The 112,082-nt window shown below is 60.7% G+C and carries 113 protein-coding genes and 2 pseudogenes (2 of these 115 cut by a window edge); 56 read left to right on the top strand and 59 right to left on the bottom strand.

Annotated elements, in window-relative coordinates; translation table 11 throughout:
• From ND528_RS10585 to ND528_RS10575, 3 genes are all read left to right on the top strand, one after another.
• Positions 1-65, top strand: partial view of an acyltransferase family protein gene (locus ND528_RS10585; protein ID WP_263470283.1) — the 3' end only. Its footprint begins 961 nt before the window's first position; 65 of the gene's 1,026 nt are visible here — the last part of the coding sequence; its start codon lies beyond the left edge, outside the window; it ends in the stop codon at positions 63-65.
• A 62-nt stretch (positions 66-127) separates the two neighbouring features.
• Positions 128-685 (top strand): YceI family protein, encoded by a 558-nt coding sequence (locus ND528_RS10580; RefSeq protein ID WP_212616642.1) that lies wholly within the window; start codon positions 128-130, stop codon positions 683-685.
• A gap of 87 nt (positions 686-772) precedes the next feature.
• Entirely contained in the window at positions 773-1,459 is a 687-nt protein-coding gene (locus ND528_RS10575) for a GNAT family N-acetyltransferase (protein WP_130912540.1), read from the top strand.
• A 59-nt stretch (positions 1,460-1,518) separates the two neighbouring features.
• Here ND528_RS10575 and ND528_RS10570 read toward each other — a convergent pair whose 3' ends face one another.
• On the bottom strand, positions 1,519-1,959 hold the full coding sequence (locus ND528_RS10570) for a hotdog fold domain-containing protein (RefSeq protein ID WP_130912541.1): 441 nt from the start codon (positions 1,957-1,959) through the stop codon (positions 1,519-1,521).
• 160 nt (positions 1,960-2,119) lie between these two features.
• On the opposite strand from ND528_RS10570, the gene ND528_RS10565 reads away from it, so the two are divergent.
• Positions 2,120-2,752 (top strand): TetR/AcrR family transcriptional regulator, encoded by a 633-nt coding sequence (locus tag ND528_RS10565; protein ID WP_130912542.1) that lies wholly within the window; start codon positions 2,120-2,122, stop codon positions 2,750-2,752.
• Positions 2,753-2,968: 216 nt separating this feature from the next.
• On the opposite strand, the gene ND528_RS10560 is transcribed toward ND528_RS10565, so the two are convergent.
• The gene (locus ND528_RS10560; protein ID WP_263470282.1) at positions 2,969-4,093 is read right to left on the bottom strand and encodes a DmpA family aminopeptidase; all 1,125 of its coding nucleotides are present in this window, start codon (positions 4,091-4,093) and stop codon (positions 2,969-2,971) included.
• A 74-nt stretch (positions 4,094-4,167) separates the two neighbouring features.
• Positions 4,168-5,271: a polyamine ABC transporter substrate-binding protein gene (locus ND528_RS10555; RefSeq protein WP_263470281.1), complete on the bottom strand. Its 1,104-nt coding sequence runs from the start codon at positions 5,269-5,271 to the stop codon at positions 4,168-4,170.
• A gap of 111 nt (positions 5,272-5,382) precedes the next feature.
• Here ND528_RS10555 and ND528_RS10550 point away from each other — a divergent pair, with 111 nt between their 5' ends.
• The gene (locus ND528_RS10550) at positions 5,383-6,162 is read left to right on the top strand and encodes a helix-turn-helix transcriptional regulator (RefSeq protein WP_130911514.1); all 780 of its coding nucleotides are present in this window, start codon (positions 5,383-5,385) and stop codon (positions 6,160-6,162) included.
• Positions 6,163-6,283: 121 nt separating this feature from the next.
• Here ND528_RS10550 and ND528_RS10545 read toward each other — a convergent pair whose 3' ends face one another.
• Positions 6,284-7,225 carry a class I SAM-dependent methyltransferase gene (locus ND528_RS10545; RefSeq protein WP_263470280.1) on the bottom strand — a complete coding sequence of 314 codons (942 nt, stop codon included), beginning with the start codon at positions 7,223-7,225 and terminating at the stop codon, positions 6,284-6,286.
• A 198-nt stretch (positions 7,226-7,423) separates the two neighbouring features.
• Here ND528_RS10545 and ND528_RS10540 point away from each other — a divergent pair, with 198 nt between their 5' ends.
• The 4 genes from ND528_RS10540 to ND528_RS10525 all read left to right on the top strand — a co-directional run bounded on the left by ND528_RS10540 (position 7,424) and on the right by ND528_RS10525 (position 10,143).
• Positions 7,424-7,837, top strand: a complete 414-nt coding sequence (locus ND528_RS10540) for a response regulator (protein ID WP_263470279.1) — start codon at positions 7,424-7,426, stop codon at positions 7,835-7,837.
• 56 nt (positions 7,838-7,893) lie between these two features.
• Entirely contained in the window at positions 7,894-8,562 is a 669-nt protein-coding gene (locus tag ND528_RS10535; protein ID WP_263470278.1) for an HAD-IA family hydrolase, read from the top strand.
• A gap of 351 nt (positions 8,563-8,913) precedes the next feature.
• The gene (locus tag ND528_RS10530) at positions 8,914-9,711 is read left to right on the top strand and encodes an SDR family NAD(P)-dependent oxidoreductase (protein ID WP_263470277.1); all 798 of its coding nucleotides are present in this window, start codon (positions 8,914-8,916) and stop codon (positions 9,709-9,711) included.
• A 21-nt stretch (positions 9,712-9,732) separates the two neighbouring features.
• Positions 9,733-10,143 (top strand): SRPBCC family protein, encoded by a 411-nt coding sequence (locus tag ND528_RS10525; protein WP_137214825.1) that lies wholly within the window; start codon positions 9,733-9,735, stop codon positions 10,141-10,143.
• Between the two features lie 142 nt (positions 10,144-10,285).
• Here ND528_RS10525 and ND528_RS10520 read toward each other — a convergent pair whose 3' ends face one another.
• A complete protein-coding gene (locus ND528_RS10520; protein ID WP_123442155.1) occupies positions 10,286-11,680 on the bottom strand; it encodes a sensor histidine kinase in 1,395 nt (464 codons plus the stop codon).
• The gene (locus ND528_RS10515; RefSeq protein WP_016775228.1) at positions 11,658-12,341 is read right to left on the bottom strand and encodes a response regulator transcription factor; all 684 of its coding nucleotides are present in this window, start codon (positions 12,339-12,341) and stop codon (positions 11,658-11,660) included. The genes ND528_RS10520 and ND528_RS10515 overlap by 23 nt, the downstream gene beginning before the upstream one ends.
• A gap of 308 nt (positions 12,342-12,649) precedes the next feature.
• On the opposite strand from ND528_RS10515, the gene ND528_RS10510 reads away from it, so the two are divergent.
• Positions 12,650-13,579: a hypothetical protein gene (locus ND528_RS10510; protein WP_263470276.1), complete on the top strand. Its 930-nt coding sequence runs from the start codon at positions 12,650-12,652 to the stop codon at positions 13,577-13,579.
• Between the two features lie 179 nt (positions 13,580-13,758).
• Here the strand turns inward: ND528_RS10510 and ND528_RS10505 are convergent, their stop codons facing one another.
• Together ND528_RS10505 and ND528_RS10500 are read right to left on the bottom strand one after the other, a co-directional pair.
• A complete protein-coding gene (locus tag ND528_RS10505) occupies positions 13,759-14,118 on the bottom strand; it encodes a DUF6124 family protein (RefSeq protein WP_263470275.1) in 360 nt (119 codons plus the stop codon).
• Between the two features lie 13 nt (positions 14,119-14,131).
• On the bottom strand, positions 14,132-14,497 hold the full coding sequence (locus ND528_RS10500; RefSeq protein WP_263470274.1) for a DUF6124 family protein: 366 nt from the start codon (positions 14,495-14,497) through the stop codon (positions 14,132-14,134).
• A 490-nt stretch (positions 14,498-14,987) separates the two neighbouring features.
• Here ND528_RS10500 and ND528_RS10495 point away from each other — a divergent pair, with 490 nt between their 5' ends.
• From ND528_RS10495 to hcnC, 4 genes are all read left to right on the top strand, one after another.
• The gene (locus ND528_RS10495) at positions 14,988-15,527 is read left to right on the top strand and encodes a hypothetical protein (protein WP_263470273.1); all 540 of its coding nucleotides are present in this window, start codon (positions 14,988-14,990) and stop codon (positions 15,525-15,527) included.
• 238 nt (positions 15,528-15,765) lie between these two features.
• On the top strand, positions 15,766-16,080 hold the full coding sequence (locus tag ND528_RS10490; RefSeq protein ID WP_130910256.1) for a (2Fe-2S)-binding protein: 315 nt from the start codon (positions 15,766-15,768) through the stop codon (positions 16,078-16,080).
• The gene (gene hcnB / locus ND528_RS10485; protein WP_263470272.1) at positions 16,077-17,486 is read left to right on the top strand and encodes a cyanide-forming glycine dehydrogenase subunit HcnB; all 1,410 of its coding nucleotides are present in this window, start codon (positions 16,077-16,079) and stop codon (positions 17,484-17,486) included. The genes ND528_RS10490 and hcnB overlap by 4 nt, the downstream gene beginning before the upstream one ends.
• Complete coding sequence (gene hcnC / locus ND528_RS10480) at positions 17,479-18,738, top strand: cyanide-forming glycine dehydrogenase subunit HcnC (RefSeq protein WP_263470271.1); 1,260 nt, start codon at positions 17,479-17,481, stop codon at positions 18,736-18,738. Before hcnB ends, hcnC begins: the two co-directional genes overlap by 8 nt.
• 121 nt (positions 18,739-18,859) lie before the next feature.
• On the opposite strand, the gene ND528_RS10475 is transcribed toward hcnC, so the two are convergent.
• Positions 18,860-20,668, bottom strand: a complete 1,809-nt coding sequence (locus ND528_RS10475) for a monovalent cation:proton antiporter-2 (CPA2) family protein (protein WP_024013370.1) — start codon at positions 20,666-20,668, stop codon at positions 18,860-18,862.
• A 249-nt stretch (positions 20,669-20,917) separates the two neighbouring features.
• On the opposite strand from ND528_RS10475, the gene ND528_RS10470 reads away from it, so the two are divergent.
• Entirely contained in the window at positions 20,918-21,832 is a 915-nt protein-coding gene (locus tag ND528_RS10470) for a LysR family transcriptional regulator (RefSeq protein WP_016775221.1), read from the top strand.
• On the opposite strand, the gene ND528_RS10465 is transcribed toward ND528_RS10470, so the two are convergent.
• Together ND528_RS10465 and tcuC are read right to left on the bottom strand one after the other, a co-directional pair.
• On the bottom strand, positions 21,822-22,592 hold the full coding sequence (locus tag ND528_RS10465; RefSeq protein WP_056789012.1) for a substrate-binding domain-containing protein: 771 nt from the start codon (positions 22,590-22,592) through the stop codon (positions 21,822-21,824). The two genes, ND528_RS10470 and ND528_RS10465, sit on opposite strands and share 11 nt — an antisense overlap.
• Before the next feature lie 12 nt (positions 22,593-22,604).
• Entirely contained in the window at positions 22,605-23,897 is a 1,293-nt protein-coding gene (tcuC, locus tag ND528_RS10460) for an MFS transporter (RefSeq protein ID WP_016775219.1), read from the bottom strand.
• Between the two features lie 485 nt (positions 23,898-24,382).
• On the opposite strand from tcuC, the gene ND528_RS10455 reads away from it, so the two are divergent.
• Positions 24,383-24,691 (top strand): RcnB family protein, encoded by a 309-nt coding sequence (locus ND528_RS10455; RefSeq protein WP_263470270.1) that lies wholly within the window; start codon positions 24,383-24,385, stop codon positions 24,689-24,691.
• 21 nt (positions 24,692-24,712) lie between these two features.
• On the opposite strand, the gene ND528_RS10450 is transcribed toward ND528_RS10455, so the two are convergent.
• On the bottom strand, positions 24,713-25,024 hold the full coding sequence (locus tag ND528_RS10450; protein WP_110600903.1) for a protealysin inhibitor emfourin: 312 nt from the start codon (positions 25,022-25,024) through the stop codon (positions 24,713-24,715).
• Between the two features lie 14 nt (positions 25,025-25,038).
• Complete coding sequence (locus ND528_RS10445; RefSeq protein WP_130912861.1) at positions 25,039-26,085, bottom strand: M4 family metallopeptidase; 1,047 nt, start codon at positions 26,083-26,085, stop codon at positions 25,039-25,041.
• Between the two features lie 134 nt (positions 26,086-26,219).
• On the opposite strand from ND528_RS10445, the gene ND528_RS10440 reads away from it, so the two are divergent.
• Positions 26,220-26,558: an FKBP-type peptidyl-prolyl cis-trans isomerase gene (locus tag ND528_RS10440; protein WP_263470269.1), complete on the top strand. Its 339-nt coding sequence runs from the start codon at positions 26,220-26,222 to the stop codon at positions 26,556-26,558.
• A gap of 62 nt (positions 26,559-26,620) precedes the next feature.
• Here the strand turns inward: ND528_RS10440 and ND528_RS10435 are convergent, their stop codons facing one another.
• From ND528_RS10435 to ftrA, 4 genes are all read right to left on the bottom strand, one after another.
• Positions 26,621-26,956 carry a hypothetical protein gene (locus tag ND528_RS10435; protein ID WP_130910799.1) on the bottom strand — a complete coding sequence of 112 codons (336 nt, stop codon included), beginning with the start codon at positions 26,954-26,956 and terminating at the stop codon, positions 26,621-26,623.
• A gap of 8 nt (positions 26,957-26,964) precedes the next feature.
• A complete protein-coding gene (locus ND528_RS10430; RefSeq protein WP_130910800.1) occupies positions 26,965-27,204 on the bottom strand; it encodes a pyocin S6 family toxin immunity protein in 240 nt (79 codons plus the stop codon).
• 14 nt (positions 27,205-27,218) lie between these two features.
• Positions 27,219-28,439: an S-type pyocin domain-containing protein gene (locus ND528_RS10425; protein WP_263470268.1), complete on the bottom strand. Its 1,221-nt coding sequence runs from the start codon at positions 28,437-28,439 to the stop codon at positions 27,219-27,221.
• 147 nt (positions 28,440-28,586) lie between these two features.
• Positions 28,587-29,543 carry a transcriptional regulator FtrA gene (gene ftrA, locus ND528_RS10420; RefSeq protein WP_263470267.1) on the bottom strand — a complete coding sequence of 319 codons (957 nt, stop codon included), beginning with the start codon at positions 29,541-29,543 and terminating at the stop codon, positions 28,587-28,589.
• A gap of 101 nt (positions 29,544-29,644) precedes the next feature.
• On the opposite strand from ftrA, the gene ND528_RS10415 reads away from it, so the two are divergent.
• From ND528_RS10415 to ND528_RS10400, 4 genes are all read left to right on the top strand, one after another.
• Positions 29,645-30,073: a rhodanese-like domain-containing protein gene (locus tag ND528_RS10415; protein WP_137214840.1), complete on the top strand. Its 429-nt coding sequence runs from the start codon at positions 29,645-29,647 to the stop codon at positions 30,071-30,073.
• A gap of 335 nt (positions 30,074-30,408) precedes the next feature.
• Positions 30,409-31,188, top strand: coding sequence for an ABC transporter substrate-binding protein (locus ND528_RS10410; protein WP_024013359.1), 780 nt, complete (start codon positions 30,409-30,411; stop codon positions 31,186-31,188).
• A gap of 202 nt (positions 31,189-31,390) precedes the next feature.
• Positions 31,391-32,503 carry a succinylglutamate desuccinylase/aspartoacylase family protein gene (locus ND528_RS10405; protein WP_263470266.1) on the top strand — a complete coding sequence of 371 codons (1,113 nt, stop codon included), beginning with the start codon at positions 31,391-31,393 and terminating at the stop codon, positions 32,501-32,503.
• Positions 32,504-32,684: 181 nt separating this feature from the next.
• Positions 32,685-33,401, top strand: a complete 717-nt coding sequence (locus ND528_RS10400; protein WP_212616623.1) for an alpha/beta hydrolase — start codon at positions 32,685-32,687, stop codon at positions 33,399-33,401.
• On the opposite strand, the gene ND528_RS10395 is transcribed toward ND528_RS10400, so the two are convergent.
• Together ND528_RS10395 and ND528_RS10390 are read right to left on the bottom strand one after the other, a co-directional pair.
• Positions 33,391-33,948: a DcrB/PsbP domain-containing protein gene (locus tag ND528_RS10395; RefSeq protein WP_212616622.1), complete on the bottom strand. Its 558-nt coding sequence runs from the start codon at positions 33,946-33,948 to the stop codon at positions 33,391-33,393. The two genes, ND528_RS10400 and ND528_RS10395, sit on opposite strands and share 11 nt — an antisense overlap.
• Positions 33,949-34,032: 84 nt before the next feature.
• The gene (locus ND528_RS10390) at positions 34,033-34,806 is read right to left on the bottom strand and encodes a hypothetical protein (RefSeq protein ID WP_263470265.1); all 774 of its coding nucleotides are present in this window, start codon (positions 34,804-34,806) and stop codon (positions 34,033-34,035) included.
• A gap of 146 nt (positions 34,807-34,952) precedes the next feature.
• Here ND528_RS10390 and ND528_RS10385 point away from each other — a divergent pair, with 146 nt between their 5' ends.
• From ND528_RS10385 to ND528_RS10370, 4 genes and pseudogenes are all read left to right on the top strand, one after another.
• A complete protein-coding gene (locus ND528_RS10385; protein WP_263470264.1) occupies positions 34,953-35,489 on the top strand; it encodes a chalcone isomerase family protein in 537 nt (178 codons plus the stop codon).
• Positions 35,490-35,569: 80 nt separating this feature from the next.
• A complete protein-coding gene (locus ND528_RS10380) occupies positions 35,570-36,889 on the top strand; it encodes an Nramp family divalent metal transporter (RefSeq protein WP_263470263.1) in 1,320 nt (439 codons plus the stop codon).
• Between the two features lie 166 nt (positions 36,890-37,055).
• Positions 37,056-38,276, top strand: a complete 1,221-nt coding sequence (locus ND528_RS10375; protein WP_024013352.1) for a putative DNA modification/repair radical SAM protein — start codon at positions 37,056-37,058, stop codon at positions 38,274-38,276.
• Positions 38,273-39,088 (top strand): annotated as a pseudogene (locus tag ND528_RS10370) (TIGR03915 family putative DNA repair protein); the annotation flags it as partial. The gene ND528_RS10375 and the pseudogene ND528_RS10370, both read left to right, overlap by 4 nt.
• Positions 39,089-39,366: 278 nt before the next feature.
• On the opposite strand, the gene ND528_RS10365 reads toward ND528_RS10370, so the two are convergent.
• From ND528_RS10365 to ND528_RS10345, 5 genes are all read right to left on the bottom strand, one after another.
• Positions 39,367-40,386, bottom strand: a complete 1,020-nt coding sequence (locus ND528_RS10365) for a branched-chain amino acid aminotransferase (protein ID WP_039762213.1) — start codon at positions 40,384-40,386, stop codon at positions 39,367-39,369.
• A 215-nt stretch (positions 40,387-40,601) separates the two neighbouring features.
• Entirely contained in the window at positions 40,602-41,975 is a 1,374-nt protein-coding gene (lpdA, locus tag ND528_RS10360; RefSeq protein ID WP_263470262.1) for a dihydrolipoyl dehydrogenase, read from the bottom strand.
• 4 nt (positions 41,976-41,979) lie between these two features.
• The gene (locus ND528_RS10355) at positions 41,980-43,254 is read right to left on the bottom strand and encodes a dihydrolipoamide acetyltransferase family protein (RefSeq protein ID WP_263470261.1); all 1,275 of its coding nucleotides are present in this window, start codon (positions 43,252-43,254) and stop codon (positions 41,980-41,982) included.
• Positions 43,255-44,313: an alpha-ketoacid dehydrogenase subunit beta gene (locus ND528_RS10350; RefSeq protein WP_064390582.1), complete on the bottom strand. Its 1,059-nt coding sequence runs from the start codon at positions 44,311-44,313 to the stop codon at positions 43,255-43,257.
• 1 nt (position 44,314) lies between these two features.
• Positions 44,315-45,550 carry a 3-methyl-2-oxobutanoate dehydrogenase (2-methylpropanoyl-transferring) subunit alpha gene (locus ND528_RS10345; RefSeq protein ID WP_090282825.1) on the bottom strand — a complete coding sequence of 412 codons (1,236 nt, stop codon included), beginning with the start codon at positions 45,548-45,550 and terminating at the stop codon, positions 44,315-44,317.
• A gap of 184 nt (positions 45,551-45,734) precedes the next feature.
• Between ND528_RS10345 and bkdR the strand changes: the two genes are divergently transcribed.
• Complete coding sequence (bkdR, locus tag ND528_RS10340; RefSeq protein ID WP_039762201.1) at positions 45,735-46,223, top strand: Bkd operon transcriptional regulator BkdR; 489 nt, start codon at positions 45,735-45,737, stop codon at positions 46,221-46,223.
• 101 nt (positions 46,224-46,324) lie between these two features.
• Here bkdR and ND528_RS10335 read toward each other — a convergent pair whose 3' ends face one another.
• Positions 46,325-47,188, bottom strand: coding sequence for an MBL fold metallo-hydrolase (locus tag ND528_RS10335; RefSeq protein WP_263470260.1), 864 nt, complete (start codon positions 47,186-47,188; stop codon positions 46,325-46,327).
• 92 nt (positions 47,189-47,280) lie between these two features.
• On the opposite strand from ND528_RS10335, the gene ND528_RS10330 reads away from it, so the two are divergent.
• From ND528_RS10330 to ND528_RS10320, 3 genes are all read left to right on the top strand, one after another.
• On the top strand, positions 47,281-47,622 hold the full coding sequence (locus ND528_RS10330; protein WP_016775194.1) for an ArsR/SmtB family transcription factor: 342 nt from the start codon (positions 47,281-47,283) through the stop codon (positions 47,620-47,622).
• A 166-nt stretch (positions 47,623-47,788) separates the two neighbouring features.
• Complete coding sequence (locus ND528_RS10325; protein ID WP_212616617.1) at positions 47,789-49,033, top strand: NAD(P)/FAD-dependent oxidoreductase; 1,245 nt, start codon at positions 47,789-47,791, stop codon at positions 49,031-49,033.
• 10 nt (positions 49,034-49,043) lie between these two features.
• On the top strand, positions 49,044-49,844 hold the full coding sequence (locus tag ND528_RS10320) for a sulfite exporter TauE/SafE family protein (RefSeq protein ID WP_263470259.1): 801 nt from the start codon (positions 49,044-49,046) through the stop codon (positions 49,842-49,844).
• Between the two features lie 86 nt (positions 49,845-49,930).
• On the opposite strand, the gene ND528_RS10315 is transcribed toward ND528_RS10320, so the two are convergent.
• The 6 genes from ND528_RS10315 to ND528_RS10290 all read right to left on the bottom strand — a co-directional run bounded on the left by ND528_RS10315 (position 49,931) and on the right by ND528_RS10290 (position 56,179).
• A complete protein-coding gene (locus ND528_RS10315; RefSeq protein ID WP_016775191.1) occupies positions 49,931-51,211 on the bottom strand; it encodes a TRAP transporter large permease in 1,281 nt (426 codons plus the stop codon).
• Positions 51,211-51,738 (bottom strand): TRAP transporter small permease, encoded by a 528-nt coding sequence (locus tag ND528_RS10310; RefSeq protein WP_076563442.1) that lies wholly within the window; start codon positions 51,736-51,738, stop codon positions 51,211-51,213. Before ND528_RS10310 ends, ND528_RS10315 begins: the two co-directional genes overlap by 1 nt.
• Before the next feature lie 75 nt (positions 51,739-51,813).
• The gene (locus ND528_RS10305) at positions 51,814-52,788 is read right to left on the bottom strand and encodes a TRAP transporter substrate-binding protein (protein WP_137214851.1); all 975 of its coding nucleotides are present in this window, start codon (positions 52,786-52,788) and stop codon (positions 51,814-51,816) included.
• Between the two features lie 61 nt (positions 52,789-52,849).
• The gene (locus ND528_RS10300) at positions 52,850-53,743 is read right to left on the bottom strand and encodes an SMP-30/gluconolactonase/LRE family protein (protein ID WP_263470258.1); all 894 of its coding nucleotides are present in this window, start codon (positions 53,741-53,743) and stop codon (positions 52,850-52,852) included.
• Positions 53,744-53,786: 43 nt separating this feature from the next.
• The gene (locus ND528_RS10295; protein WP_016775186.1) at positions 53,787-54,611 is read right to left on the bottom strand and encodes an NAD-dependent epimerase/dehydratase family protein; all 825 of its coding nucleotides are present in this window, start codon (positions 54,609-54,611) and stop codon (positions 53,787-53,789) included.
• A 272-nt stretch (positions 54,612-54,883) separates the two neighbouring features.
• Positions 54,884-56,179, bottom strand: coding sequence for an OprD family porin (locus tag ND528_RS10290; RefSeq protein ID WP_263470257.1), 1,296 nt, complete (start codon positions 56,177-56,179; stop codon positions 54,884-54,886).
• 309 nt (positions 56,180-56,488) lie between these two features.
• On the opposite strand from ND528_RS10290, the gene ND528_RS10285 reads away from it, so the two are divergent.
• Entirely contained in the window at positions 56,489-58,144 is a 1,656-nt protein-coding gene (locus tag ND528_RS10285) for an MFS transporter (RefSeq protein WP_137214854.1), read from the top strand.
• Positions 58,141-59,283, top strand: a complete 1,143-nt coding sequence (locus tag ND528_RS10280) for an HlyD family secretion protein (RefSeq protein ID WP_263470256.1) — start codon at positions 58,141-58,143, stop codon at positions 59,281-59,283. Before ND528_RS10285 ends, ND528_RS10280 begins: the two co-directional genes overlap by 4 nt.
• 65 nt (positions 59,284-59,348) lie before the next feature.
• Here the strand turns inward: ND528_RS10280 and ND528_RS10275 are convergent, their stop codons facing one another.
• The gene (locus ND528_RS10275) at positions 59,349-59,543 is read right to left on the bottom strand and encodes a hypothetical protein (protein WP_110600946.1); all 195 of its coding nucleotides are present in this window, start codon (positions 59,541-59,543) and stop codon (positions 59,349-59,351) included.
• 107 nt (positions 59,544-59,650) lie between these two features.
• Between ND528_RS10275 and thpR the strand changes: the two genes are divergently transcribed.
• Positions 59,651-60,190, top strand: a complete 540-nt coding sequence (gene thpR / locus ND528_RS10270) for an RNA 2',3'-cyclic phosphodiesterase (protein ID WP_263470255.1) — start codon at positions 59,651-59,653, stop codon at positions 60,188-60,190.
• 245 nt (positions 60,191-60,435) lie between these two features.
• Here the strand turns inward: thpR and ND528_RS10265 are convergent, their stop codons facing one another.
• The 5 genes from ND528_RS10265 to ND528_RS10245 all read right to left on the bottom strand — a co-directional run bounded on the left by ND528_RS10265 (position 60,436) and on the right by ND528_RS10245 (position 65,782).
• Positions 60,436-61,533 (bottom strand): polyamine ABC transporter substrate-binding protein, encoded by a 1,098-nt coding sequence (locus ND528_RS10265; protein WP_263470254.1) that lies wholly within the window; start codon positions 61,531-61,533, stop codon positions 60,436-60,438.
• A 195-nt stretch (positions 61,534-61,728) separates the two neighbouring features.
• The gene (locus ND528_RS10260; protein WP_263470253.1) at positions 61,729-62,601 is read right to left on the bottom strand and encodes an ABC transporter permease subunit; all 873 of its coding nucleotides are present in this window, start codon (positions 62,599-62,601) and stop codon (positions 61,729-61,731) included.
• Positions 62,598-63,512, bottom strand: a complete 915-nt coding sequence (locus tag ND528_RS10255) for an ABC transporter permease subunit (RefSeq protein ID WP_263470252.1) — start codon at positions 63,510-63,512, stop codon at positions 62,598-62,600. The genes ND528_RS10260 and ND528_RS10255 overlap by 4 nt, the downstream gene beginning before the upstream one ends.
• Complete coding sequence (gene potA, locus ND528_RS10250) at positions 63,509-64,651, bottom strand: polyamine ABC transporter ATP-binding protein (protein WP_024013333.1); 1,143 nt, start codon at positions 64,649-64,651, stop codon at positions 63,509-63,511. The genes ND528_RS10255 and potA overlap by 4 nt, the downstream gene beginning before the upstream one ends.
• Before the next feature lie 369 nt (positions 64,652-65,020).
• The gene (locus ND528_RS10245; protein WP_263470251.1) at positions 65,021-65,782 is read right to left on the bottom strand and encodes a gamma-glutamyl-gamma-aminobutyrate hydrolase family protein; all 762 of its coding nucleotides are present in this window, start codon (positions 65,780-65,782) and stop codon (positions 65,021-65,023) included.
• A 282-nt stretch (positions 65,783-66,064) separates the two neighbouring features.
• On the opposite strand from ND528_RS10245, the gene ND528_RS10240 reads away from it, so the two are divergent.
• The 6 genes from ND528_RS10240 (at position 66,065) to ND528_RS10215 (ending at position 72,449) form a co-directional block, all read left to right on the top strand.
• The gene (locus ND528_RS10240; RefSeq protein WP_007918694.1) at positions 66,065-67,441 is read left to right on the top strand and encodes a glutamine synthetase family protein; all 1,377 of its coding nucleotides are present in this window, start codon (positions 66,065-66,067) and stop codon (positions 67,439-67,441) included.
• Positions 67,442-67,695: 254 nt separating this feature from the next.
• Entirely contained in the window at positions 67,696-69,186 is a 1,491-nt protein-coding gene (locus ND528_RS10235; RefSeq protein ID WP_263470250.1) for an aldehyde dehydrogenase, read from the top strand.
• A gap of 48 nt (positions 69,187-69,234) precedes the next feature.
• On the top strand, positions 69,235-70,518 hold the full coding sequence (locus tag ND528_RS10230; protein WP_024013330.1) for an NAD(P)/FAD-dependent oxidoreductase: 1,284 nt from the start codon (positions 69,235-69,237) through the stop codon (positions 70,516-70,518).
• Positions 70,519-70,940: 422 nt separating this feature from the next.
• Entirely contained in the window at positions 70,941-71,489 is a 549-nt protein-coding gene (locus ND528_RS10225; protein ID WP_011333561.1) for a cupin domain-containing protein, read from the top strand.
• Between the two features lie 196 nt (positions 71,490-71,685).
• On the top strand, positions 71,686-71,970 hold the full coding sequence (locus ND528_RS10220) for a hypothetical protein (RefSeq protein ID WP_130910982.1): 285 nt from the start codon (positions 71,686-71,688) through the stop codon (positions 71,968-71,970).
• 194 nt (positions 71,971-72,164) lie between these two features.
• Complete coding sequence (locus ND528_RS10215; RefSeq protein ID WP_130910981.1) at positions 72,165-72,449, top strand: hypothetical protein; 285 nt, start codon at positions 72,165-72,167, stop codon at positions 72,447-72,449.
• Between the two features lie 70 nt (positions 72,450-72,519).
• Here the strand turns inward: ND528_RS10215 and ND528_RS10210 are convergent, their stop codons facing one another.
• Entirely contained in the window at positions 72,520-72,951 is a 432-nt protein-coding gene (locus tag ND528_RS10210; RefSeq protein ID WP_263470249.1) for a hypothetical protein, read from the bottom strand.
• A gap of 159 nt (positions 72,952-73,110) precedes the next feature.
• Between ND528_RS10210 and ND528_RS10205 the strand changes: the two genes are divergently transcribed.
• Entirely contained in the window at positions 73,111-73,533 is a 423-nt protein-coding gene (locus tag ND528_RS10205) for an HD domain-containing protein (protein WP_263470248.1), read from the top strand.
• Positions 73,534-73,678: 145 nt separating this feature from the next.
• Entirely contained in the window at positions 73,679-74,698 is a 1,020-nt protein-coding gene (locus ND528_RS10200; protein WP_263470247.1) for an AbrB family transcriptional regulator, read from the top strand.
• 133 nt (positions 74,699-74,831) lie between these two features.
• On the opposite strand, the gene ND528_RS10195 is transcribed toward ND528_RS10200, so the two are convergent.
• Positions 74,832-74,996: a hypothetical protein gene (locus ND528_RS10195; RefSeq protein ID WP_163012744.1), complete on the bottom strand. Its 165-nt coding sequence runs from the start codon at positions 74,994-74,996 to the stop codon at positions 74,832-74,834.
• Positions 74,997-75,079: 83 nt separating this feature from the next.
• Here ND528_RS10195 and ND528_RS10190 point away from each other — a divergent pair, with 83 nt between their 5' ends.
• Positions 75,080-75,865, top strand: coding sequence for a DeoR/GlpR family DNA-binding transcription regulator (locus ND528_RS10190; RefSeq protein WP_263470246.1), 786 nt, complete (start codon positions 75,080-75,082; stop codon positions 75,863-75,865).
• Between the two features lie 111 nt (positions 75,866-75,976).
• On the opposite strand, the gene ND528_RS10185 is transcribed toward ND528_RS10190, so the two are convergent.
• The 5 genes from ND528_RS10185 to ND528_RS10165 all read right to left on the bottom strand — a co-directional run bounded on the left by ND528_RS10185 (position 75,977) and on the right by ND528_RS10165 (position 82,229).
• On the bottom strand, positions 75,977-77,260 hold the full coding sequence (locus tag ND528_RS10185; protein ID WP_263470245.1) for an NAD(P)/FAD-dependent oxidoreductase: 1,284 nt from the start codon (positions 77,258-77,260) through the stop codon (positions 75,977-75,979).
• Positions 77,261-77,406: 146 nt separating this feature from the next.
• A complete protein-coding gene (locus ND528_RS10180; RefSeq protein WP_263470244.1) occupies positions 77,407-78,771 on the bottom strand; it encodes a glutamine synthetase family protein in 1,365 nt (454 codons plus the stop codon).
• 563 nt (positions 78,772-79,334) lie between these two features.
• Positions 79,335-80,234 carry a bestrophin family protein gene (locus ND528_RS10175; RefSeq protein ID WP_110645562.1) on the bottom strand — a complete coding sequence of 300 codons (900 nt, stop codon included), beginning with the start codon at positions 80,232-80,234 and terminating at the stop codon, positions 79,335-79,337.
• A 25-nt stretch (positions 80,235-80,259) separates the two neighbouring features.
• Entirely contained in the window at positions 80,260-81,258 is a 999-nt protein-coding gene (moaA, locus tag ND528_RS10170; RefSeq protein ID WP_197891928.1) for a GTP 3',8-cyclase MoaA, read from the bottom strand.
• 119 nt (positions 81,259-81,377) lie between these two features.
• Complete coding sequence (locus ND528_RS10165) at positions 81,378-82,229, bottom strand: CAP domain-containing protein (RefSeq protein WP_212616602.1); 852 nt, start codon at positions 82,227-82,229, stop codon at positions 81,378-81,380.
• 197 nt (positions 82,230-82,426) lie between these two features.
• On the opposite strand from ND528_RS10165, the gene ND528_RS10160 reads away from it, so the two are divergent.
• Positions 82,427-83,047: a cell wall hydrolase gene (locus ND528_RS10160; RefSeq protein WP_137214868.1), complete on the top strand. Its 621-nt coding sequence runs from the start codon at positions 82,427-82,429 to the stop codon at positions 83,045-83,047.
• Here the strand turns inward: ND528_RS10160 and ND528_RS10155 are convergent.
• Complete coding sequence (locus tag ND528_RS10155; protein ID WP_016775166.1) at positions 83,044-83,757, bottom strand: murein L,D-transpeptidase catalytic domain family protein; 714 nt, start codon at positions 83,755-83,757, stop codon at positions 83,044-83,046. The genes ND528_RS10160 and ND528_RS10155 overlap by 4 nt on opposite strands.
• Positions 83,758-83,909: 152 nt before the next feature.
• Between ND528_RS10155 and ND528_RS10150 the strand changes: the two genes are divergently transcribed.
• Complete coding sequence (locus ND528_RS10150; protein ID WP_263470243.1) at positions 83,910-85,526, top strand: L,D-transpeptidase family protein; 1,617 nt, start codon at positions 83,910-83,912, stop codon at positions 85,524-85,526.
• Between the two features lie 135 nt (positions 85,527-85,661).
• Here the strand turns inward: ND528_RS10150 and ND528_RS10145 are convergent, their stop codons facing one another.
• From ND528_RS10145 to ND528_RS10120, 6 genes are all read right to left on the bottom strand, one after another.
• The gene (locus tag ND528_RS10145) at positions 85,662-86,504 is read right to left on the bottom strand and encodes an NAD-dependent protein deacetylase (RefSeq protein ID WP_263470242.1); all 843 of its coding nucleotides are present in this window, start codon (positions 86,502-86,504) and stop codon (positions 85,662-85,664) included.
• Between the two features lie 54 nt (positions 86,505-86,558).
• A complete protein-coding gene (locus ND528_RS10140; RefSeq protein WP_130911049.1) occupies positions 86,559-87,605 on the bottom strand; it encodes a class I SAM-dependent methyltransferase in 1,047 nt (348 codons plus the stop codon).
• A gap of 149 nt (positions 87,606-87,754) precedes the next feature.
• Entirely contained in the window at positions 87,755-88,825 is a 1,071-nt protein-coding gene (locus tag ND528_RS10135) for an NAD(P)/FAD-dependent oxidoreductase (RefSeq protein WP_263470241.1), read from the bottom strand.
• Positions 88,788-90,971, bottom strand: coding sequence for a hypothetical protein (locus tag ND528_RS10130; protein ID WP_263470240.1), 2,184 nt, complete (start codon positions 90,969-90,971; stop codon positions 88,788-88,790). Before ND528_RS10130 ends, ND528_RS10135 begins: the two co-directional genes overlap by 38 nt.
• Positions 90,972-91,189: 218 nt before the next feature.
• Positions 91,190-92,500 (bottom strand): ATP-binding protein, encoded by a 1,311-nt coding sequence (locus tag ND528_RS10125; protein ID WP_263470239.1) that lies wholly within the window; start codon positions 92,498-92,500, stop codon positions 91,190-91,192.
• On the bottom strand, positions 92,497-93,237 hold the full coding sequence (locus ND528_RS10120) for a response regulator (RefSeq protein ID WP_039762337.1): 741 nt from the start codon (positions 93,235-93,237) through the stop codon (positions 92,497-92,499). Before ND528_RS10120 ends, ND528_RS10125 begins: the two co-directional genes overlap by 4 nt.
• Positions 93,238-93,534: 297 nt before the next feature.
• On the opposite strand from ND528_RS10120, the gene ND528_RS10115 reads away from it, so the two are divergent.
• The 5 genes from ND528_RS10115 (at position 93,535) to ND528_RS10095 (ending at position 96,945) form a co-directional block, all read left to right on the top strand.
• Positions 93,535-93,798, top strand: coding sequence for a DUF2790 domain-containing protein (locus ND528_RS10115; protein WP_016775158.1), 264 nt, complete (start codon positions 93,535-93,537; stop codon positions 93,796-93,798).
• Positions 93,799-93,831: 33 nt separating this feature from the next.
• Entirely contained in the window at positions 93,832-94,254 is a 423-nt protein-coding gene (locus ND528_RS10110; protein ID WP_073471218.1) for a hypothetical protein, read from the top strand.
• 87 nt (positions 94,255-94,341) lie between these two features.
• Entirely contained in the window at positions 94,342-95,553 is a 1,212-nt protein-coding gene (locus tag ND528_RS10105; RefSeq protein ID WP_212616597.1) for a cytochrome c biogenesis protein DipZ, read from the top strand.
• Positions 95,554-95,826: 273 nt separating this feature from the next.
• Complete coding sequence (locus tag ND528_RS10100; protein WP_137214877.1) at positions 95,827-96,099, top strand: DUF4242 domain-containing protein; 273 nt, start codon at positions 95,827-95,829, stop codon at positions 96,097-96,099.
• A 33-nt stretch (positions 96,100-96,132) separates the two neighbouring features.
• Positions 96,133-96,945: a class I SAM-dependent methyltransferase gene (locus tag ND528_RS10095; RefSeq protein WP_212616596.1), complete on the top strand. Its 813-nt coding sequence runs from the start codon at positions 96,133-96,135 to the stop codon at positions 96,943-96,945.
• 134 nt (positions 96,946-97,079) lie between these two features.
• Here the strand turns inward: ND528_RS10095 and pcsA are convergent, their stop codons facing one another.
• Positions 97,080-97,802: a phosphatidylcholine synthase gene (pcsA, locus tag ND528_RS10090; protein WP_130911042.1), complete on the bottom strand. Its 723-nt coding sequence runs from the start codon at positions 97,800-97,802 to the stop codon at positions 97,080-97,082.
• A 260-nt stretch (positions 97,803-98,062) separates the two neighbouring features.
• Between pcsA and ND528_RS10085 the strand changes: the two genes are divergently transcribed.
• Positions 98,063-98,800, top strand: coding sequence for a tellurite resistance TerB family protein (locus tag ND528_RS10085; protein ID WP_137214879.1), 738 nt, complete (start codon positions 98,063-98,065; stop codon positions 98,798-98,800).
• A gap of 774 nt (positions 98,801-99,574) precedes the next feature.
• Here the strand turns inward: ND528_RS10085 and ND528_RS10080 are convergent.
• Positions 99,575-100,033 (bottom strand): REP-associated tyrosine transposase, encoded by a 459-nt coding sequence (locus ND528_RS10080; protein ID WP_263470238.1) that lies wholly within the window; start codon positions 100,031-100,033, stop codon positions 99,575-99,577.
• Between the two features lie 194 nt (positions 100,034-100,227).
• Here ND528_RS10080 and ligD point away from each other — a divergent pair, with 194 nt between their 5' ends.
• The gene (gene ligD / locus ND528_RS10075; RefSeq protein WP_263470237.1) at positions 100,228-102,849 is read left to right on the top strand and encodes a DNA ligase D; all 2,622 of its coding nucleotides are present in this window, start codon (positions 100,228-100,230) and stop codon (positions 102,847-102,849) included.
• On the opposite strand, the gene ND528_RS10070 is transcribed toward ligD, so the two are convergent.
• Together ND528_RS10070 and ND528_RS10065 are read right to left on the bottom strand one after the other, a co-directional pair.
• On the bottom strand, positions 102,850-103,251 hold the full coding sequence (locus ND528_RS10070; protein ID WP_263470236.1) for a hypothetical protein: 402 nt from the start codon (positions 103,249-103,251) through the stop codon (positions 102,850-102,852). It lies immediately after the preceding gene.
• Positions 103,252-103,331: 80 nt separating this feature from the next.
• Positions 103,332-103,646: a DUF2388 domain-containing protein gene (locus ND528_RS10065; protein ID WP_039762352.1), complete on the bottom strand. Its 315-nt coding sequence runs from the start codon at positions 103,644-103,646 to the stop codon at positions 103,332-103,334.
• Between the two features lie 161 nt (positions 103,647-103,807).
• On the opposite strand from ND528_RS10065, the gene ND528_RS10060 reads away from it, so the two are divergent.
• Positions 103,808-104,461 carry a DUF2238 domain-containing protein gene (locus tag ND528_RS10060; RefSeq protein ID WP_263470235.1) on the top strand — a complete coding sequence of 218 codons (654 nt, stop codon included), beginning with the start codon at positions 103,808-103,810 and terminating at the stop codon, positions 104,459-104,461.
• Between the two features lie 4 nt (positions 104,462-104,465).
• Here ND528_RS10060 and sodC read toward each other — a convergent pair whose 3' ends face one another.
• Entirely contained in the window at positions 104,466-104,987 is a 522-nt protein-coding gene (gene sodC / locus ND528_RS10055; protein ID WP_016775149.1) for a superoxide dismutase family protein, read from the bottom strand.
• Positions 104,988-105,209: 222 nt separating this feature from the next.
• Between sodC and ND528_RS28360 the strand changes: the two are divergent.
• Positions 105,210-105,986, top strand: a pseudogene (locus ND528_RS28360) (MCP four helix bundle domain-containing protein); the annotation flags it as partial.
• Positions 105,981-106,844, top strand: coding sequence for a methyl-accepting chemotaxis protein (locus ND528_RS28355; RefSeq protein ID WP_408005033.1), 864 nt, complete (start codon positions 105,981-105,983; stop codon positions 106,842-106,844). The pseudogene ND528_RS28360 and the gene ND528_RS28355, both read left to right, overlap by 6 nt.
• Before the next feature lie 159 nt (positions 106,845-107,003).
• On the opposite strand, the gene ND528_RS10045 is transcribed toward ND528_RS28355, so the two are convergent.
• Positions 107,004-107,435, bottom strand: a complete 432-nt coding sequence (locus tag ND528_RS10045) for a nuclear transport factor 2 family protein (RefSeq protein ID WP_130911035.1) — start codon at positions 107,433-107,435, stop codon at positions 107,004-107,006.
• 528 nt (positions 107,436-107,963) lie between these two features.
• On the opposite strand from ND528_RS10045, the gene mqo reads away from it, so the two are divergent.
• Positions 107,964-109,610, top strand: coding sequence for a malate dehydrogenase (quinone) (mqo, locus tag ND528_RS10040; RefSeq protein ID WP_076563408.1), 1,647 nt, complete (start codon positions 107,964-107,966; stop codon positions 109,608-109,610).
• A gap of 208 nt (positions 109,611-109,818) precedes the next feature.
• Here mqo and ND528_RS10035 read toward each other — a convergent pair whose 3' ends face one another.
• Positions 109,819-110,247, bottom strand: a complete 429-nt coding sequence (locus ND528_RS10035; RefSeq protein ID WP_122508000.1) for a nuclear transport factor 2 family protein — start codon at positions 110,245-110,247, stop codon at positions 109,819-109,821.
• Between the two features lie 177 nt (positions 110,248-110,424).
• On the opposite strand from ND528_RS10035, the gene ND528_RS10030 reads away from it, so the two are divergent.
• Together ND528_RS10030 and ND528_RS10025 are read left to right on the top strand one after the other, a co-directional pair.
• Positions 110,425-110,592 (top strand): hypothetical protein, encoded by a 168-nt coding sequence (locus ND528_RS10030; protein WP_263470233.1) that lies wholly within the window; start codon positions 110,425-110,427, stop codon positions 110,590-110,592.
• Positions 110,593-110,688: 96 nt separating this feature from the next.
• Positions 110,689-111,492 carry an OBAP family protein gene (locus ND528_RS10025; RefSeq protein WP_263470232.1) on the top strand — a complete coding sequence of 268 codons (804 nt, stop codon included), beginning with the start codon at positions 110,689-110,691 and terminating at the stop codon, positions 111,490-111,492.
• Position 111,493: 1 nt separating this feature from the next.
• Here the strand turns inward: ND528_RS10025 and ND528_RS10020 are convergent, their stop codons facing one another.
• On the bottom strand, positions 111,494-112,082 hold the 3' portion of the coding sequence (locus tag ND528_RS10020) for a CAP domain-containing protein (RefSeq protein WP_137214887.1). It continues 278 nt past the right edge of the window; 589 of the gene's 867 nt are visible here — the last part of the coding sequence; its start codon lies off the right edge, out of view; it ends in the stop codon at positions 111,494-111,496.

Raw genomic sequence — 112,082 nt, 5'->3', positions numbered from 1 at the left:
GTTCGGTTCAATCGCGCAGCGCCGAGATGATTGAATCCCCTGTGCGTGAGCGTGAACTGGCATAACGCTCTGCTGTTTGCTTAAGTCAACCAAGGCCCTCGACGACACACGCCGCCCGGAGAATTCCATGACGTTGCGATTGCTGCTGGTTGCCGCGTTTACATCGTGCGTCATGGCCGGTGCGCAGGCGGCTGAATATAACCGGGTCAACACCAGCGCCAGCCAGATCAGCTTCACCTACCAGCAGATGGGCTCGCGAATGTATGGCACTTTCGGCAAGTTCGAGGCGGCTCTGGATTTAGATACCGAAAACCTTGCCAGCGCCCGCACCACCTTGCATATCGACCTGAGCAGCATTGACGCCGGCAGCGAAGACGCCAATACCGAGCTGGTGAAACCCGCTTGGTTCGATACTGAAAAATTCCCGCTCGCGGTATTCGAGTCCCGGCGTTTCACCCAGGTGGCCGAGCATCGTTACCAGGTCGCCGGTCAGCTCACGCTCAAGGGCATCACTCGCGAGGTCGAGGTGCCGGTGGAATTGAAACCGGACAACGCCATCGGCATCTTCGACGGTGAGCTGGTGCTCAACCGTGAGGAGTTCGGCCTCGGCGCAGGAGAGTGGGCTGACAGCGTGGTGTCGAGGGACATCAACATCAAATTCAGGGTGGTGGCGCCACAACAGTGACGGTTCAATAGATCCGGCACGGTATGATGTCGCGGTTCGTCGACGGCTCTGATCATCGGCAACGTTTTTTATCGCCGGAGTTTGCCCATGCCACGCATCACCCACTACACCTCCCCATGCCCGGAAAGCGTCAACAGCCAGATCCTGCAAATGGTCGTCGATTACCTGACCGACATCAGTGCGGTCGGCCTCGGCCCGAGCAATCTGCTGTACAACGTTTATCAGTACGCGGTCGGTTATGAGGTGCATCTGTATCTCGAGGCGTTGAACGGGCAGAAGGGCACCGAGGTGGAATTGCTGGTGGCCACAAACGAAGAAGACCCGGAGCAAGTCATCGGATTTCTCATCTGTCTACCGGTGCAGGGCGATTGGGAGGCGTGCAGCGTCGCGTACATGGCGGTGCGTGAAGGTCATCGGCGTCAGGGTGTGGCGCGGGCGATGCTCGCGGACATGGTCGGGCGCTACCCGCATGCGGAACTGGCCTGCAGCATTGGCAAGGTACCGTATTTCGAGGCACTGGGTTTTGAAGTGATCGGCCAGCGCGAAACCCAGGTGCTGATGAGTACGCGGCATTACCGCAGCAACGGCCTGCGCGGGTTCATCGACACCACGCCGATCTATCGCTCGCTGGAAGTGCAGCAGATTCACACCTATCTGCTGCAGAAGAACGGCAAGCGCGCGATGCTCGATGCGGAAAAACAACGCGACCGCCATCTGGACCAGGCCAGCCGCCACGTAGAAGAATTTGTCCGTCAGCGCCTGACCCTGCACTGATCGTCGGCCAATCAAAAGCCCTTGCTGCGTATCCCGCGGCAAGGGCTTTTTTGTACCTGCTAACCGAGCTTGACGTTCATGGTGATACGCGCGGTGAAGACTTTTTTACCCTCGGTATCGTGAATGTCGACGTTGACTACCTTGTCGCCATCGCTTTGCCAATCCACACCTTCAGCGCTGGCCACAGCGGTGACGTCGGTTTTCGCCTTGGCCAGATATTCCACGGCCATGCCTTTGGGAATCCAGCGCGCGCCGGCCGGGATCGACACGTCGGTCATCATTCCGCCGGCCAGTTCTGCCGCGTTGCACATGGCGATCGCGTGCACCGTGCCGAGGTGGTTGGTGATTTCCTTGCGAAACGGCACGTGCACGGTGGCGGCATTCGGGCGCAACTCGGAAATCAGCGGATTGATGCTGCTGAAGTACGGGGCGAACTGGCAGGCCATTTTGCTGAATGCATCCGGGCCGACGCTGTTGAACATGCTGAGAGATTGACTCATGGGAAGCCTCGCTGGGTAGTTTGCAGAATGATGTTCCGTTACAGAATAATGTTCTGTAACGGAACGGTATTCTGTTCACGGCAAATCTGTCAACCTAGGCGCGATTTGTTCACGGGCACGTGACGCCCTTTATCAACCACCGTTTTTGGACCCGAGCAGCATGGACACCGCCGATCTATTGGAACGCAGCTACCCCGGCCGCCGCGCCGAACTCAAACGCGATATCTTTCACAAGGCCCTGAGCCTGTTCAACGAACAGGGGATCGAGGCCACCACCATCGAAATGATCCGCGCCGAATGCGACACCAGCGTCGGCGCGATCTATCACCATTTCGGCAACAAGGAAGGGCTGGTCGCGGCGCTGTTTTTCACCGCGCTGGAGGATCAGGCGCGTTTGCGTGATGCGTATCTGGACGCGGCCGATACCACTCAAAAAGGCGTGCAGGCGCTGGTCTTCAGCTATGTCGACTGGGTCGAGCAACAACCGCAGTGGGCGCGTTTCCAGTACCACGCGCGGTTCGCCGTGACCAAAGGCCCGTTCAAGGACGAGCTGGCCGAGCGCAACAAGACGCGCAACCTGCGTCTGCGCCAATGGCTGACGCAATCGGGTCGCGCCGCCGAACTTCAGGATTTGCCTGCCGAGCTGCTGCCATCGCTGATCATTGGCCAAGCGGACAGCTACTGCCGAGCCTGGCTGGCAGGGCGAGTGAAAGGCAGCCCGAGTGCCTATCGCGAAGTGCTCGCGCAAGCGGCATGGCGTTCGATTCGCGCCGAAGGTCTCGCCGAGAACTGAAATACGCAGACAAAAAAAGAGCCTCAAAGCTCTTGATGGGGAGGAAGTAGAGCCCGTGAGGCTCAAGAGGCGTGTGAAGCAAGGCGTGGGCTTGATTGGGGTTCAGAACACCCACGCCTACGCAGCGCCGGATCAATCCAGTCACCGCGTAGCTTCATCCTAGGAGCGTGCAACGGACGACTCAAGTACCGCCAGTCGTCCTTGCACAATGCCGGTTCACGCCGGGCGCGACCCTGGCCAACCCGATTTTGCCAGTGCCGCCAAAAGCGTTTGCGCATCCAGGCCCGGCACCGAATGGCCGTTGCCCTCGCTGCTGTCGCTGGCGAGCAGGGCATTGATGATCGCTTCTTCAACGGCTTCGGTCGCGGCCAGGAACAGCTCGCTGATGTGGTCGTTGTTGACCATGCGCAAACCGTCGCAGGTGGCTGCGCGTTTAGCCTCGTAAGCCGCAGGCGGGACGTGATCATTGCCAGTGGCGAAGGCAATGAAGATGTCGCCGCTGTGGTCTTCGTTACCGCCGCCGGTACGCGCCAGGCCCAGGCTGGCACGTTGTGCCAGACGCGTGCATTGATGGGGCAGCAGCGGCGCATCAGTCGCCAGGCAGACGACGATCGAGCCCATGCCCGGGTGCGGCAGCGCTGCCCGCAGGAACGGTGAATCCTTCTGTTCCATATAGCGCCCGACCGGGTAACCATCGACGCGTAATTCACTGCGAATGCCGTGGTTGGCCTGCACGATCGCGCCAACGGTCCAGCCTCCCTGGGCAGCACTCAAACGGCGCGATGCGGTGCCGATGCCACCTTTGAATTCGTGGCAGATCATGCCGCTGCCACCACCCACCGCACCTTCGCGCACCGGGCCGTCCACGGCGCCGTTCAGTGCCTCGGCGACATGCTCGGGCTTGACGTGAAAGCCGTTGATGTCATTGAGAAGTCCATCGAAGGTCTCCAGCACCACCGGCATATTCCAGTAAAGCCGCCCGTCATCCGGCTGCTGCTCTCGGTCCAGCACAATCAGCGCATCCCGCACCACACCGAGGCTGTGGGTGTTGGTAAAGGCAATCGGACTGGTCAGCAGACCGGCCTCGCGAATCCATTCCAGGCCGGTCGCATCACCGTTGCCATTGAGTACATGCACGCCGGCAAAGCACGGTTGCTGGCTGGTCGAGCCGGGGCGCGGCTCGATCAGCGTGACGCCGGTGCAGATGTCACGGCCGCTGCTGCTGCGACCACGTACATTGCTGTGACCGACGCGCACACCCGGCACATCGGTAATGGCGTTGAGCGGGCCGGGTTGCATCTGGCCAATGAGGATATCGATATCACGGGCACGCGGATTCATAAGATTCAGTCTCTTCATTCAAAAAGGTCGGGCGGCTTACCGCTCGGATGAGGCAGGCAGATTTCTTGCGCGGGTTACTGGCCGTTCTTGACCTTGCTCCACACCCGCGTACGCACGCGTTCGACGGCTTTGGGCAAGGGTTCGAGGGTGTAGAGGGTGGCCATGGCGGCAGGGGACGGGTAGACCGCCGGGTTGTCGCGAGTTGCTTGTGCCACCAGCGCTGTCGCGGCGCGATTGCCGTTCGGGTACGACAGGTGATCACTGACCGGCGCGATCACCTCCGGTCGCAGCAGGTAATCGATAAACGCCAGGCCTTGTGCGCGATTGGGGGCGTCCTTGAGCAGCACCAAGGTATCGAACCAGACTGGCGCGCCTTCCTTTGGCAGGCTGTAGGCGATTTTCACGCCGTTGTTGGCCTGCTCGGCGTTGGTCTTGGCTTCGAGCATCGCCCCGGACCAGCCAACCGCCACGCAAATGTTGCCGTTGGACAGATCGCTGATGAATTTCGAGGAGTTGAAGTAGGCGATGTGCGGACGCAGCTTGAGCAGCAGTGCTTCGGCTTTTTTGTAGTCTTCGGGGTTGGTGCTGTTCGGCGGCAAGCCCAGGTAATGCAGGGCGACCGGCAGCATTTCCGACGGCGAATCGAGCATCGCCACGCCGCACTCGGCCAGTTTGGCCAGATTGGCTTCGTTGAACAGCAACTCCCAGGAATCCACCGGCGCTTTGTCACCCAGCGCGGCGCGAACTTTGTCGACGTTGTAGCCGATGCCGTTGGTGCCCCACAGGTAAGGCACGGCGTATTGATTGCCCGGATCGTTGACCGCGAGTTTCTTCAACAGATCGGGGTCGAGATTCTGCCAGCCTGGCAGTTGATCGCGAGGCAATGGGGCGAGGGCGCCGGCCTTGATCAGGGTCGGCAGGCTGAAGTTGCTCGCCACGACAACGTCGTAGCCGCTGCGGCTGGTCATCAGTTTGCCTTCGAGCACTTCGGCGCTGTCGAAGGTGTCGTACACCGGCCGGATGCCGCTGTCGCGCTGGAAGTCGTGCAGCGTGTTCGGCCCGATGTAGTCGTACCAGTTGTAGACATGCACGCTCGGCACGTCGGCTGCCATGGCGGCCGAGGAGAGACAAAAACAGGCCAGCAGGCCCGGGTTGATAGATCCACGGTGACGACGCATGATGCGGCACTCCTGGCCTGTCGCAGGCCGGTGATGAACTGGAGTGGTCAGGCTAACGGGCCGGTCACACCAGCCCCATTCCCATCATGGGTTACTCGAAAGGGGTAGAGCGTGGACGCGTTGTTGCAGGAATTGCCGGTGCATCAGAGTCTGGCACGGGTATTTTCCCACCTCGGGCAGGACGGTTTCTGGCGCGCGCTGGTCGACACCCTGCGCCTGCTGGTGCCGCTGGACAATGCCCTCGTCGCGCTGATGCAGGCCGGCCAGCCGCCGCATTTGTTGATCGACTTCGACAGCAAGGGCTATGCCGACGATCAGCAAGAGCTGGCCGGCTATACCGCCGGCATGTACCTGCTAGATCCGTTCTATCAAGCCGCCGTCAGCGGGATCAGCGACGGCCTGCACAGCCTGGCGTCCGTTGCGCCGGACCAGTTTCTGCACAGCGAGTACTACCAGAGCTACTTTCGTGCCGTGGTGGGCGAGGATGAACTGCAGTTTCTGATCAACGTCGAAGGCGCGGTACTCGGCTTGTCCCTGGGCCGCTCGACCGCGTTTGGCATGGCCGAGCAGGGCCGACTGTTGTGCGTTCGTGACTGGGTATTGGCGGCGATGCATCGCCACATGCAGTTGCTGCCGCCGCAAGGGCTGGTGGCTGAAGCGGTGGTGGGTGATCTGGCGACGCTGCTGGACCGTTTCGATGCCCGGCTGACCGCGCGCGAGATCGACACGGCGCGCCTGATCCTGCAGGGCTTTTCCAGCAAGGCGATGGCCCAGCAGATGGGGATTTCGCCGGAGACCGTGAAGGTGCATCGGCGCAATCTCTATCACAAGCTCAACGTCACCGGGCACGGTGAGTTGTTTGCACTGGTGCTGCGGCCGACGGCTTTTTGATCAACGCAGAACTTGTGTGGGAGCGAGCCTGCTCGCGATAGCAGTCTGTCAGAAATAAATTTGGTGACTGACACAGCGCTATCGCGAGCAGGCTCGCTCCCACAGAGGGGGTTCTGGTGTTTCAGCTGATGCGCTGGAAGACCAGGGCTTTCAGGCCGCTCTCTGGATCGATATCGGGAAACTCTGGCGGGTTGTCCAGTCGATGATCGAAGCGCAGGCTTGGCGCTTCCTGGGTCACGCCATCAATGAGAAAGTCGGAGCCGAACGACGGGTCGTTCATGCACGCCAGCACCGTGCCTTGCGCGGTTAGCAGTTCCGGCAAGCGGCGCAACACTCGTTGATAGTCCTTGGTCAGCAAAAAGCTGCCTTTCTGAAACGATGGCGGGTCGATGATCACCAGATCGTACGGGCCGCTGTTGATCACCTTGCCCCAGGACTTGAACAGGTCGTGGCCGAGAAAGCTGACCTTGCTCAGGTCGTGGCCGTTCAGGCGGTGATTGTCGCGACCTCGGCTCAGCGCGGCGCGGGACATATCGAGGTTGACCACATGCCTGGCGTCACCCTCGATTGCCGCTACGGAAAAGCCGCAGGTGTAAGCGAACAGGTTCAACACCCGCTTGCCCGCCGCCTGTTCGCGCACCCAGTTGCGGCCGTAGCGCATGTCGAGAAACAGCCCGGTGTTCTGCTTGCGTCCCAGGTCGACGCGGTACTGCAAGCCACCCTCGACAATGGTCATTTCTTCGATTTCCTCCCCGATCAGCCATTCGGCCGTGCTCTGCGGCAGATAACGATGCTGGATCAGCAAAGTGTGCGCGCCGGACTGCTGCCATTCGGCCGATGCGGCGAGTTGCAGCAGTAAATCCCGCAGATCCTGCAGCTGCTCAGGCGCCGGTTCCTTGAACAGCGACACCAGCACCACGCCCTGCAACCAGTCCACGGTCAACTGCTCCAGCCCCGGCCAGCAGCGTCCGCGCCCGTGAAACAACCGACGGGTTTCGCTGGGTGCCGCCGCCAGTGCGGGCAGCAAATGAGCGTGGAGGGTGGCGAGGGCTTGAGGGTTCATGGATTACGGTTCGGCCGTTCAAAGGGCCGGCATTTTAACCACAAATGAAGGTTTTCGACGGGCGCTGCGCTTCGAAAAACAACACCTTGGCGAAATCTGCTGTATCAAAAGTGAATTTCTACAAGGCGCGCTGCTCATACCTGATAAGCAGCGGATTCAAACCGCTTATCAAAAATGTAATTCGGGGGAGTGCTGTTCATGTGCCCTACACCTACGTCGAGCGCGCACCTTCCTGGCGGGTTGATTCTGGTTGTCGAGGACGATCCGTTGATTCTGGAGTTTCTCTGCGAAATTCTCCAGGAGGAAGGGTTCAAGGTCGAACCGCAAACCAGCGCCGACGCCGCCTCACTGTATCTGGAAAAACATGCAGCCGATGTTGCGCTGCTGCTGACCGACATCACCATGCCCGGCACGCTTAACGGCGCGGACCTGGCCAATCTGTTCGGCGATCGCTGGCCGGAAAAACCGGTGATGGTCATGTCCGGCTATGAAACGCCCGAGACCTCCGGGGTCAAGCATTCGGTAGCGTTCATCAAGAAGCCGTGGGCGATCGGACAGTTGCTCGACTGTGTGGAAAATGCGTTCAAATCCAAGGCCCCGCAGTTGCACTGACAAGTGCTACATTGCCGGGCCAGGCTGCCCGGCCAACTGTCAGAGGATTTGTTCTTTTGTCTGCACAAGCATCGGTTTTTGATCGCGCGTTCGGCGCGTTCCTGTTCGACATGGACGGCACCGTCCTTAACTCCATCGCTGCCGCCGAGCGCATCTGGTCAGCGTGGGCGGTGCGCCATGGCGTTGATGTCGAGACGTTTTTGCCGACCATCCATGGCGCGCGGGCGATCGACACCATCACCCGGCTGAATCTGCCGGGGCTGGATGCCGAGGAACAGGCGGCGTTCATCACCGCAGCGGAAATCAATGACGTTGAAGGCATTGTCGAGATTCCTGCGGCGGCAGCCTTTCTCAACGCTCTGCCGAAAAATCGTTGGGCGATGGTGACGTCGGCACCTCGCGATCTGGCCCTGCGGCGGATGGCGGCGGCGGGGATTCCCGAGCCGGCGGTGATGATCACGGCGGAAGATGTGAAGGCTGGCAAGCCTGATCCTGCGGGGTATCTGCTGGCGGCGAAAAAGCTCGGTGTCGAACCGGCGGATTGCCTGATTTTCGAAGACGCCACGGTGGGTATTCAGGCTGCGGAAGCGGCGGGCGCTGCGCTGATGATCATCACCACTACGCATCAGCATCCGGTCGAAACGGCGCATGCGACGTTGGCCAGTTACGATGCGATCGGCGTCAGGGTCGGCGCCGATGGTCTGCTTCGTCTGACGGAAATCTGATCTGTTCCGAAATTCCCCTCACCCTAGCCCTCTCCCGGAGGGAGAGGGGACTGACCGGGGGATATTCAGGTAATACGCCGACGTGAAAGGTCTTCTCTGAATCCATAATCGCTATGGTCTTTCAGGTCGAGGGCAAACTCAGCACAACTCGATCGGTTCCCTCTCCCCCGGGAGAGGGCTAGGGTGAGGGGCTACGGTCTGCCAGACACAGGGGATCGTCGATCAAACAACATCCCCGTCACCGGTCGGCAGCTCAACCATGCCGGCAATATCGCAACTACGCTGATCCATGCTTGTGAAATCGTCGCCAAAGTCGAGCGCGGTGGAACTCCTTGCTAATGAGGTAAACGCATGAAGATCGATCTGAGTGGAAAACTGGCCATTGTCAGCGGCAGTACCGGCGGCATCGGCCTGGGCATCAGCCAGTCGCTGGCTGAAGCCGGGGCGACGGTTGTGGTCATCGGTCGCGACACAGCCAAGGTCGAGCAGGCGCTGGCGAGCATTCGCCAAGCGGTGCCCAGCGCGCAGTTGCGGGGTCTTACCGCCGATCTGGGCACGGCCGAGGGCGCGGAAAAGCTTTTCGCCGCCGAGCCGCGCGCGGACATTCTGGTCAACAACCTCGGCATCTTCAACGACGTCGATTTCTTCGATACTCCCGACAGCGAGTGGACGCGCTTCTATGAAGTCAACGTGATTTCCGGCGTGCGCCTGGCGCGGCATTACGTGCCGGCGATGGTTGAGCAGGGTTGGGGCAGGGTGATCTTTCTGTCATCGGAATCCGGGGTGGCGACGCCGGCGGACATGCTCAATTACGGCGTAACCAAAAGCGCCAACCTCGCGGTGTCTCACGGTCTGGCCAAGCGTCTGGCTGGCACCGGGGTCACGGTCAATGCGATCCTGCCGGGGCCGACTTTCACCGATGGCCTGCAGGAAATGCTCAAAGACGCGGCCGCCGAATCCGGGCGCGACCTGCGCGACGAAGCCGACGCCTTTGTGCGCAAGGCCCGTCCGACCTCGATCATCCAGCGCGTAGCGGATGTTGCGGAGGTGGCGCATCTGGTCACTTACATTGCTTCACCGCTGTCCTCGGCCACCACAGGCGCGGCGTTGCGCGTTGATGGCGGTGTGGTCGACAGCCTGACTATCTGAATTTTCCGAAAGAGAGGTTTTATGCCAACAGCATCCGCAACCATCGACATCCCGGCCTCGGCCGATCAGGTCTGGCAATTGATCGGCGGCTTCAACACGCTGCCGGACTGGCTGCCATTGATTACCAACAGTGAACTGAGCGAAGGCGGGCGGGTGCGCACGCTGAAAACTGCTGACGGGGGTGTGGTCGTCGAACGTCTGCAGACATTCGATAACGCCGCAAAAACCTACAGCTATTCGATTGAACAGGCACCGTTTCCGGCCAGCGATTATCTGGCGACGATCAAGGTTGAAGCCCAGGGGCAGGGCTCGCGTGTGACGTGGTCGGGGCGCTTCAATGCGCTCGGCGTGAGCGATGAAGAAGTGGTGGCGTTGTTCAATGGCATCTACCAGGGCGGGCTCGAAGCCTTGCGGGCGAACTACCCGACCTGATTGATTCACACAGCGCCTATGAAGCATGGGACTTCCTGTGGGAGCGAGCCTGCTCGCGAAGGCGTCAGGTCAGTCAACATTGCTGTGACTGAACCACCGCATTCGCGAGCAGGCTCGCTCCCACAGGGTGGATTGCATTCTCTCAGGCCTGGCTGATCAAACTCTGCCGACAATCCAGCACCAGTTTCGCCCCGCCCAGATCACTGCTGCCGACTTCAAGACTGAAGCCGTGCAGGCTGACAATCGCCGCGACGATCGACAGCCCCAGTCCAAAACCACTTTGTGGCTGGCCGCCCTCGGTGCGATAGAAACGCTGGAACACCGCCTCACGTTCCGCCTCGGGAATCCCCGGTCCTGAGTCGTGAACCTCGATCCGCGTCTGCCCATTCGCATTGACCCCACGCAACATCACCGTGCCGCCGGGCGGGGTGAATTTGATCGAGTTGCTCAGCAGATTCGCCAGCGCTTCGAACAGCAGCGCGCGGTCGCCATTGAGCGGCGGCAGTGTCTCCGGCATGTTCAACTGAAAGCGCAGATCGCCTTCCTCGGCCAGCGGCAGATAGAACTCGTGCAATTCCTCCAGCAAACGCACCGGATCAAGTTCGACGAAACCTGAGCGGCGCTGGCGATCTTCCAGTTCGGAAATCCGCAGCAAGCCGCGAAAGCGCGCCATCAGCGTGTCCGCCTCAGCCAGTACCAGATCCAGTTGCGCCGCTTCCTGCGAACCTTCGCCGGCCTGTTGCTGCATGCGATACAACTGCGCGCGCAAGCGGGTCAGGGGAGTGCGCAAGTCGTGGGCGATGTTGTCGCAGACGCCTTTGACCTCGTTCATCAAGCGCTCGATGCGCTCGAGCATGGCGTTGACGATGGCGGCGAGCATGTCCAGTTCGTCGCGGCGATTGGACAGCGGCAAGCGGTGCGTCAGGTCACCGGCGACGATGGCCTGGGCGCTGTTCTGGATCGCGCGGATGCGCTGCAACGGTCGACGCCGCAGCAGGTGCCAACCGGCGACCCCGGGAATGATCGTCAGCGACACGCCCCAGAACAACGCGTGCAAAATAATCCGCGTCACCGCGAACAGCGAGCCGTTGTCACGCAGCAGCACCAGCCAGCGACCGTCGCGAGTCTGGGTGGCCACGGCATCGCAGCTGTCGCTCGGCAGGGTCGGGTCATCGGAATCGGCGCACTCGGCGAGCATATGGATCTTGCCGTCGAGCGGTAGTCCTTCGGGAATTTGCTGAAGTGCGCCGCCCAGGTAAACGCCGTCAGCGCTGAACAGGCCATAGGCGTCGATACCACGAATATCGAAGGTCATGCTGGCGGCGAGGGCGTCTTCGAGTTGCTCGCCGCGAAAGTGCGAAAACAGGTGCTGGCGTTGCATCAACGAATGTTTGGCCAGTTTGTCGAGGTAGCCGGATACCTCGTAGTACATGACCCCCATGAGGATCGCGCTCCACGCCACGAACAGCGAGCTGTACAGCGCCAGCAAGCGGCTGCTGGACGAGCGCCAGCCGTCAGACGGGTTCGGCAATGACATAGCCGGAGCCCCGTACCGTGCGGATCAGCGGAACGTTGCCGGCTGCGTCGATCTTCTTGCGCAGACGGCCGATGTGCACGTCGATCAGGTTGGTGCCCGGGTCGAAGTGATAACCCCAGACCTCTTCGAAAATCATCATCCGCGAGAGAATCTGGCCGCTGTTGCGCATCAGGAACTCGAGCAGTTTGTATTCGGTGGGCAACAGCGTCAGCACCTGCCCGGCGCGGCGGGCTTCATGGCTGATCAGGTCGAGTTCGAGGTCAGCGACGTTTAACGTCGTGGCCTGGGTGGCGACGCTGTTCTGCCGGCGCAGCAAAACCTCAACCCGCGCGGCCATTTCATCGGTGGCGAACGGTTTGGTCAGGTAGTCATCGCCACCGGCGCGCAAACCGCGCACGCGCTCATCGACATCGGAGAGGGCGCTGATCATCAGAATCGGTGTCGCCACGCCCATGGTGCGCAGGGTGGTGACGATGGCCAGACCATCCAGCTCGGGCAACATGCGATCGAGGGTGATCAGGTCGTAGTTACCGCTGACGGCACGGTCCAGACCTTCGCGGCCATTGTCGACCCAGTCGACGTCCAGCCCGTGGCTGCTGAGTTCGGCAACGATTTCCCGCGCGGTCACGGCGTCGTCTTCGATGGTCAAGATACGAGTCATAGGCAGGCCTGCTGATCGGTTCAAACGGAATGGCAGCATTTTGCCAAGAATTTACCGTGACGCTTTAAATTAACTTTCATCTTCGTCGCGACGGTGAATCGGAACTGATCGGATTTGCCAGTCAGCCATCAATGCAGAAAACCCGCAGGCGCTGACCATTTATTGCAAATTGCACGGATCAGCGAAGTTCAAACTTTATAACCTGTTGAAAATAAAGAGTTTATTTAGTTTCTGTAACTGGCACGGTCACTGCAATTCCTCACCTGACGAGTTGTAACACCATTTTTCATGCCTGGAGCAGTACAACAATGAATAGATCCCCTGATGGCTATTATCCTGCCGTGGAAAAGTCGAGCAGCGTCTCAGGCGTGTCCTGGGGCGCGATTTTCGCCGGTGCTGCGGCGGCCGCTGCGCTGTCGATGATTCTGGTGCTGCTCGGTTTCGGTCTGGGCTTTTCGGCTGTTTCACCGTGGGCCGGAGAGGGCGTCAGCGCCAAGGGCCTGGGTATTTCGACGATTGTCTGGCTGGCTGTGACGCAGATCATTGCTTCCGGCATGGGCGGCTACATTGCCGGTCGTCTGCGGGTGAAATGGGCCAACATGCACGGTGACGAAGTCTACTTCCGTGACACCGCCCACGGCTTCCTCGCCTGGTGCGTCGCCACGCTGGTCACCGCTGTGCTGGTGGTCGGTTCGGTCAGCAGCGTCGTCAGCGGCGGTGTGCAGGCTGGGGCTAACGTCGTCGGCGGTGCTGCCGGTGCCATGAGCCAGGCCGCCGGTTCTGCCGCAGCCAATACTGACAGCGATCAGTACGGTTACTTCGTCGACAGCCTGTTCCGCGATGATCGTCCTGCTGCCGTCAGCGACGACGCCGCACGCGGCACCGTGACCCGCATCTTCGCCCAGAGCCTGGCCAACGGTCAGCTCAGCGCCGAAGACCGCACCTACCTCGCACAACTGGTGTCGCAACGTACCAACCTGAGCCAGGCCGATGCTGAACGTCGTGTCGACGAAATTTACGCCAACACCCAGAAAGCCATCGCTGACGCCAAACTGAAAGCTCAGCAAGCGGCCGATACCGCCGCCAAAGTCGCTGCCTACACCTCGTTGTGGATGTTCGTCGCGCTGCTGGCCGGTGCGTTCTTCGCCAGCTTGGCAGCCACTTTCGGCGGTCGTCGTCGCGATGCGGTCGAGTACGTTGAAGTCGACACCTACACCACTACCACTCCGGTCCGTTAAAAAGGAGAGTCACCATGCGCTCATTACTGCTGTTCTTCCTCGGCGTACCGATCCCGATCATCATCCTGATCGCCCTGTTCGTGCACTGATCCCTCTGAGGCAGGATGCCTCTGCCGCTTTCATCTTCGGGTGAAAGCGGCTTTTTTGCGTTTGGGAACTTCAAACGCAAGCTTGGCGAATCACTCGGTCGGCACGACATTATCCAGCGCTTTGTTCACGGCCAGTTCTCCCAACATGACCACTTGCGCAATGCCCAACAGGGTATTGCGCCGTGAGCCTTCGAGCATCCCGGCAAAGTCACCGAGCATCACCGTGGCGGACGCCAGGGATTCGCACGCGTTGACCAGCAGGGATTCGGTGTCGGATTGCAGGTTGACCATGAACAGAGTATTGGGGCTGTACGGCGTGGCGTTGATCCTGGCCGGCGGATTGGAAGGTGTGTGTGACATCAGCTGAAACTCCGATGAGAGCCGCTTGGTGTGAGAGAGAGCGCCACGGGGTGACGTGCACGCTGGCAGTGAGGGAGCACGCCCCCTCATACCCCGGTTGCGGCTAGTTCGACACGCGTCGGCTGTCGAGCACGCGATTGACGACCAGCTCACTCAGCATGATCACTTGCTGCAACATCAGCAGCGAACGGCGCTGTGCAGGCTCGATGACGTTGCTCATTTCGCGGGCCATGTCGTTCGCCGCAGCCAGCGATTCACAGGCTTCGAGGAGCAAGGTTTCCTCGTCCACCGTTGGGTCGACGAGAAAGATCCGGCCCGGTTGGCGATTGGGAATCGTGGTCTTCAGGGTTTGCGGATCGAGATAAAAGTTGATGGCACGAGCGGCCGCGTCTTTTATGCGCTGAGGCTCCAGAGCAGGGTCGTACGGGATCGAATCGGCTTCTGGCGGGTTTGGCGTTACTTTGAACATGGATGACTCTCTATCTTGAATGAATGAAGAGCCGTCACTATCGCTACCAAACGAAGGGTGGCGGCCACGCGCAGGTTGGTAGACCGGTCAAGATAGTTAACCCCGGCGCTCACGAATGAGCCCCACGCATGGTCACCATGAAGAGCTGACCCTCAAAGGAGGGGCCGCTTAAAGGGACGCCATACAACTATCAAGAAACGGGCTACCAAACCCGATCACTGTTTTGCAGTGACAGGGAAACGATATAGCCCTACCGATAGCCGTGTAAGCCGGCGGATTCTGATGCACCCGTAGGCAGCGACGCAAGGCGTTGTAAGTCCGATGCCGTAACAGCACGTGTGATTTAAACATGATCGACAAATTGCGTTTATCCACTGCGCAAGGGCCGGCATGCCTGAGCCTTTTGCTTTCGGCAACTCAACAAAGCGACAATCGGTTCGCGAAGTGCCCTAGCTTCACTCCCCCGATTTTTCAATTAAGGAAGAATACGTTGGACAAGAAGGAAACCAAACGACAGGTCAGCGAAATGCTCGATGCCGGTCGCTCGAAAACCGAGACTTTCAAGGCATTCTCCGGTGGTGCGCTGAAAGACAAGGCGCTGGCCTATCTGATCGGCTCACGCCCCGATCCGGATCTGATCGAACGACACGCCGGCAAGATCAAAATCCTTCTTGGACTGACTTACGTTCAGGCGCTGATCGGTCTGGTGGGCGGCTATCTCCTCGGGCTGACCATCAGCAGCGGTTTCGCCATCGGACTTGGTTTGTTCGCCGGTGGCGTGCCTTTGCTTTTTGCCTGGGGTTTCTATCGCAACGCGGCCCATGCCTATACGGTGTACGTGATGCTCTCGATCAGCCAGATGCCGCGCATGTTCAAGGAATATGCGGATGACCCGATCGGTACGGTGGTCGGCGTGGCGATCACGCTGGCGATGATCTTCTACGTCGCTTGGCTGAAAAACCTGCTGGCCCCGGACCTTGCGTTGATCGGCGCAAAGAAGATCAAAGGCCAGTACGTCTTCTCCAACTAACCGTTTCCATCCCGCCATTTTCACTGGCCTGGATCAATATTTCCCCTGGCGATATCGCCTACCGTAAATGATCCAGGCCTTTGCTGAGGTATGAGCTACAGTGCTTGTCGCGCACCTTGTTGCGCTGACGAAGTATCCGCGTCGACGTTGAAAACACAGCAATAAAAGCGTCGACGAGGCGTAGTGCAGCAAGGAGCTGACACAACCTCAACTGAATCTTCACGGACGAACACCGTAAATGAACTGCCTAGAAAGAACCTTCGATATCCAGCCCTTGGTGCAGGCGGACATGACCGTGCACATCAATGGCCAAGCGGTCAGCGCCGCCATCGGCGAAACCGTTCTCAGCGTCATCCAGTCCCTCGGCGTGCGCCAGGTTGCACGCAACGATCACGATCAGATCAGCGGCGCCTATTGCGGCATGGGCGTGTGCCAGTGCTGCCTGGTGAAAATCAACGGTCGGCACAAACGCCGCGCCTGCCAGACCGTGGTCCGCGACGGTATGCAGATCGAAACCCGAGTCAACCGCGTCGTCGCGCAGGAGGTTGTATGAGCCTGCAACCGTTGATCGTTGGCGGCGGGCCGGCGGGGATGGCGGCGGCCATCGAACTGGCGCGCCACGGCGTGCGCTGCACCTTGCTCGAAGAGGCTTCGCGCCTCGGCGGCGTGGTCTATCGCGGGCCGCTGCGTGATGGTGTGCAACTGGATTATCTCGGGCCGCGTTATTCCGAAGCACTGGACAAACTGCACGGTGAATTTCAGCAGCAGTCAGGGCTGATCGACGTACGTCTCAACCATCGCGTGGTCGGCGCTGAAGGCACTCGCGCTCTGGTGGTGCTCGATGGCGATGAACAGCTGCATGAGATCGCTTATCCGCAACTGCTGCTGGCCGCCGGTTGCCATGAACGCAGCGTACCGTTTCCCGGCTGGACGTTGCCGGGAGTGATCCTGCTCGGCGGCCTGCAGTTGCAGATCAAGAGTGGCGTGGTCAAGCCGCAAGGGCCGGTGATCATCGCCGGCACTGGGCCGTTGCTGCCGCTTGTCGCGACCCAGTTACATGCGTCTGGCGTGCGCGTCGCCGGCGTCTATGAGGCTTGCGCATTCGGCAAGATCGCCCGCGAGAGTCTGGCGCTGCTGAACAAGCCGCAGCTGTTCCTCGACGGCTTGAGCATGCTCGCTTATCTGAAGCTGCACGGCATTGCGATGAACTATGGCTGGGGCGTGGTCGAAGCCCACGGCGAGGGCGAATTGAAAAGCGTCAGCGTCGCGCCGTATTCGTCGACGTGGGAGGCGGATCTGTCGCGGGTGGAGCGTTTCGAAGCGCAGACGCTGGCGGTCGGTTACGGTTTTATTCCGCGCACGCAATTGAGCCAGCAGATGTGCCTTGATCACGGCTTCAGCGCCGATGGCTACCTGCGTGCCCACGCCAATGTCTGGCAGCAAAGCAGCGTGGCGCATGTGCATCTGGCCGGCGACATGGGCGGGATCCGCGGCGGTGAAGCGGCGATGCTGGCGGGCAAGATCGCCGCCACTTCGATCCTGCTGCAACGCGGTGTGCTCGACGCCGAGCTGGCTCGGGTGCGCCGTGACCGCTACGCGAGCAAGCTCAGAGCCATCGTGCGCTTTCGTGCGGCGGTGGATCGCTACACCGAGCGCGGCGTAGGTCAGACTGCTTTGCCCGCAGCCGACACGGTGATCTGCCGCTGCGAACATGCGACCCGCGCCGACATCGATCTGGCGCTGGAGCAGGGTGTGCAAGACATCGCCAGCCTGAAAATGCGCACCCGCGTGAGCATGGGCGATTGTCAGGGGCGGATGTGCGTCGGCTATTGCAGCGATCGCTTGCGCCAGGCCACCGGACGTCAGGATGTCGGTTGGCTGCGCCCGCGCTTTCCAATCGATCCGGTGCCGTTTTCCGCGTTCCAGTCTCTCGGCACGGAGGGCGCTTGCCATGAGTAAGTTCTACGACGTGGTCATTGCCGGTGGCGGCGTGATCGGCGCCTCCTGCGCCTACCAATTGTCCAAACGCAAAGATCTCAAGGTGGCATTGATCGACGCCAAGCGCCCCGGCAATGCGACCCGTGCTTCGGCGGGAGGTTTATGGGCGATCGGCGAGTCGGTCGGCCTCGGTTGCGGGGTAATTTTCTTTCGCATGATGTCGGCCAACCGCAAGCGCGCAACCCAGGGCGCTGCGGTAGCGGTGGACGCCAGTACGCCGCATATATTGCCGGCGTCGTTTTTTGATTTTGCCTTGCAGTCCAACGCGCTGTACCCGGCGCTGCATCGCGAGCTGAAAGACAACCACGGCATGGATTGCAAGTTCGAAAAGACCGGATTGAAATTCGTGATCTATGACGACGAAGATCGGCTCTACGCCGAGCACATCGTCGGCTGCATTCCGCATCTGGCCGATCAGGTGCGCTGGCTCGATCAAGCGGCGTTGCGCGCGGCCGAACCGAGTGTCAGCCATGAGGCGCGCGGGGCGCTGGAGTTTCTCTGCGATCATCAGGTCAGTCCGTTCCGCCTCGCCGATGCCTACATGGAAGGCGCGCGGCAGAACGGCGTCGACATCTTCGTCAACACCAACGTCACCGGCGTGTTGCATCACGGCACTCGTGTGACCGGCGTGCAGACGGCAGAAGCGGGCGTGTTTCACTGCAAGACGCTGATCAACGCCGCCGGTGCCTGGGCGGCGGATTTGAGCGAGTGGGCGACGGGAATTCGTATTCCGGTGAAACCGGTGAAAGGGCAGATCCTGCTGACCGAACGCATGCCGAAAATCCTTAACGGCTGCCTGACCACCAGCGATTGCTACGTGGCGCAAAAGGACAACGGCGAAATCCTTATCGGCAGCACCACCGAAGACAAAGGCTTCGACGTCACCACCACCTACCCGGAAATCGCCGGGCTGGTGCAGGGCGCGGTGCGCTGTCTGCCGGAGCTTGTGGACGTCAATCTGAAGCGCACATGGGCGGGGCTGCGTCCGGGCTCTCCGGATGAGTTGCCGATCCTCGGGCCGATGCGTGAGGTCGAGGGTTATCTGAATGCTTGCGGGCACTTCCGCACCGGCATTCTGACCTCGGCGATTACCGGTGTGTTGCTGGATAAACTGGTGAATGACGAGCCGCTGCCGCTGGATATCACGCCGTTTCTGGCGGATCGGTTTGCAGTCGCGCCGGTCGAGCCCGCCCCCGCGCTGGAACGGGCCTGACCCAATCCCCTGTGGGAGCGAGCCTGCTCGCGAATGCAATCTGTCAGTGAAGTATTGGGTGACTGACACGACGCTTTCGCGAGCAGGCTCGCTCCCACAGTTGGATCTGCGCAAGGCACGATCAGGACTTGCGCGCTTCTTCTTCGAGTTGATCCGATTCAAACAGTTTGGCCAGTTCCGCCCGGGCTTCCTGGGCGGTCTGCAGGACTTTGGCGGCGTCGTCGTAAACGGCGTGTTGCGCCTCCAGCACCTGTTCGTCGTGATGCTTGAAACGCTTGATCCGCGCATCGGCCTGGGCTTGGGTCAGACCGAGGCCGACCAGCGTGCGCCGGCTCATTTCCAGGCTCGAATAATAGGTCTCACGAATCGCTTCCGCGCCGACATCCACCAGGCGATGCACGTGCTGACGGTTACGCGCGCGGGCGATGATTTTCATGTGCGGATAGAGCTTGTGCACCACTTCGGCAGTCTTGATGTTGGTCTCCGGATCGTCCGTGGCAATGACAAAATATTCCGCTTCGCCAACCTTCGCCGCGTGAAGGATTTCCGGGCGCATCGGGTCGCCGTAGAACACTGGCACACCGCCGAAGCTGCGCGACAGTTCGATGGTTTCCACCGAGGTGTCCAGCGCAACGAACTTGATGTTCTGCGCGCGCAGAATCCGCGCCACGATCTGGCCCATCCTGCCCATGCCGGCAATCACTACGCGTGGCGCTTCGGTGTCGATTTCGCGGAATTTCTCCGGCACTTCCACCGGCTGTACTTTCGGACTGACCAGCCGTGCGCAGATCAACAGCAACAACGGCGTCAGCGCCATTGACAGGGTGATGGTCAGCACCAGCAGGTCGTACAGACGCGGCTCGAACAGGCCTTGATCGCGGCCGATCTTGAACACCACAAACGCAAACTCACCGCCGGCAGCGAGGACGATGCCGAGGCGAATTGCGCTGATTTTGTTCAATCCTCCTGCCAGACGTCCGACGACGAACAGCAGCGGCAATTTCAGACCGATCAGCAGCAGGGTCAGTCCCAACACGGTGATCGGCGCGCTCAACAACAGGCTGAGGTTGGCGCCCATGCCGACGCTGATGAAAAACAGCCCGAGCAGCAGGCCCTTGAACGGTTCGATCTGCGCTTCCAGCTCGTGGCGATATTCCGAGTCCGCCAGCAGCAGACCGGCGAGAAAAGCGCCCAACGCCATCGACACACCGACCAGATCCATCAGCCACGCCGTGCCGATCACCACCAGCAACGCGGTGGCGGTGGACACTTCCGGCAGCCCGGTTTTCGCCACCACGCGGAACACCGGACGCAGCAGATACCGCCCGCCGATCACCACCACGGCAATGCCGCCAAGCACCTGCAAGCTGTGACGAATATCGTCGGCGGTGCTGGTGTGGTGATCGACGCCGGCGAGCATCGGCACCAGGGCGATCAATGGAATCGCGGCGATGTCCTGGAACAGCAGAATCGCAAATGCCAGGCGTCCATGGGGGCTGGTCAGTTCCTTGCGTTCGGCGAGGCTTTGCAGGCCGAACGCCGTGGAGGAGAGCGCCAGACCGAGGCCCAGCACAATGGCGCTGTTCAGCGGCTGGCCGAACACCGACAGCGCCAGCACGCCGATCACCGATGCGGTCAACAGCACCTGCGCCAGACCGACGCCGAACACCGATTTGCGCATCACCCACAAGCGGCGCGGCGACAGCTCCAGGCCGATGATGAACAGCAGCAACACCACGCCCAGCTCGGAGATATGCGCAACGCTTTGCGGATTGCCGATCAGGCCGAGCACCGACGGGCCGATGATCACCCCGGCAAACAGATAACCGAGCACCGCGCCCAGTTGCAGACGTTTGGCCAAAGGCACGGTGAGCACGGCCGCGAACAGAAACACGACAGCGGCTTGCAAAAGATTGCCTTCATGGGGCATTGGAACGACTCCTGACTACGGGTACGGCGAGGGTGACAAGGATAAGGGTTACGCGGTCTCCAGACCATTCGAGATCCAATGTGGGAGCGAGCCTGCTCGCGAATGCGGTGGGTCATCACCTATGCATTGACTAATGCCCCGCATTCGCGAGCAGGCTCGCTCCCACAAGGGCAGCTTTCATCAGGTCTGTAATAATTTGCATCAACTGGTTACATTTATAACCCCTGCGCATCAATTTCCGGAAACGCCATGGCCATCAACTTCGACCTCAACGACCTGCAAGCCTTTCGTGCGGTGGTCGAGCAGGGCAGTTTTCGCAAGGCTGCCGACACCGTGCGCCTGTCACAACCGGCGCTGAGTCGGCGCATCGAAAAGCTCGAAGACGCCCTCGGGGTCAAATTGTTCGAGCGCACCACGCGCAAGGTCAGCCTGACCCAGGCCGGGCGCGGCTTCATGCCCAGCGTCGAGCGCTTGCTGGATGATCTCGACATTGCCTTGCTTGGCATCAGCGAAGTCGCCTCGACGCGCTTGGGCCATGTCACCGTCGCCTGCGTGCCGTCGGCGGCGTACTACTTCATGCCCCGCGTGGTCGCGCGTTATCACCAGCAGTTTCCACGGATCAAGGTCAAAGTCCTTGATTCCAGCGCTCACGATGTGTTGAGTGCGGTGGTCAATGGCGAGGCGGATTTCGGCTTGAGTTTTCTCGGCACGCAGGATGCCAAAGTCGAGTTCGAACCGCTTGTGCAGGAGTGCTACGTTGTCGCCTGTCGTCGCGATCATCCACTGGCCGGGCGCAGCAGCGTCAGTTGGGACGAGTTCTATCAGCAGGATTACATTGCGCTGGACAAGACTTCGGGCAATCGCTTTCTGCTCGATCAGGCCTTGGGCGGGGTGGTGCCGCAGCGGCAGAGCATCTGCGAGACGCGGCATGTGACGACGATGATCGGCTTGGTGGAGGCGGGGCTGGGCGTGGCGGCGGTGCCGTTGATGGCGATGCCCGGGCCGGATCATCCGATCCTGACGCGGGTGCCGCTGATTGAGCCGCAGGTGATGCGCAGTGTCGGCATCATCAAACGCCGGGATCGCACGTTGACCCCGGCGGCTTTGGAACTGGAGCGGCTGGTCGTGGAAATGCGCGTCCAGCCGCCAACGATCAACGCTTGACCGAATCCAGCCCGGTGGCCTGCACGTCAGCCTGGGCGGCCGGTGCAGCGAGGTAGGCGAGCAGGGCCTTGGCTTCTTGCGGATGCTCGGCCTTGACCGGAATGCCAGCGGCAAAACGCGTCACCGACTGCACCGATTCCGGAATCTTCGCGACGAAGCTCACGCCCGGCACCGGCAGCAATTCGCTGACCTGCTGGAAGCCCAACTGATAGTCGCCAGTGGCAACCACCGAGCCGACCGGGATCCTGGCGATCATCTTGGCTTTCGGTTTCAACTGATCTTCGATGCCGAGTTTCTTGAACAGCTGCTGTTCGATGTACACGCCGCTGGCGCTGTCGGAGTACGCCACCGACTGTGCGTCGAGCAAGGTTTTCTTCAGACCGTCGACGCTGCTGATGTCCGGTTTCGCCGCGCCTTCACGCACCACCATGCCGATCCGCGAATCCGCCAGTTCAACGCGGGAGGCTGGGTCGACCTTGCCTTGTTTGATCAGCTCATCAAGAGCGTAACCGACCATGATCACCACGTCGGCGTGCTCGCCGCGCGCCAGACGGTTGGGAATCGCTTCCGGCGCCTTGCCCATCGACGGGCCGAGGCTGGTGGTCAGCGTGTTGCCCGTTGCGGCGGCGAATTTCGGCCCGAGGATCTTGTAGGCGGCAGTGAAACCACCGGAGGTCATCACGCTGAGTTCTTCGGCTTGGGCCGCGAAGTTAAACGCGAGACCGGCGAGCAGGGCGGTGACAGTAAAAAGTTTTTTCATGGCGAGTATTCCTCAGGCCGCGACAGGTTGCAGACGACCACCGGCACGACGGTACAGGTAAAGCGTGGCGCACAGCGCGCACAGCGCACCGATGCTCATCCAGTAACCTGGCGCGGCTTTGTCGCCGGTGTACTGGATCAGGAAAGTCGACATCGCCGGGGTGAAACCGCCGAAGATCGCGGTGGCCAGGCTATAGGCCAGGGAGAAACCGGCGACGCGCACTTCAACCGGCATGATTTCGGTCAGCGCCGGAATCATCGCGCCGTTGTACAAGCCGTAAATGAAGGACAACCACAGCAGCGACAGCAGCATGTTGGTGAAGCTCGGCGCCTGCACCAGGAACGACAGCGCCGGATAAGTCGTGGCCAGTGCCAGCAAGGCCATGCCGATCAGCACCGGACGACGGCCGATACGGTCGGACAACGCGCCGCCAATCGGTAGCCAGAAGAAGTTCGACACGCCCACCAGCAGCGTTACCAGCAACGCGTCGGAAGTGCTCAGGTGCAGCACGGTTTTGCCGAAAGTTGGCGCGTACACGGTGATCAGGTAGAACGCGGTGGTGGTCAGCGCGACCATCAACATTCCGCCGAGTACCACGCCCCAGTTCTGGCCGAGGGTGCGGAACACTTCGCGCATGCTTGGACGGTGTTTGCGTGCGGCGAACTCTTCGGTTTCCGCCAGGTTACGGCGCAGGAAGAAGATGAACGGGACGATCATGCAGCCGACGAAAAACGGAATGCGCCAGCCCCAGGCTGCCACGGCTTGCGGCTCCATCCACTGGTTCAGACCGTAGCCCAGCGCGGCCGCGACGATGATCGCCACTTGCTGGCTGGCCGACTGCCAAGCGGTGAAAAACCCTTTGCGGCCCGGCGTAGCGATCTCGGACAGATACACCGAGACACCACCGAGTTCCGCGCCGGCGGAGAAGCCTTGCAGCAGCCGCCCGATCAACACCAGCGCCGGGGCGAACAGGCCAATGGTTTCGTAGCCGGGCACCAGCACGATCAATATCGTGCCGCTGGCCATGATCGACAGGGTGACGATCAGACCTTTGCGCCGGCCGACGTCATCGATGTACGCGCCGAGCACGATGGCGCCCAGCGGCCGCATCAGGAAACCGGCGCCGAATACTGCGAAAGTCATCATCAGCGAGGCGAACTCGCTGCTCGCCGGGAAGAACACCGCCGCGATCTGCGTGGCGTAGAAGCCGAACAGAAAGAAGTCGAACTGTTCGAGGAAGTTGCCCGAGGTCACCCGGAAGATGGCACCGGCCCGCGAGCCGTTGGTTGGGATTGAGGCTGTCATAGAAAAGTACTCCACCGCTTTTATGACGTGCGCTACGGAGAAGCGGCGCACGGTTTTTATTGAGGTGGATGGTGGCGCAGATGTAACAATCTGTTAATTGCATTGTTGGCATGGATTGATGCGTGGGGCGGATCAATGGTTTCGGTGTTTGGCGCATTGTAGGAGCGGGCCGGCTCGCGAAGGCTTTCCGTCAGATGGCAACGATGGCGGATGTGCCGACGTATTCGCGAGCAGGCTCGCTCCCACAGGGGATCGGTGGTGATCAGAGAATCAGCGTCCGCCAAGACTTGTGGGAATGGAGCTCAGGTCAAAAACTGTGGTGTAACACCAACCCTGTGGGAGCTGCGGTGCGACGATTCGAGTTGCCAGCGATGGCGGTCTGATGGACAAGGCCTCTTACGGCCACCTCCGGCACAAAAACAAGGAATGTTTCCCGCGCCGCGCAGTCGGAGTTCAGGTACTACCTATCCGAAAGAGGTTCACCGATGAACAGCAAAACCCTAATCGCCAGCCTGGCCCTTGTTGCGGGCATTGCCGGAATCACACCCATTGTTCAAGCGGCGCAAACCTCCAGCGAACCCGCCGTGCAATCGCCGACCAGCGACCGCCAGTTGAAGGTCAACGACCGCGCGCCAGAAATGTACCAGCGCGACGACAAGGCTTTGAAGAACTGGAAAGCCAAAGGTCTGAAAGCGCCGATCGACCAGGCGCAGTGGGTGCAGATCAATGACCAGTACGTGATGGTGATGATCACCAACGGCACGATTGTCGAGATGCAGCCGGTCGAGAAATAGCTTGATCGCGGGGGAGAGCGTTTACACAAGCTCTCCCTTGTCCCACAGACTCACTAATTCCCCCGGCGCCCGGTCCTCCGGCACCTTCAACACCATTTCCCCGGACTGATAGCGCACTTCAATCTGGTAGAAGCGCTGATCCCCACGGCCCGATTCGCTGCTGTCCAGTGGCAGGCAACCTTCGAGCACCGAGCAGATCCTTGAACGCTGACTGATATCGCACTGGGCAAATTCGATTTCCCGTGGGCGGCTCAGGCTGTGAATCGCTGCAACGCCACCCTGGCGAGATACGCGTAAAACGGAATCTTTATCCAGCTCGGGTAGCGTTTTCATACAGTCTCCTCGGATTATTCGATACCAACCTGTGCCCAGGCTTGCTGCACTGTGTCGGCTGCTTCGGTGCCGAAGCGCCGGTCAGCGTGGTCGATCGTCAGTTTCGCGAACGCGTCGAACGTTGCGTCCTGTTTCAAACGGTCATCACACAGTGTGTCGTACCAGATGCGTCCGGCTTTTTCCCAGGCGAAACCGCCAAACGCTCGGGCTGCCAGGTAAAACGCGCGGTTGGGAATGCCGGAGTTGATGTGTACGCCGCCATTGTCTTCGCTGGTGATGACGAACTTGCGCATGTGATCCGGTTGCGGATCCTTGCCCAGCATCGGGTCGTCGTATGCCGTGCCGGGGTGCGACATCGAGCGCAGGCCCTTGCCTTGGATCTGTGGCATCAGCAGGTCGGCGCCGATCAACCAGTCTGCCTGCTCGGCGGTTTCGCCGAGGGTGTATTGCTTGGTCAACACGCCGAATACGTCCGAGAGCGACTCGTTCAACGCGCCGGACTGGTTGGCATAAATCAGCCCGGCTTCGCTTTCGGTGACGCCGTGGGCCAGTTCATGGCCGATGACGTCGAGCGAGCGAGTGAAGCGCTGGAAGATTTCGCCATCGCCGTCACCGAAAACCATCTGCGCGCCGTTCCAGAATGCGTTCTCGTAGCCTTGGCCATAATGCACGCTGCCGATCAGCGCGAATCCCTGATTGTCGATCGAGTCGCGACCGAGCACCTTCCAAAAGAAATCATAGCTGGCGCCCAGCGCATCGTAAGCCTCGTCGACCGCCGGGTCCCCCGATGCCGGCTGGCCCTCGAGGCGCACCGGCATGCCCGGCAAGAGCATTTTGTTCTGCGCATCATGCACGCTGCGCCGCGCCAGGCCAGGCTTGCTCGCCTCCGGCAGAATCGCCCGCGCCGGCGGTTGCGAAGGGCGACCGGGGTTGGGCAGCAGGCTGCGCACGTGGTTGAGCGTCTGCATCGCGGCGTTGCGCTGCGGCTCGGAACCGTGAGCAATGATGCGGTTGAGAATGTAGGGCGGGATGAAACTGCGCAGCAATCGAGAGTCGGTCATCTAAGCATCCTTGTCGTCATACGATGTCGATACACATGTGAGCGGCAAGGCGTGTTTTCGGTTCCATGGATTGCCATCGACGCCGGATTCTGCGAAAAACGCCGCCTGCGAAAAATCTCAACAGAGCCAACGACATGACAGACGAACTGCAAATCATCGACCTGCAACCGGGCGACGGCAAAGCCGCGGTCAAAGGCGCGCTGATCACCACCCGATACACCGGCTGGCTGGAAGACGGCACCGAATTCGACTCGTCCTGGAGCCGAGGCAAACCGTTTCAGTGCGTGATCGGCACTGGCCGCGTGATCAAAGGCTGGGATCAGGGGCTGCTGGGCATGCAGGTCGGCGGCAAACGTAAATTGCTGGTACCGGCGCATCTGGGATACGGCGAGCGGACCATGGGTAAGATTCCGCCGAATTCGAATCTGGTGTTTGAAATTGAGTTGTTGGAGGTTTTGACGCGGGAGGATTGAGGTCTGAGGAACGTGCGTCTGGATGAAGCCACCCTCATCCAAACGCTTGCAACTCCGGATGCTCAGGTGAACATCTCTATATCGTCAATCGTGTCCTGAATGATGCCCTGCAATGAGGGCATCCGACGCCTTACGTTCTCAAGGGCAGGCAAAACGGTTTCGGTATCCAGTCTTCCATGCCGACGAGCGATATGGCCCAGGGCGGTGATGGCAGATGCAGCAATCGCCTCGGTTTTGCTGGAGAGGTATTGGAGGCAGATCGCCTGAGCCCACACTGGATCTTCTTCGCTCATACCAATCGACACTAGGCCCGTTACCACATTTTCGGCGACGCCACTTGCAATGCGTGTCATCGCCGCGTCGCGGGAAATGGATGGATCCTGGTAGATGATGCTCACCGTCGACGCTAGCCCCTGACGCCGATGAATAAATCCAGCTCCTTCGGCAATTGCTCTCCGAGTATTTCGCTGATTCGTTGAGTTTGCTCCGCAGTCATTAGCCATTCTCCGTCAGGGCTTAGGCTTAGTTCTGGCCAGCCCATTACGGCCAATATCGGATGCTCAGATTTCGAGTCTACCGTCAGCTCGAATTTGAGCGCATCGTCCTCGCTTTCGTCTGGTAAAAAGCCACTAATCCATAAAAACATATCTTGATTCCTCTTCACTTTGGAGTCCATCGCTCGGGATCGGCAGGATCGATTTGCTCGCCCGTTTCATGATTGAACTCACCTAAATGTTTGCCTTGCTTGTTATAGAGTTCTATAGCGCCTGTTTTGCTATCCCATTCATAGATTCGACCTTTCTTGTCTTTCCATCTGCTGCGCTTGCCGCCACCACCTTGAACACTGCTTTTGGATTTGACGGGATAGGTATCCGGGTATGCTGGGAGAGAAACGGGAGGCCGGTGATATTTGATATCACCGCCAAGAGCAGGTCTTGAAAGCACAACGTATAGAGGCTGTACTCCGGAGTCAGCCGGAAAGACCAGAATAAAGTCTTGGTATTCAGGCGGGTAAACCGGATTGACAATGATTTTGTCCGCCTGCTCGGTCGGCGGGTATACCCAGATATGGGGAACCTGCGGCGCACTTTCCAGCGGCGGAATTGCCGATCCGCGTGACGAGTCTACTGAGGGAGTCCAGAGTAGGGTCGACCCATTGCCAAAATCTGCGACGTACGAGGCGCCTTGCTTGACGAACTGGACGACAGGAATCATTTCCCAATCGCTGCGCGTTTGAGTGTTGTATCCGTATCCTTTCACCGTGCCGTCGGGCTGCTGTTCTACATGCAATCGAACCCGAGTCCGAGCTGTATCGAGGGACTGTAGTTGCTCTTCTGAGTAGAGAGCACTATCGGCGAGACTCGAAGGCCACAGCAGCGCAACCAATCCGAGCAACCCGCCTGCGACGACACCGCCGGTGGCCAGGCTTGTGCTACTTGCGGCCGCAGTGCTGGCACTCAGACTGCCAGAACTGCCGAGAGCAAAAGCTCCGATCGATGCCTGCAGATTGGTGGCTCCGATAGCTTTGAGTGGGATATTCCCAGTCGAGTCACGTTCCCGCCCCGCTAGCAAGGACAGCGTTCCATAATCCGAAATTTTCCCAACCGGTATAAATCCGGATGGATTGGCATTATTGATGACTCCGTTCGGCAGCTTGCAACTTTTCGCAAACACACAGCCGCTTAAATAGTGCTGTTGTCGTATGGCCTGATTGCCAAGTCGATCTTCGTGAAACTGCTGCCGCGCCAGCATGTCTTCATAAGCGCCTTGTGCGGCCTCGCGCTCAGCAAGTTCGCTGGCTGTCATGTAGCGGCTGGTGATGTGGTGTCCATCTCCCTCTGGCGGGTTTTGAACCCGGGGGATGTCTTTCTTGCGAGCCATGAGCGTCCTTGTCCGCTGTTTAAAAACGAAGCGGACGCTAAAGCAACGAAGGGGTAATGGATGTAGGACGCGTCTGAAAGTGTTGCAGTTGTTACAACTGCAAAAAGATCAAATCCATGACCAGACAGGTCAACAAATCGCCTTACCCTACCGCCCAAACCGCTCCCGATAAACCGACGGCGGTACGCCCACCACGCTGCGGAACGCCACACGAAAACTCTCCACCGAGCGATAGCCGCAGCGCTGGGCGATCTGCTCGGTGTGTTGATGGGTGCTCTCGAGCAGCTCCCGCGCTCGCGCCAGGCGTTCATGTTGCAGCCACGCCTTGGGCGTTTGCCCGCTGGCTTCGGTGAAGCGCCGCAAAAACGTGCGCTCGCTCATCGCCGCTTCACTGGCCAGATCGCGGACTTCCAGTGGTTCGTGCAGGCGTTCGCGGGCCCATTGCATGACGCGCGACAGGTCGCTGCGGGGTGTCGGGCTGACCGGGGTGGGGATGAATTGGGCCTGGCCGCCGGTGCGTTGGGGCGACATGACCAGGCGCCGCGCGACGGCGTTGGCGACCTGCGTGCCGAAGTCGCGGGTTACCAGGTGCAGGCAGGCGTCGATGCCGGCGGCGCTGCCGGCGGAGGTGATCAGCTGACCGGCGTCGACGTAGAGCACGTCCGGATCGACCTCGATCGCCGGGAAGCGTTGCGCCAGTTCAACGGTGTAGCGCCAGTGCGTGGTGGCGCGGTGGCCGTCGAGCAGGCCGCTGGCGGCGAGGACGAACACGCCCGAGCAGATCGACAGCAACCGCGCGCCTCGGTCATGGGCCTGACGCAACGCGTCGATCAGCGCTGGCGGTACCGGGGCGGTGCGGTCGCGCCAGCCGGGAATGACGATGGTGCGCGCTGCGGCGAGCAGTTCCAGGCCACCATCGGCCAGCACCTGAATCCCGCCCATGGCGCGCATCGGGCCTTTATCGACCGCGGCAATCGCGTGTTCGTACCAAGGGAAGTCGAACTCTGGCCGGGCCAGGCCGAAGATCTCCACGGCAATGCCGAACTCGAATGTGCAGAGGCCGTCGTAGGCCAGAATGGCAACCAGATTGGGCTGAGTGGGCATTTGGCGGAAATCTCCCGGTCGGTGTCTTGCGCGCCACTGTAGCGGCAAGCGCCGTCTCGATAAAGTCTGTTCATCCCCCACAGACAAAGGAGCAACACAGCATGACCAGCCTGGTTAGCGAAATTCCCGCCGCCCCTTCGGCGATTGCCCTGATGCATTTCAGCAATCGTCTGACCTTCGAAACCGATTGTTCCGACGTGTTCAGTAGCCACGAGGCCGGGGAGGTCGATTTTGTTCTGGTGGATGTGCGCGGCCCATTGGCGTTCGAGCGCGGCCATGTGCCCGGCGCGATCAATATCCCGACCCGCTTGCTCACGGCGGAGCGCTTGGCCGATTACCCGAAATACACTTTGTTCGTGGTCTATTGCGCCGGGCCGCATTGCAACGGCGCGAACAAGGCTGCGGTGAAACTCGCCGCATTGGGTTATCCGGTCAAGGAGATGATCGGCGGCGTCACCGGATGGCTGGATGAGGGTTTCGAACTGAGCGCGGCGTCAGTCGCCAACACACCTGTCGCCTGCGAATGCTGACGTTTCTGTAGGAGCTGCCGAAGGCTGCGATCTTTTGATCTTGATCTCAAAAAAACAGGATCAAAAGATCGCAGCCTTCGGCAGTTCCTACAGAGGCAATCAGCGTTTTTTGCTCTGAAAGCAGTCTCGTCCTACAGCCTTCGCACCACCACGGCGCACGCGTTGACCCTCGTCAATGCGTGCGCCGATGTTCTGTAAGTATTTGTCGCTTAAAAACAATTGCCTCCCTGCGCGCCGCCATAGACTGCCGGCCACGTCGGTTTTTGCCGTTAGAACGCCATGACCGAACGCTGACTCGAAAGCTGCCAATAAAAGCCTCCGCACGGGAGTAATAAATGAAAAAGCTAGTGATGTTCGGTGCCCTGGCACTGTCGATGTTGTCCCTGACCGCCGTGGCCGAAGACGCCAAGCCGATCCGCATCGGTATCGAAGCCGGGTACCCGCCATTCTCGATGAAAACCCCTGACGGCAAACTCACTGGTTTTGACGTGGACATCGGTGACGCACTGTGCGCGCAGATGAAGGTTAAATGCACGTGGGTCGAGCAAGAGTTCGATGGCCTGATCCCGGCGCTGAAAGTGAAGAAGATCGACGCGATCCTGTCGTCGATGACCATCACTGACGATCGCAAGAAAAACGTCGATTTCACTATCAAGTACTACCACACCCCGGCACGTTTCGTGATGAAGGAAGGCTCGGGCGTGAAAGACCCCCTGACCGAACTCAAGGGCAAGAAAGTCGGCGTGCTGCGCGCCAGTACTCACGACCGTTACGCGACTGAAGTGCTGGTTCCGGCCGGGATCGAACTGGTGCGCTACGGCTCGCAGCAGGAAGCCAACCTCGACATGGTCTCCGGGCGTATCGACGCGATGCTGGCCGACTCGGTCAACCTCAGCGACGGTTTCCTGAAAACCGACGCCGGCAAAGGCTTCGAATTCGTCGGCCCGACCTACGAAGACGCCAAGTACTTCGGCGGCGGCGCTGGCATCGCGGTGCGCAAGGGCGATACCGCACTGGCTGAGCAGTTCAACAAAGCCATCACCGAAATCCGCGCCAATGGCGAGTACAAGAAAGTCCAGGACAAGTACTTCGACTTTGACGTATACGGCCATTAATACGCCGTAAAAAAAAGTGGCCCCGTTTGCGCGGTGGCCACTTTTTTTATGTTTTCGTTGTACTGATAGAGATCCATTGTGGGAGCGAGCTTGCTCGCGAATGCGGTTTAACATTCAGCATCTATAGTGGCTGACACATCGCATTCGCGAGCAGGCTCGCTCCCACAGGGATTGGCGTAACCCAGCTATTGAGGAGTTTTTCATGCAACGCATCGACCACGTTCTGCCCTGGAGCCACTTGGGCAGCGAGCGCTCCCTCAGCGTGTTCCGCTACGGCGCCGGCAGCCGCAAGGTGTATATCCAGGCCAGCCTGCACGCCGATGAACTGCCGGGCATGCGCACCGCGTGGGAACTCAAGCTGCGCTTGAACGAACTGGAACGGCAGGGCCGTTTGCAGGGCGTTATCGAACTGGTGCCGGTGGCGAATCCGATCGGCCTGGATCAGCATCTGCAAGGCAATCACATGGGCCGCTTCGAATTGGGCAGCGGCAAGAATTTCAACCGCGCATTCGTCGAACTCAGCGCCCCGGTCGCAGCGCTGGTTGGCGAGCGTCTGGGCGCGGATGCCGAGGCCAACGTCGCGCTGATCCGCCAGGCCATGGCTCAGGTCTTCGAAGAATTGCCGGCGCCGGCCTCGCAACTGGAAGCCTTGCATCGCTTGTTGCTGCGCCACGCCTGCGACGCCGATATCACTCTCGACTTGCACTGCGACTTCGACGCTGCGATTCACCTCTATGCGCTGCCGCAACACTGGCCGCAGTGGCAATCATTGGCGGCGCGACTGAAGGCGGGCGTCGCGTTGCTCTGCGAGGACTCCGGCGGCAGCTCGTTCGATGAATCCTGCTCGACGCCGTGGCTGCGTCTGGCCAAAGCTTTCCCGAACGCGGCGATTCCGGCGGCGAATCTGGCGACCACGCTGGAGCTGGGCAGCATGGGCGACACCCGCGTCGATCAGGCTCAGGCCAATTGCGAAGCGATCCTGGGTTTTCTCGCCGAGCAGGGTTTCATCAGCGGCGAATGGCCGGCGGCGCCGAGCGAATGTTGTGAAGGTCTGCCGTTCGAAGGCACCGAATACCTGTTCGCCCCGCATCACGGCGTGGTCAGTTTCTTGCGCAAAGCCGGCGAGTGGGTAGAGCAGGGCGATGCGCTGTTCGAGGTTGTTGACCCGTTGCAGGATCGCGTGACCACCGTGCGCGCTGGCACCAGCGGGGTGCTGTTTGCGATTGATCGCGGGCGCTATACCGAGCCGGGGATCTGGCAGGCGAAAGTGGCGGGGCGGGTGCCATTTCGTACCGGCAAGCTGACCAACGACTGACAGGTTGCGGTGAAGGTGCGGGCCTCTTCGCGAGCAGGCTCGCTCCCACAGGGGGAACGCATTTCAACGGTGGGAGCGAGCCTGCTCGCGAAAGGGCCATCAGCCACTCCACAAAATTTGGATCCTCAGCCGAGAATGTTAGGCTCCCCGCGAACCCGACACTCTGTGAAGGAACGCTGCAATGCTCAAATTGTTCGCCCTGCTGACCCTGCTCGCATCCACCGCCGTCCACGCGCAAACCACCCTGCAATCCGATCTGCCGCTCAAATACCTCGAACAGGTCCACGCCGACGCCGAACCACGTCCGCTGGTGATTTTCCTGCACGGTTACGGCAGTAACGAGGCCGATCTGATCGGCATGAAATTTCAGCTGCCGGCGCAGTACAACTACCTTTCCGTGCGCGCACCGATGACGTTGGGTGAAGGACGTTTCCAGTGGTTTCGCAAGAAGGGTGAAGGCGCCTACAACGGCGAGACCGATGATCTGAAGGTCAGCGGCCAGAAGCTGCGCGACTTTATCGCCCAGGCGGCGAAGAAATATCACGCCGCGCCGGACAAGGTGTACCTGATCGGCTTCAGCCAGGGCGCGATGATGAGTTACGAAGTGGGCCTGCGCGCGCCAGCGGTCGTGGGCGGGTTTGCCGCGTTGAGCGGGCGCTTGTTGCCGGTGCTCAAAGCCGAACTCAAGCCCGGGCAAGCGCCACTGCCGCTGAGCATATTTATCGGCCACGGCACCGCTGATGATCCGGTGCCTTACCGTCACGGCACCGAGGCCAACGCGCTATTGCACAAGCTCGATTACAAACCCGAGTTTCACGCGTATCCGGGCGTTGGCCACAGCATCAGTGCGGCCGAATTGCGCGATTTGAACGGCTGGTTGCAGCGGCTCAATCCTTGACGATGGCTTTGACCAAAGCATCGTGACCCTTCTTGTCGCTGGCGCGGGAAATCACCTGCACCAGCGCCATCTTCGTTCCCGAGCCGGCCAGCAGCGTGGTATTCAGGGTTTGGCCACCACCCTGGGTGGCGGTGCTGTCAACCTGACGCAGACCCAGGCCGGTGCCTTTTTGGGTCAGGCTTTTCTCGCTGAGTTTGTTGAAGTCCGGCAGAGCCTTGCGCTGATCATCGATGAAACTCGACACGCTGCCGTCGAGAAACTCACCGTCGTTGTCCTTGACGTTCTGCCCAGCCGGGATCTGGTTTTCGGCGGCGATGACCACGGTCTTGGTGGTCTGGTTGGTGTACATCGTGCCCTTGGCCCCGCTCGGGCTGGTGGGCAGCGGGTCAGCGACAAAGCCTTTGGGCAGGACGAAGGCGAATTTGCCGTCGAGCAGCGTAACCTTCTCGGTTTTGACTTTTTCCTTGGCGGCGTGCGCGCTGATCGCACCGAAACCGGCAACGGCCGCCAGCATCAGGACGACGGCTTTTTTGCTCAACAATGACATGTGAATCTCCGGTGAATGGTCGCGCGAGGCGGGCGATCATCCCACGGAGCGTACCGGGCGTTCCAGCGCGATTCGTCCGGGCGGTTATTGCGCTTGCGCCTTGGCCAATGGCCGCGCCAGCAGACGCCGGGTCACCCCGAGCATCGCCACCGACACTGCCACGCCTACGACAAAACCGCTGAGGCCCATGGTCGGCAGCGTCAAGGCCGACACCAGGCAGAACGCCGAAAACGAATACATGCCGGTCGCCGTTGCGCGCAATAACGCAGCGGTAAACGCCGGGCCGCGGGTTTGTTGCGAGAACACCGCCATGACGCTGCCCAGCACCGGGAACACCGCGAGCAGGCCGCTCCAGCGTTCGCCGACGGTGCTGGCGAGCATCGTCACCACCAGCGTCAGCGCCGCGCCGGCGATCATCCGCCAGATCAGTTTGTCCGACTTCGGTGCTGGCCTGTTCAATACTGGATGCACCTCAGGGAACAGATAAGGCGAAGCGAGCAGTGCCACCGCTGCCGCAATCACCGAGAACGGCAAGGACGCCGGAATCACCGACAACACCGTCGCCAGCGCGGCCCAAACCGCCAGTGAAATGGTCAACGCCCACGGCCAGTTCGCCCGCTGCGCCACCTGCGCATAAGTGATGCAGAAAGCGATCATCGCGAACATTGCCGACAGCGCCGCGACCGCCGATTGCGCGGCAAATTGCGGCCCTTGTTCGATCGCCAGAAAGAACAGAATCGGCCCGACCACCACCGGCAATCCCGACAGCCACCCGGCCACGCTCGGCCCCCAACGTTTGCCCGCCAGGGAAATCAGCAGGAGAAAACCGGGAATCAGCAGCAGTTTGAGGATCAGCACGCGGGTGTCTCCATCGGGTCAGGATCAGCCACGTTAGCACTGCCGATTAAAGATTGCTGCCTATGTTCGCAATTTTTGTATACAAAAATTCAGGCGCGAATCCGGCTATGCTTTGATCATCAGAATGCAGCGGAGACGATACGGCGATGAACAGAACACCCAAGCTCGTACGTGGCTGTTGTGGCATCGGCTTGTGGGCACTGTTGCTGACGCCGACGTGGGCCAATTGGCAGGACGCTGTGCCAGGGGCGCAAATCATCGGCAGTGGCGATTTCAGCGTGTTCGGCTTCGATGTTTACAGCGCGCGGTTGTGGAGTGCCGCGCGGCCGCTGGCGGACGGCCAGCCGTTTGCCCTGGAGCTGATCTACCGGCGCAACATCTCGCGAGACGATCTGGTCAGCACCAGCGTCGATGAGATCAAACGCCTTGCCGGTCCTCGGGTCACTTCAGCGCAATTGGCCGGCTGGCAGGCGCAGATGCAGCAATCCTTTGTCGACGTCCAGGCCGGCACGCGGATTACCGGCGTGTATCTGCCGGGGCAGGGCGCGCGGTTTTTTGTCGGGCAGAAGCTCCAGCATGAGATCGAGGATCCGCAGTTTGCCAAGGCGTTTTTTGCTATCTGGCTGGATCCGCGAACACGCAGTCCCGAATTGCGCGAGCAGTTGCTGGGGGTGAACCCATAGGTTCAGTGATCTTTGCGCTTCAAGGCATCAGGCGAAACGACTAAGCTGCCGGGCTCCCGTTATTGTTTCTGGATGTGTGCGTGAAATTCAGTTTGCCCAAAATCGCCACCGCGCCGTTTTGCCCGCCGGAAGTGGCCGGCAGTGTTGCGGTCGATCCGACTGCCTCGTTCTTCAAACGTGTGCTGCGCTTCGCCGGCCCCGGTTTGCTGGTGTCGATCGGCTACATGGATCCGGGCAACTGGGCCACCGCGATCGAGGCTGGTTCGCGTTTTGGCTACAGCCTGTTGTTCGTGGTGCTGCTGGCGAGCCTGGCCGGCATGGTCGTGCAGTGCCTGTGTTCGCGGCTGGGCATCGCCACTGGGCGCGATCTGGCGCAGTTGTCCCGCGAGCGTTACAGCACGCGGACCGCGCGCCTGCAATGGATACTGGCGGAAATCTCGATCATCGCCACCGACCTCGCCGAAGTGCTTGGCTGCGCCCTGGCGTTTCACTTGCTGCTCGGTTGCTCGCTGAGTTTCGGCATCGCTCTGACGGCTTTCGACACGCTGCTGGTACTGGCCCTGCAGAACCGGGGATTCCGTCGTCTCGAAGCGATCATGCTGGTGCTGGTCGCGACCATCGGTGTGTGTTTCTTCGTCGAATTGTTGTTGATCAAACCGTACTGGCCAGACGTGGCGCTGGGCTTTAAACCCTCGCTGTCCGCGGTCAGCGATGCGGCGCCGCTGTATCTGGCCATCGGCATCCTCGGCGCCACCGTCATGCCGCACAACCTTTATCTACACACCTCGATCGTGCAAACGCGGATGATCGGCAAGGACCTGGCGAGCAAGCGGGACGCGGTGAAACTGGCGCGCATCGACACCATCGGTTCGCTGGCCCTGGCGCTGCTGGTCAACGCGGCGATCCTGATTCTCGCAGCGGCGGCGTTTCACCAGTCCGGGCACACCGATGTGGTCGATATTCAGGACGCTTATCATCTGCTCGATCCGCTGGTGGGCGGTGCGCTGGCCAGTGTGCTGTTCGGCGTGGCGCTGCTCGCGTCGGGGCAGAGTTCGACCTTCACCGGGACCATCGCCGGGCAGGTCATCATGGAAGGCTATCTGAACCTGCGCATCCCGTGCTGGCAGCGGCGTTTGATCACTCGCGGGCTGGCGCTGATTCCGGCGTTCATCGGCGTATGGCTGCTCGGTGATGGTGCGATCGGCAAGTTGCTGGTGTTGAGCCAGGTGGTGCTCAGCCTGCAGTTGCCGTTTGCCTTGTACCCGCTGATTTGCATGACCAACGATCGGCAATTGATGGGACCGTTCGTCAATCGCTGGCCCACGCGGGTGCTGGCCTGGGGGCTGTTTGTGTTGATCAGCGGGGCGAACAGTTGGTTGATATTGCAGTGGGCGGTTTGATCACTGTGTTGCGGTGACTGGCAGGGCCTATTTGCGAGCAGGCTCGCTTCCACTGGTTGCGCGGGTGATGGCAATTCAGGTGATCAACCGACGAGGGGTCATCCATCAACTTGTTTCGCGGCGGGCGAGTCTATACTGTATATGCACACAGTAAAGAGCCCGCGCCATGCAAATCATCGACAAGCTGAGCATCCTCGCTGACGCCGCCAAGTACGACGCCTCCTGCGCCAGCAGTGGTGCGCCCAAGCGCAGCTCCGAGGGCAAGAGCGGGCTCGGTTCGACGGACGGCATGGGCATTTGCCACAGCTACACGCCGGACGGGCGCTGTGTGTCGTTGCTGAAAATCCTGCTGACCAATTTTTGCCTTTACGATTGCCAGTACTGCGTCAACCGCCGTTCCAGTGATGTGCCGCGTGCGCGCTTCACCCCGGAAGAAGTCGTGACGCTGACCATGGATTTCTACCGGCGCAACTGCGTCAGCGGCCTGTTTCTCAGCTCCGGGATCATCCGCTCGGCGGACTACACCATGGAGCAACTGGTGCGCGTCGCCAAGTTGCTCCGCGAAGAGCACGAATTTCGCGGCTACATCCATCTAAAGACCATTCCGGAAGCCGATCCGGCCTTGATCGAAGAAGCCGGGCGTTATGCCGACCGCCTCAGCGTCAACATCGAACTGCCCACCGATGCCAGCCTGCAGACCCTGGCGCCGGAGAAGGACATCACTTCCATCAAGCAAGCGATGAACACCATCTACACCGGCGTGCAAACAGTATTGAACGAGCCGCGCTCGGCAAAGTTCGCCCCGGCCGGGCAAAGTACGCAATTGATCGTCGGTGCCGATGACACCGATGACAGCACCATCCTTCACAGCGCCCAGTCCCTGTACGGCAATTTCCGCCTGCGCCGGGTCTATTACTCGGCATTCAGTCCGATCCCCGACAGCCCGAAAAGCGTACCGCTCGCCGCGCCACCGCTGATGCGCGAGCACCGTTTGTATCAGGCTGACTTCCTCCTGCGCAGCTACGGCTACAGCGCTGACGAACTGCTCAAAGGCCCGGGCAATCTGGCGCTCGATATTGACCCGAAGCTGGCCTGGGCACTGGAGAATCGCGAAGTGTTCCCGCTGGACCTCAACCGTGCCGACGCAACGTTGATCGCGCGCATCCCCGGCATTGGCTTGCGCACCACCGAGCGCTTGGTCGAGTTGCGCCGTCAGCGCCGCATCCGTTACGAAGACGTCGCGCGGATGCGCTGCGTGCTGGCCAAGGCCAAGCCGTTCATCATCACCAGCGATTACCACCCGCAACAGGCGGAAGTCACCAGCCACATGCTCTACCAGCAATTGCGCGACCGGCCGATGCCGCAGCAGATGGGGTTGTGGGGATGATCAGTCTCGATTGTGACGATCTGTTCGACACCTGGCGCCAGCAGGCGCGCTGGTTGCTCAGCCATGAGATCGATCCGAGTCTGGTGAGCTGGGCGGCGGAAGGCGTTGGCGATCTGTTTGCCAGCGATGATCACGTGCCCGAAGGGCAGGGGCCGTTTCAGGCGCGTATCCCGCGCGCGCTGCTCGACACCCTCGAGCACGCGGCGCGCTATCGCGGCGAACAGCGCTGGAGCCTGTTGTATGAAGTCCTATGGCGCGTCAGTCACGGCGACCGCACGGCGATGATGGCCGGCGACAAACTCGGCAGCGAGTTGCAGCGGCGCATCAAGCAGGTCAGCCGCGAGGCCCATCATCTGCATGCATTCGTGCGTTTCATCGAGCGGCCAAAGGATCTGCCCGGCCCGCAATATGTCGCGTGGCACGAACCGGCCCATGACATCCTGCACAGCGCCAGCGAGCATTTCATCGGGCGCATGGGCCAGCATCGCTGGTTGATCGCCACGCCGCGCGATGGTGTGTACTACGACGGTGAGCAGTTGATCCACGAGCGGCAGTGCCCGATTGAATGGCAGCAACTGGCGCAGAACGTCGACGACCCCCACGGCGATTTGTGGTTGACCTACTACAGCCACATCTTCAACCCGGCGCGGTTGAACCCGAAGGTCATGCAAGGACATCTGCCGGTGCGGTTCTGGAAGAATCTGCCGGAGGGCGAATTAATACCGGGATTGATCACCCAGGCGCGGATGGGCAAGCAGCAGAATGGGCAGGCGAGCGGGATTGCTGATCGGACGGGTAAACGCATTACCTCCAAAAATCAAAAGCAAACCCTCACCCCAGCCCTCTCCCGGAGGGAGAGGGAGCCGACCGAGGTGTTCTCGCAAAATACATCGACGTGAATCACCGAGTCGAACTCAGTTTTGAAAAGCACACGGATCGGCTCCCTTTCCCCCTCGCCCCCCTGGGGGAGAGGGCTGGGGTGAGGGGGAAAAGATCTCCAGTCTTATACAAAAAAAACCAACAACCACAATCAAAAAAGCCCCCCACCAATCACTCGGTGGAGGGCTTTTGAGCATCAGCAGTCGTCAATTCAAACCTTGACGATCCAGCCCGCTGGCGCTTCGATGTCGCCGGTCTGCACGCCAGTCAGCTCTTTGTAGAGCTGCTGGGTCACCGGGCCTACTTCGGTTTCGCTGTGGAACACGTGCAGGTGATCGTTGTAGCTGATGCCACCGATCGGCGTGATCACCGCAGCGGTACCGCAGGCACCGGCTTCCTTGAAGTCCGCCAGTTTGTCGATCAGCACGTCGCCTTCAACCACTTCCAGGCCCAGACGCGATTTGGCCAGTTCGATCAGCGACAGGCGGGTGATGCCTGGCAGGACCGATGGTGAGTTCGGGGTGACGAACTTGTTGTCGTGGGTGATCCCGAAGAAGTTGGCCGAACCGACTTCCTCGATCTTGGTGTGGGTCATCGGATCGAGGTAGATCGCGTCGGCGAAGTTGGCTTTCTTGGCTTTCGAGCCCGGCATCAGGCTGGCGGCGTAGTTGCCACCGACCTTGGCCGCACCGGTGCCTTGCGGGGCCGCGCGGTCGTAGCTGGAGATCTGGAAGTTGTGCGGGGTCAGGCCGCCCTTGAAGTAGGCGCCGACCGGGATGCAGAAGATCGAGAAGATGAACTCGGGCGCAGTGCGTACGCCGATGTTGTCACCGACGCCGATCACGAACGGGCGCAGGTACAAAGCGCCGCCGGTGCCGTACGGCGGGATGAAACGCTCGTTGGCGCGAACCACGGCTTTGCAGGCTTCGATGAACTGCTCGGTGTCGACCGTCGGCATCAGCAGACGCGCGCAGCTGCGTTGCATGCGCAGGGCGTTCTGGTCCGGGCGAAACAGGTTGATCGAGCCGTCCTTGCAGCGATAGGCCTTCATGCCTTCGAAGCACTGCTGACCGTAGTGAAGGGCAGTGGAGCCTTCGCTGATGTGCAGGACGTTATCTTCGGTCAGGGTGCCTTTGTCCCACTCGCCATCGCGAAAGTACGACAGATAGCGCTTGTCGGTCTTGATGTAGTCAAAACCCAGCTTGTCCCAATTGATGCTTTCGTTACCCATGACACCCTCTATCACTGAACAACCGCCGAAACGGTTCAAGGCTTCTGACGTTTTTTTGGATGGGCACAACAATACTTCATTCTTGAGCGGTTTCGCAGCCCGGACTATCTGATGACACTCAGATAAATAGTGTTGCCCTCAAGAATTCGCGAGCAGGCTCGCTCCCACAGGGGAATGCATTGCAAGTGTGGGAGCGAGCCTGCTCGCGAAGGGGCCTACAGATGCAGCGCATGCCCCAGTGCCCGCAACGCCGCTTCCTGCACCGCTTCGCCCAAGGTCGGGTGGGCATGAATGGTGCCGCCGATGTCTTCCAGGCGCGCGCCCATCTCCAGGCTCTGCGCGAATGCCGTCGACAATTCGGAAACCCCGACTCCCACCGCTTGCCAGCCGACAATCAGATGATTGTCGCGACGTGCGACCACGCGGACGAAGCCGCTTTTCGATTCCAGGGTCATTGCGCGGCCGTTGGCGGCGAACGGGAAGCTTGCAACGATGCAGTCCAGCCCGGCAGCCTTGGCCTCGTCCGGAGTTTTGCCGACCACCACCAGTTCCGGGTCGGTAAAGCACACGGCGGCGATGGCGGTCGGGTTGAATTCGCGGCGCTTGCCGCTGATCAGCTCGGCAACCATTTCGCCCTGGGCCATGGCGCGGTGGGCCAGCATCGGTTCGCCGCTCACGTCGCCAATGGCGTAGACGTTGCGCATGCTGGTCTGGCAACCGCTGTCGATCTTGATCGCCGAACCGTTCATGTCCAGATTCAAAGCTTCGAGGTTGAAGCCCTGCGTATTGGGTTTGCGTCCGACCGCGACCAGTACCTGATCGGTTTCCAGATTGAGGGTTTCGCCTTCGGGATCGCGCACCCGCAACGTGCCGTCGAAGCCCAGCACGCTGTGCTTGAGGTACAGCTTCACGCCCAATTGCTTCAGCGCCTCATGCACCGGTTGCGTCAGTTCTGCGTCATAGGCCGGCAGAATCCGGTCCTGCGCCTCGACCACGCTGACTTCGGCACCGAGCTTGCGATAGGCAATGCCCAGCTCCAGGCCGATGTAACCACCGCCGACCACCACCAGACGCTTCGGCACAGCCGTCGGCGCCAGCGCTTCGGTGGAGGAGATGATCGGCCCGCCAATCGGCAGGATCGGCAGGTTGACGCTGGTCGAACCGGTGGCCAGCACCAGATGTTCGCACTGGATACGCGTATCGCCGACTTCCACGGTTTTGCCGTCGATGATTTTCGCCCAGCCATTGATGACCTGAATCTTGTTTTTCTTCAACAGCGCGGCGACGCCAGTGGTCAGGCGATCAACGATGCCGTCCTTCCACTCGACGCTTTTGCTGATATCCAGGGTCGGCGCGGCAACGCTGATGCCCAACGCCGAATGCTGGCTGTGATGCTGCGTCTGATGAAACTGCTCCGCCACATGAATCAGCGCTTTCGACGGAATGCAGCCGATATTCAGGCAGGTGCCGCCCAACGATTGGCCTTCGACCAGGATGGTCGGGATGCCCAGTTGCCCGGCGCGGATCGCCGTGACGTAACCGCCGGGGCCGCCGCCGATGATCAGCAAAGTGGTGTTCAAAGTCTGCATTCCATTACTCCACAAACAAGGTGGCGGGTTGTTCGATCAAGCCACGGATGGCCTGGATGAAAAGCGCCGCGTCCATGCCGTCGACCACGCGGTGATCGAAGGAGCTGGAGAGGTTCATCATCTTGCGGATCACCACTTGGCCTTTGACGACCATCGGCCGTTCGACGATTTTGTTCACGCCGACAATGGCCACTTCCGGCAGATTGAGCACCGGCGTGCTGACAATGCCGCCCAGCGCACCAAGGCTGGTCAGGGTGATGGTCGAGCCGGACAGCTCATCGCGGCTGGCCTTGCCATTGCGCGCGGCGTTGGCCAAACGCGAAATTTCCGCGGCGCTGTCCCACAGGCTGCGGGCTTCGGCGTGCCGCACCACCGGCACCATCAGGCCGACATCGCTTTGCGTGGCGACGCCGACGTGCACCGCGCCCAGGCGGGTAATGACTTGCGCTTCGTCGTCGTAACGGGCGTTCATCTGCGGGAAGTCGCGCAGAGCGACGACCAGCGCGCGAACAAGGAACGGCAACAAGGTCAACTTGCCTCGGCTGGCACCGTGCTTTTCATTCAGGTGCGCACGCAGTTCTTCAATCGCGGTGACATCGATTTCCTCGACGTAGCTGAAATGCGCGGCACGCTGAGTAGCATCCTGCATGCGCTGGGCGATCTTGCGGCGCATGCCGATCACTTGAATCTGTTCTTCGTCGTTGCGTTGAGCGTAAGCGGCAGCGGCCGGCGCCGAAGCGTTCGACTGACCTTGCGCCAGATAAGCCTCAAGATCCTCATGCAACACGCGACCGGCCGGGCCGGTGCCGCGCACCAGACGCAATTGAATACCCAGATCCAGCGCGTGTTTGCGCACGGCCGGCGAGGCAAGCGGGCGTTCATCCGCTTCGCGAGCAACCATCGGGCCTTGGCAAACGGCAGCCGGACGTGGTGCGGCGGTTGCGGCGGGTTTGCTTTCGACAGCGACCTCAACTTTCGGCGCAACCGGTGCTTCTTTGACGGGCGCGGGTGCGGCGGACTCTTTAAGGTTGCCAGCCCCTTCGACTTCGATGCTGATCAGCACACTGCCGACCGCCATCACTTCACCCGGCTGACCACCAAGGGCAATCACCTTGCCATGCACCGGCGACGGAATATCGACCATCGCCTTGTCTGTCATCACGTCCGCCAGCACCTGATCTTCAACCACCAGATCGCCCACTTTGACGTGCCACTGCGACAGCTCTACTTCTGCGATGCCTTCGCCGATGTCCGGCATCTTGATAACGTGCGTGCCCATTCAGACCTCCATGACCCGTTTCAACGCTGCGCCCACTCGGGACGGCCCTGGGAAATACGCCCACTCCTGCGCGTGCGGGTAGGGAGTGTCCCAACCGGTGACGCGTTCGATCGGCGCTTCCAGGTGATGGAAGCAATGCTCTTGCACCAGCGACACCAGCTCGGCGCCGAAACCGCAGGTGCGGGTGGCTTCGTGAACCACCACGCAGCGGCCGGTTTTCTTCACCGATTTGACGATGGTGTCCAGGTCCAGCGGCCACAGGCTGCGCAGGTCGATGACTTCGGCATCGACGCCGGATTCTTCGGCAGCGACTTGCGAGACGTATACGGTGGTGCCGTAGGTCAGCACGGTCACGTCCTTGCCCGGGCGAGTAATCGCGGCAACGTCCAGCGGCACGGTGTAGTAACCGTCCGGCACTTGGGCTTGCGGGTGTTTCGACCACGGGGTTACCGGGCGGTCGTGATGGCCATCGAACGGGCCGTTGTACAGGCGTTTTGGCTCAAGGAAGATCACCGGGTCATCGTTTTCGATGGAGGCGATCAGCAGGCCTTTGGCGTCGTACGGGTTGGACGGCATCACCGTGCGCAGACCGCAGACCTGAGTGAACATCGCCTCGATGCTCTGGCTGTGGGTCTGACCACCGTAGATGCCACCGCCGCAAGGCATGCGCAGGGTCATCGGTGCGGTGAACTCGCCGGCCGAGCGATAACGCAGACGCGCTGCTTCGGAAATGATCTGGTCGGAGGCGGGGTAGACGTAGTCGGCGAACTGGATTTCGGCGACCGGACGCAAACCGTAGGCGCCCATGCCGACGGCGACGCCGACGATGCCGCTTTCCGAAATCGGTGCGTCGAACACCCGCGAGGTGCCGTACTTGGTCTGCAGGCCTTCGGTGCAGCGGAACACACCGCCGAAGTAACCGACGTCCTGGCCGAAGACGACGACATTGTCATCACGCTCAAGCATCACATCCATGGCCGAGCGCAGGGCCTGGATCATGGTCATGGTGGTCGTGGTCATGGCGGTTTCCAACTGAATATTGTTGTTGTGATCGTTCATGTCAGATCCCCAACTGCTGACGCTGGCGCTTCAAGTGCTCCGGCATCTCTTTGTAGACGTCTTCGAACATGGTCGCGGCGCTTGGAATCTGCCCGCCGGCGAGGGTGCCGTACTGTTCGGCCTGTTTCTGCGCGGCAATCACTTCGGCTTCGAGTTCGGCGCTGACGGCAGCGTGCTCTTCTTCCGACCAGTGACCGACTTTGATCAGATGCTGTTTCAGACGCGCGATCGGATCGCCGAGCGGGAAGTGGCTCCAGTCATCGGCAGGGCGGTATTTCGATGGATCGTCGGAGGTCGAGTGCGGGCCGGCGCGGTAGGTGACCCATTCGATCATGGTCGGGCCGAGGTTGCGCCGGGCGCGTTCGGCAGCCCAGGCAGAGGCGGCGTAGACCGCGTAGAAATCGTTGCCATCGACACGCAGCGAGGCGATGCCGCAACCGACGCCGCGTCCGGCGAAAGTCGTGGCTTCACCGCCGGCGATGGCCTGGAAGGTGGAAATCGCCCACTGGTTGTTGACCACGTTGAGGATCACCGGCGCCCGATAAACGTGAGCGAAGGTGAGGGCGGTGTGGAAGTCCGATTCGGCGGTGGCGCCGTCACCGATCCACGCCGAGGCGATTTTCGTATCGCCCTTGATCGCCGAGGCCATGCCCCAGCCAACGCCCTGAATGAACTGGGTGGCGAGGTTGCCTGAGATGGTGAAGAAACCGGCGTCCTTGACCGAGTACATGATCGGCAACTGGCGGCCCTTGAGCGGATCGCGCTCGTTGGACAGCAGTTGGCAGATCAGGTCGACCAGCGGCACATCGCGGGCCATCAGGATGCTTTGCTGGCGGTAGGTCGGGAAGCACATGTCATCGATGTTCAGCGCCAATGCCTGGGCGCTGCCGATGGCTTCTTCGCCAAGGCTCTGCATGTAGAACGACATCTTTTTCTGCCGCTGGGCGACGACCATGCGGTTGTCGTAGATGCGCGTCTTGAGCATCGCGCGCATGCCTTTGCGCAGGATTTCGACCGGCACGTTTTCGGCCCACGGGCCGAGGGCGTTGCCCTGATCGTCAAGCACGCGAATCAGGCCACGGGCGAGGTCGGCGGTGTCGGCAGGTTCTACATCGATGGGAGGCTTGCGCACCGTACCGGCATCGGTCAGATGCAGGTAGGAAAAGTCGGTTTTGCAGCCGGGACGGCCCGAGGGTTCAGGGACGTGCAGGCGCAGCGGTTCATACGCTTGGGTCATGGCTTCTACGCTCGATCTTGTGAATTTCTTGTAGTGAGCTGGCAGTCATTCCGGGATGAGGAAATCTTGTCCTACAACAATCATAGGCGCGGCCAAGAAGAATATTTCTCTGTGTTTCGTTGCGCTGGCGACCATTTGCAGATAGAAATTCTGCATAAACATAAAAAACAGGTGGTTTTGTCTCATGCGCAAACTGGACCGTACCGACATCGGCATTCTCAACAGCCTTCAGGAGAACGCGCGGATCACCAATGCCGACCTCGCCCGCTCGGTGAACCTGTCGCCGACGCCGTGCTTCAACCGGGTCAAGGCCATGGAAGAATTGGGCCTGATTCGCGAGCAGGTGACGCTGCTGGATGCCGATCTGCTGGGGCTGCACGTGAATGTGTTCATTCACGTCAGCCTGGAAAAGCAGGTAGAGGAAGCGTTGCAGCATTTCGAGGAAGCGATTTCTGATCGGCCTGAGGTGATGGAGTGCTATCTGATGGCGGGTGATCCGGATTATCTGATCCGCGTGCTGGTGCCGAGCATTCAGTCGCTGGAACGCTTCATGATGGATTTTCTGACCAAGGTGCCGGGGGTGGCGAACATTCGCTCGAGCTTTGCGCTCAAGCAGGTGCGCTACAAGACTGCGTTGCCGCTACCTGCGAACGGTTTGACGTTGGGCACGTGAAGATCAAAAGATCGCAGCCTGCGGCAGCTCCTACAGTTGCACCGCATTCCAAATGTAGGAGCTGCCGAAGGCTCGGGCCGCGATCGGACGATCTTTTGACGTTAAAGCTTGTTAAGCGGGATCTTCAGATAAACCACGCCATTGTCCTCAGGCGCCGGCATGTTCCCCGCCCGTACATTCACCTGAATCGCCGGCAGCAGCAACGTCGGCATGCCTAACCCAGCGTCACGTGTCGTGCGCATCTCGACGAACGCCGCTTCATCGATCCCGTCATGCACATGAATATTGCTTTTGCGCTGTTCGCCAACAGTGGTCTGGCACTGTGAGGCGCGGCCCTCGGGCGGGTAATCGTGGCAGACGTAAAGCTTCACGCTGGCCGGAAACGCCAGCAGCTTCTGGATCGACTTGAACAATTGCTGCGCATTACCTCCAGGGAAATCACAGCGCGCGGTGCCGACGTCGGGCATGAACAGCGTGTCGCCGACGAGGATCTGTTCGCCGTCGATCAGGTAGGCCATGTCCGCTGGCGTATGGCCGGGGACGTGCAGGGCGGTGGCTTTGAGATTGCCGATCATGAACGACTCGTTCGGCGCGAACAGGTGATCGAACTGCGAGCCATCGACGCAAAATTCCGGCTCCAGGTTGAATAGCGCCTTGAACACATTCTGCACTTTGCTGATCGATTCACCGATGGCGATTTTGCCGCCCAGTTCCCGACGCAGGTACGGCGCAGCGGAGAGGTGATCGGCGTGGGCGTGGGTTTCCAGCAGCCATTGCACTTGCAGCCGGTGCGCACGCACGAAAGCGATGATCTTGTCCGCCTGCGCGGTGCCGGTGCGCCCGGCAGCGCCGTCGTAATCGAGCACCGGGTCGACGATCGCGCACTGGCCGCCGTCGGCTTCAAAGACCACGTAGCTGTAGGTCGAGGAGGCGGGGTCGAGGAACGCTTCAATCTGGGCGGGCATGGCGAAAACCTGTGCTGGGGAATTTCGGGTTGCAACACTTTATGTAAAAACATAATGTTCGCAGCTTAAGTGACCTTCAAGGCCTCGTGCAAATGCAATCCAGTCTGACCGAATGTGAAGTCGCCCAACTGCGCGCCTCGGCGTCCAAAGCCTGCGCCTTGCTCAAAGCCCTGGCCAATGAGGATCGTCTGTTGATCCTCTGTCAACTGACCCAGGGCGAACGCAACGTCGGCGAGCTGGAAAAAATGACCGGCGTACGCCAGCCGACGCTGTCCCAACAACTGGGCATCTTGCGCGATGAAGGCCTGGTCGCGACTCGCCGCGAAGGCAAATACATTTTCTACGGCCTGGCCAGTCACGAAGTGATCCAGGTGATGAAGACCCTGTCGGGGCTATATTGCGGAGCGGTACTCAAGAGCTGGGAACAGCCATAAATGCCAGCCTTCACAAACATCTCCTGTGGGAGCGAGCCTGCTCGCGAAGGCGGCATGTCAGCCGACGAATAGTTGACTGAGCCACCGCTTTCGCGAGCAGGCTCGCTCCCACATTGTTTGTTGTGGTGGACCAAAAAATCCTTGCGTGCAGCAAAAGGAACAAGCAATGAACGATCAACACTGGGGCCCATCCATCAGTGCCGACATCGTGGTCATCGGCGGCGGCACGGCCGGCATCGGTTTTGCCGCCAGCCTGCTCAAGCGTGACCCGCAGCTCAAAGTCACCGTGATCGAACCGAGTTCACAGCACTACTATCAACCGGCGTGGACGCTGGTCGGCGGTGGTGCGTTTGATGTGAAAGACACCGTCAGGCCGATGAGCAAAGTCATGCCGCGTCAGGCGACATGGATTCAGGCCAGTGTCAGCGCCATCGACCCGCAAAGCCGCCAACTCACCCTCGACGACCGACGCACCGTCAGCTATCAGAACCTGGTCGTCTGCCCCGGCCTGCGCCTGGCCTGGGAGAAAATCGAAGGCTTGCAGGAAAGCCTCGGCCAGCACGGCGTCACCTCCAACTACAGCTATCAGCACGCCCAGTACACCTGGGATCAAGTGCGGAAACTGCGCGATGGCCGGGCGCTGTTCACCCAACCGGCGATGCCGATCAAATGTGCCGGCGCGCCGCAGAAGGCCCTGTATCTGTCTTGCGATTACTGGCGCAAATCCGCCGTGCTGAAAGACATCAATGTCGAATTCAATCTCGCTGGCGCTGCGCTGTTTGGCGTGCCGACCTTCGTGCCGCCGTTGATGAAGTACATCGAACAGTACGGCGCGCAACTGGCGTTCAACTCGAATCTGGTCAAGGTCGACGGCCCGGCGAAAACCGCCTGGTTTGAAGTCAAGGACGCCGACGGCAATGTCAGCCGGATCGCGAAAACCTTCGATCTGCTGCACGTCGTGCCGCCACAAGTCGCGCCGGATTTCATCGCACAGAGTGCGCTGGCCGATGCCGGCGGTTGGTGCGAAGTCGATCCACACAGCTTGCAGCATCCGCGTTATCCCGAGGTGTTCGCACTGGGCGATATCTGCGGCACCAGCAATGCGAAAACTGCCGCAGCGGTGCGCAAGCAGGTTGTCGTCGTTGCGCAGAACCTCCTGGCCGCGCGCAAGCATCAACCGCTGCCGCTCAAGTACGACGGCTACGGCTCGTGCCCGCTGACGGTGGAGAAGGGCAAGGTGATCCTCGCCGAGTTCGGCTATGGCGGCAAACTGCTGCCGACTTTCCCGCTGGACCCGACCGTGCCAAGGCGTTCGGCATGGTGGCTGAAAGCGACGCTGCTGCCGTGGTTCTACTGGCACGGCATGCTCAAGGGCCGCGAGTGGCTGACGCGTCTGTCCAGGGTCGACTGAGAAAACCCCTATGTTGCTGGCAAGTCTGTTTGGCGTGGTGATGGGGTTGGTCCTCGGCCTGACCGGCGCGGGTGGCGGGATTCTCGCGGTGCCGGCGCTGGTGCTCGGGCTCGGCTGGACGATGACGCAAGCGGCGCCGGTGGCCTTGTTTGCGGTCGGCAGCGCGGCAGCGGTCGGGGCGATCGATGGTTTGCGCCATGGCCTGGTGCGTTACCGCGCGGCGCTGTTGATCGCGGCACTGGGCGCGGTGTTTTCGCCGCTGGGGATCTACTTCGCACATCAGTTGCCGGAAAAGATTCTGATGATGCTGTTCAGCCTGCTGATGGTGATGGTCGCCTGGCGAATGTTCAGAAAAGAGCGGCAGCAAGCGGGGCCGAGCGATCACGGCCATGCCAGTTGGGGGCAGAAAAACTGCATGCTCAACGAGCAGACCGGGCGCTTCGACTGGACCGCCAAATGCACCGCCACCCTGGCTGCACTGGGAGCGGTTACTGGCGTGGTTTCGGGTTTACTGGGCGTCGGTGGCGGGTTCCTGATTGTGCCGGCGTTCAAGCAACTGACCGATGTGCAAATGCGCGGCATCGTCGCCACGTCGTTGATGGTGATCAGTCTGATTTCAGTGATCGGGGTAATCGGCTCGTTTCATGCCGGGGTGCGTATCGACAGCCAGGGTGCGGCGTTCATTGTCGCCAGCATCGTTGGCATGCTCATCGGTCGCAGGCTGTGCGCGCAGGTGCCGGCGCGGGCGTTGCAGGTGGGGTTTGCCAGTGTCTGTCTGGTGGTGGCGGGGTACATGTTGTTGCGGGCTTGACGATCAGAAGATCGCAGCCTCGTTGCACTCGACAGCTCCTACAGGGGGAATGCGATTCCTGTAGGAGCTGCGATCTTTTCAGACGGTTACAACACCAGGTGCGGCAGCCACAGCGAAATCGCCGGAACGTAGGTCACCAGCAGCAGCACCAGGAACAGCACGCCATAGAACGGCAGCAGCGCTTTTACGGTGCTTTCGATACTGACCTTGCCCACCGCCGAGCCGACGAAGAGCACGGCCCCCACGGGCGGTGTTATCAATCCGATCCCCAGGTTCACCAGCATGATCATGCCGAACTGCACCGGATCGACACCGATGCCCATGATCACTGGCATCAGGATCGGCGTCAGGATCAGGATCAGCGGCGCCATGTCCATCACCGTGCCAAGCAACAGCAGCATGACGTTGATGCACATGAGGATCACGTAGCGGTTGTCCGACAGGGTCAGGAACAGCGTGGTGATTTTCGCCGGGATCTGCATCAGGGTCATGATGTAGCCGAAGCTGGCGGCGAAACCGATCAGGATCATCACGATGGAGATGGTGCGCACCGTGCGGTGCATCAGCTTGGGCAACTCGCTCCATTTGTAATCGCGGTAGATGAACATGGTCACGAAGAATGACCACAGCACGGCGATGGCCGCCGATTCAGTGGCGGTGAAAATCCCCGAGAGAATGCCGCCGAGGATGATCACCATCGCCATCATGCCCCACAGGGCTTCGCCGACGATCTTCAGCGCCTGGCGCATCGGGATCACTTCGCCCTTGGGGTAGTTGCGCTTTTTCGCGAAGATCAGGCACAGCACCATCAGGCAGGCGCTCATCAGCAGGCCCGGGACGATGCCGGCCATGAACAGCGAAGCGATCGACACCGTACCGCCAGCGGCCAGCGAGTAGAGCACTGAGTTATGACTTGGCGGGGTCAGCAGGGCTTGCACCGAACCGCTGACGGTCACAGCGGTAGAGAAGTCGCGCGGATAACCCTTGCGCTCCATCTCCGGAATCAGCACCGAACCCACCGACGCGGTGTCGGCCACTGACGAACCGGAGATCGCGCCGAAGAACGTCGAGGCAACGATGTTGACCAGCGACAGACCACCACGGACGAAACCTACCAGCACGCCGGCACATGCCACCAACCGCCGGGACATGCCGCCCTCGGCCATGATCGCGCCGGCGAGGACGAAGAACGGAATGGCCAGCAGCGAGAATTTGTTCACCCCCGAGGCGACCTGGATCATCACCGCCTGGAAGGGAATGTCGATCCACCAAGCGCCGATCAGCGCAGCGGCGCCCAACGCGTAGGCGACCGGCATGCCGATCAGGATCAATACGATAAAACTGCCCAGCAGAATCAGAGCGTCCATTAAGCGGCACCTTCACTTTCTTCAACCAGGTCGAACTGCACGACCCGACGTTTGCTCTGGTCACCGAGCAAGAGTTTTTCCACGACAAAAATCAGCGTCAGCAAACCGCCCACGGGGATCGGCAAGTAGGTCACGCCAACGCGCAGATCGGGCAGGGCGGCCATGAACTGATTCCAGGTGGACATGCACAGCTTGGTGCCCCAGATGGTCATGAAGATGCAGATGGCCGCCATCAGCAGTTGCGAAAAAATCGCCGCTGCGGATTTCAGCTGCGGTGGCATGCGGTCGGTGAGCATGGCCACGGCCATGTGCGCACCGGCACGGTAACTGGCGGCGGCGCCGATGAAGGTGAACACCATCATCAGCAGGATCGCCGTTGGCTCAGGCCAGCTCGAACCGGTGCCGAGCACGTAGCGGGCGAACACGCCCCAGGGAATCATCAGGGAAATCGCCAGGACGGAGAGGCCGGCGACCCAGATGCACGTCATGTAGATCTTGTCGTTGATACGCAGCAGCAGATTCTTCATCGGGTTCCACCGTAACCGGGCGCGCCTGAACCGCTGGCGCGCCGGGCCTTTTTCATGAGTACAGAGCGGGAGGCGTTACTGAACGGCTTCGATCTTTTTGATCAGGTCGGCGTACTTCGCGCCGTACTTTTCCCGTACCGGTGCGGTGGCGTCGTAGAAGGGTTTCTTGTCAACGGTGATGAACTCGACGCCGGCGGCCTTGAGTTTTTCTTCGCTGGCAGCGGACTTCTTGTCCCACAACACGCGTTCTTCAGCCTGGGCAGCCTTGGCCGCGGTTTTGACCATCTTCTGTTGATCCGGAGTGAGTTTTTCCCAGGTGATTTTCGACATCACGATCGGCTCTGGCAGAATCAGGTGACCGGTCAGGCTGTAGAACTTGGCGTTCTGGAAGTGGTTGTGTTCGAGCAGGGTCGGCGGGTTGTTTTCCGCGCCGTCGATCACGCCGGTCTGCAGGGCGCTGAAGATTTCCCCGGTGTCCATGGCGATGCCGTTACCGCCCATGGCGTTCATCATGTCGATGAACATCGGGTTGCCTTGTACGCGGATCTTCATGCCCTTGAGGTCTTCGAGCTTGCGCACCGGTTTCTTGGTGTAGATGTTGCGCGTGCCGCCGTCCATCCACGCCAGCGCCACCAGGCCGAATTCGGAGTTGGTGATCTTGTCGAGAATCTCATCGCCAACCGGACCGTCGATGACGTTACGCATGTGTTGCTGGTCGCGGAAGATGAACGGCATGTTGAACACGTTCACATCCGGCACCACAGGGCCGACGATCCCCAGGCTGACGCGGGACAACTGCACTGCGCCGACCTGCATCTGCTCGATGACTTCCTTTTCCGATCCCAGCACACCGCCCGGGAAGTATTGGAAGGTCAGCTCGCCGTTGGTTTCCTTGGTCAGGGTATCGCCCATGGATTTTTCAGCCACCACGGTTGGGTAACCGGCGGGGTGAATGTCGGCAAATTTGAGTTTCATTTCCGCCTGAGCGGCACCGGCAAAGGTGAACATCAGCGGGAGTGCAGCGGCGAGCAAGGTGCGTTTGAAGTTCATGGGGGGTGAGTCTCCAGTCTTGTTATTTTTGTGTTCAAGGCGCAGCGGTGCAGCAGAGGGTCTAAAGCAAATCGTTGAATTGCGGTTCGGCGAGGCCTTTGACGCCTGGCTTCAGGGCGAACACGCCGCCGGCCAGGGATTGCGGGTCGTGGTCATCGCCGGGGCGAATCGAGGCGACAAACAAGGTGTCCAGGTTGCTGCCGCCGAAAGCGCACATGGTCGGTTTCTTCACCGGTACTTCCAGCGAGAAATCCAGCCGGCCGTCCGGGGCGAAGCGGTGAATCAGGCCGGCGTCGTTGGCGCAGATCCAGTAGCAGCCTTCGGCATCAACGGCAGCGCCATCGGGGCGGCCGGGGAAATGATTCATGTCGACGAAGATTCGGCGATTCGATGGCGTGCCGGTCTCGGTGTCGTAATCGAAGGCCCAGATCAGTTGCACATTGGGGTGCGAATCCGACAGGTACATAGTTTTGCCGTCAGGGCTGAAAGCGAGGCCGTTGGGCACGATGAAGCCATCCAGCTGCGCTTCGATCACGCCCGTCTGCCCGGCGCCGTAGCGATAGAGCCGGCCTTCAGGCGCGTTCAGGCCCATGTTGAGCACCATGCTGCCCGCCCAGAAACGCCCTTGGCGATCACAGCGACCGTCGTTGAGGCGCATGTCCGCACGGCTGTGCTCGACAGTCGCGAGCAATTCGCTGTCGAGGCTGCCGTCGCTGTGCGGGTGCAGGCGAAAGAATCCGCTTTCCATGCCGGCGAGCCAGCCGCCACTGCGGTGGCGGGTGATGCAGGCGAGCATTTCCGGGGCCTTCCACGAGGCAACATGCCCGCTGTCAGCGCTCCAGCGTTGCAGCCCGCCGTTGGGAATATCGACCCAGTACAGAGCGTTTTCCTGCGGCACCCAGACCGGGCTTTCACCGACCGCGTTGCGGGCGTCGACGATCAATTCGGCTTGCATACTCATTCCCATGGTTTTTATTGGAGGGGATCAAGTCGAACGGTCAGTCGCCGAACGGGCCTGCTGCGACGAAAGCGCCGCCCTGATAGATCCGCGCCGGGTCATCGTCGGCTGGCATCGGTTGCGCTTCGACCTTGTCGCGGAACACTTCCGAGGTGTCCTTGGCTTCGAAACCGAGGTGGCTGGCGTAGCGGTTGTCCCACCAGACGTCTTTGTTGGCGGACATGCCGTAGACCACGGTGTGGCCGACATTCGGCGTGTACAGCGAGCGTTCGAGCAGTTGCGTGAGATCGTCGAAGCTCAGCCAGGTGTGCATCATCCGGCGGTTCTGCGGTTCGGGGAACGAGGAGCCGATGCGGATGCTGACGGTTTCGATGCCGTAGCGATCGAAGTAGAAACTGGCCATGTCTTCGCCGTAGGACTTGGACAAGCCGTAGTAACCATCGGGACGACGCGCCGAAGTGGCGTCGAGCTGTTGGTCCTGTTTGTAGAAACCGATGACGTGGTTGGAACTGGCGAAGATCACCCGCTTCACACCGTGCTTGCGTGCCGCTTCGTAAATGTGGAACACGCCACAGATGTTGGCGCCGAGGATTTCTTCGAACGGGCGCTCGACCGAGACGCCGCCGAAATGCAGGATCGCATCGACCCCTTCGACCAGTTGATGCACGGCTTGCTTGTCGGCGAGGTCGCAGAGCACGACTTCTTCGTGGTCATCGACGGCCGGGGCGAGGGCGGCGATGTCGGACAGGCGCAGCACATTGGCGTAAGGGCGCAGGCGTTCGCGCAGCACTTTGCCCAGGCCGCCGGCGGCACCGGTCAGCAGCAGGCGGTTGAAAGGAGCGCGGGGGGTAGAGGTAGACGTCATGGCAATCCCTGAACACATTGTTATTAGGTTTGTTGTAGGTTGTCGTATGACTGCGCTGAAGTATCGGTAGGGTTTCCGGATCTTGTCAACGCGACTTTTGGTGTAGATGACGGAAGGGGCGATTCATTTTCTCAACACCCTATACCTGACTTGCAATGCAATCCCCATGTGGGAGCGAGCCTGCTCGCGAATGCGATGTGCCAGTCAAAACAAGTCGACTGGTCCGGCGCTTTCGCGAGCAGGCTCGCTCCCACAGGTGAAACCACCAACCGTTACAACAACGAAATCGGATAGCTGATAAAGATCCGGTTCTCGTCAAATTCGTTGGTGCTGAAGTCCCGGCGAATGGTCGCGTTGCGCCATTTCACGTTGAGGTTCTTCAGCGGGCCGCTCTGCACGGTGTAGGCCAGCTCCGATTCGCGGCCCCACTCCTTGCCGTCATTGGTGGTGGCGGTGTGCACGTTATCGCCGCTGATGTAGCGGTTCATCAGGGTCAGACCAGGCACGCCCAGGGCAACGAAGTTGTAGTCGTGACGCACCTGCCAGGAGCGCTCTTTGGCGTTGTCATAACTGGCGTTGTAACTGTCGTTGGCCAGGGTGCCGCCGCTGGTGCCGTTGACGCGCATCCAGGCATCGTCGCCGGTGAGTTTCTGCAGGCCGACGTAGAAGGTGTTGCCACCGTACTTGGCCGAGAGCAGGGCGAACGCGGTCTTGTTGTCGAGGTCGCCGGCCTGAGCGCTGCCGTCTTCCTTGCCGGTGAAGAAACCGAGGTTGGCGCCCAGCGTCCAGTCGCCCATCGGCTGGCTGTGGCTGAGGTTGAAATACTGCTGCTGATAGATGTCGGTGAGCTCGGCGTACCACACGCCGACCATGGTGCGCTTTTCGTTGAAGCTGTATTCGCCGCCGCCGAAGTTGAAGCGATCGGAGGTGAATGCACCGCGGCCGTTCATCGACATGTCTTCCATGCTCGCATCGTTGCGCGGGCTGTTGCCACGGAACTGGCCGCCGTAGACGGTCAGGCCGTTGATCTCGGTGGACGTGATCTGGCCGCCGCGAAAGGTCTGCGGCAGGGAGCGGCCATCGTCGGAGCGCAGGATCGGCAGCACCGGCATCCATTCACCGACCTTCAATTCGGTCTTCGAGACTTTGGCTTTCAGCGCCACGCCGAGGCGGCCGAAGTTGTCGGCGGGGCGCCCGTCATCATGGATCGGCAACAACTGCGTACCGCCAGTGCCTTTGCCACCATCGAGCTTTTGCGAGTACATGCCAAGGATGTCGAGGCCGAAGCCGACGGTGCCCTGGGTGAAGCCGGATTTGGCATCGAGAATGAAGTTCTGCGTCCATTCTTCAGCCTTGCCCTGCGGATAGGCCGGGTTGACGAAGTTGCGGTTGAAGTAGGCGTTGCGCAGGTTCAGCGTGGCTTTGCTGTCGTCAAGAAAGCCTTCGGCATCGGCGCTCATCGGCAGGGCCAGAGCGAGGCTGCTGCAACCGATCAGGCTGAGGGTCGAACGCGGTTTGAAATGGGCAAAACGTGAAGGGCGGACGGAATTGCGGGCGAGTGGGCTCACTGTGACGCTCCCTGGATCGTTTGTTGTTTTTATTATTTGTCATACGTCGTCGTACAACATCGATGCGGATATTTCCCAGATTTACGGGGATTGTCAACTGGAAGTTATACGATGACCTCCCATGCGACGCCGAACCCATGTGGGAGCGAGCCTGCTCGCGAATGCGGACTTTCATTCAATGAAGTTGTCGACTGACACAGCGCTTTCGCGAGCAGGCTCGCTCCCACAGGGTTCCTTGGTGTCTGTCGAGTCGTGTATTGCCCGTCAAATTGCGGCAAACTTCCCTCACCCCCAGCACCAGGCCGATCCATGGATAAATACGCCCCGCGCAACTGGCAACCCCACGAAAAGCCCAGCCTGCCCGGTTCCCCGTCGACCCCGTTGCATTCCACGCCCAAGCGCCTGGCTTATGCGGCGGTTGGCGTGCTGGTGGCGGTGACTGGTGGGTTGGGCAACTCGCTGGTGGTTGCCAACCTGCCTTACCTGCAAGGCTCGCTCGGCGCGACCACGGCGGAGATGGCCTGGCTGCCGGCAGCGTATGTGATGACCAACGTGTCGATGAACCTGCTGCTGGTGAAGTTTCGCCAGCAGTTCGGCTTGCGCGCATTCACCGAAGTATTTCTGGTGCTGTACGCGCTGGTGACCTTCGGCCATTTGTTCGTCAACGATCTCAACTCGGCAGTGGCGGTGCGAGCGGCGCACGGCATGGTCGGTGCGGCGCTGAGCTCGCTGGGCCTGTATTACATGGTCCAGGCGTTCCCGGCGAAATGGCGGCTCAAAGCGTTGGTACTCGGCCTCGGCACGTCGCAACTGGCGTTACCGCTGGCGCGGCTGTTTTCCGAAGACTTGCTGCAGATCGCCGAATGGCGCGGCTTGTACTTGTTCGAACTGGGCATGGCCCTGCTGTCACTCGGCTGCGTGTTGCTACTGAAGTTGCCGCCCGGTGACCGCTTCAAGACCTTTGAAAAACTCGATTTCCTCACCTTCGCGATCCTCGCTACCGGTGTGGCGTTATTGTGCGCGGTGCTGTCGCTCGGGCGGATCGACTGGTGGCTGGAGGCGGACTGGATCGGCGTGGCGCTGGCCTGTTCGATCGCGCTGATCATCATGGGCCTGGCCATCGAGCACAACCGCAGCAACCCGATGCTGATGACCCGCTGGCTAGGCAGCGGAACGATGATCCGCCTGGCGCTGGCGGTGACCCTGATTCGCATGGTCACCTCGGAGCAATCCACCGGCGCGGTGGGGTTCATGCAGAACCTCAACATGGGCTATGAGCAGTTGCACAGTCTGTACGTGGTGATGCTGATCGGCAGCGTCGCCGGGCTTGCCACCAGCGCGTTGACCATCGATCCCAAACACTTGCTGATGCCGTTGATCATTTCCTTGGCGCTGATGGCCACCGGTTCGGTGATGGACAGCTTCTCGAACAACCTGACCCGTCCCGCCAACATGTATTTCAGCCAGTTTCTGCTGGCGTTCGGCAGTACGTTTTTTCTCGGCCCGACCATGGTCTTCGGCACGCGCAACGTGCTGACCAATCCGCGCAACCTGGTGAGCTTTTCCGTGCTGTTCGGGATCTGCAACAACCTCGGCGGGCTGCTCGGCGCGGCGTTGCTCGGCACTTTTCAGATCGTGCGGGAGAAGTACCATTCCAGCCACATCGTCGATCATCTGGTGATGTCCGATCCGTTGGTGGCTGCGCGGGTGCAGAGCGGCGGTTCGGCCTACGGCGGTTTGCTCGCCGACCCGAGCCTGCGCAATCTGGCCGGCATGCGCAGCCTCGCCAATGCGGCGACACGCGAAGCGAACGTGCTGGCCTATAACGATGTCTTCATGCTGATCGCGGTCATTGCCGTCCTGACCATGATCTGGCTTTCGATTCGCGCGTTGTGGCTGATGAGCACCACCAAAGCCATTGAGCCGACACCTTCCGTATCACCCAGCGGTGCCACTTCTTCATGACCGAACCGACCACCACAACCACCAATGCCATCGCCGCCACGCCTGAAGGGGAAGCGCCGCCATCGTCGCCGAACACTGCGCCGCGTTCGCTGCGGGTGCGGATCATTTCTTCGCTGGGCTTTGCCGGGATCGCCATCGTCGGCGTGCTGATCGTGTTGTATGCCTGGCAACTGCCACCGTTCAGCAGCGCCGTCGAAACTACCGAAAACGCCCTGATTCGCGGGCAGGTGACGATCATCGGCCCGCAGCTCAGCGGCTATGTGTTCGAGGTGCCGGTGCAGGACTTCCAGTACGTCAAGGCCGGGGACCTGCTGGTGCGTCTGGACGACCGCATCTATCAGCAACGTCTCGATCAGGCACTGGCGCAACTGGCGGTGCAGAAGGCCGGACTGGCCAACGTCGTGCAGCAGCGCAACAGCGCCGAAGCGACGATCAAATTGCGTCAGGCGGTGTTGGCCGACAGCCAGGCGCAGTTGCGCAAGAGCGAGGCCGATTTGCGCCGAAACCAGGAACTGGTGCGCGACGGCTCGGTGTCCAAGCGCGAATTCGACGTGACCCTCGCTGCCAACGCGCAAAGCACGGCTTCTGTGGCGCAGGCCAAGGCCAATCTGGAAATCGCCCGGCAGGATCTGCAAACGGTGATCGTCAATCGCGGCTCGCTGGAGGCCGCCGTGGCCAGTGCCGAAGCAGCGGTGCAACTGGCGCGGATCGATCTGTCGAACACGCGAATCGTCGCCCCACGCGACGGCCAGCTCGGGCAGATCGGCGTGCGCTTGGGGGCCTACGTCAACTCCGGCGCGCAGCTGATGGCGTTGGTCCCGGACCAGAAGTGGGTGATCGCCAACATGAAGGAAACCCAGATGGCCAACGTGCGGGTCGGGCAACCGGTACGCTTCACCGTCGACGCCTTGAACCACCGCAAATTCACCGGCCACGTGCAGCATATTTCTCCGGGCACCGGCTCGGAATTTGCCTTGCTGCAGGCCGACAACGCCACCGGCAACTTCGTCAAGATCGCCCAGCGAGTGCCGGTGCGCATCACCATCGATCCCGATCAGCAGGAAGAAGAACGCTTGCGGCCGGGGATGTCAGTGGTTGTCAGCATCGACACCGCCGCCGGCGACACCCAACCCCACTGATCAATGCATGACCCTGTGGGAGCGAGCCTGCTCGCTCCCACAGGATTAGTGCTCACAGGGTCTATTCACTCGGCCGAGGGGGTGACCCGGCAACTTTTGCGGTTGCGGATCTGCTCGTCGCTGGGCCTCTCGCGAACGAATTCGAAGCGCGGTTCGCCTTCGCTGTAATGCACCAGCCAGCCCCATTCCAGTTCGCTTTCGTCCTGTCCGGGATGCGGTGGCCGGGCCCACCAGGGTTCTTTGCTGAGGATCTCGCGCATGGCAGCCTCCGGTTGATGGCAATCCTTGAACTATAGCTTCCTGTCGCGAGTCGTCAGAACAGGCTGTGTAGAATCGGCTCGATCATGACGATAAAGGGGGCAGGCCAATGATTGATGGGGTGCGCAAGGATGAACCTGCAAAGCGGCTGTTCTTTGCCTTGGATTGCCCGCCGGCGCAGCGCAAGGCGATCGCCCAGTGGCGCGCGGAGCTGGGCCTGCGCAGCGGCAAACCGGTGCCGGCGGATAACTTTCATCTGACTCTGCTGTTTCTCGGTGCGGTGCCGCTGGCGCAGATTCATGGTGTCTGTGAAGCGGCGAGCAGTGTGCGTATTCCGGGCGGAGCGTTGCGGGTTGCGCTGGATCGTTTGCAGGTCTGGCATCGCGCCGGTGTGTTGTCCCTTGCACCCGAGCAGGCGCCGCCGGCGTTGCTGCGCCTGGTCTACGCGCTGGAGCAGGCGATGCTGCCGTTCGGTTTTGAAGAAGCCACCCGCGAGTTCCGCCCGCACCTGACGCTGGCCCGTGAGTACCGCGCGCCGGAGCCGGAATCGCGCACGCCGCCGGAGTTCATTCTGCGTGCTGAACGCTTCGCTCTGTTCGAATCGCACAAGGGCCGCTATCGGGTTGTGCAGGGCTGGCCGCTGATCTGAACGGACAAAAAAAGGCGCCCGAAGGCGCCTGCAAATTCACCCGAGCCGAGGGAGCCGGGTGAGGCCGTTCAGAGCAGGGTGCAGCGGTGGTAAGGCGCTGCGTGAACGGAAAATTTTCAGCACTGCATTGCTTCATTGTGGGAGCGAGCCTGCTCGCGACGGCGTCGGCACATCCAACATTTTCGTCGCCTGTCCTACCGCTTTCGCGAGCAGGCTCGCTCCCACACTTTTGATCATCGCTGTTTTTATTTCCCGAGCTTCACCCGCGTCCAGCCGCGCGTCATGATCCGCTGTGTGGCAATCGGCTGATCCGGCACTGCATACAAGGTCGCCATCACAGCTTGCGACGGATACGAGCCCGGTTCGTTGCGGATCGCTTCGTCCACCAGTGGCGTGGCCGCTGCGTTGGCGTTGCTGTAGCCGATGCTGTTGGTGACTTCGGCGATGATGTCCGGGCGCATCAGGAAGTCCATGAACAGGTAGGCATTGTCGACGTTCGCCGCATCACGGGGGATGGCGACCATGTCGTAGAAACTGCCGGCGCCTTCCTTGGGAATGCTGTAGTCGATCACCACCTTGTTGCCCGATTCCACCGCGCGGGCCTTGGCCTGCAGGACGTCGCCGGAGTAACCGACCGCCACGCAGATGTTGCCGTTGGCCAGATCGGAGATGTACTTCGAGGAGTGGAAGTACGCCACGTAAGGGCGGATTTTCATGAACAGCGCTTCGGCTTCGGCGATGTGCGCCTTGTCCTTGTCGTTCACCGCATAGCCCAGATAGTGCAGGGCGGCCGGGAGCATTTCGGTCGGCGAATCGAGGAAACTGATGCCGCAGGCTTTGAGTTTTTCCGCGTTCTCCGGTTTGAACAGCAAGTCCCAGGAGTTGGTCGGGGCGTTGGCGCCGAGTACTTCCTCGACCTTCGCCGGATTGAAACCGATGCCGATCGAGCCCCACATGTACGGGAACGCATGCGCGTTGTCCGGATCACTGGCGGCGGCGTTTTTCAGCAGCACCGGGTTGAGATTCTTCCAGTTCGGCAGCTTCGATTTGTCCAGCGGTTGATAGACGCCGGCCTTGATCTGCTTGGCCAAGAAACTGTTCGACGGCACGACGATGTCGTAGCCGGATTTGCCTGCGAGCAGGCGCGCTTCAAGGGTTTCGTTGCTGTCGAAGACGTCATAGGTCACGCGAATGCCGGTCTCGTCTTCGAACTTTTTCACGGTGTCCGGCGCGATGTAATCGGACCAGTTGTAAACACGCAGCACCTTGTCGTTGGCCTGGGCGCCCATGACCATTGCGCCCATTAAGGACAGTGTCAGCAGAGTCCTGCCAAACATTTTCATCGGTACAACTCCCTTCTTCTTATTCAACAAAACAAAAGCTCGGTGCACTTGAACCTTGTGGCGAGGGGATTTATCCCCGCTCGGCTGCGAAGCAGTCGCAAAACCTGAATACGGAGTCTTCAGGTAGAACTGCAGGGGCCGCTTCGCAGCCCAACGGGGATAAATCCCCTCGCCACAGTTGTTCATCGGTGTTGCTCAGGCAGTCGCCGTTGCCGGCTGTTGCCACGACTCGTTCGCGGTCTGATCCATCGCTTCCTGAATCGCCCGTTTGCGATTGGCTTCTGCCTTGCGGCCGAAATACCAGACGAGGAAAGTCACCAGCGACACTGCCAGCAGAATCAGGCTGGCCACGGCGTTAATCTCAGGCTTCACGCCCAGGCGCACCGCCGAGAACACCTCCATCGGCAGCGTCGTCGAGCCCGGCCCGGAGACGAAACTCGCCAGCACCAGATCGTCCAGCGACAAGGCAAACGACATCATCCCGCCGGCGGCCAGCGACGGCGCGATCATGGGAATGGTGATGAGGAAAAACACTTTGAATGGTTTGGCGCCGAGGTCCATCGCCGCTTCTTCGATCGACAGAACCAGTTCCCGCAGGCGCGCGGAGACTACCACCGCCACATAAGCGGCACAAAAGGTGGTGTGGGCGATCCAGATGGTGACGATGCCGCGCTCCTGCGGCCAGCCGATCAGTTGCGCCATCGCCACGAACAGCAGCAACAGCGACAGACCGGTGATCACTTCCGGCATCACCAACGGCGCGGTCACCAGACCCCCGAACAGCGTGCGGCCCTTGAAGCGCGTCACCCGCGTCAGCACGAAAGCGGCGAGGGTGCCCAGCGCCACCGCAGCGATCGCGGTGTAGCAGGCGATCTCCAGCGAGCGCAGCACCGAACCCATCAGTTGCGTGTTGTCGAGCAGGCCGACATACCACTTGATCGACCAGCCACCCCACACCGTCACCAGTTTCGAGGCGTTGAACGAGTAGATCACCAGAATCAGCATCGGCAGATAAATGAACATCAAGCCGAAGATCAGCATGAACTTGGAAAAGTTGAAGCGTTTCATCCCCGTGCCTCCATCTCTTTGGCCTGGCTGCGGTTGAACAGCAGAATCGGCACAATCAGGATCAACAGCATCACCACCGCTAGCGCAGAAGCCACCGGCCAGTCGCGGTTATTGAAGAACTCCTGCCACAGCACGCGACCGATCATCAGCGTCTCCGGGCCACCCAGCAGTTCCGGGATCACGAATTCGCCGACCACCGGAATGAACACCAGCATGCATCCGGCAATGATGCCGTTCTTGGCCAGCGGCACGGTGATCTTCCAGAAGTTGTTGAAGTTGCTCGAACCCAGATCCTGCGCGGCTTCCAGCAGACTGTTGTCGTGCTTGACCAGGTTGGCGTAGAGCGGCAGCACCATGAACGGCAGATACGCGTAAACCACGCCGATGTACACCGCAGTGTTGGTGTTGAGGATCTCGATCGGGTGATCGGTGAGCCCGGTCCACATCAGGAACCCGTTGAGCAGACCGTTGTTGCTGAGGATGCCCATCCACGCATACACGCGGATCAGGATCGCCGTCCAGGTCGGCATCATGATCAACAGCAGCAGGACGTTTTGCGTTTCCTTGCCGGTCTTGGTGATCGCGTAGGCCATCGGGAAACCGATCACCAGGCACATCAGCGTGCTCAGTGCCGCGACCTTCAGCGAGCCGAGATACGCCGACAGGTACAGCTCGTCTTCGCCGAGCAGGGAGTAGTTGCCGATGTTCAGCAGCAGCTGGAATTTCTGTTCGGCGAAGGTGTAGATCTCCGAGTACGGCGGGATCGACAGCGCGGCTTCCGAGAAGCTGATCTTCATCACCAGAAAGAACGGCAGCATGAAGAACAGGAACAGCCAGATGAACGGAATACCGATCACCAGTTTTCGTCCGCTGGGCACCAGGCGCAAGAATTGCTGATTGAAAGTTCTCATGAGCGCAGCACCACGCCGCTGTCGTCTTCCCACCAGACGTAGACCTTGTCGTCCCAGGTCGGCCGCGCGCCACGGCGTTCGGCGTTGGCCATGAACGACTGGACGATCTTGCCGCCGGGCAGCTCGACGTAGAACACCGAGTGGCCGCCGAGGTAAGCGATGTCGTGGACCTTGCCTTCGGACCAGTTGTAGCGGAACTCCGGTTGGGTGGTGCTGACGAGCATTTTTTCCGGGCGGATGGCGTAGGTGATCGACTTGTCCTGCACCGACGTGCTGACGCCGTGACCGACATAGATCTTCTGCTGCAAGTCCGGGCTGTGGATGATCGCGTGGCCTTCCAGATCTTCCACCACGGTGCCGTCGAAAGCGTTCACGTTACCGATGAATTCGCAGACCATGCGGCTGACCGGCGCTTCATAAATGTCCACCGGGCTGCCGATCTGCGCGATCCAGCCCAGGTGCATGATCGCGATGCGCTGGGCCATGGTCATGGCTTCTTCCTGGTCGTGGGTGACCATGACGCAGGTCACGCCAACGCGCTCGATGATTTCCACCAGCTCAAGCTGCATCTGCGAACGCAGCTTTTTATCCAGCGCACCCATCGGTTCGTCGAGCAGCAACAGTTTCGGCCGTTTGGCCAACGAGCGGGCGAGCGCCACGCGCTGACGCTGGCCGCCGGACAACTGGTGCGGGCGGCGCTTGGCGTATTGGGTCATGTGCACCAGACGCAGCATTTCTTCGACGCGGGCATCGATTTCGCTGGCCGGCAAACGGTCCTGTTTGAGGCCGAAGGCGATGTTCTGTGCCACGGTCATGTGCGGGAACAGTGCGTAGGACTGGAACATCATGTTGATCGGCCGCTCGTACGGCGGCATGTCGGTGATGTCCACGCCGTCGAGCAGAATCCGCCCCTCGGTCGGCCGCTCGAAACCGGCGAGCATGCGCAGCAGAGTCGATTTGCCCGAACCGGAACCGCCCAGCAGCGCGAATATTTCGCCCTGATGGATCTCCAGGGACACATCGTCCACGGCCACGGTTTCGTCGAACTTCTTGGTGACACGATCGACTTTCACCAGCACCTTTTTCGGTTGCTGCTGACCCTCGAGTGCCTTGCGGTAAGTGCTGGAGGCGTTTGCCATGTGAAACTCCCAACAGGTGTCGTGTGCCTGGCCAATGTGGCCGGGCTTAAGTGGATTGCGGAGCGGTCCGGAATGCCTGTCAGCTGGCGCAGAACCTGTGGGAGCGAGCCTGCTCGCGAATACGGAGTGTCAGTCGACATCATCGTTTGCTGATACACCGCTTTCGCGAGCAGGCTCGCTCCCACAGGGGATATGCGTTGACCTGAGTGGCCTTTGTCCGTACCGATCCGGCTTGTTCGGCGCCGCCGTCCTGGCTGCCTGGGTCGTACTTGTTGTTATCACGGGTGTTGCAGTTCACGACTGGCGGATGTGCAAACGCACACCCGCCAGGCGTGGGGGCAGTAAATCGTTATCTGGTTTGGGATTGCGTCAGCGCTGACTGCGCCGCGCCGCCCGTTGCCGGCACGCTGCGCCGAACGCCTGGAAAATCTTCAGGTAGTTCGGGTTGTCCAGCACTTGCCATTCCGGGTGCCATTGCACGCCGAGGGCGAGGGTCGGGCTGTGCTCGACCGAGATCGCTTCGATCAAACCGTCCGGTGCCACGGCTTCAGCACGCAGGCCGGGAGCGAGGCGGTCGATGCCTTGGCTGTGAATCGAATTGACCTGAAATTCGTCGGGCAGCTCCAGCGCTTCGAACACACCGCCAGCGATGACGCTGACCGCATGGGCCGGCGCGTATTGCACGGCGACATCCGGGCTGTCGGCTTCACGGTGATCGAGCATGCCGGGCAGCTCGTGCACCTTCTGATGCAGGCTGCCGCCGAACGCCACGTTCATTTCCTGGAAACCACGGCAGATGCCGAGCACCGGAACGCCCGCCGCGATGGCTGCACGCAATAAAGGAAGGGTGGTGGCGTCACGGGCCGGATCGTGATCCGTGCCGGGGGCGCTTGCCGGGCCTTGATAGTGGAAGGGCTCCACGTTCGAAGGTGAGCCGGTGAGCAACAGGCCGTCGAGCTGACCGAGCAGGTCATCGATTTCAGTCAGGTTGCCGAGGGAAGGAATGACCACTGGCAACCCTTGGGCGCCAACGCTGACAGCACGTACGTACTTGTCGCCGCTGATGTGATAGGGGTGCAGGCCAATCTGTTTGACGCACGCAGTAACGCCGATCAATGGCTTGAATGCCATTTTTATTCACCTCGAAGTCTGTCACTTGAACGAGCTTTTCCGGAGCTTAGCCTCGTTGATTTTAATTAACAACTGCCATGTAAAAAATTCTAAACGCCGCTCATCAAATCACTCAGGTTTACCGGGGTTTGCCGGCGGATATGACACGAGAGTGTTAAGAAAAGCCCAAAAAATAAAGGCTGCAGGGCAGGGTGTTCGCTATTGACTTCACTTTGCCTTTCGGATTGACTGGCTGCGCAACACGGTGGTGAACATAATAATTAACAGCTAAATAGGTGCATCATGTCGGTCCCTCTGCGTACCGTTCAACTCAACGAAGCCAACGCATTCCTTAAGAAATATCCTGAGGTTTTGTACGTCGACCTTCTGATTGCGGATATGAACGGTGTGGTGCGCGGCAAGCGCATCGAACGCACCAGTCTTCATAAGGTGTACGAAAAAGGCATCAACCTGCCGGCGTCGCTGTTCGCGCTGGATATCAACGGCTCGACTGTGGAAAGCACCGGTCTGGGCCTGGATATTGGCGATGCCGATCGCATCTGCTACCCGATCCCGGGCACCCTGAGCATCGAGCCGTGGCAAAAACGCCCGACCGCTCAACTGCTGATGACCATGCACGAGATCGAAGGTCAGCCGTTCTTCGCCGACCCGCGTGAAGTGCTGGCCAACGTTGTGCGCAAATTCGACGACCTCGGCCTGACCATCTGCGCGGCGTTCGAACTCGAGTTCTACCTGATCGACCAGGACAACGTGAATGGCCGTCCGCAGTCGCCTCGCTCGCCGGTGTCCGGCAAGCGTCCGGTGTCGACTCAGGTGTACCTGATCGACGACCTCGATGAATACGTCGATTGCCTGCAAGACATCCTCGAAGGCGCGAAAGAGCAGGGCATCCCGGCTGACGCCATCGTCAAGGAAAGCGCCCCGGCGCAGTTCGAAGTCAACCTGCATCACGTTTCCGACCCGATCAAGGCCTGTGATTACGCGGTGCTGCTCAAGCGTCTGGTGAAAAACATCGCCTACGACCACGAGATGGACACGACTTTCATGGCCAAACCGTATCCGGGTCAGGCCGGCAACGGTTTGCACGTGCACATTTCGATTCTGGACAAAGAAGGCAACAACATCTTCGCCAGCGAGGATCCCGAGCAGAACGCCGCACTGCGTCACGCGATCGGCGGTGTGCTCGAGACCCTGCCGGCGCAAATGGCGTTCCTCTGCCCGAACGTCAACTCGTACCGCCGTTTCGGCGCACAGTTCTATGTGCCGAACTCGCCGAGCTGGGGCATCGACAACCGCACCGTGGCCGTGCGCGTGCCGACCGGTTCGGCGGATGCCGTGCGCATCGAACACCGTGTCGCCGGTGCCGATGCCAACCCGTACCTGCTGATGGCTTCGGTGCTGGCCGGCATTCACCACGGCCTGACCAACCAGATCGAGCCCGGCGCGCCGGTCGAAGGCAACAGCTACGAGCAGAACGAGCAGAGCCTGCCGAACAACCTGCGCGACGCCCTGCGCGAGCTCGACGACAGCGAAGTCATGGCGCGCTACATCGACCCGATGTACATCGACGTGTTCGTCGCGTGCAAGGAAAGCGAGCTGGCCGAGTTCGAGAACTCGATCTCTGACCTTGAGTACAACTGGTATCTGCATACGGTCTGAAGATCAAAAGCCCCTCACCCTAACCCTCTCCCGGAGGGAGAGGGGACTGACCGCGTCGTCTGGAGATATCCGGCGACCTGAACGATCCAGTCGATGATGGATTCGGCAAAGATTTTTCAGGTCGGCGCAGTTACCAGGCATCCCCCGATCGGTCCCCTCTCCCTCTGGGAGAGGGCTAGGGTGAGGGCAGCGATTCCCGGCCAGACAAAGCAACCAGACCAACCCCCAAATTCCCCCTTGTCGAGCTCAAAACAATGACCACAACCCGCAACGACTGGGAACAACGCTTCCAGTCCCTGTCCATCGAATCCCGCGCCTTCATCAACGGTGAATACCGCCCAGCGATCAGCGGCGACACCTTCGAATGCCTGAGCCCGGTCGACGGACGCTTTCTTGCCGCCGTCGCCAGCACCGATGAAGCCGACGCCAACCTCGCCGTCGAAGCCGCGCGCCAGTCCTTCAACTCCGGCATCTGGGCGAAAAAAGCCCCGGCCGAGCGCAAGCGCGTGCTGATCCGCTTCGCCGATCTGATCCTGCAACACCAGGAAGAACTGGCGCTGCTGGAAACCCTCGATATGGGCAAACCAATCAGCGATTCGATGAACATCGACATCCCGGCGACCGCCAACGCGATCCGCTGGAGCGCCGAGGCCATCGACAAGATCTACGACGAAGTCGCCGCCACCCCGCACGATCAGCTCGGCCTCGTCACCCGCGAGCCCTCCGGTGTGGTTGCGGCGATCGTGCCTTGGAATTTCCCGCTGATCATGGCCAGCTGGAAGTTCGCTCCGGCGCTGGCGGCGGGTAATTCGTTCATCCTCAAGCCTTCGGAAAAATCCCCGCTGACCGCCATCCGCATTGCGCAACTGGCGCTGGAGGCGGGTATTCCCAAAGGCGTGTTCAACGTGCTGCCGGGCTACGGTCACACCGTCGGCAAGGCGCTGGCGTTGCACATGGACGTCGACGTGCTGGCCTTCACCGGCTCCACGGCGATCGCCAAACAACTGATGATTTACGCTGGCCAAAGCAACATGAAACGCGTCTGGCTCGAGGCCGGCGGCAAGAGCCCGAACGTGGTGTTCGCCGACGCACCGGACCTGCGCGCGGCAGCCCAAGCGGCGGCCAGTGCCATCGCCTTCAATCAGGGCGAAGTCTGCACTGCCGGCTCGCGTCTGCTGGTCGAGCGCTCGATCCGCGAGCAGTTCATCCCGCTGCTGGTGGAAGCGCTGCAAGCGTGGAAACCGGGGCACGCACTGGATCCGGCGACCACCGTCGGCGCCGTGGTCGACCAGCGTCAACTGGACAACGTGCTGCGCTACATCAGCATCGGCCGCGAGCAGGGCGCCGAGCTGATTGCCGGCGGCCAGCGTACCCTTGAAGAAACCGGTGGCCTCTACGTGCAGCCAGCGATTTTCGACGGCGTGACCAATGCGATGACCATCGCTAGGGAAGAAATCTTCGGCCCGGTGCTGTCGCTGATCACCTTCGACACTGCCGAAGAAGCCCTGCAGATCGCCAACGACAGCATCTTCGGCCTCGCCGCCGGGGTGTGGACCAGCAACCTGAGCAAGGCGCACACCTTCGCCCGCGGCCTGCGCGCCGGCAGTGTCTGGGTCAACCAGTACGACGGCGGCGACATGACTGCGCCGTTCGGTGGCTTCAAGCAATCGGGCAACGGTCGCGACAAATCGCTGCATGCGTTCGACAAGTACACCGAGCTGAAAGCGACCTGGATCAAGCTCTGACCCTCTTACAGCGGCGGCCGCCCCTGTTGGCGGCCCTCGGAGAAACCTATGAAACAGCAACACGTAAACAGCTACTACGCCGCCACCCGCAACGAAGTCATCGACTTCCCGATTCTCGAAGAAGCGCTGGACTGCGACGTCTGCATCATCGGCGCCGGTTATACCGGTCTGTCCTCGGCACTGTTCCTCAGCGAAGCCGGCTACAAAGTCACCGTGCTGGAAGCGGCGAAAGTCGGCTACGGCGCCAGCGGGCGCAATGGCGGGCAACTGGTCAACTCCTACAGCCGCGACGTCGATGTCATCGAAGAGCGCTACGGCGACAAGACTGCAGAAATCCTCGGCAGCATGATCTTCGAAGGCGCCGACATCATTCGTTCGCGCATCAAGGATTACGACATCAAGTGCGACTACCGCCCGGGCGGCATCTTCGCGGCGATGAACAAGAAACAGCTCAACGGCCTGGCCGAGCAGAAGCGCAACTGGGAACGCTACGGCAACCGCAATCTGAAGATGCTCGATGCCGCGGACATTCGTCGCGAAGTGGGTTCCGACGCCTACGTTGGCGGCTTGCTGGACATGCAGGGCGGCCACGTTCATCCGTTGAATCTGGCGCTAGGGGAGGCCGCTGCCATCGTGCGCTTGGGCGGCAAGATCTACGAGCAATCGGCGGCGGTGGAAATCACCTACGGCGAGCCGATCACCGTGCGCACCGCCAAGGGGCTGGTCCGTGCCAAATACCTGTTGATCGCTGGCAACGCTTATCTGCCACAAGGTCTCGACAACCGTGTCACCGCGAAAAGCATGCCGTGTGGTTCGCAGATCGTCGTCACCGAACCGCTGACCGAGCAGCAGGCGCGCAGCCTGATCACCAACAACTATTGCGTCGAAGACTGCAACTACCTGCTGGATTACTACCGCCTCACTGCCGACAACCGCCTGCTTTACGGTGGTGGCGTGGTCTACGGCGCGCGGGAGCCGGACGATATCGAGCAACTGATCCGGCCGAAGATCCTCAAGACCTTTCCGCAGCTCAAGGACGTGAAGATCGACTACCGCTGGACCGGTAACTTCCTGCTGACCATGTCGCGGATGCCGCAATTCGGCCGTATCGAAAAGAATGCCTACTACATGCAGGGCTACAGCGGCCACGGCGTCACCTGCTCGCACCTGGCCGGCAAACTGATCTCGGAAATGATCCGCGGCGACGCCGAACGCTTCAACGCCTTCGCCTCGCTGCCGCACATGCCAATGCTCGGCGGCCGCACCTTCTCTGCACCGCTTACCGCCCTCGGCGCCGTCTACTACTCCCTGCGCGACCGCTTCGGCGTTTGATTGACCTCACCGGCGACGGTCCGAAAGACCCCGCCGGTTTTTCACTTATGCAAAAGCACTGATGTCCACTGTGGGAGCGAGCCTGCTCGCGAAGAGGCCAGCCCAGCCACACTCGCTTTTGCTGACCTGCTCAAAACCAAATGTGGGAGCGAGCCTGCTCGAGAATGGGCCATGTCAGCCAAGATCGTCGTTGTCTGACACACTGCTTTCGCGAGCAGGCTCGCTCCCACAGTGACTGTATTGCCAAGGCCAACAGGACTTTTGCCGCACCATCCATCGAACCTGCTGAGCAACACCGGCAAACGTGATTTAATAGCCGCCTTTCACGGTTCCGGGACACGGGAGCAACGTGATCCGCGCGACCTGCGCGGCACCCGCCACCCACCCCCATCGCCCTTAAGTCGCTCTCACATAAGGCTGTCATGGATACGGGTTCTCGACTCAAACTAGTACGCGAAAGCTACAAACTCTCCCAGCGCGAGCTCGCCCGGCGTAGCGGCGTGACCAACGCGACCATCTCGCTGATCGAACAGAACCGCGTCAGCCCCTCCGTCAGCTCGCTGAAAAAGCTGCTCGAAGGCATACCGATGTCCCTGGCCGACTTCTTCACCTTCGACCAGCCTCCGCGCGAACACCAATACGTGTTCCGCGCCAACGAACAACCCGACCTCGGCCGCCACGGCCTGCGCCTGCTGCTCATCGGCGCCTCGGTGCCCAGCCGCCAGATGCGCCTGCTCCGCGAACAATACGCCCCCGGCGCCAGCTCCGGCGAAGAGCCGATCGTGCATGCCGAAGGTGAAGAGTGCGGGCTGGTCACGCGTGGCACGGTGGAATTGACCGTGGACGGGCAGGTGAGTGTGCTGAGTGCGGGGGATGGTTATTACTTTCCGACGACGCTGCCGCACAAGTTTCGCAATATCGGCGCAGATGAGGCTGAGATTATCAGTGCGAATACGCCGGCGAATTTTTGAGGAGCATGCGTTTCGCATAGCTTTATCGAGGTTGGTTCTCCAGGAAACCATGGGCCGTTTGGGTGTTTTCCTGCGAAGTATTCGGATGTCGACAATTCGCGGGGTCTTCGGCTGATAACCACTCGTCCGACGCATCGCACGTTCGCCGCACAGCTTCTTCCAATGCTGTAACTCACCACGCAAAGGAAGAGCCACCATGCTGAACCATAAAATCGCGGTGTTAACCGTCGCGGCGCTGCTCTTCGGCAGTGCGCCGTATGTGCTCGCGGCAGGCGAAACGTCGACCCCGAAGGCGAGCGACGGCACCAGCCAGACTCGTGAACCGGCGTCGCCAGCCACCAATGCCGACCCGGATGCCGATTCGCTGCCCCCGGGTGGTGATGGTGGCAAGACCGACAATGGACCGGTGCCTTCCGCCTCCAAACCCAGCCCTGCGGGTCAACCATCCGGGAGCAGCAGTGGGGGTAGCGGTGGTGGTTGATGGCTACGTCGTACTGGAAAGCCCGGTCTTTCGAGCCGGGCTTTTCTCTGCCTGCCAGAAATTTTTTTGTCGATGACCCGATGTCTCTTCCGAGGCGTCGGGTTTGTTTATTTTTGCCATTCGTCAGCCCCTCTGCATTTTCGCCGCGCGCCTGATTCCAATGCATACCTTACCCCCGCAAAGGAACCGCCAAAATGCGCCCAGTCAAGCTCGCAGCACTGTCCCTGGCCACCCTGTTATCCGCCACCTCGCTCTACGCGACAGCCGCCAGCGACACCCCGGCACCCACCGCCAACGACGGCAATAGCCAAACCAACCCAAGTGCGCCGGAAGATATTCATTCCAACGGTGCCACCGTGCCCAAAGGCACTCAGGGCAACACCACCAACAATGACGGCTCGACACCTGCGGGTTCCAAGCCCAGCGGTTCGAAGCAGTCGAACGACAGCGGCACCAGCAGCGGTGCTGGTGAAGGTTGAGGCTGTTTGCAGATGCAGCAAGCCCGGCGTCAAGCCGGGCTTTCTATCAGGCAATCCCTGGTGACCGAAGCTATTTAGCCTTCCAGTTCCCGCCGCTGTTTTCACAATCAATCTTCGCCTGAGCCAGATGCTCACCGTCGTAGTAATACGTTGTGACTTTGGCGTTGTCGGGCATGTTCAGCGGTTTGGCGCTTTTGTCTTTGCTGGTCGAGTGGGGGTTGGCCAGGGATTCCTGAGTCAGACGGGCGGTGCAGGTGGCCTGGTAATGGTCGTCGCAGCGATCGACTTTTTTCTTGGTGGCGTTGAGGGTGTCCTTGGTTTCGTTGCTGCATGACCAGTTGATGGAGTCAACGGGCATGCCTTCGTATTCGTAGCAGCTGTGGGTTTCCACCGCAGGCACTGCGGCGCTGGAGGAGCGGGTCTGCACGTCGCAGCCTTCAGCCATGACGCAGGTGGGGATAATGGCGAACGTGGCGATCAGGAGCAGCAGTCGGATTTTCATCGGCAATTCCTCTCCAATGGCGCCGCGTCTGATCGGTGATTTGGCGCTTGTCTGGTTTCGAGACGGCGAGGGCGGGCAAGGTTCAATCGGGTTTGCGCTGCGCGATCTTCGCGTACACTGCGCAACAATCAGAAACATACAGCGCAGGATTCGATTCCCATGGCCCAGACCCTCGAACGCGCCATCGCCATTGCCGCCACCGCCCACAGTGGGCAAGTGGACAAGGGCGGGGCGCCGTACATTTTGCATCCGCTGAAAGTCATGTTGCGCATGCATACGCTGGAGGAGCGCATCGTCGCTGTGCTGCACGATGTGGTCGAGGATTGTGGAGTGAGTCTGGATGATTTGCGCGGGGAAGGTTTCAGCGAAGAGGTGCTGGCGGCGATTGCAGCGGTGACCAAAGTGCCGGGCGAGGCCTACGAGGATTTCGTCGACCGCGCCGCGCAAGACCCGATCGGCCGGGTGGTGAAGCTGGCGGACCTGGAGGAAAACAGCGATATCTCGCGGATTGCCTCGCCGAGTTGGGAGGATCTGGAGCGGATCGAGAAATATCGGCGGGCGATTGCGCGCTTGCGTATGTAAGACGTATTGGATTCTTGTGGGAGCGAGCCTGCTCGCGAAGGCGATAGATCAGTTATTCATCTGTGACTGGCAGGACGCTTTCGCGAGCAGGCTCGCTCCCACAGGGAAATGGTGGTGTCTCACAAAATAGCCAGGAAGGCGAACTATGAAATCCATTGTGTGCTTGTTGATTGCGGCCGGTTTCGGCGCGTTATTGCAGTTTGAAGGCGTACCCCACGGCTTGCTGCTGGGCTCGATTGTCGTTACCGCGTTGTTTGCCAGCAAAACCGGCATCGCCCCGGCAACTCCTTATGGCTTGGGCTACATCCAGGTCACGCTGGGCATTGCCACTGGGCTGATGTTCGAAGCGTGGGACAGCGAAACGGCCACTACGATGTTGCCCAGCCTTGGCGTGTTGCTGATCTGCCTGACCGTACAAATCGCCCTTGCTGGCTGGTGGCTGACACGCGGTGCCGGCTGGAACCGCACCGACGCACTGTTGGCGGTCTATCCTGGCGCATTGGCCGCAGTGTTCGATTTGCTTGAATCGGAAAAGGCTTCGAGCAAAGTCATCATCGTGCATCTGATGCGGCTGCTGTTGATCACCGTGCTGGTGAGTTTGCTCATTCCCGGGCAAGCGGCGGTGGCTGAAGTCGCCAGCGATCCGTTGACCACAGGCATGGCGCTGACCGCGTTCTCTGTCATCGCGCTGAGCGTATTGCTCGGCCGCCTGCTGTTGCTCATCGGCGTTCCGGCGCCATTCATGCTTACCGCGATTCTCATAACCGCTGTATTTGTGAAGTCGGGATGGCTGCACGGCTTTCACATGCCGGAGTGGAGCCTGAACCTGGCCGCACTGATCCTCGGCGTGCGCATCGGCTCACGTTTTCAGGGACTGGGCATCGCAGAACTGGCGCGACATGGGCGCACCGCTTTGGTCTCTGTGGGTTTGATGATCGTCGTCGCAGCGGCGTTTGCCGAGGTGGCTGCGCGCTGGCTGGGCAGTGATCCGCTGTCGCTGTGGCTGGCTTACATGCCGGGCGCGATCGAGACGATTGCGATTGTCGCGTTTGGCGGCGGGCTGAATGTGGTGTTTATCCTGACGCATCACCTGAGCCGGATGGTGCTGCTGCATTTTGCCCCGGCGTTGTTGGTGCAGGTCAGGCGGGTGCGCCAGGAAACCTGAAGCAAGCCAGTGCTGCCTGGCGATTGCGGCGTGTCAGTCAGCTCCATCCCCCTCACCCCAGCCTTTTCCCCCAGGGCGGCTGCGGCGCATAAACGGCTTCGTGAGCAAGTGCTGGGCTCGGTTTGACGCGCTGTCAGGCGTGGCCCAAGGCAATCGCGAACGACACGACAATCATGCAGGCGAAGGCGAAGTTTAGATTCATGGGCTGTTCATCCTGAGCTTTTGAGAGTGGGGCCATTGTGAACAGGCGCAGCGCAAAGAAAAAATTCGCCGTGTTGATTCCAATGATCGAAAGCATTGATAGCCGCTGCGTTTGTATTTGCCCGAGACTTTCGCTAGTGTCGCTGAAACCTGCAACTACAAGCACAAACAGGCATAACCATGCACGACCACTCCATCGCCGAATTGCCGTCCCTGCGCCGGCAGAAAATCCTTTTGCTTCTCGAGCGTGACGGCAAGGTCATGGCCTCCGAGCTTAGCCAGCATTTCGCAGTGTCCGAAGACACCATCCGCCGCGACCTCGCCGAGCTGGACAGCGCCGGGCTGGTGCAGCGCGTGCATGGCGGGGCGCTGCCGCGACCGAAGGATTCGGGCAAAGATTACTTCACCCGCCTGGATGAGACCGACGAGGTCAAGGTGCGTCTGGCGCAATTGGCGGCGCAGCACATCGAGGACGGGCAGATTGTGCTGTTCGATTCCGGCTCGACCACGTTGCAGGTGGCGCGCGCATTACCCGCCGATATCCGCATCACTGCGGTGACCGCATCACCGCTGACGGCGATTGCCTTGTCCGAATACAAAGGCGTGAAAGTGATTCTGGCGGGTGGTGAATTGAATCCGCATTCGATGTCGGCCAGTGGTCAGGAAGCGCTGCGACTGCTGGCCGGAATCAAGGCTGATCTGGCAATTACCGGGGTGTGTGCGATTCATCCAGAGGTGGGGATCACCTCACTGCATTTCGATGAGGTGCCGATCAAACAGGCGATGCTCGACAGTGCAACGCGGGTGATTGCAGTGACCTCGGCGGACAAGTTGGGCGCGGTGGAGCCGTTTGTGGTGGCGCCGTGTACGCGCCTGCATACGTTGATTACCGAGCGGCATCCGGGGTCGGGGAATGTCGAGGATTATCGGCGGTTGGGGATTGTGGTGGAGCAGTTGCCGGATTGAGTTTGTGTTGGGTTTGAGGGCTTCTTCGCGAGCAGGCTCGCTCCCACAGGGTGTTGTGTCGTTTACAAATCCAATGTGGGAGCGAGCCTGCTCGCGAAAGGGCCGGTCCAGTCAGCGCAACCGTTCGAGCATCTGGTAATACCACATCCCCGCCGCCAGCAACGGGTTGCCCAGCAGGTCGCCCATTGGCACGCGGATGTGCTGGCACGCGGCGAAGGTATCGAATTGCTCCATTTGCCCGGTGATCGCGCGGCTCATGATCTCGCCCATGATGTGCGTGGTGGCGATGCCATGTCCTGAGTAGCCCTGGCAATACCAGACGTTGTCCGAGAGCTTGCCCAGTTGCGGGATGCGGTTGATGACGATGCCCATCGCGCAGCTCCACTGGTAATCGATCGCCACACCTTTTAGCGCCGGGAAGGTGCGCTCGATACACGGGCGCAGTTCCGCAGCGATGTCGCGCGAATCCTTGCCGCTGTAGTTGGCACCGCCGCCGAACAGCAAACGGCCATCGGCGGTGAGCCGGTAGTAATCGAGGACGAAGCGGCAGTCGTACACGGCGAGGTCTTCGGGGTTGATCTGTTGCGCCAGAACACCCAGCGGCGCGGTGGTGACGATGCCGCCCATGGCCGGGAAGATCTTGCCCTTGAGCTGACCCGGTTCGAGCTTGTGATAGACGTCACCGGCGAGCATCACCTGACTGGCGTCGATCTGACCGTGAGCGGTGCGCACGCCAGGTGTGTCGCCGTGAATGATCTCCAGCACTTCACTGTTTTCGAAGATCAGCGCGCCCAGGCTTTCGGCTGCGCGTGCTTCGCCAATGCACAGGTTGAGCGGGTGCAGGTGCATGTTGCGGGTGTTCTTGATCGCGCCGTGGTAGAGCTCGCTTTGCAGCAGGTCGCGAACCTGGCTGCGGTCGAGCAGGCTCACTTCATCGCCTAATCCGCGACGCACGGCTTCGTCGTAATCCTTGCGCAGATCGACCATGTGACTCGGCTTGTACGCCGCGTGCAAATGGCCGTGTTTGAGGTCGCACTGGATCGCATATTTCTCGACGCGCTCGCGGATGATTTCATGCCCGCGCCAGCGCAGATGCCAGATGAAATCGTCCACGTCATCGCCCAGTTTTGCACGCATCTGCTTGCGCATCGCGCCGTCGCCGGAAAGGCTGCCGGTGACTTGCCCGCCATTGCGCCCGGTGGCGCCCCAGCCGATCTTGTGGCTTTCGACGATGGCGACTTTCAGGCCTTTTTCCGCCAGTTCGACGGCAGTGGCGACGCCAGTGAAACCGCCGCCGATGATCACCACATCGACCTTGTGCCGGCCTTGCAGGGTCGGGTAGTCGGTGTCCTGGTTGAGGGTGGCGGTGTAGTAGGAATTGCAGCGAATGGTCATGTCGGGGTCCACAAAAATTCTAGTTCGAAGTGCATTCCCTGTGGGAGCGAGCCTGCTCGCGAAAGCGGTGTGTCAGTCACCCAAAATGTTGAATGTGACGACGCCTTCGCGAGCAGGCTCGCTCCCACAGGTTCGGTGTTGGATCTTTAAGCCTCGGTCAGGTACCACCGCCAATCCTGCTCACCCACTTCAGCCATGAACTGCCGATACTCGGCACGCTTCACCGCCAGATACACCCCAAGGAATTCCTGCCCCAACGCCTCCCGTGCCCACTGTGAATTTTCCAGCGCCTGCAACGACGTCAGCCAATCGGTCGGCAGCAGTTCTTTCGCCTGCGCATAACCATTGCCCTCGACCGGTGCCCCCGGATCCAGCTCTTCACGGATGCCGCGATGAATGCCGGCGAGGATCGCTGCCGCTGCCAGATAAGGGTTGGCATCGGCGCCGCAGATGCGGTGTTCGATGTGTCGTGTTGGCGCCGGGCCGCCGGGTACGCGCAGGCTGACGGTGCGGTTGTCGACGCCCCAGGTCGGCGCCAGTGGCGCGTAGCTGTTGGCCTGGAAACGCCGGTAAGAGTTGGCGTTGGGGCAGAACAGCAGCAGCGAATCCAGGAGAGATGCGAGCATGCCGCCAATCGCCGTGCGCAACAGTGGCGTGCCGGCCGGGTCTTCAGAAGCGAACAGATTACGCCCCTCGGCATCGGCCAGGCTGACGTGCATGTGCATGCCGGTGCCGGCCAGATCATCGAACGGCTTGGCCATGAACGTCGCCTGCATGCCGTGCTTGTGCGCCACGCCTTTGACCAGACGCTTGTAGCGCACCGCCTGATCCATCGCTTCCAGCGCATCGCCGTGTTCAAGGGTGATTTCCACTTGCCCCGGGGCGTATTCGGAGATCGCCGTGCGCGCCGGAATGCCGTGCAGTTTGCAGGCGCTGTAGAGGTCGGCGAGGAATGGCTCGATCTGCTCCAGCTCGCGCAAACCGTAGACTTGCGTGTGTCGCGGTCGTCCGCCGTCAGCGTCCAGCGCCGGTTGCGGGCGGCCGTTGTGGTCGCGTTTGGCGTCGAGCAGATAGAACTCCAGCTCGCAGGCCATGATCGGGTGATAGCCCTCGGCCTTGAGCCCGTCGATCACCTTGATCAGCAGGTGCCGAGGGTCAGCGATGCTCGCCGGCAGGCCCTCGCTCGGGTGCATGCTGACCTGCACGGCGGCGGTCGGAATCTGTCGCCACGGCAAGCGCACCAGACTGCCTTGCAGCGGATAGGCGCGGCAGTCGATGTCGCCAACGTCCCAGACCAGTCCGGAGTTCTCGACGTCCTCGCCTTGTACGGTCAGGCCAAGGATGGTGCTCGGCAATGGCCGGCCGCTTCCGTACACGGCGAGCAGTTCTTCGCGGTGCAACAGCTTGCCGCGCGGCACGCCGTTGGCGTCGAGGATGAACAGTTCGATCATGTCGATATCGGGGTTCTGTTCGAGGAACAGGCGTGCTTCTTCGATGGCTGCGAATTTCATGGCAAATCACTCACGGTGGCGCCGCACAGGCGCGCAGATTCGGCCGGACACGACGCGACAAAAAGGCGTAAGTGTCCCGGCAGGGATATCAGGAAAATCGGGAAATTGACTGTCGCGGTTTCAGCTCACGCGATCAGGCAGGGACGGCGATATCCGGCGGGCGTGCGGAGTGACGCAGCTTGGAACGGCGCAGGGCCATGGGCAGATTGACGATGCGGTTCATACGCGGCCCCTGTTGCAGTGGGCGCGTACAGCAGAGACGTGCAACCTTTGGGGTTGTTGTGGTGACGTACTCATAACGCGTGTTTCCGTTGGCGGAAAGCGTCGGCGGCTGGGCAGGCCCGGCGACCGGTGTGCCCGGATAGTAAGGGGGAATTTGCGCGCGTGTAAATGGAAGATTCGTCGGTGGCGCTTTACGGCGTTTGGGCTGCTTGACCGAGTTGCCTTTTTCGCGAGCAGGCTCGCTCCCACAGGAGAGTGCATTTCAACTGTGGGAGCGAGCCTGCTCGCGAATGGCAGCACCTCGATCCAGAGTCAACACGCCGAGCCCGCCGCTGCGCCATTCAGCGCAGCACGTAATCGTCCGGCTCTGGCGCGGGCGGCAACGGCGAGACGCCGAGTTCGTACAGCACATCGCGCTCCAGGGTACGCACCAGCGCATCGGTCGGCAGATCGTTCTCATCACGGCCGAACGGGTCTTCGAGTTCATCGGCAATCGCGTCGAAGCCGAAAAAGGTGTAGCTGACAATTGCCGTGAACAGCGGCGTCAACCAACCCAGCGATTGCGCCATGGCGAACGGCAGCAGCAGGCAGAACAGGTAGATGGTGCGGTGCAGCAGCAGGGTGTAAGGGAAGGGCAGTGGCGTGTTCTTGATGCGGTCGCATACGGCCTGGGCCTGGCTCAGGCAGGTCAGGTGATTGGCCAGCAATTGATAACGCCATGGCGATAGCACACCGGCCGTTTCCAGCTCGGAACACTGGCGCCCGAGCTGATGAAGGATCTGTCCGCAGTGATCCGGCGCCGCCCCATCGATCGGCGGGCTGACCCAGTCGGCACTGGCCTGCTCCTCGCTGTCGCCACGCAACCGCGCGTTCAGCGCGTGGGCGAAACCGCACAGGTTGCGCAACAGTTGCCCACGCAGGCGCGTGTCATCGATGCCTTGGGTTTCGCGCATCACCGCGCGCACCCGCAACAGCACCTCGCCCCAGGCCTTGCGGCCCTCGTACCAACGGTCGTAACAGGCGTTGTTGCGAAAGCTCAGGAAGATCGACAGCGACAGGCCGAGCAGGGTGAACGGTGTCGAATTGATCTGGGCGAAGTAGCTCGGCACCAGAAGTTCGATCAGCACAATCGCCGCCGCCAGCAGTGTCAGCATCAAAGTGCGCACGGCGATGCGTTTGGCGATCGAGCCTCGGAGGGTGAACAGCACGGCGAACTGATTGGGTCTCGGTCTGACGATCATCTCGCGGTCCCGGTTGCGCGGCGAATCAGCCGCCGGTCATGTTCATGAAACGCACCACTTGCACGTCGTCGTTGACTTCGAAGTTGTGTCGATACGGCTTGAGTTTCATCGCCTCGATGATCGCGTTTTCCAGACGTTCCGGGTGGCCCGGATGGGCGCGCAACACCGCTTTGAGGTCCATCGAATGCTCGTTGCCCAGGCACAGCAGCAAGCGACCTTCGACGGTCAGGCGCACGCGGTTGCAGGTGCCGCAGAAGTTGTGGCTGTGCGGTGAAATGAAGCCCAGGCGAATGTTCGGTGCTTCGGCCACGCGCCAGTAGCGCGACGGCCCCTGCGTCGATTCGGTCGAGTCGATCAGGGTAAAACGTTCGGCGATGCGTTCGCGTACTTGCGCGCTGGAGTAGAAGGATTCGGCGCGGCTGTGTTCGGCGATCGCGCCCAGCGGCATCTCTTCGATGAAGGAAATATCCAGATCACGCTCGATGGCGAAACTGACCAGATCGTTGATCTCGTGATCGTTGCGGCCCTGCATCACCACGCAATTGAGTTTGGTGCGGGTGAAACCGGCGGCACGTGCGGCATCGATGCCGTCGATGACCTGCGCCAGATCGCCAGTGCGGGTCAGCTCTTTGAAGCGCTGCGGATCGAGGCTGTCGAGGCTGATGTTGAGACGCTTGACCCCGGCGTCGAACAGCGGCTTGGCCAGTCGGCCCAATTGCGAGCCGTTGGTGGTCAGGCACAGTTCGCGCAGGCCGGGCAGGGCGGCGATCTGTTCGCAAAGTTGCACGACACCAGGCCGGATCAGCGGCTCGCCACCCGTGAGGCGGATCTTGCGCGTGCCGAGGGCGACGAAGCTTTGCGCCACCTGGAACAGCTCTTCGAGAGTGAGGATCTGCTGGCGCGGCAGGAACTGCATGTCCTCGGCCATGCAATAGACGCAGCGAAAATCGCAGCGGTCGGTGACCGACAGGCGCAGATAATCCACGCGGCGGTTGTGACCATCGATCAATTCACGCTGTGTCATGGGCTCGCCTCGTGGATGTGGAGCGCCGTCAGCGGGCGCAGATCGCGCAGGGTAGGCTGCACTCGCCATGCCGTCCAATCACTCTGGCTGACCGAGTGATTGACGGCGTCGATGATGCCTTACGGTGCGCCAAACATTGCCGTCCAGTAAATGCCGGCGTTGCTTTTCGGATCGGTCGCGTACGCGGCGCCCAGTTCCTGATATTGCGGATTCATCAGATTGGCGCAATGCCCGGGGCTGGCGAGCCAGCCATCGACCACCTTGCCGACGGTGTCTTGCCCGGCGGCGATGTTCTCGCCGACCAGTTGCCCACCGTAGCCGGACAGCTCGGCGCGGTCGCCTGGCGTGCGGCCGTCGCGGTCCTTGTGGTCGAGGTAGTTATTGTTGGCCATGTCGCGGCTGTGATCCTGAGCGACAGCGCCCAGCGTGGCATTCCACGCCAGCGGTGCTGCCGCCGCGAAGGATTGGCCACCGCACTGGCGCGCCTGGCTGCGCGCGGTATTGAGTTGCGCCAGCAGCTTTTGCCCTTCGCTTTGTGCATCGCCGAGTTTCGCCGTCAGCAACGGCCGCGCGAGAACGATGCGCCAGTCGCGGTCGACACGGTTGACGCCGATATCGACAAACTGCGGGTCGAGCACCACCTGGCAGAAGCTTTCCTTGATCGCCTGCATCGCCGCCGCTGCATCGCGCGGGCCGTTGAGGGTGATCGCCTGCACGTTGACCATCGGGTAGTGGGCGCTGGTCATGGCCTGCTGCAGATCGACCGAGCCGCTGGCAGGCAGGCGCAGACGTGGATCGGCCGACAGCGGTGGCAACTCGTTCGATGCCTGCGTGCCGCAACGCTGCGGCTGGCTGCGATAGCTGTTGATCGACTCGATCAATTGCAGTTCATCGGCAGCCAGCGCCGAGGTGGCGAACACCACGCCCAGCGACAGTGCGGCACAACGCAAAACGGACGGCATGAAGCGCATGGAAATCTCCCTTGAGCTGAATGCGCCCATGATGCGCGAAAGGCCCCCGGTGAGTGAATGTGTTTTTCTTTGCGGCGGATTTTTTCTGCGCTGGTGTGCCCGCGCATTTGCTCGCTACACTCTGCGAAGACCCCGCAAACCGGGCGTCTCACCGACGTAACATCTTGCCCCGGGCGGGCGCTGACGGAAGAACCGACATGGGATCGAAAGGCTTGGCGGGCGGTTTGTTGTGGATCTTTTTGACCGGCGCGGCATGGGCCGGGGCGCAGGCGCCGATCGAGGCCAAGGCCGAACAGAAAGCCGAGGTGCTGGAGGAGAAGGCGGCGGATAAAGTCAGTGCTGCGCCGGCGCCGAAATCCGAAGCCATCACCCCCACCGAAGCGCAGGCGGTAGACCCGGCCGGCGCCGCGCCGCTCGACGATCCGCTGACCTGTCTGGCGCGCAGCATCTATTGGGAAGCCAAGGGCAAGGACACCCCGGAAATGGAAGCCGTCGCCAGTGTGGTGATGAATCGCCTCGGCCACGACGGCTTTCCCGACACGGTGTGCGCGGTGGTCAAGCAAGGATCGGAAACCGGCAATTGCCAGTTTTCCTGGTGGTGCGATGGCAAGCCCGATCAGGTCAAGGAAGACGCCGAATACGCGCTGGCCAAGGAAATCGCCGGCAAGGCGTTGAACCGTCAGCTCAAGGACCGCACGCGCGGTGCCCTGTATTTTCACGATCGCGGCGTGCACCCGAGCTGGGCCAAGGCCTATCGCAACACCGCGCAGACCGGCAGGTTCCTGTTCTACAAACCCGCCGGCGGCGACGCGCGCTAACTGGCGTGGGTGTTGAGAATGCTCGCCACCTGTTGCGGCTGGCAGTTCAGATACGGTGACTTTTGCAGCCAGCGCTGATCCGGATACCAGGAAAACATGAACTGGCCGTTTTTCAGGCGATCGATCACCTGTTTGGCGATCTGCGGCCGTACGGCGGGGCAACCCTGACTGCGGCCGATACGCCCCTGACGCTTGCTCCACAGCGGGTTCACATAACTTGCGGCATGAATCACGATCGCGCGATCACGGGCCAGATCATTGAAACCGGGTTCCAGACCATCCATGCGCAGCGAATAGCCGTGAGTACCTTCGTAGCTTTCCTGAGTGCGGAACAGACCGAGGCTGGACTGATAACTGCCTTCGCGATTGGAAAACTGCGTGGCGAAGTTTTCCCCGGAGTTCGAACCGTGGGCAACCAGATCACGCAGCACCAGTTTCTTTTTGCTCAGATCGAAGATCCACAGGCGGCGTTCGGTGGACGGTTGCGAATAATCGATGATCGCCAGATGCCGCGAGGGTTTCGCGCCGTTGTTGACCGCGCATTGCATGGCGTTCAATGCACCTTTGAGCGCCTGGGGATTGAGTTCCGGCGCGGCGTGGGCGAGGCTGTTGTAGAGAACCGGCGATGGCTTGCCGGCGGCAAATACTGGGCTGGTCACGGCGACAAGGGTCGCGGTGCTCAACAGAAGTCGGCGCAAAAACGTCAACATTTTATAAAGTGTCCTCAACTTGCTACATAAACGGCACTTTGGCTCCTGACTCCCAGTCAATACCCGCAGACTCGCGGTTCGAGCCTGACTGTTCAGCGCACCTGATGTAAGGTTGACCGTCATCTGGACGGCCATGGATTGGAGTAAAGCAGTTGTTCAAAAAGTACGCATGGTACTTGAGCATTTGTTTGCTCGCTGCGCCGTTTGTCGCTTGCGCCGATGAGCCGCTGCCCCCGCTCGAAACCCTGCCGACGCCGGAAACGCAATTGCCGGTCGAGCCGCGCAGCCCGTTGCAGGCGGTTTTGATCAGTTTGGCGCAGTCGTGCCCGGCCATCGCTCCGCGTCTCAATGGCCCGGCGTTGAGCCAATTGCAGGCGTTTTATGAACAGCAGGACTGGATGCCGGTGTGGGCGAGTGAGTCGGCACGCTTGCCGGCATTGCGCGCGCAATTGCAGCTGTTGGCCGATGATGGGTTGAATCCGAATCGCTATGCGGTCGCGACGACACCGCCGCAGGATGGCGAGCTGTGCGCCGACATCGACATCAGCCGCAACTATTTGCAGGCCTTGCAGGATCTGCATTACGGCCGTCTGTTGCAATCGCATTTCGAACCAGTGTGGCGTGTTGACGGCCCGCCGACCGATCGTCAGGCGCAACTGCTCAGCATTGCCGTGCCGGGCATGAACGACATTGCTGCGGCGTTCAACCTGGCCCGTCCGCATCTGCCGCAATATCAAAGCCTGCGTCAGCTGTATGCCGCGCAACGCTTGCAAGCGTTGCCGCAATGGCAGCCGGTGGGCAACGGCCCGTTGCTGCGCCCGGCGATGGAAGACCCGCGCGTGCCAGAACTGGCCCGTCGTCTGTACAGCGAAGGTTATCTGGCACACGCACTGGTGCCGCCGGACAACGCCTACGATGACGTGCTGGTGGAAGCGGTGAAGCATTTTCAGGCCAGCCATTCGTTGCAGGCTGACGGCGTGGTCGGGCCGGGCACCATTGCCGAGCTGAACATCAGCCCGCTGACCCGCCGCGATCAGTTGCGGGTCAATCTCGAACGTTTCCGCTGGATGGCCCAGGACATGGAGCCCAGCGGGCTGGTGGTCAACGTGGCCGCCGCTGAGCTGACGCTGTATCAGGGCGGCCAACCGGTGTGGCAGACCCGCACCCAAGTTGGCCGCGCCGAACGCCAGACGCCGCTGCTCAAATCCCGCGTCACCCGGCTGACGCTGAATCCGACCTGGACCGTACCGCCGACCATCTGGAAAGAAGACAAGCTGCCGGAAATCCGCAAGGACCAGACTTTCCTCAGCCGCCAGAACCTGCAAGTGCTCGATGCCAACGGCCAGCCTCTGGCAGCGGCGGACATCGACTGGGACAACCCCGGCAACATCCTCCTGCGTCAGGACGCCGGCCCGCGCAATCCGCTGGGGCAAATGGTCATCCGTTTCCCCAACCCGTTCTCGGTGTACCTGCACGACACGCCAAGCAAGGCGCTGTTCGACAAAGGCCCACGGGCGTTCAGTTCCGGTTGTGTGCGCGTCGAGCACCCGCTGCAACTGCGCGATCTGCTGCTGTCCCCGGCGGAAAAAGCTCGCACCGAGACTTTGCTGGCAAGCGGCACCACCCATGAATTTCGCCTGTCGGCGCCGGTGCCGATCCTGATGACCTACTGGACGGCGCAAGTCGACAGCAGCGGCCATGTGCGTTATGCGCCGGACATCTACAGCCACGACAGCGCATTGCTGGCGGGGCTGGATCGGGCGCATTGAGTCCGGCACCAGCACGGCAGTCAAAGATCTGAGTTCGATGAGCGATTTAAGGTCGACGAATCCCGTACAAACACCTCGGTCGGGAGAGGGCTAGGGTGAGGGGCCGATTTCAAGCCGAACCCATTACTCAAAATCTCACCGCCCCAGCTCCTCCACCAACCAAGGCAAAAGCTCCTCACACGACCCTTCAATCTTCAAATCGAGCAGATCATCCGCCCGGGTCTTGCCCAGATTGATCGCCATCAACGGCTTGCCACGCTCGGCGACCACCCGGCACAAGCGAAACGCCGAATACGCCATCAACGACGATCCCACCACCAGCAAACCCGCCGCATTCTCGGCAGCGGCCAGCGCCCGCGCTGCCGTCGGTTGCGCCACGTTCTCGCCGAAGAACACCACATCCGGTTTCATCCGCTCACCCGCGCAATGCGGGCACTGCGGTACCTGAAAGCGCGCTTCAAATGCCGGGTCGAGCAAGGTATCGCCATCCGGCGCCTGCACCGCATCAACACCACTCAGGTAGGGATTGTGTGCCTCCATCTGCTGCTGGATCGCATCGCGCTCGCTGCGTTGCCCGCAATCCAGGCAGAGCACTCGGTGCAGGCTGCCGTGCAGTTCGATCACATCGTGGCTGCCGGCCTGATCGTGCAAGGTATCGACGTTCTGCGTGATCAAAGCGCTGATCCGGCCACGCTGTTGCAACGTCGCCAGCGCCTCATGCGCGGCATTCGGTCGGGCCTGACGCACGCGCGGCCAGCCGAGCATCGCTCGCGCCCAGTAGCGCCGGCGTGATTCCGGGGCGGCAAGAAATTCCTGATACATCATCGGCTGCCGCCCACGACGCACACCGTCGCTGTCGCGATAGTCCGGAATGCCCGATGGCGTGCTGATGCCGGCGCCGGTCAATATCAGGAATTTATCGTCGGCCATGGCCTGCAACAGCGTATCGAGATGTTCGCGGATCGGACTATCGAGCATGCTCAGCACTCCAGAATGGGCAGTGCTGGCAGGTTAGCACGCGATCCGCACGGGTTACTTGCGCGCCTCCAGAATCAGGTTGAACGGCGTCTGCGTGGCGCGGCGGAACTGCTTGAACCCGGCCTCGACAAAGACTTTGCGCAGGCGCATTTCCCCAGCCTGCGCACCGAGCCCGAGGCCGACTTCCTGGGACAGCGAATTGGGCGTGCAGATAAACGTCGAGGCGGCGTAGAACAGGCGCCCGACGGCGTTGAGATTGTCGTCCAGTTTGTCGTTGGCGAACGGTTCCACCAGCAACACCGTGCCATCGTCTTTCAGCGACTCATAAGCGTGGCGGGCGGCGCCGACCGGGTCGCCCATGTCGTGCAGGCAGTCGAAAAAGCAGATCAGGTCGTACTCGCCGCCGGGATAGTTTTTCGCCGTGCCCTCGAAAAATCTGGCGCGATTGCCCACGCCACCTTCTTCGGCCCGTTGCGTGGCGACTGTGACTGACGGCGCGTGGAAGTCGAAGCCGACAAACTGCGATTTGGGAAACGCCTGGGCCATGATCACCGTCGAGGCGCCGTGGCCGCAGCCGATGTCGGCAACCTTGGCCCCGCGTTCCAGCTTCGCCACCACGCCGTCGAGCGCCGGCAGCCATTCGGCGATCAGGTGACCTTTGTAACCAGGGCGGAAGAAGCGTTCGGTGCCGCTGAACATGCACGGGTGGTGATCGCCCCACGACAAGGCGCCATTGCCGCGCATGGCCTTGACCAGTTTGTCCTTGTCATGGAAAAACGACGCCACCACGCCGAGACCGCCAGCGACGTACACCGGCGAATCCTCCACGGCCAGCGCCAGTGCCTGTTCTTCCGGCAAGCGAAACTGACCGTCAACGTGTTCCATATAGCCCGATGCGGCATGGGCGCTGAGCCATTCGCGTACCAGGCGCGGATTGCAGGTGGTTTTTGCTGCGAGGGCTTCGGGGCTGATCGGTTGGCTGTCGGCCATTGCCCGGTACAGACCGAGTTCTTCGCCGACGATGACATTGGCCAGCATCGCCGCGCCACCCATGTCGTTGACCAGTTTGCCCATGAATTCGTTGAGCTTCGCCTCATTCATCACGTGTGCTCCTGAAACAGGATCACCGTCCGGCGGCGTTGAATGTCGAGGCAGGCGCCACCGGGCGGTGGTCACGGATTGGGGCAGGGCACAGCAGACGTCCTGCGGCCCCCTCGACTGGGTAATGAATGAGTCTAGTCTTCTTTTGCTCAATCAGTGCCCAGCCATCGGGGCGGGAACGGGTGCTGACGATAGAAACTGCGCAGCTGTGTCAGGTCGTGCTCATACCAACAGCGCAGCCATTGTTGATACTGCGCTTGCGCGGCAGTTCGCAGTAATGGTCGGTACAGGCTGTCATGGATAGCTTGGGCGGCCTGCATGCCGCTCATCAACGCCTTGAGCACACCGTGCGACGAAGCCGGATCGAGTCGGCATGCAGCATCACCTACGAGAAGGTAGCCGTCACCGGCAACGGTCGCGCTGATGCGCCAGCTTACCTCGGCTCCGCGTATCGTCCCCGATTGCGGTAATGCCTGGAGGTCTTCGGGCAGCATTTGTCTGGACTGCCTGACGGTCTGTAGTGCGTCGGTTTCAAACGCAAGGTGTGTCCAATGGGTCAATTGCGGCCCAATCCGGGCGACCCATGTCCAGCCATCCGTCGTGGCCAGCAGGTGCGGATTGCTCGCGTAGCGGGCCGGCTGACCGTGCATATATCCACAGCGGGCCACTAACACAGGAGAATCGATTTGCTCTGTCAGGTGCAATTGGCGTCCAAGCCAGCCGGCTGCACCACTGGCATCGATCACGTACGAGGTGTAAAGGCAACCGGCGTCGGCTTCTACGCCGATTACCTGTTGCCCGACCGTGAGAGCGCTGTGCGCCCGACACGGCTGGTATATCTCTACACCCGCTGAAGCGGCTTGCTGTAATAACGCGGCGTCCAGTAGCACGCGGCTGATCTGGAAGCCGCGCCACGGGCCAGTTACGTCCGCGCCGAAAGCGTTGAAGCGCGGCGGACCGTTCCAGTGCACCCATTGACCCTCAAAGCGCAGGGTTGACGAGACACAGAGCAGATCGGCGACGCCCAGTTGTCGCAATAACGGTTCGATACCCGGGTGCAGGCTTTCGCCGGGACGGAAGCGGGGAAACGCCTGACGCTCGAGCAAAGCCACGCGCAGTCCACGGCGGGCACAGCTGATGGCGCTCGCACAGCCCGCAGGTCCTGCGCCGATCACTACGACATCAAAGTGTTTCAACCGCGACCTGCCAGGGGCCTGCATCCTGTTTCATCAGGATGAGATCAGTGCTGACAAACAGCAGGACCTGACGCTCGACCTCGACGTGACGCAACTTGAAATCATCATCGGCAATGCTGACGGCTCCGCGCTTGTACATCGAAAAACGCTGCACCCACCCCTCAAGGGCAACGCCGGCTTGCTGCTGTGCGTTGTCGAGTTCGTTGTCTGGTCGCTGCACCTCCAGAAACGACAGCAGTGGCCAGGCATTGCGCCGGGCATTGTCCCTGTCAGCACCAAGCGCGCGGTAAACCCTGTACATCGAGACGACGCGTCTTTCATACGCCGTTTGCGAGGTGTGGCCGGTCAGGCGCAGAGAAAACCGGCCTTGCAGGGCGACCTGTGTGTAATCGGCGTGGACGTAGGCGTGGTACTGGGCAAACAGGCGATTGTCTTCAACGATCAGTTGCGGGCCGCGCTGGTCGTCCCAGGCAATGGCGCCGCCCTGGCCGATTTCCTTGTCGGTCAACGGAATGATGGTGTGCAGGCTTGAGCGTGGTTCGAAGACTCGCGCCGAGTCCGGTGCCACCCCCGGCCAAAAGGAGCCCAGCGCCGCGCATATTTTTGCGTCCTGGGGAAACGGGCTTGCCATCTGATAGCCGGCCAACACGTTGATCCATTGCGCATCCGGGGTTTTCTGCCGAACCCATCCTACCTCCCAGCCCGGGCCGAAAACTCCGGCAGCGCCGTCAGGCAGCGAGGAGGGTCGTGGACTTGGTGCGGGCGGGATTTGTGACAGATCGCGCGGGCACGGTTCAGCCGAGGCGACAATCGCCGTCACCCCTCGGTCCGTATGCGAGAACAATTGATCCTCGAGATTCAGGTTGGCGCAGTACCGCACGTTCGAAAGTGCTTCGAGGCGGGCGTGCCAGACGTCGGAGTCAGGCAAAAGCGGCTCTTCGCGGACCCAGTGCAACAGTTTGCGCTGGCTGCACAATGGGTAAAAATCCGGAGGACCGATAATCGAATAAGCGGCCACCGTCGGCAGAAGGTCGTTGAGTGCCGGGCAATCTGGCCGGACCCAGCCGTCGGCGGTTGCGTCCTGATAATGCAGAGCCTCATAACCACCTTGTCGAACCAGTGCTTCGACATCTGCACGGTCGTTCAGGTTTTCGATGCTGCCATCTGCGTTGACCTTGTGCCGACCATGCACCATGCCAGCGGTGTTGGCTGGCATTAGAAACGTCAGCGGTCGGCCGTCGATCTGGGCGGGTTCGACCAGTCGCGCTTTCGACTGTGGGACCAACAGACCCGCGCCCAATTCATCGGCTGGCGCCCAGTCGGCCAGATTTTCGGTCACGACAAAGGGTGCCTGGCTGATTTGCGGTTCCTCCCAGCCAGTGCCGCTGTGACGTAAATGGATATGCCGCAACTTCTCGTTGATCTGATGGTTTTCCAGCGTTACCGACAATTCCATGCCCGCCAGACACTGGTCCCCATCGAACAGTTTGTGCAGCGGCACCCAGAAGTCCAGCTCTGGATCGACTTCAGCCTGAAAGTCCATGGGGCCGAAGCGCTGCGCATCGCCGCGCAACTGCATGGCAATGTAGGCGCTGTAGCGCACCGGCATGACCCGAATGCCATGCACGTCGTCGTCGACAAATGGCAAAAAGCATCGCTGTCTGGCGTCATATCGGGCGGGCGCGGTGCCGACGCGGGCAATGCCGGTGCGCGAAAAGCACAGGTCGGCGTGTCGGCCGTGCACGGTGTCGGCGGCGCAGCGATATTCACTGGCAAAAGCGACCACCGCCAAAGGTGCGCCTGCGGCGGTCAGCCGCAGTTGATCGAGAGTGGGCGGGGCGATGCTGTAGACATAGTTCAGCACGGTTTCGATTTCGCCCGGCGTCGGAAACAGCAGCAGATCTGTTCCGGTTTCATCGACGGTCACTCGCGGTGACGCCAGTGCGTGATAAAGCAGACTGCGCGAGGGCACCGCTGCTTCGATTGCGCGCGTTCCGTCAGGGGCGAAATCTTCGAATCCGCTCAGGTTGCGGTCAATCTTCATCGGCCGCACAAGTTCGGCTGCCAGTGGCTCCGCAAGCAGATCAAGGCCATGGGCCAACATCAGCGAATGCCAGCCGCCGGGGGCCAACCGGCGACACACGTGTGTCACGGATTCGAGCAGAGTCATGGCTGATCCTCGTTACGGTTCGCGAGCCGTCATCAGACAGCACAAGGCTGATGCCCCGCTACTGTCAGGTCTGACAGTAGCGGGGCGTCTGGACATGCATAACCATAGGGGCCTTTGCCTGGGCGTAACAGTCGGGAGATTCCGACGAGGTTGTAGGCAGATGCCTGCTGTTTGGATGGAAACAGCAGGGGGCAGGAGGGAAATTTAAACGGTGGCTATCAGCCGGGCAGCGGCAACTTCAGCTCAGCGCACAACCCGCCGCCTTCACGATTGCTCAACAGCAGCGAGCCACCCAGCGCCATTGCCAATTGCTGGGCGATCGCCAGTCCGAGTCCGGTGCCGCCGGTGTCACGATTGCGCGAGTTTTCCACGCGGTAGAACGGTTCCAGTACCTGCGCCAGTTCGGCCTCGGCGATGCCCGGGCCGCGATCGAGGACTTTCACCGACAGGCTGTTGCCCTGCGCTTCGACCTGCAATTGCGCGGCGCCGGCGAATTTCAGGGCGTTGTCGGTCAGGTTCACCAGCACTCGGCGCAGGGCCTGCGGACGGGTTTCGATTACCGCTTTGCTTTTGCCGCCGAGCTGCACGTCCTTGCCCATGTCCTGATAGTCGAAGACCAGGCTGTCGAGGAACGAGTCGAGATCAGTACGCCGGCTTTCTTCGGTGGCGCCGTGAACGCTGCGGGCGTAGGCCACGCCTTCGCGCACCAGATGCTCGATCTCGCCCAGATCGCTGCTCAGTTTGTCTTTCTCGACGGAGTCGTCCATGAACTCTGCGCGCAATTTCATCCGGGTGATCGGCGTTTGCAGGTCGTGGGAAATCGCCGCGAGCAGTTGCATGCGTTCTTTCAGGTAGGCGGCGATGCGCGTCTGCATGGCGTTGAACGCCCGTGCCGCGTGGACGACTTCGGTCGGCCCTTGCTCGTCGAGCTTGATCGGGTGAGCGTTGGGGTCGAGGGTTTCCACGGCGTTGGCGAGGCGGGTGAGGGGACGGATGGCAATGCGCACGGCGAGCCAGGTGCAGAGGATCAGCAACGCCAGTTGGCCGAGCAGCACCACCGGCAACCACGGTGACAACGGCACCATCGCCGGGCGGATATCGATGGTCACCGGGCTGCCGTCGCTCAGGCGCAAGTGGCCCTGGAAATGTTGTCTCGGACCGCCGGGAACTTCGGTAAACACGATTGGATAAGTGTCGCCGATGGCCGCCGTAATCGAGGCGATCGCGACGGACTTTTCAGCCGAGGTCACCGGCATGCCCGGTTCGCCCTCATTGAGCAGGTAGCCATAATTGCGCCGGGCCAGACGCGGCAGCCAGGCCTCGCGTTCGACGGCGGGCAGGCGATCGAGGATGGCCATCGACGTCGAGACGTCGGTTTCGAGGTTGCCGAGCATGGTGCTTTTCGCGCTCTGGTAACGCTCGTAATACTGCGCGCCGAACGACAGGCCCTGCGCCAGGATCAGCCCGATCAGGAATATCAGCGACAGGCGCGAGGCGAGGGTACGCGGCCATTGCAGCTTGAGTTTCATGCCGACGCCCCAAGCAGTTCGACCGGCAGCGAAAACACATAACCTTCACTGCGCACAGTCTTGATGTAGGCCGGTTCGCGGGCATCGTCGAGCAGACGTTGACGCAAGCGGCTCACCAGCAAATCAATGGAGCGATCGAACAGATCGGCCTCGCGGCCCTGGGTCAGGTTGAGCAGTTGATCGCGGCTGAGCACCCGTTGCGGATGGTCGAGGAACACCCGCAGCAGGCGGTATTCGGCGCCGCTGAGGGCAACCATGGTGCCGTCGCTGTCGAGCAGGTGGCGGGCCGAGGTGTCCAGTTGCCAACGACCGAACGCCAGCAGGCGTCCGGCTTCGGTGACCACCAGATTCGGCGGCAGCATGCGCGTGCGGCGCAATACGGCGTTGATCCGCGCCAGCAGTTCGCGGGCGGCGAACGGTTTGGTCAGGTAATCGTCGGCGCCCATTTCCAGGCCGATGATGCGGTCGGTCTCATCGTTGCGCGCGGTGAGCATCAGCACCGGCGTCGCCTTGTGTTTGCCCACGCGCAATTCGCGGCACAGCTGCAGGCCATCGTCGCCGGGCATCATGATGTCGAGCACGATCAGGTCGACGGTGTTGGCATCAAGGAAGCTGCGCATCTGCCGGCCATCGGCGACCACTGTCGTGCGCAGGCCGTTCTTCTTCAGGTAGTTGCCTACCAGTTCACGGATCTCGCGATCGTCGTCGACGATGAGAATGTGATCGACATGTTCCATCGGTTCAAGCCTCTGTCAAAAGGGGAATGCCGTGCAGTCTATAGCGCCGTGGAACGCACGCCTGCCTGCCTTTGTATTGCAGTGTATCTGCCCCGACGGCGGATACACGCCGACGCAAAATCACGATTTTTTCGGGGTTTTGTATCGCTCTGTATCTACACACTGCAGGGATACACAACGAGTGATTCTCGTCCTTTCCTGACACAGACGCGATACCTCGAAGGCCTCAAATAGGCTCCATCGAGGCACACACAGACCGCCTCGGCTCAAACCCACTGAAGCCTTGAGGACTACACCATGAACAACAAATCCGTATTCGCCGCCTGCCTGTTCGCCGCGCTGAACATCTGCACCCTGTCGGCCCACGCCGAAGCTGACGTCAGCCGGCAAACCTACACCTACGGCACCCATCTGGATATCCAGAAAGTGCTGTCGATGACCGAAGACACCTCGGTGACCTGCGGCATCACCGAGGCGCGCATGACCTACCTCGATTCCGCCGGCAAAACCCGCGAGCTGGATTACAGCAAATTCGCTGACGGCTGCAACAACCAGAACTGAGTCATCCCTACTTTTTCTGCAAGGAGTTTTGCCATGAACAATGTTTCGCGCTTTCTGACCGCAGCAGCCTTCGCCTTCACCGGTGCCGCCGCCCACGCCAACAGTGCTGTGGAGCAGAGCAGTTGCGCCAGCAGCACCTGCTTCCAGCTGACCACCGTGGCGAAGGAGGGCAGCGATGCCTTGATCGCCGCTGACGGCTCCAGCCGCACACCGCAGGGGCAGATGGTTGCCGCTGACGGATCGAGCCGCACACCGCAGGGGCAGATGGTCGCCGCTGATGGTTCCAGCCGCACACCGCAGGGCCAGATGGTCGCCGCTGACGGATCGAGCCGCACACCGCAGGGCCAGATGGTTGCCGCTGATGGTTCCAGCCGCACACCGCAGGGCCAACTGGTCGCGGAAAACGGTGCCAGTCGTACGCCTCAAGGGCAGTTGCTCGACGGCCAGACTGCATGAGCCACGGCGTAAATAAAGCGAGCTAGCGAGGGACGTTTCCCTCGCTGGCCGGTTGCGTGCCCAGCCCCCACTTCAAGGTGACCCCTTATGTACCTCATTGCATTTCTCGGCGGTCTGCTGACCGTTCTCAGTCCGTGCATCCTGCCGGTGGTGCCGTTTCTGTTCGCTGGCGCCAACCGTACCCGTTCCTCGATCTTCCTGACTCTCGCCGGCATGGCGCTGACCTTTGCGCTGATCTCCAGCCTCGCGGTGGTCAGCAGCGAGTGGGTGATTCAGGCCAGCAACACCGGCCGCCACGTTGCCTTGCTGGTCATGGCGCTGTTCGCCCTGTCGCTGATCTCGGCCCGCGTCGGTGACTGGCTGACCAGGCCGTTTGTCGCGCTCGGCAATCGTCTCGATCAGGACACGCGTAAACGTGCAGGACCGATGGGCTCGATCATGCTCGGTGTCGCCACCGGCCTGTTGTGGGCGCCGTGTGCCGGGCCGATCCTTGGGGTGATTCTGACCGGCGCGATGTTGCAAGGCGCCAATGCGCAGACCAGCCTGTTGCTGCTGGCTTACGGCGTCGGCAGTGCCTTGTCGCTGGGCACGTTGATCTTCGCCGGACGCGGTCTGGTCAATCGGCTGAAACCGTCGATCCCGTTCAGCGGCTGGTTGCGTCGCGGTGCCGGGGTTGCGGTACTTGCTACGGTCGCGGTGATCTCGACGGGCGCCGACAAAACCCTGCTCGCCAATACCTCTTCCGAGGGCGTGGCCAGCGTCGAGAAAAACGTTCTGGAAAACGTGCCGAAAGTGGTCGACTACTTCGTCAGCAAGGTCCGCGCCGATTCAATGATGGACGAGGCCCGGGGCGCGATGCCTTCGCTGTCGGGCGCTGTGCAGTGGCTCAATTCACCGCAGCTCAGTGCCGAATCCCTGCGCGGCAAAGTGGTCCTGGTGGACTTCTGGACCTACGACTGCATCAACTGCCAGCACACCCTGCCGTACGTCAAAGACTGGGCGCAGAAATACGAGAAGGACGGCCTGGTCGTGATCGGCGTGCACACCCCCGAGTACGGCTACGAGCGCATCATCGACAACGTCAAGGATCAGGTGAAAAAACTCGGTATCACCTACCCGGTAGCGATCGACAACGACTACGCGATCTGGCGCAACTTCAGCAATCAATACTGGCCGGCGCATTACCTGATCGACGCCAAGGGCCAGGTGCGTTACAGCCACTTCGGCGAAGGTCGTTATGCAGAGCAGGAGCAGATGATCAAGCAGTTGCTGGAGGAGGCCAAGGCACCGGCCGCCTGATCAACACAACAATGGCTCATGGGTCGCCGATCTTGAGCCATTGGGCTTTTTCCCTGATTTCTTCCCACGACATGCATCCCATGCTCGCTTCGCGACGTACCGTGTTTCATGAGCTTGACAGATCTTCACCGCTCATCGGCAAAGTGCCGTATTTATAGGGCTGACGGACGATTGGCAAGGACGGCGGCCGGTGCTGGCGCGATAGTGAGCGGGCGAGGTCGTTATCAATCTCGCAACGTCGCCAACACTTATAAAAAGAACAGTGAGGTTGCCATGCCCAAATTCGTGATTGAACGCGAGATTCCAGGCGCAGGGAAGCTGTCAGAGGACGAACTCAAAGCCGTTTCGCAGACTTCCTGTCAGGCACTAAGGGATCTGGGGCCGCAAGTGCAGTGGCTGCAGAGCTATGTGACTGCCGACAAAATCTATTGTGTGTATATCGCTCCCGATGAAGAACAGGTGCGCGAGCACGCCAGGCTCGGCGGTTTCCCGGCCAACAGCGTAGCGCGAGTGGTGCGGGTGATCGATCCGACCACTGCTGAATGACCTGCGTATGAATCTGCCACGGAGCTCGCTGCGATGAGTACCCCGATTGATCTCACTGCCCTGAAGGAACGTCAGAAAGTCGCTTGGGCCAGTGGCGACTACGCCGTGATCGGCACCACTTTGCAAATCGTTGGAGAAAGCCTCGCCGAGGCCTGCGATCTGCGCTGCGATGAAGAAGTGCTGGATGTCGCCGCCGGTAACGGCAACGCGACCCTGGCAGCGGCGCGGCGCGGTTGTGTGGTGACCTCGACCGATTACGTGGCGGCACTGCTGGAGCGTGGTCAGGATCGCGCCCGGGCCGAACATCTGGAGGTGATTTTTCAGGTGGCCGATGCCGAGGCGCTACCGTTTCCCGATGAAAGTTACGACGCCGTGCTGTCCACGTTTGGGGTGATGTTCGCGCCTGATCAGGTCACCGCCGCTGCTGAACTGGGGCGGGTCTGTCGTCGCGGCGGGCGGATCGGAATGGCCAACTGGACGCCGGAGGGCTTCGTCGGGCAGATGTTCAAGATTCTCGGCCAGCACCTGCCGCCGCCAGCGGTTGCTCAGCCACCGTCGAACTGGGGCTCGGATGCGTGGCTGCACAAGCAGTTCGATGATCGCGATTTTCTTGTTCGGGTATCCCGCAACCACTTCAATTTCCGCTACCGCTCGGCGGCGCATTTCATTGACATCTTTCGCCACTGGTACGGGCCGGTGCACAAGGCATTTGCGGTGTTGTCGGCGGAGGCCGGGCAGGCGCTGGAGGATGATCTGACCGAGTTGCTCAATCGCTCGAATCGCGCGGGGGAGGCGTCGCTGGTGGTGCCGAGTGAATATCTGGAGGTGGTGATTACCAAGCGCTAGTCCACATCGGATCTCCTGATTGATGAATATCTCTGTGGGAGCGAGCCTGCTCGCGAAAGCGGTGTGCCAGTCAACCTTGATGTTGATGGAACCACCGCATTCGCGAGCAGGCTCGCTCCCACAGGGGAATGTGCTTATTTCAAATGGCCGCGATCAAACCACTCCAGCGCCGTGCGCCAGATGCAGATCCCGAGGAAATAAGCCGACATCAGCAACCACAAACCCATCACCAGCGGATTGATCACTGGGTGATTGAGCACCAGCGACAGGCTGCACAACAGCCAGATCGCCGTCACCGCGATATTGATTGGCATGAAACGACGCACGCGGAACGGGTGCAGGAACTTCATCCGCGTCACCGTCAGCAATGCCAGCGCGATTACGGTGAGGAAGGTAATCCACGGTCCCGGACCAATGATGTACAAACACAACGCAACCACGTTCCAGGCCGCCGGGAAGCCGACAAAATAGTTGTCCTTGCTCTTCATGTTGACGTTGCAGAAACAGAACAGCGACGACACGAGGATCACCGACACCGTCAGCAACAGGGTGTAATCAGGCAGGGGAATGTAGCGGTAGATAAACAGTGCCGGGATGAATACATACGTCAGGTAATCGATGACCAGATCGAGGATCGAACCGTCGAAACTCGGCAGCACCGATTGCACGTTTACCTTGCGCGCCAGTGCGCCATCGAGGCCGTCGACGATCAGCGCCACGCCCAGCCACATCAGGCAATGGATCGGCTGGTTTTCCAGCAGGGCGAGGGTGGCAAGAAAGGCGGTGACCACGCCAGTCGCGGTAAAACCATGGGCGCCCCATGCTTTGAGCCTGGCGATGTGTACGGTGGATATCACGGGGGCGTTCTCCAGAAAGTGAAGCAAGCCGGGTATCGCCCATTATCAGAAAGGGCGTCGGCAAACCGGGTCGGGTTGCAGCTATCGACCGGTTTCGCCGGGATAAGGTTCACCACCCATGAATCTTAGCTGGCTCGCGGAAAATTTCTCGGGTGCGATTTCATCGGTTACCCGGCGTCAGCCCAACGGTGCTGGCGCTATGGCTGCGTCGGTCTATCGTTGCCAGACGCAATCAGGCCGGGGCCTCGGAGGATAACGTCATGAACACCAGCGATTTGCTTGAACAACTGCTGCGAGGCCAGGCCTCGGCGGGACAACAACGCGGGGCTTCGACCGGTGACGGTCTGGGCGGATTGCTCGGTGGCCTGTTGGGCGGCGGCAGTCAGACCGGAGCGGGTGGGGCGGCTGCTTCGGGTGGCCTCGGCGGCTTGGGTGGTTTACTCGGTGGCCTGCTCGGCGGTGGTGGCCTGGGAAGCGCACTTGGTGGCGGTAGCCGAAGCCGTACCGGCGGGACCAATTACGCGGCGCTCGCATCGCTGGGGATGATGGCCTACCAGGCGTACCAGGCCTGGCAACGCAGCCAGGCCAGCAATGCGCCGCAAGATATGCCACAAACCGCCGACCTGCTCGCCGGCCCGCAAATCGAAACCCACAGCCACGCGGTGCTGCGCGCATTGATCGCCGCCGCCAAGGCTGACGGACGCATCGACGACGCAGAAAAGCACCTGATCAGCAGCGAAATCGGCAAACACACCGCCGATCCGCAGTTGCAACAATGGCTAGATGGCGAAGTCGCCAAGCCACTGGATCCCCGCGAAGTGGCGCAATCCGCTGACGGCGATCCTGCCGTAGCCGCCGAAATGTACCTGGCCAGCGTCATGCTGGTGGACGACCAACAGGACGCCGAACGCAGCTATCTCGATGAGCTGGCCGCAGCTTTACAGATCGATCCGGATCTGCAAGTTCATCTGGAACAGCAGGCGAAAGGACAAGCCTGACGCAACGTCAAAAGATCGCAGCCTTCGGCAGCTCCTACCTTTGAAATACGGTGCAACTGTAGGAGCTGCCGAAGGCTGCGATCTTTTGATCTTCAGAGCCAGAAAGGAAAATCCTCAGGGCGCAACCAGAACAGCTCGCATGGTGTTCCTGCCTGCACAGAGTGCGGCGTTTCGAAAATAAAAAGATCGCAGCCTTCGGCAGCTCCTACATTTGGAATACGGTGCACTGTAGGAGCTGCCGAAGGCTGCGATCTTTTGATCTTCAGCGTCAGAAAGGAAAATCCTCAGGGCTAAACCAGAACAGCTCGCATGGTGTTCCTGTCTGCGCAGAGTGCGGCGTTTCGAAAATAAAAAGATCGCAGCCTTCGGCAGCTCCTACCTTTGAAATACGGTGCAACTGTAGGAGCTGCCGAAGGCTGCGATCTTTTGATCTTCAGAGCCAGAAAGGAAAATCCTCAGGGCGCAACCAGAACAGCTCGCATGGTGTTCCTGCCTGCACAGAGTGCGGCGTTTCGAAAATAAAAAGATCGCAGCCTTCGGCAGCTCCTACATTTGGAATACGGTGCACTGTAGGAGCTGCCGAAGGCTGCGATCTTTTGATCTTCAGAGCCAGAAAGGAAAATCCTCAGGGCGCAACCAGAACAGCTCGCATGGTGTTCCTGTCTGCGCAGAGTGCGGCGTTTCGAAAATAAAAAGATCGCAGCCTTCGGCAGCTCCTACCTTTGAAATACGGTGCAACTGTAGGAGCTGCCGAAGGCTGCGATCTTTTGATCTTCAGAGCCAAATGGCATCCCACAAAGGGTAGTCCCCAAGGCGCGCCACCAGACCGGCTCTTACAGGATTCTTGACTACATAAAGCGCAGCGGCTCTAAGATCCTCATCCCGCCTCAACGCGCGGTCGTAATAACCTCGCTGCCATAATTGTCCCTGGCGACCATGTCTTCGATTGTAAGCCTGGCAACTTCGGGACTTAACGCGACACATAAGATCCGCAAGCGAGCCGTGATCAAGCTCAAGTAGCCAATGCAGATGGTCCGGCATTACGACCCAAGCCAGAGAGGTGGCTAACCCGGCTTCACTGCAACGTCTCAGCTCGTTGACCACCAGCCTCCCGTCGTGCCAATTGGTAAAAACACGTTCACGTCGGTTAACCACAGCGGTCAGTAAATAAATTCTTCCGGTTTCAGAGTGTCGGCCCATTCTCAGACGACAGGCTTTTGCAGCAGCGGGCATTCCATTGCCTCCCTTTCAATAACTTGAAAAAACCTTAGCGTCTGCACTCTGTTTAGCCAGCCCAGCCAATTACTGGATGTGTCGTTACAAGCTCCGGCCGTTCCATCCGTCCGGGGCTTTTTTACCTCGATTGAATTTTTCCGCCGCCGTGTCGCTCTTCTGCATAACAGAACCCGTCTGCCATCGGTGCGCTCATGAACAGGAACCTCGACGATTACAACCGCATGCGTGATTTTTCCGCGACTTCGGAACCGGCCGCAGTCAAGCGCTCGGGCCGTAAGACGGCCAAGGATCATGCCTTGCAGTTCTGCATCCAGAAGCACGACGCTTCGCACCTGCATTACGACTTTCGCCTCGAACTTGACGGTGCCCTCAAGAGTTGGGCTGTGCCGAAGGGGCCGTCGCTGGATCCTTCGGTCAAGCGCTTGGCGATCCATGTCGAGGATCATCCGCTCGATTACGCGACGTTTGAAGGCAGCATTCCCGAGGGGCATTACGGCGCCGGTGATGTGATCGTCTGGGATCGCGGCGTGTGGATTCCGCTGGAGGATCCGCACAAGGCCTACGCCAAGGGCCGGCTGAAGTTCGAGTTGCAGGGCGAGAAGCTCGGCGGCGTATGGAATCTGGTGCGCACGCACATGCCGGGCAAGAAGGAGCAATGGTTCCTGATCAAGCATCAGGACAACGCCGCGCGACCGCAGGATGATTTCGACGTGCTGGTTGCCGAGCCCGACAGCGTGCTCAGCGAGCGCACGATTGTCGGCAAATCGGCGACTGCCGCCGATAAAGCCAAACCGATAAAAAAGGCCCCGGCCAAGCCGCGCAAGCAGGCGTCCGGGCAGCTTACCGGCGCGCGCAAGGCCAAGCTGCCGGCGCTGATCAAGCCGGAACTGGCGACGCTGGTCGACAGCGCACCCGAAGGGCAGTGGAGCTACGAGATCAAGTTCGACGGCTACCGGATCATGGCGCGGATCGATCACGATGAGGTTCAGCTGTTCACCCGCAATGGCCATGACTGGACGCACAAACTGCCGCAGCAGGCCAAGGCGCTGGCGGCATTGGGTCTGGAATCGGCGTGGCTCGACGGTGAAATGGTTGTGGCCAATGAGCAAGGCGTGCCGGATTTTCAGGCGTTGCAGAATGCCTTCGATGCCGGGCGCAGCGGCAATATCGTTTATTACCTGTTCGACGTTCCGTATCTCAACGGCGTTGACCTGCGCGACGTACCGGTCGAAGAGCGTCGCGCCGCGCTGAGCACCATCCTCGGTGCGCAGAAAGAATCCTCAACGCTGCGTTTCTCCGAAGCCTTCGAAGAAACCCCGGACGCGCTGCTCAACAGCGCCTGCCAGATGCAGATGGAAGGCCTGATCGGCAAGCGTCTCGGCTCGCCTTATGTATCGCGGCGCAGCGGTGACTGGATCAAGCTCAAGTGCAAGCATCGCCAGGAGTTCGTCATTGTCGGCTACACCGATCCGAAAGGCGCGCGCAGTGCTTTCGGCGCGTTGCTGCTGGGCCTGCACGACCGTGACAGCGGCGAGTTGCGTTATGCCGGCAAGGTCGGCACCGGGTTCAACGAAACCACATTGAAATGCATCCTCGCCCAACTCAAGCCGTTACTGACCAAGAGCGCGGCGGTGGTCAATCCGCCCAGCGGTTTCGACGCCAAGGGCGTGCACTGGCTCAAACCCAAACTGCTGGCCGAAGTGGCATTCGCCGAGATGACCAAGGATGGCTCGGTGCGTCACGCCGTGTTCCATGGTTTGCGCGATGACAAACCGGCCAGGGACATTACAGAGGAGCGAGCGAAGCCTGTGAAAGCTGCCAAGTCCGACAAGTCTGAAAAGACCGAAAAAACCAAAACCGCCGCCAAGCAACCGGCGAAGAAAAACGCCGCCAGCAAAGCCGAAACCGCACCGTCGCAATCAGGACTGGCCGGCGGCAAGGTGCGCATCACCCACCCGGATCGAGTGATCGACGCCGTCAGCGGCACGACCAAAATGCAACTGGCGCAGTATTACGCCAGTGTCGCCGAATACATCCTGCCGCAACTCAAGGATCGCCCCGTCGCACTGGTGCGTGCTCCCGACGGCATCGCCGGCGAATTGTTCTTCCAGAAGAACGCCGATCGCCTGGCCATTCCCGGCATCACCGCACTGGACAAGGACGTCACCGGACAGCCAGTGATGATGATCAATAACCCCGAAGCGCTGGTCGGCGCGGTGCAGATGAGCACGGTGGAGCTGCACACCTGGAACGCCACGACGGTGGATCTGGACAAGCCAGATCGCTTCGTCCTCGACCTCGACCCGGATCCGGCGCTGCCATGGAAAAGCATGGTTGAAGCCACCGCGCTGACCCTGACCGTGCTCGATGAGTTGGGCCTCAAAGCCTTCCTGAAAACCAGCGGCGGCAAAGGCATTCACCTGGTGGTGCCGTTGACCCGCAAGCATGGCTGGGACGAAGTGAAGGACTTCAGCCACGCCATCGTCAGCCACATGGCCAAGTTGCTGCCGGATCGTATTTCAGCGGTGTCCGGGCCGAAAAACCGCGTCGGGCGGATCTTCATCGATTACCTGCGCAACGGCCTCGGCGCCACCACCATTTGCGCTTACGCCGCACGGGCACGGGAAGGTATGCCGGTGTCGGTGCCGCTTTACCGAGAGGAAGTCGCTGAAATCAAGGGCGGTAATCACTGGAACATCTACAACGTTCACGAACGTTTGACCGAAGTCGGCGATGAGCCTTGGGCGGACATGAAGAAGACCCGTCAGACCATCACCGCCGAAATGCGCAAACGCGTCGGCATGAAAAAGTGATCAGGTGTCGCGCAGCAAGTCGTGGGCGTTGAGCAGTTCGAAGGCGATTTGCGGGTGGTTTTCCAGGCCCTTGCGGATCGCCGCCGGGATCGCTGCGCGTGTCTTGCGACACAGGCCGGGCAGCTCGTCGATCTGAATGGCAATGCCGCGCATGGTGCGCACTTCGTTGAAGCCGGGGGCGACATCGACGCGGATGCCCAACTGCTCGTACATGCGCTGTTGCAGGCGTTTGAGGTCGTCGAGGTCTTTGAGTTGTTCCAGGCGCGCCAGGAGAATTTTTTCCTCGGCACGAGTCAGGCGCAGGATGCGCAAATCCGCGCCAGGCGTTTCCAGCAACGGATCGCGCCCGCAGATGCAGGCGCCGGGTGGGCAGGGTGAGCGCAAGGTCAGGGTCGTCGTCATGGCCTCCATCATAGAGGCCGTCGGATGGATTTGCCTATGCGCACTCAGCGGCCGTCCATCGGCCGCTGCTTCCCTCGTGACTACTGATGCACGCCTTCGTATTGCACCAGAATGGCGTTGGCCAGGTCTTCATCGCTGGCGTTCAAGCCAGGGTTGGCCTGGCGCACCTGTTGCAGTACCGACTCAAGATAAACCCCACGAATGGCCCCGCCGCTTGCAACGAACGCAGACACGTCGTCACGGGCCGGAATCACCATTTTGTCGTCCTTGAAGGTCGAGTACAGCGACGCGGAAACACCTGCGGAGGTGGCGACGTCACCCGCGTCAACGCGGGCCAGCGCCGAACCGACCGGCAGGCAAAGCATTAAAGAAGAAATCAGGACTAACTTGCGCATGACGTGTTCCTCCACAGGCGCTAAGCAAAAAGGGAAGGGACTACATAACGTCAGAGGTGAACGGCGCGCCGGAGTTCCGTTAGCGCTGAAAACGAAGCGGCGAGGAACCGGGCAAAAAGGCAGAGTGTCTACCGCATGCCTGCATTGCCGAGAATCGAACCATGCTCGTCAGAGCCAGCGACAACATTGCCCAACCGGCAGATACGCGAATCGAAGCGCTTTTGCTCGCTGGATTTGTCTGCCTGACCATCGCGCTCGGCCTGTTCCCGCGCAGCCGCGTCGACTGGCTATTGGAAAATGTCTTGGCGTTGGCGCTGGTGTTAGCCCTGCTGCTGGCGCATCGGCGTTTTCGCCTGTCGACGCTGTCGCTGGGGATGCTCTTCGCCTTCCTGTGCATTCATGAAGTCGGCGCGCATTACACCTATTCGCGGGTGCCGTACGATCAGTGGGGCACACTGCTGACCGGCGTCAGCGTAAACAAGGTGCTGGGTCTGGAACGCAATCACTATGACCGGCTGGTGCACCTGAGCTATGGATTGCTGCTGGTCTGGCCGATGCGCGAAGTTCTGCTGCGCCTTACGCCGTTGCGCGGCGCGTGGCTGGCGCTGATGGCCCTGAATATGGTGCTGGCGACGTCGGCGTTGTACGAGTTGATCGAATGGGTGGGCGGCGCTTACCTGGGCGACGACACTGGCAAGGCGTTCGTCGGTGCGCAGAATGATCCATGGGATTCGCAGAAGGACATGGCCCTGGCGCTGTTCGGCGCCGGGCTGTCCTTGCTGGTGTTGACGCGCTGGCGTCGAGCGCCGCGCTGAGGGATCAGATCACCCCGCAAGCCATGCGATCACCGCCACCGCCCAGAGGCTTGGGCATGTCGGAATGGTTGTCGCCGCCGGCGTGAATCATCAGAGCGTGCCCCTTGATCTCGGAAATTTTCTTCAGGCGCGGCGCCAGCACCGGGTAGTTGGCGACACCATCAGCCGTCACATACACCGCCGGCAAATCACCCAGATGCCCGTCAGCATAAGGGCCAAGGTGCTTGCCGGTTTTCGCCGGGTCGAAGTGTCCGCCAGCGGCCAGTGCTGCGCCCTTGACGCCATCCTTGGTGCCCGCTTCGCAGCTGCCGTTTTCATGGACATGGAAACCGTGAATACCCGCTGGCAAAGATTTCAGGTCGGGGGTGAAAAGCAGGCCATAAGGCGTCTCACTGACAGTCACCGAACCGATCGCCTGCGGCGCACCGTCGGCGCTGACCAGGTTGATCGCGACTTTCTCCGTTGCCGCCTGCGCGGTGCCGATTGCCAACGTGCCGAGCAGACCAAACCACAGTGCGCGTTTCATAAGCGTTTCCTTCAGCTGCATGAATGTTCGAAGCGCTGGATTGATAGCCGGCCAGGGTTAACCGGCGATGAAGGCGTTATCCAGCGGCGCTGCAATGTGTGACCGGGTTCGCGTTTGAAAAGTTTTGCCGGATTCAAGTCGCCGCTGACATCAGCCGATACGCTCTGTGTCGGCAGTTCCCTGCACATAGGCTTAACTGAAATCCGACAAGCGCAATCCAGCGTGCCCACGGGAGATTCCACGGTGTCGATCAAACTGCGTTTGGTGTTGCTGATTGCGACCAGCCTGCTGACGGCGCTGATCGTGAGTCTGGTCAGTTACGTCGGCAACCTGCGGATGGCCACGGCGGTCGGCGATAACACGGTGAGCATGAGCGCGCTGCGCAATCACATGGAAGCCGACATGATGCACGACGCCCTGCGCGCCGATGTCTATTCGGCGATGCTGGTCGGCCTGGGCAAAAGCACCGCCACCGCGACCGAGGTGCGCGATTCGCTCACCGAGCATGCCGGGCATTTTCGTGAAGTGCTGGATGACAACCTGAAATTGCCGATCAACCCGCAGCTGCGCACGGCGCTGGAGCAGATCAAGCCGAGCCTCGACACCTACATCAAGTCCGCCGAACAGATTGTCGGCGTGGCGCTGGACAAGCCGGATGCCGCCGAGCAGCAGCTTGGTACTTTCAATAGCGCCTTTACTCAGCTCGAAGAGCAGATGGGCGCGCTCAGCGAACTGATCGAAAACAACACCCTGCACACCAGCGAAGGCACCGAAGCGGCCATCCGTCACGCTAATCTTGCGCTGGCAGTGGTGCTGGCCGTCAGTCTGTTGCTGCTGCTGATTCAGGGGCGCTGGGTCATCCTGAGTATCATGGGGCCGCTCAAATCCGCCAGCCGCATCGCCGAAAGCATTGCCCATGGCAATCTCAGCGAACCGATTGTCGAGCCCGCCGGCAAGGACGAAGCCAGCGTGTTGATCCGTACATTGGCGACCATGCAGCGTGATCTGCGCAACATGATCGACGTGGTGCGGCGCAACGCTCACGGCGTCAGTGGCATGAGCGAGCAGCTCAGCCAAGGCTGCCATCAGGTCGCCGACAGCAGCCAGCAGCAAAGCGTTGCCGCCGGCACCATGGCGGCCGCCGCCAGCCAGATGACCGCGAGCATCGAAGAGATCACCCGCCACGCCGAACGTGCCCTGAACATGGCCAATCAGGCGGAAAACCTGGCCAAGGAGGGGGGCGGGGTGATCCACCAAGTGGTCAGCGACATGGACGACATCGCCCGCTCGGCACAGCAGTCGGCGCAGGTCATCCGCACGCTGGATCAGGAATCCGAGGCAATCTTCAACATCATTCAGGTGATCAAGAGCATCGCCGACCAGACCAACCTGCTGGCCCTCAACGCCGCGATCGAGGCGGCGCGGGCAGGTGAGCAGGGCCGTGGCTTTGCCGTGGTCGCCGATGAAGTGCGCAGTCTGGCCGCACGCACCAGCGCCTCGACCCAGGAAATCGCAGCGATGGTCGCGCGCATCCAGAGCAGCACGCGCGAGGCGGTCAGCAGCATGGAGGCCGGCGTGGCGCAGGTCGACAAAGGCATGGCGGTGACGGCGGAAGTCGAGCGGGCGATTCGCGAGATCCTCGACGCCACGCTGAACACCACGCAACTGGTCAACGACATCACCCGCACGATTGGCGAACAGAGTATGGCCAGTAACGAAATCGCCCATCAGGTGGAGATGATTGCGGGAATGAGCGAGGGCAATAGCCGGGTGATCGGGCAGACCGCGACGACTACCGATGAATTATCGAATCTGGCGGGGCAGTTGGCGCAGTCGGTGGATCGGTTTCGGTTGTGATGTTGGGGTAGGCTTGCGGGTTTTCTATTGCCTGAGCCAGCGCTTTCGCGAGCGGGCTCGCTCCCACAAGGTTCGCCAGTGTCGAGTCCTTTGTGGGAGCGAGCCTGCTCGCGAATAGGCCAGCTCTGACAGGATTGAATCAGGCCAATGGTCCCTTAATCAAAACCTGAACGCCTGCCGCCCAACCAACAACCATTTCCCACCTTGTTTCTGCCAGATCTGGAAATTCTCGATCTCGGTCGGAATCACCTCGGTCCCCTTCAACGCCTGTGCGGAGAAGTGGTGGCGCACTAATGCGGTATCGCCGGACATCGTGATGGTCTGCTTTTGCATCTCCAGGGTCTTGAATGCGCTGCGGCCGGTTTCGATGTCGGCGATGAATTCCTGCTTGTCCTGAATCTTGCCGCTGGAGTGGCCGTAGGTCAGGTTCGGCGCGGTCAGAGCGTTCAACTCGGCGATGTCTTTGTGCAGCATCGCCTGGGTCAGGTGATCGACTGCTTGGGCAACTTCTCTTTCCGCCGGGGCAGGGGCGGCGATGGCGCAGGCGCTGAAGGCGCAGAACAGGCCGATGAGGAGGCGCGACTTGGTCATGGTGTTTCCTTGTTGTTATTGGGTTTGGATGACTGGTTCATTTCGTCAGTCATCGTACAACGTAGCAGGTAATTTTCTGCATGAACAACGAGCGGTTGGCACTGATTTATCAAGTTGCGATGCGTATCGCGCAAAAAAGTTTGCAGGCCGATGCCTGATCGCCATCATGTTTGGTGCCCGATGGCCGATAAGTCCCTGAGCGGAAAAAGACTTTCAAGTCGGGAACAGACGCGCGGGTTCGCCCTGACGTGATATTCTCCGCGCCAATTTGCTTTGACCTAATTCGGTTGGCCTGCCTTTTCAGCGGGCCGACGGGATCCCTGTCGCTCAAGCAGCTGAAGCCAATAACGATAAGAAGTCAGTTCAGAAGGGACATTAACTGAGGTCGATGCCACATGTCGGCCTTGTGTGCCCACCCGTCAATATTGAAGTGTGCCCGATTGCGCGATGCCAGCCTGAGCGTCAACCAAGCGCAACGCAGACTGATAACAACGACGGGCGGAAGGCGTTTTATCATAGGTGCAACAGATGTTTAAGAAAGTGAACACAGCCTTGCTCGGTCTGGCTTTGGCGATGGGGATGTCGTCTGCCAATGCTGCCGAAGCGAAGAAAGTTGACGTCCTGCTGATCGGCGGCGGCATCATGAGCACCACCCTGGGTGTGTGGATCAATGAGCTGGAACCGACCTGGTCGATGGAAATGGTCGAGCGCCTCGATGGCGTCGCCCTGGAAAGCTCCAACGGCTGGAACAACGCCGGTACCGGTCACTCGGCTCTTGCCGAGCTGAACTACACCCCGGAAGACGACAAGGGCAACGTAACGATCCCGAAAGCTGTCGAGATCAACGAAGCGTTCCAGGTTTCCCGCCAATTCTGGGCGTGGCAGGTTCAGCAGGGCGTGCTGAAGAACCCTCGCTCGTTCATCAACACCACTCCGCACATGAGCTTCGTGTGGGGCGATGACAACATCAAGTTCCTGAAAAAGCGCTACGAAGCACTGCAGGCGAGCCCGCTGTTCGCCGGTATGCAGTACTCCGAAGACCCGGCTGTGATCAAGAAGTGGGTACCGCTGATGATGGAAGGGCGTGACCCGAATCAGAAAATCGCGGCCACCTGGAGCCCGCTGGGTACAGACATGAACTTCGGCGAAATCACCCGCCAGTTCGCCGCTCACCTGCAGACCAAGCCTAACTTTGATCTGAAACTGTCGAGCGAAGTCGAAGACATCACCAAGAACGCCGATGGCACCTGGCGTGTCAGCTACAAAAATCTGAAAGACGGCAGCAAGACCGAGACCGACGCCAAGTTCGTGTTCATCGGCGCCGGCGGCGGTGCCCTGCACCTGCTGCAGAAGTCGGGCATTCCTGAAGCCAAGGAATACGCAGGCTTCCCGGTTGGTGGCTCGTTCCTGGTGACCGAGAACCCGACGATTGCCGAGCAGCACCTGGCCAAGGCCTACGGCAAGGCTTCGGTTGGCGCGCCACCGATGTCGGTTCCGCACCTGGACACCCGTGTCCTGGACGGCAAGCGCGTCATTCTGTTTGGCCCGTTCGCGACCTTCAGCACCAAGTTCCTCAAGGAAGGTTCGTACTTCGACCTGCTGACCAGCACCACCACCCACAACATCTGGCCAATGACCAAGGTCGGCATCAAGGAATACCCGCTGGTCGAGTACCTTGCCGGTCAGTTGATGCTGTCGGATGAAGACCGTCTGAACGCGCTGAAGGAATACTTCCCGAACGCCAAAGCCGAAGACTGGCGCCTGTGGCAAGCCGGCCAGCGCGTGCAAATCATCAAGCGTGATGAAGCCGCTGGCGGCGTGCTGAAACTGGGCACCGAGATCGTTGCTTCGCAAGACGGCTCGATCGCCGGCCTGCTGGGCGCATCGCCGGGCGCGTCGACCGCTGCGCCGATCATGCTGAGCGTGCTGCAGAAAGTCTTCAAAGACAAAGTCGCAACCCCAGAGTGGCAGACCAAGCTGCACCAGATCGTGCCAAGCTATGGCACCCAGCTGAACAGCGATCCGGCCAAAGTGGCTGCCGAGTGGGCTTACACCGCCAAGATCCTCGAACTGCCGACACCTCCGGTGATCGGTCAGGTAGCTGCTCCGGCGGCACCTGCGGCTGACAAAGCCGTAGCGCCGAAGGAAAACGCTGCACGTGACATGGCTCTGTAACCAGAACCCTGAAACACAAAACCCACTGAACCGGCGACGGTCAGTGGTTTTTTTTGTACGCCGAACCTGTAGGAGCTGACGAGTGCAACGAGGCTGCGATCTTTTGACTTTGACTTTGACTTTGACGTTTGAAGATCAAGATCAGGATCAAAAGATCGCAGCCTCGTTGCACTCGTCACCTCCTACGCTCCTACGTTCCGGCGAAGATTCAGGCTTTTGCGGACGCCAGATAAGCACCGAGGCGCCGACCCATTTCTTCGCCCAGTGCCTGCAATCCGCTCAGCGGCCGTACCATCACTTCGAACTCGACAATCTTGCCGTGCTCATCGAAGCGAATCATGTCGATACCTTTGAGTTCCTTGCTGCCGACCCTGGCGCTGAATTCGAGAATCACATTCAGGCCATCCGCCGTCGCCAACTCGCGGTGATAGGCGAAATCTTCGAAGACTTCAAACACGGTGTTGAGGATCATCGCCACCACCGGCGCGCCGGGGTAGGGCGTGTGGGCCATGGGCGAGCGGAACACAGCTTGCGGATCGAGCAGTTCGGGCAGGGCTTTGAGATTGCCGCTGCGGATCATCGCGTGCCAGCGCTCGAGGGACGCGGCGACGTTGGGCTGCAAGGCGAGGTCGGGCATGGTCACTCCGGTTTTTCTTGTTGTCGGTCGGCAATGACTGTAGATCAACTGCGCCGAAAGTGGATCCTCAAGTCTCAGCCTGAATACCGCTTCATGCCCGAAGCGGATCAGATGCGCATCTGATCCGTATTTTTCTGTTTCATCTGCCTCTGTATTCAGTACAGCCACAGGCTCAGAATGCCCCGGCAGTGCGGCCAGTCACCCTCCGACCTCATCCCGAAGCGTTCGGTGCACCGCACACCCAGCATCAAGGAGCGCAACATGTACAAGATGGCGATTTTTCTCGGCGGCTTTCTGACCTTGACCATTCTGATTGGCGTGCTGGCGACGATCTCTCCAGTCTGATCCGCACGCAGCTTTTTCGAACTCTGCCGTTCTCCTGCTTTCAGTTGCAGAACAGGGCCAATACGCGCCCGTCACTGAAAGTTCGAGGAGTGAAACATGCGTAAAACAACCTCGCAGGGACGTTGGGTTCCCGTCGGCTTGATGGTCGCTGCGCTGACCGGTTGCGCGATGAGCAACACCGATTCGCCGGTGCAGACGCCCGGTCAGGCCAAGGCGTCCGATACGGAGATGCTCGAAGTCGGCGCGCAATGGTTGCAGGACAAACCGCCGATCCGCGCGTTGAACATGTACCTCGATGGTTTCCATTTTTACAGCGGTCATCCCGGCGCGCAGATGGAAGCGCACCACTACTGCTCGGCGCTCAACGAAGAAGTGTTCCAGTGCGTGATCTACGACGGCAACACCGCTGAAGCCAAGCTGATGGGCGTCGAATACATCATCAGCCAGCGCCTGTTCACGCAATTGCCGGCAAAAGAGAAAGCCTTGTGGCACAGCCACGCTCACGAAGTCAGTTCTGGCCAGTTGGTCGCGCCGGGCATCCCGCAAGTGGCAGAAACGCGCTTGATGGAAAAACTCGCCAATACCTACGGCAAGACCTGGCACACCTGGCATACCGATCAGGACAAGCAACTGCCGCTGGGCGTGCCGCAGTTGATGATGGGCTTTACCGCTGACGGTCAGGCCGATGCGCAAATGGTCCGCCAGCGCGATCAGCGCCTGGGCATTGATAGCGCCGAAAAGAAAAAGGCCCGTGCCGAGATCAAACCGGCGCCGGTCGCACCGGGGGCTGACGCGTGGCAGAAGGGTAATGTCATCCAGCTCAACGACCCGACCGGCCATCAACACGTCATGCCGCGTCCGGCCACCTCAGGCGATGAGAATGCCCGGAGCCAGCCGTGATTTACGGCGCGCCGAACAGCATCGTCCAGTAAACACCCTCGTCGCTGCGCGCTTCACTGGCGAAGCCGGCGCCGACCTGAGTGAACATCGGGTTCATCAAGTTGGCGCAATGGCCCGGGCTGGCCAGCCAGCCGGCCATGGCCTTACCCGGTGAGCTTTGTCCGGCAGCGATGTTTTCCCCGACCTGGCGGCCGCGATAACCGGCAGCACGGGCGCGGTCGGCCGGCATGTCACCATCAGGATCGCGGTGGGCGAAATAATTGCCGTAAGCCATGGCCTTGCTGTGGCCCTGAGCCGCTGCGCCGAGGGCGGCGTTCCAGCTCAACGGTCGCGCGGCGGCAAAGCGCTGGCGGCCGCACATGCGCGGCCGGGCGCGGGCGGCATTGACCTCGGCGAGCAACGCCTTGCCAACGCTGCGGTTGTCACCGACGCGGCTGTCGAGCACCGGTTGTGCCAGTACTACCTGCCATTGATTGCGCGAATGGCTGACGCCGATGTCGGCGTAGTTCGCATCCAGCAAGGCGCCGCAATAATCGCTCTGCAACTGATCGAAGGCCTCGTCGGCGTCTTCGGCTCCGATAATGCGGATG

It is taken from the genome of Pseudomonas mercuritolerans, assembly GCF_025706525.1.
In the GTDB taxonomy this organism is placed as follows: domain Bacteria; phylum Pseudomonadota; class Gammaproteobacteria; order Pseudomonadales; family Pseudomonadaceae; genus Aquipseudomonas; species Aquipseudomonas mercuritolerans.
Note: the sequence above shows the minus strand (reverse complement) of the source record. Positions and strands in the feature narration are given on the sequence as shown.

Bases quoted from the DNA above. Each gene is read 5' to 3' on its own strand.
- ND528_RS10580 (WP_212616642.1), top strand. From the start codon at position 128: ATGACGTTGCGATTGCTGCTGGTTGCCGCGTTTACATCGTGCGTCATG.
- ND528_RS10575 (WP_130912540.1), top strand. From the start codon at position 773: ATGCCACGCATCACCCACTACACCTCCCCATGCCCGGAAAGCGTCAAC.
- ND528_RS10570 (WP_130912541.1), bottom strand. From the start codon at position 1,959: ATGAGTCAATCTCTCAGCATGTTCAACAGCGTCGGCCCGGATGCATTC.
- ND528_RS10565 (WP_130912542.1), top strand. From the start codon at position 2,120: ATGGACACCGCCGATCTATTGGAACGCAGCTACCCCGGCCGCCGCGCC.
- ND528_RS10560 (WP_263470282.1), bottom strand. From the start codon at position 4,093: ATGAATCCGCGTGCCCGTGATATCGATATCCTCATTGGCCAGATGCAA.
- ND528_RS10555 (WP_263470281.1), bottom strand. From the start codon at position 5,271: ATGCGTCGTCACCGTGGATCTATCAACCCGGGCCTGCTGGCCTGTTTT.
- ND528_RS10545 (WP_263470280.1), bottom strand. From the start codon at position 7,225: ATGAACCCTCAAGCCCTCGCCACCCTCCACGCTCATTTGCTGCCCGCA.
- ND528_RS10540 (WP_263470279.1), top strand. From the start codon at position 7,424: ATGTGCCCTACACCTACGTCGAGCGCGCACCTTCCTGGCGGGTTGATT.
- ND528_RS10530 (WP_263470277.1), top strand. From the start codon at position 8,914: ATGAAGATCGATCTGAGTGGAAAACTGGCCATTGTCAGCGGCAGTACC.
- ND528_RS10525 (WP_137214825.1), top strand. From the start codon at position 9,733: ATGCCAACAGCATCCGCAACCATCGACATCCCGGCCTCGGCCGATCAG.
- ND528_RS10520 (WP_123442155.1), bottom strand. From the start codon at position 11,680: ATGTCATTGCCGAACCCGTCTGACGGCTGGCGCTCGTCCAGCAGCCGC.
- ND528_RS10515 (WP_016775228.1), bottom strand. From the start codon at position 12,341: ATGACTCGTATCTTGACCATCGAAGACGACGCCGTGACCGCGCGGGAA.
- ND528_RS10510 (WP_263470276.1), top strand. From the start codon at position 12,650: ATGAATAGATCCCCTGATGGCTATTATCCTGCCGTGGAAAAGTCGAGC.
- ND528_RS10505 (WP_263470275.1), bottom strand. From the start codon at position 14,118: ATGAGGGGGCGTGCTCCCTCACTGCCAGCGTGCACGTCACCCCGTGGC.
- ND528_RS10500 (WP_263470274.1), bottom strand. From the start codon at position 14,497: ATGTTCAAAGTAACGCCAAACCCGCCAGAAGCCGATTCGATCCCGTAC.
- ND528_RS10490 (WP_130910256.1), top strand. From the start codon at position 15,766: ATGAACTGCCTAGAAAGAACCTTCGATATCCAGCCCTTGGTGCAGGCG.
- hcnB (WP_263470272.1), top strand. From the start codon at position 16,077: ATGAGCCTGCAACCGTTGATCGTTGGCGGCGGGCCGGCGGGGATGGCG.
- hcnC (WP_263470271.1), top strand. From the start codon at position 17,479: ATGAGTAAGTTCTACGACGTGGTCATTGCCGGTGGCGGCGTGATCGGC.
- ND528_RS10475 (WP_024013370.1), bottom strand. From the start codon at position 20,668: ATGCCCCATGAAGGCAATCTTTTGCAAGCCGCTGTCGTGTTTCTGTTC.
- ND528_RS10470 (WP_016775221.1), top strand. From the start codon at position 20,918: ATGGCCATCAACTTCGACCTCAACGACCTGCAAGCCTTTCGTGCGGTG.
- ND528_RS10465 (WP_056789012.1), bottom strand. From the start codon at position 22,592: ATGAAAAAACTTTTTACTGTCACCGCCCTGCTCGCCGGTCTCGCGTTT.
- tcuC (WP_016775219.1), bottom strand. From the start codon at position 23,897: ATGACAGCCTCAATCCCAACCAACGGCTCGCGGGCCGGTGCCATCTTC.
- ND528_RS10455 (WP_263470270.1), top strand. From the start codon at position 24,383: ATGAACAGCAAAACCCTAATCGCCAGCCTGGCCCTTGTTGCGGGCATT.
- ND528_RS10450 (WP_110600903.1), bottom strand. From the start codon at position 25,024: ATGAAAACGCTACCCGAGCTGGATAAAGATTCCGTTTTACGCGTATCT.
- ND528_RS10445 (WP_130912861.1), bottom strand. From the start codon at position 26,085: ATGACCGACTCTCGATTGCTGCGCAGTTTCATCCCGCCCTACATTCTC.
- ND528_RS10440 (WP_263470269.1), top strand. From the start codon at position 26,220: ATGACAGACGAACTGCAAATCATCGACCTGCAACCGGGCGACGGCAAA.
- ND528_RS10430 (WP_130910800.1), bottom strand. From the start codon at position 27,204: ATGTTTTTATGGATTAGTGGCTTTTTACCAGACGAAAGCGAGGACGAT.
- ND528_RS10425 (WP_263470268.1), bottom strand. From the start codon at position 28,439: ATGGCTCGCAAGAAAGACATCCCCCGGGTTCAAAACCCGCCAGAGGGA.
- ftrA (WP_263470267.1), bottom strand. From the start codon at position 29,543: ATGCCCACTCAGCCCAATCTGGTTGCCATTCTGGCCTACGACGGCCTC.
- ND528_RS10415 (WP_137214840.1), top strand. From the start codon at position 29,645: ATGACCAGCCTGGTTAGCGAAATTCCCGCCGCCCCTTCGGCGATTGCC.
- ND528_RS10410 (WP_024013359.1), top strand. From the start codon at position 30,409: ATGAAAAAGCTAGTGATGTTCGGTGCCCTGGCACTGTCGATGTTGTCC.
- ND528_RS10405 (WP_263470266.1), top strand. From the start codon at position 31,391: ATGCAACGCATCGACCACGTTCTGCCCTGGAGCCACTTGGGCAGCGAG.
- ND528_RS10400 (WP_212616623.1), top strand. From the start codon at position 32,685: ATGCTCAAATTGTTCGCCCTGCTGACCCTGCTCGCATCCACCGCCGTC.
- ND528_RS10395 (WP_212616622.1), bottom strand. From the start codon at position 33,948: ATGTCATTGTTGAGCAAAAAAGCCGTCGTCCTGATGCTGGCGGCCGTT.
- ND528_RS10385 (WP_263470264.1), top strand. From the start codon at position 34,953: ATGAACAGAACACCCAAGCTCGTACGTGGCTGTTGTGGCATCGGCTTG.
- ND528_RS10375 (WP_024013352.1), top strand. From the start codon at position 37,056: ATGCAAATCATCGACAAGCTGAGCATCCTCGCTGACGCCGCCAAGTAC.
- ND528_RS10365 (WP_039762213.1), bottom strand. From the start codon at position 40,386: ATGGGTAACGAAAGCATCAATTGGGACAAGCTGGGTTTTGACTACATC.
- lpdA (WP_263470262.1), bottom strand. From the start codon at position 41,975: ATGCAGACTTTGAACACCACTTTGCTGATCATCGGCGGCGGCCCCGGC.
- ND528_RS10355 (WP_263470261.1), bottom strand. From the start codon at position 43,254: ATGGGCACGCACGTTATCAAGATGCCGGACATCGGCGAAGGCATCGCA.
- ND528_RS10350 (WP_064390582.1), bottom strand. From the start codon at position 44,313: ATGAACGATCACAACAACAATATTCAGTTGGAAACCGCCATGACCACG.
- ND528_RS10345 (WP_090282825.1), bottom strand. From the start codon at position 45,550: ATGACCCAAGCGTATGAACCGCTGCGCCTGCACGTCCCTGAACCCTCG.
- bkdR (WP_039762201.1), top strand. From the start codon at position 45,735: ATGCGCAAACTGGACCGTACCGACATCGGCATTCTCAACAGCCTTCAG.
- ND528_RS10335 (WP_263470260.1), bottom strand. From the start codon at position 47,188: ATGCCCGCCCAGATTGAAGCGTTCCTCGACCCCGCCTCCTCGACCTAC.
- ND528_RS10330 (WP_016775194.1), top strand. From the start codon at position 47,281: ATGCAATCCAGTCTGACCGAATGTGAAGTCGCCCAACTGCGCGCCTCG.
- ND528_RS10325 (WP_212616617.1), top strand. From the start codon at position 47,789: ATGAACGATCAACACTGGGGCCCATCCATCAGTGCCGACATCGTGGTC.
- ND528_RS10320 (WP_263470259.1), top strand. From the start codon at position 49,044: ATGTTGCTGGCAAGTCTGTTTGGCGTGGTGATGGGGTTGGTCCTCGGC.
- ND528_RS10315 (WP_016775191.1), bottom strand. From the start codon at position 51,211: ATGGACGCTCTGATTCTGCTGGGCAGTTTTATCGTATTGATCCTGATC.
- ND528_RS10310 (WP_076563442.1), bottom strand. From the start codon at position 51,738: ATGAAGAATCTGCTGCTGCGTATCAACGACAAGATCTACATGACGTGC.
- ND528_RS10305 (WP_137214851.1), bottom strand. From the start codon at position 52,788: ATGAACTTCAAACGCACCTTGCTCGCCGCTGCACTCCCGCTGATGTTC.
- ND528_RS10300 (WP_263470258.1), bottom strand. From the start codon at position 53,743: ATGCAAGCCGAATTGATCGTCGACGCCCGCAACGCGGTCGGTGAAAGC.
- ND528_RS10295 (WP_016775186.1), bottom strand. From the start codon at position 54,611: ATGACGTCTACCTCTACCCCCCGCGCTCCTTTCAACCGCCTGCTGCTG.
- ND528_RS10285 (WP_137214854.1), top strand. From the start codon at position 56,489: ATGGATAAATACGCCCCGCGCAACTGGCAACCCCACGAAAAGCCCAGC.
- ND528_RS10280 (WP_263470256.1), top strand. From the start codon at position 58,141: ATGACCGAACCGACCACCACAACCACCAATGCCATCGCCGCCACGCCT.
- ND528_RS10275 (WP_110600946.1), bottom strand. From the start codon at position 59,543: ATGCGCGAGATCCTCAGCAAAGAACCCTGGTGGGCCCGGCCACCGCAT.
- thpR (WP_263470255.1), top strand. From the start codon at position 59,651: ATGATTGATGGGGTGCGCAAGGATGAACCTGCAAAGCGGCTGTTCTTT.
- ND528_RS10265 (WP_263470254.1), bottom strand. From the start codon at position 61,533: ATGAAAATGTTTGGCAGGACTCTGCTGACACTGTCCTTAATGGGCGCA.
- ND528_RS10260 (WP_263470253.1), bottom strand. From the start codon at position 62,601: ATGAAACGCTTCAACTTTTCCAAGTTCATGCTGATCTTCGGCTTGATG.
- ND528_RS10255 (WP_263470252.1), bottom strand. From the start codon at position 63,512: ATGAGAACTTTCAATCAGCAATTCTTGCGCCTGGTGCCCAGCGGACGA.
- potA (WP_024013333.1), bottom strand. From the start codon at position 64,651: ATGGCAAACGCCTCCAGCACTTACCGCAAGGCACTCGAGGGTCAGCAG.
- ND528_RS10245 (WP_263470251.1), bottom strand. From the start codon at position 65,782: ATGGCATTCAAGCCATTGATCGGCGTTACTGCGTGCGTCAAACAGATT.
- ND528_RS10240 (WP_007918694.1), top strand. From the start codon at position 66,065: ATGTCGGTCCCTCTGCGTACCGTTCAACTCAACGAAGCCAACGCATTC.
- ND528_RS10235 (WP_263470250.1), top strand. From the start codon at position 67,696: ATGACCACAACCCGCAACGACTGGGAACAACGCTTCCAGTCCCTGTCC.
- ND528_RS10230 (WP_024013330.1), top strand. From the start codon at position 69,235: ATGAAACAGCAACACGTAAACAGCTACTACGCCGCCACCCGCAACGAA.
- ND528_RS10225 (WP_011333561.1), top strand. From the start codon at position 70,941: ATGGATACGGGTTCTCGACTCAAACTAGTACGCGAAAGCTACAAACTC.
- ND528_RS10220 (WP_130910982.1), top strand. From the start codon at position 71,686: ATGCTGAACCATAAAATCGCGGTGTTAACCGTCGCGGCGCTGCTCTTC.
- ND528_RS10215 (WP_130910981.1), top strand. From the start codon at position 72,165: ATGCGCCCAGTCAAGCTCGCAGCACTGTCCCTGGCCACCCTGTTATCC.
- ND528_RS10210 (WP_263470249.1), bottom strand. From the start codon at position 72,951: ATGAAAATCCGACTGCTGCTCCTGATCGCCACGTTCGCCATTATCCCC.
- ND528_RS10205 (WP_263470248.1), top strand. From the start codon at position 73,111: ATGGCCCAGACCCTCGAACGCGCCATCGCCATTGCCGCCACCGCCCAC.
- ND528_RS10200 (WP_263470247.1), top strand. From the start codon at position 73,679: ATGAAATCCATTGTGTGCTTGTTGATTGCGGCCGGTTTCGGCGCGTTA.
- ND528_RS10195 (WP_163012744.1), bottom strand. From the start codon at position 74,996: ATGCTTTCGATCATTGGAATCAACACGGCGAATTTTTTCTTTGCGCTG.
- ND528_RS10190 (WP_263470246.1), top strand. From the start codon at position 75,080: ATGCACGACCACTCCATCGCCGAATTGCCGTCCCTGCGCCGGCAGAAA.
- ND528_RS10185 (WP_263470245.1), bottom strand. From the start codon at position 77,260: ATGACCATTCGCTGCAATTCCTACTACACCGCCACCCTCAACCAGGAC.
- ND528_RS10180 (WP_263470244.1), bottom strand. From the start codon at position 78,771: ATGAAATTCGCAGCCATCGAAGAAGCACGCCTGTTCCTCGAACAGAAC.
- ND528_RS10175 (WP_110645562.1), bottom strand. From the start codon at position 80,234: ATGATCGTCAGACCGAGACCCAATCAGTTCGCCGTGCTGTTCACCCTC.
- moaA (WP_197891928.1), bottom strand. From the start codon at position 81,258: ATGACACAGCGTGAATTGATCGATGGTCACAACCGCCGCGTGGATTAT.
- ND528_RS10165 (WP_212616602.1), bottom strand. From the start codon at position 82,229: ATGCGCTTCATGCCGTCCGTTTTGCGTTGTGCCGCACTGTCGCTGGGC.
- ND528_RS10160 (WP_137214868.1), top strand. From the start codon at position 82,427: ATGGGATCGAAAGGCTTGGCGGGCGGTTTGTTGTGGATCTTTTTGACC.
- ND528_RS10155 (WP_016775166.1), bottom strand. From the start codon at position 83,757: ATGTTGACGTTTTTGCGCCGACTTCTGTTGAGCACCGCGACCCTTGTC.
- ND528_RS10145 (WP_263470242.1), bottom strand. From the start codon at position 86,504: ATGCTCGATAGTCCGATCCGCGAACATCTCGATACGCTGTTGCAGGCC.
- ND528_RS10140 (WP_130911049.1), bottom strand. From the start codon at position 87,605: ATGAATGAGGCGAAGCTCAACGAATTCATGGGCAAACTGGTCAACGAC.
- ND528_RS10135 (WP_263470241.1), bottom strand. From the start codon at position 88,825: ATGCAGGCCCCTGGCAGGTCGCGGTTGAAACACTTTGATGTCGTAGTG.
- ND528_RS10130 (WP_263470240.1), bottom strand. From the start codon at position 90,971: ATGACTCTGCTCGAATCCGTGACACACGTGTGTCGCCGGTTGGCCCCC.
- ND528_RS10125 (WP_263470239.1), bottom strand. From the start codon at position 92,500: ATGAAACTCAAGCTGCAATGGCCGCGTACCCTCGCCTCGCGCCTGTCG.
- ND528_RS10120 (WP_039762337.1), bottom strand. From the start codon at position 93,237: ATGGAACATGTCGATCACATTCTCATCGTCGACGACGATCGCGAGATC.
- ND528_RS10115 (WP_016775158.1), top strand. From the start codon at position 93,535: ATGAACAACAAATCCGTATTCGCCGCCTGCCTGTTCGCCGCGCTGAAC.
- ND528_RS10110 (WP_073471218.1), top strand. From the start codon at position 93,832: ATGAACAATGTTTCGCGCTTTCTGACCGCAGCAGCCTTCGCCTTCACC.
- ND528_RS10105 (WP_212616597.1), top strand. From the start codon at position 94,342: ATGTACCTCATTGCATTTCTCGGCGGTCTGCTGACCGTTCTCAGTCCG.
- ND528_RS10100 (WP_137214877.1), top strand. From the start codon at position 95,827: ATGCCCAAATTCGTGATTGAACGCGAGATTCCAGGCGCAGGGAAGCTG.
- ND528_RS10095 (WP_212616596.1), top strand. From the start codon at position 96,133: ATGAGTACCCCGATTGATCTCACTGCCCTGAAGGAACGTCAGAAAGTC.
- ND528_RS10085 (WP_137214879.1), top strand. From the start codon at position 98,063: ATGAACACCAGCGATTTGCTTGAACAACTGCTGCGAGGCCAGGCCTCG.
- ND528_RS10080 (WP_263470238.1), bottom strand. From the start codon at position 100,033: ATGCCCGCTGCTGCAAAAGCCTGTCGTCTGAGAATGGGCCGACACTCT.
- ligD (WP_263470237.1), top strand. From the start codon at position 100,228: ATGAACAGGAACCTCGACGATTACAACCGCATGCGTGATTTTTCCGCG.
- ND528_RS10070 (WP_263470236.1), bottom strand. From the start codon at position 103,251: ATGACGACGACCCTGACCTTGCGCTCACCCTGCCCACCCGGCGCCTGC.
- ND528_RS10065 (WP_039762352.1), bottom strand. From the start codon at position 103,646: ATGCGCAAGTTAGTCCTGATTTCTTCTTTAATGCTTTGCCTGCCGGTC.
- ND528_RS10060 (WP_263470235.1), top strand. From the start codon at position 103,808: ATGCTCGTCAGAGCCAGCGACAACATTGCCCAACCGGCAGATACGCGA.
- sodC (WP_016775149.1), bottom strand. From the start codon at position 104,987: ATGAAACGCGCACTGTGGTTTGGTCTGCTCGGCACGTTGGCAATCGGC.
- ND528_RS28355 (WP_408005033.1), top strand. From the start codon at position 105,981: ATGCAGCGTGATCTGCGCAACATGATCGACGTGGTGCGGCGCAACGCT.
- ND528_RS10045 (WP_130911035.1), bottom strand. From the start codon at position 107,435: ATGACCAAGTCGCGCCTCCTCATCGGCCTGTTCTGCGCCTTCAGCGCC.
- mqo (WP_076563408.1), top strand. From the start codon at position 107,964: ATGTTTAAGAAAGTGAACACAGCCTTGCTCGGTCTGGCTTTGGCGATG.
- ND528_RS10035 (WP_122508000.1), bottom strand. From the start codon at position 110,247: ATGCCCGACCTCGCCTTGCAGCCCAACGTCGCCGCGTCCCTCGAGCGC.
- ND528_RS10030 (WP_263470233.1), top strand. From the start codon at position 110,425: ATGCCCCGGCAGTGCGGCCAGTCACCCTCCGACCTCATCCCGAAGCGT.
- ND528_RS10025 (WP_263470232.1), top strand. From the start codon at position 110,689: ATGCGTAAAACAACCTCGCAGGGACGTTGGGTTCCCGTCGGCTTGATG.